This window comes from Anoxybacillus sp. PDR2, from assembly GCF_009834045.1.
In the GTDB taxonomy this organism is placed as follows: Bacteria; Bacillota; Bacilli; order Bacillales; family Anoxybacillaceae; genus Anoxybacteroides; species Anoxybacteroides rupiense.
In genome coordinates this window covers 3,078,382-3,172,500 of sequence record NZ_CP047158.1, presented here as the reverse complement: position 1 = coordinate 3,172,500, position 94,119 = coordinate 3,078,382, and the positions used below count along the sequence as shown (strand labels likewise).

The 94,119-nt window shown below is 43.1% G+C and carries 87 protein-coding genes, 14 tRNA genes, 2 rRNA genes, 1 riboswitch and 1 other annotated feature (2 of these 105 cut by a window edge); of the genes, 76 read left to right on the top strand and 27 right to left on the bottom strand.

All coding sequences use genetic code 11. The features are described 5' to 3' along the window. The 16 genes from GRQ40_RS15280 to GRQ40_RS15205 all read left to right on the top strand — a co-directional run. Nucleotides 1-527: ribosomal RNA gene (locus GRQ40_RS15280) — 23S ribosomal RNA — on the top strand (it extends 2,402 nt beyond the left edge of the window). 142 nt (nt 528-669) lie between these two features. Next, nucleotides 670-786, top strand: a 5S ribosomal RNA gene (gene rrf / locus GRQ40_RS15275). A gap of 162 nt (nt 787-948) precedes the next feature. Further along, nucleotides 949-1,023: transfer RNA gene (locus tag GRQ40_RS15270), tRNA-Asn, on the top strand. 4 nt (nt 1,024-1,027) lie between these two features. Next, nucleotides 1,028-1,118 (top strand) — tRNA-Ser (locus GRQ40_RS15265). A 14-nt stretch (nt 1,119-1,132) separates the two neighbouring features. Continuing rightward, a tRNA-Glu gene (locus tag GRQ40_RS15260) sits at nt 1,133-1,204 on the top strand. 6 nt (nt 1,205-1,210) lie between these two features. Beyond that, nucleotides 1,211-1,286: transfer RNA gene (locus GRQ40_RS15255), tRNA-Val, on the top strand. A gap of 37 nt (nt 1,287-1,323) precedes the next feature. Next, nucleotides 1,324-1,400, top strand: a tRNA-Met gene (locus GRQ40_RS15250). Nucleotides 1,401-1,412: 12 nt separating this feature from the next. After that, nucleotides 1,413-1,488 (top strand) — tRNA-Asp (locus GRQ40_RS15245). 12 nt (nt 1,489-1,500) lie between these two features. Beyond that, nucleotides 1,501-1,576, top strand: a tRNA-Phe gene (locus GRQ40_RS15240). Nucleotides 1,577-1,745: 169 nt separating this feature from the next. Continuing rightward, nucleotides 1,746-1,818, top strand: a tRNA-Thr gene (locus GRQ40_RS15235). Between the two features lie 19 nt (nt 1,819-1,837). Beyond that, a tRNA-His gene (locus GRQ40_RS15230) sits at nt 1,838-1,913 on the top strand. 205 nt (nt 1,914-2,118) lie between these two features. Then, a tRNA-Gly gene (locus GRQ40_RS15225) sits at nt 2,119-2,189 on the top strand. 7 nt (nt 2,190-2,196) lie between these two features. Next, a tRNA-Ile gene (locus GRQ40_RS15220) sits at nt 2,197-2,270 on the top strand. A 266-nt stretch (nt 2,271-2,536) separates the two neighbouring features. Then, nucleotides 2,537-2,611: transfer RNA gene (locus GRQ40_RS15215), tRNA-Asn, on the top strand. A gap of 2 nt (nt 2,612-2,613) precedes the next feature. After that, nucleotides 2,614-2,706: transfer RNA gene (locus GRQ40_RS15210), tRNA-Ser, on the top strand. 13 nt (nt 2,707-2,719) lie between these two features. Further along, a tRNA-Glu gene (locus GRQ40_RS15205) sits at nt 2,720-2,791 on the top strand. Nucleotides 2,792-3,174: 383 nt separating this feature from the next. On the opposite strand, the gene GRQ40_RS15200 is transcribed toward GRQ40_RS15205, so the two are convergent. Further along, nucleotides 3,175-4,149: a cation diffusion facilitator family transporter gene (locus GRQ40_RS15200; RefSeq protein ID WP_066149970.1), complete on the bottom strand. Its 975-nt coding sequence runs from the start codon at nt 4,147-4,149 to the stop codon at nt 3,175-3,177. 711 nt (nt 4,150-4,860) lie between these two features. On the opposite strand from GRQ40_RS15200, the gene glgB reads away from it, so the two are divergent. Genes glgB through GRQ40_RS15175 form a run of 5 tightly spaced genes read left to right on the top strand, consistent with a single transcriptional unit; the run spans nt 4,861 to nt 12,793 of the window. After that, nucleotides 4,861-6,804, top strand: a complete 1,944-nt coding sequence (gene glgB / locus GRQ40_RS15195) for a 1,4-alpha-glucan branching enzyme (RefSeq protein ID WP_159720298.1) — start codon at nt 4,861-4,863, stop codon at nt 6,802-6,804. Next, entirely contained in the window at nt 6,755-7,918 is a 1,164-nt protein-coding gene (locus GRQ40_RS15190) for a glucose-1-phosphate adenylyltransferase (RefSeq protein WP_159720297.1), read from the top strand. The genes glgB and GRQ40_RS15190 overlap by 50 nt, the downstream gene beginning before the upstream one ends. A 6-nt stretch (nt 7,919-7,924) precedes the next feature. Further along, on the top strand, nt 7,925-8,953 hold the full coding sequence (locus tag GRQ40_RS15185; protein ID WP_044745831.1) for a GlgC family sugar phosphate nucleotidyltransferase: 1,029 nt from the start codon (nt 7,925-7,927) through the stop codon (nt 8,951-8,953). Continuing rightward, nucleotides 8,950-10,404 carry a glycogen synthase GlgA gene (glgA, locus tag GRQ40_RS15180; protein WP_159720296.1) on the top strand — a complete coding sequence of 485 codons (1,455 nt, stop codon included), beginning with the start codon at nt 8,950-8,952 and terminating at the stop codon, nt 10,402-10,404. The genes GRQ40_RS15185 and glgA overlap by 4 nt, the downstream gene beginning before the upstream one ends. Then, nucleotides 10,394-12,793, top strand: coding sequence for a glycogen/starch/alpha-glucan phosphorylase (locus tag GRQ40_RS15175; protein WP_159720295.1), 2,400 nt, complete (start codon nt 10,394-10,396; stop codon nt 12,791-12,793). Before glgA ends, GRQ40_RS15175 begins: the two co-directional genes overlap by 11 nt. A gap of 210 nt (nt 12,794-13,003) precedes the next feature. Here the strand turns inward: GRQ40_RS15175 and GRQ40_RS15170 are convergent, their stop codons facing one another. The 3 genes from GRQ40_RS15170 to GRQ40_RS15160 form a co-directional block, all read right to left on the bottom strand. Further along, the gene (locus tag GRQ40_RS15170) at nt 13,004-13,798 is read right to left on the bottom strand and encodes a TIGR00266 family protein (protein ID WP_159720294.1); all 795 of its coding nucleotides are present in this window, start codon (nt 13,796-13,798) and stop codon (nt 13,004-13,006) included. A 338-nt stretch (nt 13,799-14,136) separates the two neighbouring features. Beyond that, on the bottom strand, nt 14,137-14,904 hold the full coding sequence (locus GRQ40_RS15165) for a yteA family sporulation protein (protein ID WP_044745836.1): 768 nt from the start codon (nt 14,902-14,904) through the stop codon (nt 14,137-14,139). 82 nt (nt 14,905-14,986) lie between these two features. After that, nucleotides 14,987-15,925 carry a 1,4-dihydroxy-2-naphthoate polyprenyltransferase gene (locus tag GRQ40_RS15160; RefSeq protein WP_044745837.1) on the bottom strand — a complete coding sequence of 313 codons (939 nt, stop codon included), beginning with the start codon at nt 15,923-15,925 and terminating at the stop codon, nt 14,987-14,989. Nucleotides 15,926-16,126: 201 nt separating this feature from the next. Between GRQ40_RS15160 and GRQ40_RS15155 the strand changes: the two genes are divergently transcribed. The 5 genes from GRQ40_RS15155 to GRQ40_RS15135 all read left to right on the top strand — a co-directional run bounded on the left by GRQ40_RS15155 (nt 16,127) and on the right by GRQ40_RS15135 (nt 22,626). Continuing rightward, nucleotides 16,127-17,512 (top strand): isochorismate synthase, encoded by a 1,386-nt coding sequence (locus GRQ40_RS15155; RefSeq protein WP_159720293.1) that lies wholly within the window; start codon nt 16,127-16,129, stop codon nt 17,510-17,512. Continuing rightward, nucleotides 17,502-19,259: a 2-succinyl-5-enolpyruvyl-6-hydroxy-3-cyclohexene-1-carboxylic-acid synthase gene (gene menD, locus GRQ40_RS15150; protein ID WP_159720292.1), complete on the top strand. Its 1,758-nt coding sequence runs from the start codon at nt 17,502-17,504 to the stop codon at nt 19,257-19,259. The genes GRQ40_RS15155 and menD overlap by 11 nt, the downstream gene beginning before the upstream one ends. Continuing rightward, nucleotides 19,256-20,080 carry a 2-succinyl-6-hydroxy-2,4-cyclohexadiene-1-carboxylate synthase gene (gene menH / locus GRQ40_RS15145; protein WP_066149999.1) on the top strand — a complete coding sequence of 275 codons (825 nt, stop codon included), beginning with the start codon at nt 19,256-19,258 and terminating at the stop codon, nt 20,078-20,080. The genes menD and menH overlap by 4 nt, the downstream gene beginning before the upstream one ends. Then, the gene (gene menB / locus GRQ40_RS15140) at nt 20,070-20,888 is read left to right on the top strand and encodes a 1,4-dihydroxy-2-naphthoyl-CoA synthase (RefSeq protein WP_044745840.1); all 819 of its coding nucleotides are present in this window, start codon (nt 20,070-20,072) and stop codon (nt 20,886-20,888) included. The genes menH and menB overlap by 11 nt, the downstream gene beginning before the upstream one ends. A gap of 265 nt (nt 20,889-21,153) precedes the next feature. Next, nucleotides 21,154-22,626, top strand: coding sequence for an o-succinylbenzoate--CoA ligase (locus GRQ40_RS15135; RefSeq protein ID WP_066150002.1), 1,473 nt, complete (start codon nt 21,154-21,156; stop codon nt 22,624-22,626). Nucleotides 22,627-22,834: 208 nt separating this feature from the next. On the opposite strand, the gene GRQ40_RS15130 is transcribed toward GRQ40_RS15135, so the two are convergent. Beyond that, nucleotides 22,835-22,996, bottom strand: a complete 162-nt coding sequence (locus GRQ40_RS15130) for a DUF1540 domain-containing protein (RefSeq protein ID WP_080862021.1) — start codon at nt 22,994-22,996, stop codon at nt 22,835-22,837. A gap of 163 nt (nt 22,997-23,159) precedes the next feature. Here GRQ40_RS15130 and GRQ40_RS15125 point away from each other — a divergent pair, with 163 nt between their 5' ends. The 4 genes from GRQ40_RS15125 to GRQ40_RS15110 all read left to right on the top strand — a co-directional run bounded on the left by GRQ40_RS15125 (nt 23,160) and on the right by GRQ40_RS15110 (nt 28,200). Continuing rightward, nucleotides 23,160-23,459 carry a DUF2325 domain-containing protein gene (locus tag GRQ40_RS15125; protein ID WP_044745842.1) on the top strand — a complete coding sequence of 100 codons (300 nt, stop codon included), beginning with the start codon at nt 23,160-23,162 and terminating at the stop codon, nt 23,457-23,459. 19 nt (nt 23,460-23,478) lie between these two features. Further along, nucleotides 23,479-24,003 (top strand): hypothetical protein, encoded by a 525-nt coding sequence (locus GRQ40_RS15120; RefSeq protein ID WP_066150005.1) that lies wholly within the window; start codon nt 23,479-23,481, stop codon nt 24,001-24,003. A 63-nt stretch (nt 24,004-24,066) separates the two neighbouring features. Next, complete coding sequence (locus GRQ40_RS15115) at nt 24,067-26,148, top strand: hypothetical protein (protein ID WP_066150008.1); 2,082 nt, start codon at nt 24,067-24,069, stop codon at nt 26,146-26,148. A 96-nt stretch (nt 26,149-26,244) separates the two neighbouring features. Further along, nucleotides 26,245-28,200, top strand: a complete 1,956-nt coding sequence (locus GRQ40_RS15110; RefSeq protein WP_066150010.1) for a beta-propeller fold lactonase family protein — start codon at nt 26,245-26,247, stop codon at nt 28,198-28,200. Nucleotides 28,201-28,270: 70 nt separating this feature from the next. Here the strand turns inward: GRQ40_RS15110 and GRQ40_RS15105 are convergent, their stop codons facing one another. The 4 genes from GRQ40_RS15105 to yidD all read right to left on the bottom strand — a co-directional run bounded on the left by GRQ40_RS15105 (nt 28,271) and on the right by yidD (nt 32,225). Further along, complete coding sequence (locus GRQ40_RS15105) at nt 28,271-29,311, bottom strand: cytochrome d ubiquinol oxidase subunit II (protein WP_066150013.1); 1,041 nt, start codon at nt 29,309-29,311, stop codon at nt 28,271-28,273. Between the two features lie 13 nt (nt 29,312-29,324). Further along, on the bottom strand, nt 29,325-30,677 hold the full coding sequence (locus GRQ40_RS15100; protein WP_159720291.1) for a cytochrome ubiquinol oxidase subunit I: 1,353 nt from the start codon (nt 30,675-30,677) through the stop codon (nt 29,325-29,327). A gap of 129 nt (nt 30,678-30,806) precedes the next feature. Further along, nucleotides 30,807-31,787: a metal ABC transporter solute-binding protein, Zn/Mn family gene (locus GRQ40_RS15095; RefSeq protein ID WP_159720290.1), complete on the bottom strand. Its 981-nt coding sequence runs from the start codon at nt 31,785-31,787 to the stop codon at nt 30,807-30,809. Nucleotides 31,788-31,991: 204 nt separating this feature from the next. Continuing rightward, nucleotides 31,992-32,225 carry a membrane protein insertion efficiency factor YidD gene (gene yidD / locus GRQ40_RS15090; RefSeq protein WP_044745849.1) on the bottom strand — a complete coding sequence of 78 codons (234 nt, stop codon included), beginning with the start codon at nt 32,223-32,225 and terminating at the stop codon, nt 31,992-31,994. Nucleotides 32,226-32,375: 150 nt separating this feature from the next. Here yidD and GRQ40_RS15085 point away from each other — a divergent pair, with 150 nt between their 5' ends. Next, nucleotides 32,376-32,849: an S-ribosylhomocysteine lyase gene (locus GRQ40_RS15085; RefSeq protein ID WP_027409561.1), complete on the top strand. Its 474-nt coding sequence runs from the start codon at nt 32,376-32,378 to the stop codon at nt 32,847-32,849. A gap of 15 nt (nt 32,850-32,864) precedes the next feature. Here GRQ40_RS15085 and ytzI read toward each other — a convergent pair whose 3' ends face one another. Next, nucleotides 32,865-33,035, bottom strand: coding sequence for a YtzI protein (ytzI, locus tag GRQ40_RS15080; RefSeq protein WP_080862028.1), 171 nt, complete (start codon nt 33,033-33,035; stop codon nt 32,865-32,867). Nucleotides 33,036-33,602: 567 nt separating this feature from the next. On the opposite strand from ytzI, the gene GRQ40_RS15075 reads away from it, so the two are divergent. The 5 genes from GRQ40_RS15075 to ytkD all read left to right on the top strand — a co-directional run bounded on the left by GRQ40_RS15075 (nt 33,603) and on the right by ytkD (nt 36,860). Beyond that, nucleotides 33,603-34,040, top strand: coding sequence for a Dps family protein (locus tag GRQ40_RS15075; RefSeq protein WP_066150023.1), 438 nt, complete (start codon nt 33,603-33,605; stop codon nt 34,038-34,040). A gap of 412 nt (nt 34,041-34,452) precedes the next feature. Further along, nucleotides 34,453-34,872 carry a phage holin family protein gene (locus tag GRQ40_RS15070; RefSeq protein ID WP_159720289.1) on the top strand — a complete coding sequence of 140 codons (420 nt, stop codon included), beginning with the start codon at nt 34,453-34,455 and terminating at the stop codon, nt 34,870-34,872. 62 nt (nt 34,873-34,934) lie between these two features. Continuing rightward, nucleotides 34,935-35,255, top strand: coding sequence for a hypothetical protein (locus GRQ40_RS15065; protein ID WP_044745852.1), 321 nt, complete (start codon nt 34,935-34,937; stop codon nt 35,253-35,255). Between the two features lie 257 nt (nt 35,256-35,512). Beyond that, nucleotides 35,513-35,878 carry a Na-translocating system protein MpsC family protein gene (locus tag GRQ40_RS15060; RefSeq protein WP_044745853.1) on the top strand — a complete coding sequence of 122 codons (366 nt, stop codon included), beginning with the start codon at nt 35,513-35,515 and terminating at the stop codon, nt 35,876-35,878. 520 nt (nt 35,879-36,398) lie between these two features. Next, entirely contained in the window at nt 36,399-36,860 is a 462-nt protein-coding gene (gene ytkD, locus GRQ40_RS15055; RefSeq protein ID WP_066150029.1) for an RNA deprotection pyrophosphohydrolase, read from the top strand. A 10-nt stretch (nt 36,861-36,870) separates the two neighbouring features. On the opposite strand, the gene GRQ40_RS15050 is transcribed toward ytkD, so the two are convergent. From GRQ40_RS15050 to GRQ40_RS15040, 3 genes are read right to left on the bottom strand one after another with little or no spacing between them, the layout of a single operon-like run. Further along, nucleotides 36,871-37,680: an ABC transporter permease gene (locus tag GRQ40_RS15050; RefSeq protein WP_066150032.1), complete on the bottom strand. Its 810-nt coding sequence runs from the start codon at nt 37,678-37,680 to the stop codon at nt 36,871-36,873. Beyond that, nucleotides 37,664-38,437 (bottom strand): ABC transporter ATP-binding protein, encoded by a 774-nt coding sequence (locus GRQ40_RS15045; protein WP_044745856.1) that lies wholly within the window; start codon nt 38,435-38,437, stop codon nt 37,664-37,666. The genes GRQ40_RS15050 and GRQ40_RS15045 overlap by 17 nt, the downstream gene beginning before the upstream one ends. An 18-nt stretch (nt 38,438-38,455) precedes the next feature. Continuing rightward, entirely contained in the window at nt 38,456-39,460 is a 1,005-nt protein-coding gene (locus GRQ40_RS15040) for an ABC transporter substrate-binding protein (RefSeq protein WP_066150035.1), read from the bottom strand. Between the two features lie 94 nt (nt 39,461-39,554). Between GRQ40_RS15040 and GRQ40_RS15035 the strand changes: the two genes are divergently transcribed. From GRQ40_RS15035 to GRQ40_RS15020, 4 genes are all read left to right on the top strand, one after another. Beyond that, nucleotides 39,555-40,343, top strand: a complete 789-nt coding sequence (locus GRQ40_RS15035; RefSeq protein ID WP_066150038.1) for an alpha/beta hydrolase family protein — start codon at nt 39,555-39,557, stop codon at nt 40,341-40,343. Between the two features lie 41 nt (nt 40,344-40,384). After that, nucleotides 40,385-40,627, top strand: a complete 243-nt coding sequence (locus tag GRQ40_RS15030) for a DUF2584 domain-containing protein (protein WP_066150041.1) — start codon at nt 40,385-40,387, stop codon at nt 40,625-40,627. Nucleotides 40,628-41,133: 506 nt separating this feature from the next. Further along, nucleotides 41,134-42,630, top strand: a complete 1,497-nt coding sequence (locus GRQ40_RS15025) for an NADH dehydrogenase subunit 5 (protein WP_066150047.1) — start codon at nt 41,134-41,136, stop codon at nt 42,628-42,630. Beyond that, nucleotides 42,623-45,238 carry a DUF2309 domain-containing protein gene (locus GRQ40_RS15020; protein WP_159720915.1) on the top strand — a complete coding sequence of 872 codons (2,616 nt, stop codon included), beginning with the start codon at nt 42,623-42,625 and terminating at the stop codon, nt 45,236-45,238. Before GRQ40_RS15025 ends, GRQ40_RS15020 begins: the two co-directional genes overlap by 8 nt. Before the next feature lie 210 nt (nt 45,239-45,448). On the opposite strand, the gene pckA is transcribed toward GRQ40_RS15020, so the two are convergent. Next, entirely contained in the window at nt 45,449-47,035 is a 1,587-nt protein-coding gene (gene pckA, locus GRQ40_RS15015; protein ID WP_159720288.1) for a phosphoenolpyruvate carboxykinase (ATP), read from the bottom strand. A gap of 220 nt (nt 47,036-47,255) precedes the next feature. Continuing rightward, nucleotides 47,256-47,371, top strand: a riboswitch (SAM riboswitch). A 162-nt stretch (nt 47,372-47,533) separates the two neighbouring features. Here pckA and metK point away from each other — a divergent pair. Further along, the gene (gene metK / locus GRQ40_RS15010; protein ID WP_044745863.1) at nt 47,534-48,742 is read left to right on the top strand and encodes a methionine adenosyltransferase; all 1,209 of its coding nucleotides are present in this window, start codon (nt 47,534-47,536) and stop codon (nt 48,740-48,742) included. A gap of 185 nt (nt 48,743-48,927) precedes the next feature. After that, nucleotides 48,928-50,826 carry an asparagine synthase (glutamine-hydrolyzing) gene (gene asnB, locus GRQ40_RS15005; RefSeq protein WP_066150056.1) on the top strand — a complete coding sequence of 633 codons (1,899 nt, stop codon included), beginning with the start codon at nt 48,928-48,930 and terminating at the stop codon, nt 50,824-50,826. On the opposite strand, the gene GRQ40_RS15000 is transcribed toward asnB, so the two are convergent. Both GRQ40_RS15000 and GRQ40_RS14995 read right to left on the bottom strand, forming a co-directional pair. After that, entirely contained in the window at nt 50,823-51,674 is an 852-nt protein-coding gene (locus GRQ40_RS15000) for a C39 family peptidase (RefSeq protein WP_066150059.1), read from the bottom strand. The genes asnB and GRQ40_RS15000 overlap by 4 nt on opposite strands. Before the next feature lie 127 nt (nt 51,675-51,801). Next, nucleotides 51,802-52,335 (bottom strand): gamma carbonic anhydrase, encoded by a 534-nt coding sequence (locus GRQ40_RS14995; RefSeq protein ID WP_044745866.1) that lies wholly within the window; start codon nt 52,333-52,335, stop codon nt 51,802-51,804. A 91-nt stretch (nt 52,336-52,426) separates the two neighbouring features. On the opposite strand from GRQ40_RS14995, the gene GRQ40_RS14990 reads away from it, so the two are divergent. After that, complete coding sequence (locus GRQ40_RS14990; protein ID WP_066150063.1) at nt 52,427-53,224, top strand: alpha/beta hydrolase; 798 nt, start codon at nt 52,427-52,429, stop codon at nt 53,222-53,224. A 25-nt stretch (nt 53,225-53,249) separates the two neighbouring features. Continuing rightward, a complete protein-coding gene (locus GRQ40_RS14985) occupies nt 53,250-54,317 on the top strand; it encodes a tetraprenyl-beta-curcumene synthase family protein (protein WP_080862145.1) in 1,068 nt (355 codons plus the stop codon). A 278-nt stretch (nt 54,318-54,595) separates the two neighbouring features. On the opposite strand, the gene GRQ40_RS14980 is transcribed toward GRQ40_RS14985, so the two are convergent. Next, nucleotides 54,596-55,168, bottom strand: a complete 573-nt coding sequence (locus GRQ40_RS14980; RefSeq protein WP_159720287.1) for a tRNA 5-(aminomethyl)-2-thiouridylate-methyltransferase MnmM — start codon at nt 55,166-55,168, stop codon at nt 54,596-54,598. Then, a complete protein-coding gene (locus GRQ40_RS14975; protein WP_159720286.1) occupies nt 55,165-56,118 on the bottom strand; it encodes a tRNA modification radical SAM protein MnmL/YtqA in 954 nt (317 codons plus the stop codon). Before GRQ40_RS14975 ends, GRQ40_RS14980 begins: the two co-directional genes overlap by 4 nt. 154 nt (nt 56,119-56,272) lie before the next feature. Between GRQ40_RS14975 and GRQ40_RS14970 the strand changes: the two genes are divergently transcribed. The 6 genes from GRQ40_RS14970 (at nt 56,273) to GRQ40_RS14945 (ending at nt 62,166) form a co-directional block, all read left to right on the top strand. Further along, a complete protein-coding gene (locus tag GRQ40_RS14970; RefSeq protein ID WP_066150072.1) occupies nt 56,273-56,536 on the top strand; it encodes a YtzC family protein in 264 nt (87 codons plus the stop codon). Nucleotides 56,537-56,555: 19 nt separating this feature from the next. Continuing rightward, entirely contained in the window at nt 56,556-56,711 is a 156-nt protein-coding gene (locus tag GRQ40_RS14965) for a glycogen biosynthesis protein GlgD (protein ID WP_066150075.1), read from the top strand. Nucleotides 56,712-57,087: 376 nt separating this feature from the next. Next, nucleotides 57,088-58,281, top strand: a complete 1,194-nt coding sequence (locus GRQ40_RS14960) for an MDR family MFS transporter (protein WP_159720285.1) — start codon at nt 57,088-57,090, stop codon at nt 58,279-58,281. 122 nt (nt 58,282-58,403) lie between these two features. Beyond that, nucleotides 58,404-58,979: a DUF2087 domain-containing protein gene (locus tag GRQ40_RS14955; protein WP_159720284.1), complete on the top strand. Its 576-nt coding sequence runs from the start codon at nt 58,404-58,406 to the stop codon at nt 58,977-58,979. A gap of 91 nt (nt 58,980-59,070) precedes the next feature. Then, nucleotides 59,071-59,300: a binding site (T-box leader), on the top strand. A 75-nt stretch (nt 59,301-59,375) separates the two neighbouring features. Continuing rightward, nucleotides 59,376-61,793 carry a leucine--tRNA ligase gene (gene leuS, locus GRQ40_RS14950; RefSeq protein ID WP_159720283.1) on the top strand — a complete coding sequence of 806 codons (2,418 nt, stop codon included), beginning with the start codon at nt 59,376-59,378 and terminating at the stop codon, nt 61,791-61,793. A gap of 67 nt (nt 61,794-61,860) precedes the next feature. Continuing rightward, the gene (locus GRQ40_RS14945) at nt 61,861-62,166 is read left to right on the top strand and encodes a rhodanese-like domain-containing protein (protein ID WP_044745875.1); all 306 of its coding nucleotides are present in this window, start codon (nt 61,861-61,863) and stop codon (nt 62,164-62,166) included. An 82-nt stretch (nt 62,167-62,248) separates the two neighbouring features. Here GRQ40_RS14945 and GRQ40_RS18805 read toward each other — a convergent pair whose 3' ends face one another. Both GRQ40_RS18805 and GRQ40_RS14940 read right to left on the bottom strand, forming a co-directional pair. Continuing rightward, nucleotides 62,249-62,377 carry a hypothetical protein gene (locus tag GRQ40_RS18805; protein WP_255375093.1) on the bottom strand — a complete coding sequence of 43 codons (129 nt, stop codon included), beginning with the start codon at nt 62,375-62,377 and terminating at the stop codon, nt 62,249-62,251. 20 nt (nt 62,378-62,397) lie between these two features. Next, nucleotides 62,398-63,672, bottom strand: a complete 1,275-nt coding sequence (locus tag GRQ40_RS14940) for a helix-turn-helix domain-containing protein (protein ID WP_159720282.1) — start codon at nt 63,670-63,672, stop codon at nt 62,398-62,400. A 686-nt stretch (nt 63,673-64,358) separates the two neighbouring features. Here GRQ40_RS14940 and GRQ40_RS14935 point away from each other — a divergent pair. Next, nucleotides 64,359-64,871: a hypothetical protein gene (locus tag GRQ40_RS14935; RefSeq protein ID WP_236546342.1), complete on the top strand. Its 513-nt coding sequence runs from the start codon at nt 64,359-64,361 to the stop codon at nt 64,869-64,871. Continuing rightward, nucleotides 64,859-65,038 carry a sporulation protein Cse60 gene (locus tag GRQ40_RS14930; protein WP_044745878.1) on the top strand — a complete coding sequence of 60 codons (180 nt, stop codon included), beginning with the start codon at nt 64,859-64,861 and terminating at the stop codon, nt 65,036-65,038. Before GRQ40_RS14935 ends, GRQ40_RS14930 begins: the two co-directional genes overlap by 13 nt. Nucleotides 65,039-65,047: 9 nt before the next feature. Here the strand turns inward: GRQ40_RS14930 and GRQ40_RS14925 are convergent, their stop codons facing one another. Then, nucleotides 65,048-66,316 carry a BaiN/RdsA family NAD(P)/FAD-dependent oxidoreductase gene (locus GRQ40_RS14925; RefSeq protein WP_066150096.1) on the bottom strand — a complete coding sequence of 423 codons (1,269 nt, stop codon included), beginning with the start codon at nt 66,314-66,316 and terminating at the stop codon, nt 65,048-65,050. A 117-nt stretch (nt 66,317-66,433) separates the two neighbouring features. Between GRQ40_RS14925 and GRQ40_RS14920 the strand changes: the two genes are divergently transcribed. Beyond that, entirely contained in the window at nt 66,434-68,056 is a 1,623-nt protein-coding gene (locus GRQ40_RS14920) for a putative polysaccharide biosynthesis protein (RefSeq protein ID WP_066150099.1), read from the top strand. 23 nt (nt 68,057-68,079) lie between these two features. Here GRQ40_RS14920 and GRQ40_RS14915 read toward each other — a convergent pair whose 3' ends face one another. Further along, nucleotides 68,080-68,373 (bottom strand): hypothetical protein, encoded by a 294-nt coding sequence (locus GRQ40_RS14915; protein ID WP_082741709.1) that lies wholly within the window; start codon nt 68,371-68,373, stop codon nt 68,080-68,082. Nucleotides 68,374-68,489: 116 nt separating this feature from the next. Between GRQ40_RS14915 and GRQ40_RS14910 the strand changes: the two genes are divergently transcribed. Beyond that, complete coding sequence (locus GRQ40_RS14910; protein ID WP_159720280.1) at nt 68,490-69,236, top strand: pseudouridine synthase; 747 nt, start codon at nt 68,490-68,492, stop codon at nt 69,234-69,236. 116 nt (nt 69,237-69,352) lie between these two features. Here GRQ40_RS14910 and GRQ40_RS14905 read toward each other — a convergent pair whose 3' ends face one another. Next, a complete protein-coding gene (locus GRQ40_RS14905) occupies nt 69,353-69,574 on the bottom strand; it encodes a DeoR family transcriptional regulator (protein ID WP_080862041.1) in 222 nt (73 codons plus the stop codon). A gap of 445 nt (nt 69,575-70,019) precedes the next feature. Here GRQ40_RS14905 and pepV point away from each other — a divergent pair, with 445 nt between their 5' ends. The 8 genes from pepV to GRQ40_RS14865 all read left to right on the top strand — a co-directional run bounded on the left by pepV (nt 70,020) and on the right by GRQ40_RS14865 (nt 78,584). Beyond that, nucleotides 70,020-71,432: a dipeptidase PepV gene (pepV, locus tag GRQ40_RS14900; protein ID WP_044745881.1), complete on the top strand. Its 1,413-nt coding sequence runs from the start codon at nt 70,020-70,022 to the stop codon at nt 71,430-71,432. Between the two features lie 89 nt (nt 71,433-71,521). Then, nucleotides 71,522-72,706 carry an MFS transporter gene (locus GRQ40_RS14895; RefSeq protein WP_066150101.1) on the top strand — a complete coding sequence of 395 codons (1,185 nt, stop codon included), beginning with the start codon at nt 71,522-71,524 and terminating at the stop codon, nt 72,704-72,706. A gap of 78 nt (nt 72,707-72,784) precedes the next feature. After that, nucleotides 72,785-73,342, top strand: coding sequence for an RNA 2',3'-cyclic phosphodiesterase (thpR, locus tag GRQ40_RS14890; RefSeq protein WP_044745883.1), 558 nt, complete (start codon nt 72,785-72,787; stop codon nt 73,340-73,342). A gap of 15 nt (nt 73,343-73,357) precedes the next feature. After that, nucleotides 73,358-73,759 (top strand): CidA/LrgA family protein, encoded by a 402-nt coding sequence (locus tag GRQ40_RS14885; RefSeq protein ID WP_066150107.1) that lies wholly within the window; start codon nt 73,358-73,360, stop codon nt 73,757-73,759. Beyond that, entirely contained in the window at nt 73,759-74,439 is a 681-nt protein-coding gene (locus tag GRQ40_RS14880) for an LrgB family protein (protein ID WP_159720279.1), read from the top strand. The genes GRQ40_RS14885 and GRQ40_RS14880 overlap by 1 nt, the downstream gene beginning before the upstream one ends. Nucleotides 74,440-74,480: 41 nt before the next feature. Further along, a complete protein-coding gene (locus tag GRQ40_RS14875; RefSeq protein ID WP_159720278.1) occupies nt 74,481-75,419 on the top strand; it encodes a nuclease-related domain-containing protein in 939 nt (312 codons plus the stop codon). A 117-nt stretch (nt 75,420-75,536) separates the two neighbouring features. Further along, nucleotides 75,537-77,720, top strand: coding sequence for a type I pullulanase (pulA, locus tag GRQ40_RS14870; protein WP_159720277.1), 2,184 nt, complete (start codon nt 75,537-75,539; stop codon nt 77,718-77,720). An 84-nt stretch (nt 77,721-77,804) separates the two neighbouring features. Further along, complete coding sequence (locus GRQ40_RS14865) at nt 77,805-78,584, top strand: phosphotransferase family protein (protein WP_066150118.1); 780 nt, start codon at nt 77,805-77,807, stop codon at nt 78,582-78,584. On the opposite strand, the gene GRQ40_RS14860 is transcribed toward GRQ40_RS14865, so the two are convergent. Beyond that, nucleotides 78,577-78,846: a YtzH-like family protein gene (locus GRQ40_RS14860; protein WP_066150122.1), complete on the bottom strand. Its 270-nt coding sequence runs from the start codon at nt 78,844-78,846 to the stop codon at nt 78,577-78,579. The genes GRQ40_RS14865 and GRQ40_RS14860 overlap by 8 nt on opposite strands. A gap of 225 nt (nt 78,847-79,071) precedes the next feature. On the opposite strand from GRQ40_RS14860, the gene trmB reads away from it, so the two are divergent. The 3 genes from trmB to GRQ40_RS14845 all read left to right on the top strand — a co-directional run bounded on the left by trmB (nt 79,072) and on the right by GRQ40_RS14845 (nt 80,827). Then, a complete protein-coding gene (gene trmB / locus GRQ40_RS14855) occupies nt 79,072-79,716 on the top strand; it encodes a tRNA (guanosine(46)-N7)-methyltransferase TrmB (RefSeq protein WP_159720276.1) in 645 nt (214 codons plus the stop codon). A gap of 94 nt (nt 79,717-79,810) precedes the next feature. Next, the gene (locus GRQ40_RS14850; protein ID WP_066150128.1) at nt 79,811-80,674 is read left to right on the top strand and encodes a YtnP family quorum-quenching lactonase; all 864 of its coding nucleotides are present in this window, start codon (nt 79,811-79,813) and stop codon (nt 80,672-80,674) included. A gap of 12 nt (nt 80,675-80,686) precedes the next feature. Then, on the top strand, nt 80,687-80,827 hold the full coding sequence (locus tag GRQ40_RS14845) for a hypothetical protein (protein WP_159720275.1): 141 nt from the start codon (nt 80,687-80,689) through the stop codon (nt 80,825-80,827). Between the two features lie 54 nt (nt 80,828-80,881). Here GRQ40_RS14845 and GRQ40_RS14840 read toward each other — a convergent pair whose 3' ends face one another. After that, nucleotides 80,882-81,181 (bottom strand): PepSY domain-containing protein, encoded by a 300-nt coding sequence (locus tag GRQ40_RS14840; protein WP_066150131.1) that lies wholly within the window; start codon nt 81,179-81,181, stop codon nt 80,882-80,884. Nucleotides 81,182-81,310: 129 nt separating this feature from the next. Here GRQ40_RS14840 and GRQ40_RS14835 point away from each other — a divergent pair, with 129 nt between their 5' ends. From GRQ40_RS14835 to murC, 8 genes are all read left to right on the top strand, one after another. After that, complete coding sequence (locus tag GRQ40_RS14835; RefSeq protein WP_044745893.1) at nt 81,311-82,384, top strand: M42 family metallopeptidase; 1,074 nt, start codon at nt 81,311-81,313, stop codon at nt 82,382-82,384. A 47-nt stretch (nt 82,385-82,431) separates the two neighbouring features. Further along, entirely contained in the window at nt 82,432-82,971 is a 540-nt protein-coding gene (locus tag GRQ40_RS14830; RefSeq protein WP_044745894.1) for a DUF84 family protein, read from the top strand. Further along, the gene (locus tag GRQ40_RS14825; protein ID WP_044745895.1) at nt 82,968-83,282 is read left to right on the top strand and encodes a thioredoxin family protein; all 315 of its coding nucleotides are present in this window, start codon (nt 82,968-82,970) and stop codon (nt 83,280-83,282) included. Before GRQ40_RS14830 ends, GRQ40_RS14825 begins: the two co-directional genes overlap by 4 nt. Nucleotides 83,283-83,299: 17 nt before the next feature. Continuing rightward, complete coding sequence (locus GRQ40_RS14820; protein WP_044745978.1) at nt 83,300-84,097, top strand: DUF1444 domain-containing protein; 798 nt, start codon at nt 83,300-83,302, stop codon at nt 84,095-84,097. A 23-nt stretch (nt 84,098-84,120) separates the two neighbouring features. After that, nucleotides 84,121-84,726 (top strand): YtpR family tRNA-binding protein, encoded by a 606-nt coding sequence (ytpR, locus tag GRQ40_RS14815; protein ID WP_159720274.1) that lies wholly within the window; start codon nt 84,121-84,123, stop codon nt 84,724-84,726. A gap of 297 nt (nt 84,727-85,023) precedes the next feature. Continuing rightward, nucleotides 85,024-87,264, top strand: a complete 2,241-nt coding sequence (locus GRQ40_RS14810; RefSeq protein WP_159720273.1) for a DNA translocase FtsK — start codon at nt 85,024-85,026, stop codon at nt 87,262-87,264. Between the two features lie 167 nt (nt 87,265-87,431). Beyond that, nucleotides 87,432-88,529: a nicotinate phosphoribosyltransferase gene (locus GRQ40_RS14805; protein ID WP_066150138.1), complete on the top strand. Its 1,098-nt coding sequence runs from the start codon at nt 87,432-87,434 to the stop codon at nt 88,527-88,529. A 308-nt stretch (nt 88,530-88,837) separates the two neighbouring features. Beyond that, nucleotides 88,838-90,139: a UDP-N-acetylmuramate--L-alanine ligase gene (gene murC / locus GRQ40_RS14800; RefSeq protein ID WP_159720272.1), complete on the top strand. Its 1,302-nt coding sequence runs from the start codon at nt 88,838-88,840 to the stop codon at nt 90,137-90,139. 87 nt (nt 90,140-90,226) lie between these two features. On the opposite strand, the gene GRQ40_RS14795 is transcribed toward murC, so the two are convergent. Continuing rightward, nucleotides 90,227-91,342, bottom strand: coding sequence for an aminopeptidase (locus tag GRQ40_RS14795; RefSeq protein ID WP_066150141.1), 1,116 nt, complete (start codon nt 91,340-91,342; stop codon nt 90,227-90,229). A gap of 681 nt (nt 91,343-92,023) precedes the next feature. On the opposite strand from GRQ40_RS14795, the gene GRQ40_RS14790 reads away from it, so the two are divergent. Genes GRQ40_RS14790 through ytxJ form a run of 3 tightly spaced genes read left to right on the top strand, consistent with a single transcriptional unit; the run spans nt 92,024 to nt 93,167 of the window. Continuing rightward, nucleotides 92,024-92,422 (top strand): DUF948 domain-containing protein, encoded by a 399-nt coding sequence (locus GRQ40_RS14790; RefSeq protein WP_159720271.1) that lies wholly within the window; start codon nt 92,024-92,026, stop codon nt 92,420-92,422. 15 nt (nt 92,423-92,437) lie between these two features. Continuing rightward, entirely contained in the window at nt 92,438-92,830 is a 393-nt protein-coding gene (locus tag GRQ40_RS14785) for a YtxH domain-containing protein (protein WP_066150148.1), read from the top strand. 4 nt (nt 92,831-92,834) lie between these two features. Further along, nucleotides 92,835-93,167 carry a bacillithiol system redox-active protein YtxJ gene (gene ytxJ, locus GRQ40_RS14780; protein WP_159720270.1) on the top strand — a complete coding sequence of 111 codons (333 nt, stop codon included), beginning with the start codon at nt 92,835-92,837 and terminating at the stop codon, nt 93,165-93,167. Nucleotides 93,168-93,189: 22 nt separating this feature from the next. Here ytxJ and GRQ40_RS14775 read toward each other — a convergent pair whose 3' ends face one another. Next, a protein-coding gene (locus GRQ40_RS14775; RefSeq protein WP_159720269.1) for a cell division protein FtsA crosses the window boundary here: on the bottom strand, nt 93,190-94,119 show its 3' end. The gene runs 1,239 nt beyond the window's last position; only the last 930 of its 2,169 coding nucleotides appear in the window; the start codon falls outside the window, past its right edge; the stop codon is at nt 93,190-93,192.

Here is a 94,119-nt window from a genome sequence, read left to right as displayed (position 1 = left end):
ACGAAAGTCGGGCTTAGTGATCCGGTGGTTCCGCATGGAAGGGCCATCGCTCAACGGATAAAAGCTACCCCGGGGATAACAGGCTTATCTCCCCCAAGAGTCCACATCGACGGGGAGGTTTGGCACCTCGATGTCGGCTCATCGCATCCTGGGGCTGTAGTCGGTCCCAAGGGTTGGGCTGTTCGCCCATTAAAGCGGTACGCGAGCTGGGTTCAGAACGTCGTGAGACAGTTCGGTCCCTATCCGTCGCGGGCGCAGGAAATTTGAGAGGAGCTGTCCTTAGTACGAGAGGACCGGGATGGACGCACCGCTGGTGTACCAGTTGTCCTGCCAAGGGCACTGCTGGGTAGCTATGTGCGGAAGGGATAAGCGCTGAAAGCATCTAAGCGTGAAGCCCCCCTCAAGATGAGATTTCCCATTGCATAAGCAAGTAAGATCCCTCGAAGATGACGAGGTAGATAGGTCCGAGGTGGAAGCGTGGCGACACGTGTAGCTGACGGATACTAATCGATCGAGGACTTAACCAATACGAAAAGGGGAGCAAGACATCAAGAAAAGCACCGCCTATCCTTTCTTCTCTGATCTGTTATCTAGTTTTGAAAGAACAAAAAGTTCTTGACATGGGCGAAATGCTCGTTATAATAATACTTGTCTGTTTGAAATAATAAGCCTAGTGATGATGGCGGAGAGGTCACACCCGTTCCCATCCCGAACACGGAAGTTAAGCTCTCCAGCGCCGATGGTAGTTGGGGCTAACGCCCCTGCAAGAGTAGGACGTTGCTAGGCTTTATATTAAACATATTCCGCAATAGCTCAGCGACGAGCATTTCCTCTCTGAGCAAACAGCGAGTTGCCTCGACGCATTGTGCTTCTTCGAATGTCTTGAAGAGGAAGAGGCAGTAGAAAAATACGAATAATGATTCGTTAGTTTTTGTGTTTATCCACTATTCCGCAATAGCTCAGCGGTAGAGCAACCGGCTGTTAACCGGTAGGTCGTAGGTTCGAATCCTACTTGCGGAGCCATTTTGGAGAGCTGTCCGAGTGGTCGAAGGAGCACGATTGGAAATCGTGTAGACGTTAACAGCGTCTCAAGGGTTCGAATCCCTTGCTCTCCGCCACTATTTCATGTAATGGCCCGTTGGTCAAGTGGTTAAGACACCGCCCTTTCACGGCGGTAACACGGGTTCGAATCCCGTACGGGTCACTTTTAGGAGGATTAGCTCAGCTGGGAGAGCACTTGCCTTACAAGCAAGGGGTCGGCGGTTCGATCCCGTCATCCTCCACCATACATAATATTGATTGAAAAAAATATAATTTTGTCATCGCGGGGTGGAGCAGCCTGGTAGCTCGTCGGGCTCATAACCCGAAGGTCGCAGGTTCAAATCCTGCCCCCGCAACCAAATAAAACGGTTGGTCCCGTAGTGTAGTGGTTAACATGCCTGCCTGTCACGCAGGAGATCGCGGGTTCGAGTCCCGTCGGGACCGCCATAAAATATGTATGGCTCGGTAGCTCAGTCGGTAGAGCAAAGGACTGAAAATCCTTGTGTCGGCGGTTCGATTCCGTCCCGAGCCACCATTTATTTTATCCAACGCATCTTATGAATGCCGGCTTAGCTCAATTGGTAGAGACGAGCGGAGCATCGGTGAAATGACTGCGAGTTGCCTCGACGCATTGGACATCTTGAAATGTCTTGAAGAGGAAGAGGCACAGAACATGTGCTTTTATGGTTAGTTCTATAGATAAAGCCGGCTTAGCTCAATTGGTAGAGCAACTGACTTGTAATCAGTAGGTTGCGGGTTCAAGTCCTGCAGCCGGCATCGATTTATTAAAGTAATGGCGGCTATGGCGAAGTGGTTAACGCACCAGATTGTGGCTCTGGCATTCGTGGGTTCGATTCCCACTAGTCGCCCCATACATATTATCCCAAGACATTTGTGATAAAAGATTTGATAATTGCGCGGATGTAGTTTAATGGTAAAACCTCAGCCACGAGCGATACATCATTGAATAGGCGACGAGTTGCCTCGACGCACAAAGCATCTTAGAATGAACTGGTAGAGGAAGAGGCATGGTATATCGGGATACTAGAAATTTGTAATAAAAAATTTGATAATTATGCGGGTGTAGTTTAGTGGTAAAACCTCAGCCTTCCAAGCTGATGTCGTGGGTTCGATTCCCATCACCCGCTTGTATACGGGCCTATAGCTCAGCTGGTTAGAGCGCACGCCTGATAAGCGTGAGGTCGGTGGTTCAAGTCCACTTAGGCCCATCTTTCTTTTTGTAAAGCGTTTCTTTGCATAAAGTTTGGTGACATGTGTTGCCCATCTATAGGTGTTCTGTGAATTTCTTCTATAACATTGGTCAGTTAGCTTTTGTTTTCATCTACTATTCCGCAATCGCTCAGCGACGAGCATTTCTCCTCTGAGCAAACAGCGAGTTGCCTCGACGCATTGTGCTTCTTCGAATGTCTTGAAGAGGAAGAGGCAGTAGAAAAATACGAATAATGATTCGTTAGTTTTTGTGTTTATCCACTATTCCGCAATAGCTCAGCGGTAGAGCAACCGGCTGTTAACCGGTAGGTCGTAGGTTCGAATCCTACTTGCGGAGCCATTGGAGAAGTACCCAAGTGGCTGAAGGGGACGGTTTGCTAAACCGTTAGGTCGCGTTTTTGCGGCGCGCGGGTTCAAATCCCGCCTTCTCCGCCACTGCTGAATGCAAGGCCCGTTGGTCAAGTGGTTAAGACACCGCCCTTTCACGGCGGTAACACGGGTTCGAATCCCGTACGGGTCATAAGTAAAAAGCACTGTGCTAAAGCATAGTGTTTTTTACTTTATATAAAATCATTTAAAGATAAAACGAGTGTCATCTTCAAAACACACGGGAGAAGAGATGATGCTCGATCACCGACCGTGGAAAAACGGTATAACTCTATTATGTTAACATAATAAGTTACATCATACGCCTCAAAAATATTCGTTCCTCCAATTATTTAGAAAGAAAAATTTATAAAAAAACTTGATCTATATAATATTGTGCATTTCTGTTTTTGATTATTCCGAATTTTTAACTTGACAAAATGTCAAATGTAAATGAATAATAAATACAAAGAAAGGCCGACCATAAAAACAGAAAGGTCGGCATAATTTTTCTACTCATGTTCATATTCCCTAAACTCAAAATGATTCGTTAGGGCTACTCGGCTTTTTTGGTGCTTTGTTTTTTTGGCGAAGAAATTTTTCTCCGTACTCTCCATGATCATGAAAGTAAGCATGTTCAATTTGAATCGTGGAATGTTTAATTCTATATTTCCTTTCCAGCATTTCATTAATGGCTAAAATAACACAGAATGGCTGAATGTGTTCATTGATAAATACGTGAGCAGTTAAGGAATAATGGTCGGAAGAAATCGCCCAAATGTGCATGTCATGTACATCTTCTACCCCTTTAATACCGCTAATGTCAGAGCGTATTTGCTCAAGATCAAACTGCGATGGAACAGAATCCATAAGAATAAAGTACGATTCGCGGATGATTTTTGCTCCTCCTGTAAAAATAATTCCTCCTATAATCATACTAATCAATGGATCTATTAAGGCAAATTCCGTGAAATAGATGATAATAGCTGAAGCGATAACTCCGATTGAACTCAAAAGATCGCCGATAAAATGCCATAAAGCGCTTTTCACATTTAAATTTTCCTCTTCTTTTGTGCTTCTGCTAAGGACGATTGTTAAGATAAGATTAACGATCAGCCCAATTGTAGCAATTGTAAGCATCAGCTGAAAATGAACAGGCTCAGGATGAATGAACCGTCGAATTCCTTCGATAAAGATGCCAATAGCGATCATTGCAAGTGCCAATCCGTTTAAAAAGGAAGCAATAATCTCAAATCGCAAATATCCAAACGTAAATGTTTTATTGGGCTGCCGCGATGCGAGATACAGAGCAACCATACTCAAAATGAGCGCCAGCACATCTGAGGCCATATGAGCTGAATCAGAAAGAAGTGCAAGCGAATTAGATAAAACTCCGCCAATGACTTCAACAAGGGCAAAAAACAGCGTTAGGGAAAGGGTAATCCATAATGTTCGTTTTGATTTGTTTTGTTCTTTGACATGAGGCAGGTGATGATAGTCAGAGTAACTCATAATACACCTCTTTTTTAGAATAATTATCATTAGATATTTATTATAAATTATATGCCGTAAACAAGCAATTTGCAAATCATAGCTTTGTACCATTTTTGAAAGCTTCTTATTTTAATCTTTTGTTCATAATATAGCCGCTTGTTCTCCGAGAGTGGCAAATGCCTTATTGTGTCCATCCTATAAGAGAAAGGGCATATAGCTGGAAATTGCGCGAGATAAGGGAATGTTTATCAGTCAATCATAATAAATATAGCTTGAAGATTGAGCAAAGCGACTCTAGAAAAGAATATGACGAATGTGTGCACAGAGGTTTGTAGCCTATCTTTCATCACATAAACGCGTGGCAAAGCAACAAATTGTTCGCGAATCTAATGGTTTAGCCTGAAAAATAATATTGTTTGGACATCCAATGATTGAACAAGCAAAAGCAGGGGAAAAAGAGAATCCCTTCATCCTCTTTTTGTATGAAATTTCCTGGTGAGAATTGTCACAAAATATAAACACATTTTATCAAGGAATTTATAAATCAATGTCGAATCTAAATAAATACTAATGGATAAGCCAATAAGTGAAGCAGTGTATGGCGTTGGACAATGGAAAAAAGAAGATGTTGGTTCAGAAGAAAAAACAAACTGCTTCATCTTTCATTTAACATGGAGCAATTAGGATCGTAATGAAATATTGGCAAAATAAAAAAATTATAGTGAAAGGATGAGATGCTCGTTGATAGCAACAAATCCCACAGATTTTGAGGTTCATTTGTTTCATGAAGGAAGCTTATATAAAAGCTATAAAATGTTTGGCGCTCATATCGTAAGAAATGAAGGGGTGGTTGGAACAAGATTTAGTGTATGGGCTCCTCATGCGCGTGCTGTGCGACTTGTAGGGAGCTTTAACAACTGGAACGGGAAAGATCACCCACTTACCAAAATAAACGATCAAGGCGTATGGACCATATTTATCCCTGAAAATTTAGAGGGACACTTATATAAATATGAAATTTTTACGGAAAATGAGCAAGTACTCCTTAAAGCGGATCCATATGCATTTTATTCCGAACTCCGTCCTCGTACGGCCTCTATTGTATATTCATTAGATGGATATCATTGGAATGATAAAGCGTGGCAGCGAAAGAAACGCCGCAAACCAGCTTACGATCAACCGTTATTCATTTATGAAGTTCATTTAGGTTCGTGGAAAAAGAAGGAAGATGGAAGCTTTTACTCCTATCAAGAGCTAGCAGAAGAACTAATCCCTTATGTAGTGCAAAATGGGTTTACTCACATTGAACTGCTTCCCTTAATTGAGCATCCGCTCGATCGCTCATGGGGATATCAAGGAACAGGATATTATTCCGCTACAAGCCGCTATGGAACTCCACATGATTTCATGTTTTTTATTGATCAGTGCCATCAAGCTGGAATAGGAGTGATTTTAGACTGGGTCCCTGGTCATTTTTGTAAAGATGCACATGGCCTATACATGTTTGATGGAGCCCCAACATATGAATATGTCAATATACAGGATCGTGAGAATCCGGTGTGGGGAACAGCCAATTTTGATCTAGGGAAGCCTGAGGTTCGAAGCTTTCTCATCTCGAATGCATTATTTTGGATGGAGTATTTCCATATTGACGGCTTTCGCGTTGATGCAGTAGCTAATATGCTTTATTGGCCCAACAGTCATGTCCTTCATAAAAACCCCTACGCCGTGGAATTTTTGCAGAAACTAAATGAAGCTGTCTTTTCCTATGATCCTTCATTGTTAATGATTGCTGAAGATTCTACAGATTGGCCGAAGGTGACTGCGCCGACTTATGAAGGAGGCTTAGGGTTTAATTATAAATGGAATATGGGCTGGATGAACGACATTCTGACCTATATGGAGGCGGCTCCCGAACATCGTAAATATCTGCATCATAAAGTTACTTTTTCTTTGCTATACGCATACTCAGAAAATTTTATTTTGCCATTTTCACATGATGAGGTAGTGCACGGAAAAAAATCATTATTAAATAAAATGCCTGGCGAATATGAGCAGAAATTTGCGCAACTGCGATTATTATATGGGTATTTAGCTACTCATCCAGGAAAAAAATTATTGTTTATGGGAGGGGAATTCGGTCAATTTGATGAATGGAAGGATTTGGATCAACTTGATTGGATGTTATTTGATTTTGAGATGCATAGAAAAATGAGTGTGTATGTGAAAGACTTAATAAAGTTTTACAAACGTCATAAGCCTCTTTATGAGCTGGATCATTCGCCAGAAGGGTTCGAATGGATTGATGTGCATAACGCTGAACAGAGCATCTTTTCGTTTGTTCGAAAAAGCAATAAAGAGAATGATATATTAGTTGTCGTTTGTAACTTTACTGGAACGGCATACCATGATTACAAGGTAGGCGTTCCGCTGCTTGCCACGTATAAGGAAGCTTTTAACAGCGACGCTTCCCTATATGGAGGATGTGGTTATATTAATAAAAAACCGATGACTGCTCTCGAAGAGCCGTTTCATGGAAAACCATACCACATCGAAATGACTATCCCACCTTTTGGAATTTCTGTGTTGCGCCCAATGAAAAAACGAGGGGAGAGAAGTGTAGATGGTGAAGAAAAGATGCGTCGCCATGTTGTTGGCCGGCGGACAAGGTAGTCGATTAAATTCATTGACCAAACAGCTAGCCAAACCAGCCGTTCCGTTTGGAGGAAAATATCGAATCATTGATTTTACGCTAAGCAACTGCTCCAATTCCGGTATTGATACGGTAGGAATATTGACTCAATATCAGCCGCTTCTTCTACACTCATATATTGGTATTGGCAGCGCTTGGGATTTAGATCGAAGAAATGGAGGAGTGACCGTTTTACCCCCGTATTCTGAATCATCTGGGGTAAAATGGTATGAAGGAACAGCGCACGCCATTTATCAAAACATGAACTATATTGAGCAGTATGATCCGGAATATGTGTTGATTCTTTCAGGTGACCACATTTATAAGATGAATTACGCCAAAATGCTGGATTATCATATCGCCAAAAATGCGGATGTGACGATTTCTGTTATTGAAGTGCCTTGGGCCGAAGCGAGCCGATTTGGTATCATGAACACAGACAAAGAAATGCGGATTGTAGAGTTTGAAGAAAAACCGTCTGCCCCAAAAAACAACCTCGCTTCTATGGGAATTTATATTTTTAATTGGAGTGTTTTAAAGGAATACTTGCAAATCGACAATGAAAATCCGAGTTCAAGTCATGACTTTGGCAAAGATGTGATTCCGCTATTATTGAAAGAAAAGAAACGGCTTATGGCTTATCCATTTAAAGGATATTGGAAGGATGTCGGAACAGTGAAAAGCCTGTGGGAGGCAAATATGGATTTATTAGATCCAGAATGTGAATTAAATTTGTTTGATCAATCATGGAAGATCTATTCCGTTAATCCAAATCAACCTCCTCAGTATATCTCTCCAGATGCAATAGTGATTAACTCGCTGGTGAATGAAGGATGCATTATTGAGGGAACCATTGACCATTCCGTTGTTTTTCAGGGAGTTTATGTTCAAAAGGGAGCGATTGTGAGAGACTGTGTCATTATGCCGGATGTAGTGATTGGTGAAAATGCCTATATTGAAAGAGCCATTGTACCGTCAGAGCTTGAGATCCCGCCGGGAATAGTCATTCGCCCGTCTGCATTTGATGATGAGATTTTTCTTGTTACACAAGAATGGTTGCAGGCACAGAGCTCAGAAATCGTTGAGAAAGGATGAACAGCGATGAATAAAACGATGTTAGGGGTAATAGATGACACAAGGTATATGGAGTCGCTATATGAGCTGACGCTGCATCGTTCCATTGCAGCAATTCCATTTGCAGGAAGATACCGCTTAATAGATTTTGTCCTATCAAACATGGTGAACTCAGGTATGCAAAGCATCGCTATTTTCCCAAAGTATCACTATCGATCATTGATGGATCATTTAGGTTCAGGGAAAAATTGGGATTTGAGTCGAAAACGAGATGGGCTCTTTTTCTTTCCTTCCTCAGATTTAAATATTCCGGCGCATCATTTAGGGGCTTTCCAACATTTTGAACAGCATATTGACTACTTTTTACGCAGCAAACAAAAGTATGCGCTCATTTGCAATAGCTATACCGTTTGCAATATTGACTATGAGGCTGTGTTAAAGCGTCATATCGATAATCAGTGCGATATTACAGAAATACGTCATCAAGGCCGTTCGCTTGGAATGTTCGTGCTAGAAACCTCTCTCCTTCTGGATTTAATTGCGAACCGAATTCATACAGGCTACAATAGCATCATCGATGTTGTCCACGATCATCTTCATCAATTGAAAATATGTGATTATGAGCATTATGGATATGTGGCTGTCATTGACTCTATCGAAAGCTATTTTCGTCATAGCTTAGAGCTGCTTAATCCAACCATTTGGAATCAGCTATTTGTTAAATCGCGTCCTATTTATACAAAAGTGAAGGATGCGCCGCCTACTAAATATACAGAAAATGCTGTTGTCAAAAATTCAATAGTGGCTAATGGATGCATGATCGAAGGACATGTTGAAAACAGCATTATTTTTCGAGCAGTAAAAATAGAAAAGGGGACGGTTGTTAAAAACAGTATTATTATGCAGAAAAGCCATATTGGTGAACAATGCGAGCTGAATTCTGTTATTGTGGATAAAGATGTGAAGGTTGAAAATGGCGTTAAGATCGTAGGTTCGGAGCAGCATCCATTTGTTGTTCGTAAAGGAACTGTACAAGGAGAGTTGATGAATCAGTGAAAATTTTGTTTGTTGTGTCAGAATGCGTACCCTTTGTGAAGTCGGGCGGTTTGGCAGATGTAGCTGGCGCGTTGCCGAAAGAACTCAAACGATTAGGCACAGATATCCGTGTGATGCTTCCTAAATATGGAATGATTTCGGAAGAATTTAAAAAGCAAATGAAAAAGGTCGCGGAGCTGGTTGTTCGAGTCGGCTGGCGCCGTCAATATTGCGGAGTTGAAATGCTGGAATACGAAGGAGTTGTCTATTATTTTATCGACAACGAATACTATTTTAAACGTGATAGTTTATATGGCCATTATGACGACGGAGAACGATTTTCCTATTTCTGTCGAGCTGTTTTAGATGCACTTCCCGCTATTTCCTTCCAGCCGCAAATTATTCATTGCCATGATTGGCACACAGGGATGATTCCATTTTTATTACGGGAAGAGTATAAAAACAATTCGTTTTATGGAAATATCCGCACGGTATTTACGATTCATAATTTACAGTTTCAAGGGATTTTCCCTCGCAGCATTTTAGAGGATTTGCTTAATTTGAGCAGTGAGCGCTATTTTACGATTGATTATTTAGAGTTTTATGGGAACGTCAGCTTTATGAAAGCAGCTCTTGTGTCTGCAGATATGATTACGACTGTTAGTCCCACCTACAAAGAAGAAATTCAAACGGAATATTACGGAGAAAAGCTCGATGGGCTTCTGAGAGCTCGCCGACGCGATCTTTTCGGCATATTAAACGGAATTGATGATGAAATATACAATCCAAAAAAAGACCAGCACATTGCGATTCCATATGATCAGTTCACGATTGCGCGCAAAGAAATTAATAAGCAAGCGCTCAGGCAAAAATTCGGTTTGCGCAGCGAAGAAGATACGCCGATTATCGCCATGGTGACCCGTCTAACGAAGCAAAAAGGACTTGATTTAGTGAAATGTGTATTTCATGAAATCATTGCGGAAAATGTCCAGTTTATTGTTCTGGGAACGGGAGATCGGGAGTTCGAACATTTCTTTCATGAAATGGCGATGACATATCCTCATCAAGTAAAAGTATATATTGGATTTAACGAAGAGCTGGCTCATCAAATCTATGCAGGCACCGATTTATTTTTAATGCCATCCCAGTTTGAGCCGTGCGGCTTGGCGCAATTAATTGCATTGCGATATGGCGCGATTCCAATTGTGCGAGAAACAGGCGGATTAAACGATACTGTCCAATCGTTTAATGAGTTTACGGGTGAAGGCAATGGATTTAGTTTTAAAAATTTTAATGCGCATGATATGCTGTATACCATTCGTCGAGCGCTTGAATTTTATAAGCAAAAAGAAATATGGGAAAAGCTTGTGAAAGAAGCGATGAGCCGAGATTACAGCTGGGCGCAGTCGGCGTTTAAGTATAATCAGCTTTATGACGAATTAATGGCTGGGAGTGGAAGTCATGTTCTCTAACAAAGAAGAGTTTAAAATGGTTTTTTTAAGAAGACTTGAGATGATGTATGGAAAGCGGTTTGAGGAATCGACCGTGCGCGATCAATATCATACGTTAGGGAATATGGTTCGCGAATATATAAGCCAGGATTGGATTCGGACAAATGAGCGGAGTCGCGCGAAAAGCAGCAAGCAGGTGTATTATCTATCCATTGAATTTCTGCTTGGCCGTCTTTTGGGAAGTAACTTATTAAATCTTGGAATCCGTGATGTAGTCGAAGAAGGATTAAAAGAGCTGGGCATTGATTTAGAAGAAATTGAGGAAAGCGAGGCGGATGCGGGACTAGGAAATGGCGGTCTTGGCCGCCTTGCCGCTTGTTTTTTGGATTCTCTTGCTTCGTTAAATTTGCCCGGACATGGCTGTGGAATACGATATAAGCATGGGCTGTTTGATCAAAAAATTGTCGATGGCTATCAAGTGGAGCTTCCAGAGCAATGGTTGAGGCATGGGAATGTTTGGGAGGTAAGAAAGGAAGATTTAGCAATTGAAGTGAACTTCTGGGGAAGAGTAGAGGTATCAAATGAAGGAGGAAGGCTGGTATTCCGTCATACAGATAGCGAAAAAGTAACAGCTGTTCCCTACGATATGCCTGTGATTGGCTATGGAACCAAAACGGTTAATACTCTTCGCCTTTGGAGCGCCGAACCTTCTAAAACCTTTCCTAAACATAAAAGTATCATGCAGTATAAGCGGGAAACGGAAGCTATTTCAGAATTTCTATATCCAGATGATACGCACGATGAGGGGAAAATTTTACGTCTTAAACAGCAATATTTTCTTGTAGCGGCGAGTGTCGGAAGCATTGTTCGCGCTCATCGTCGTCAGTACGGGAATTTATCTAACTTGCATAAGCATGTAGCCATTCATGTGAATGATACGCATCCAGTTTTAGCGATTCCAGAGTTAATGAGGGTGTTGTTGGACGAAGAAGGAATGAGCTGGGAAGATGCATGGGAGATTACGACGAACACAGTGTCTTATACGAATCACACAACATTATCAGAAGCGTTAGAGAAATGGCCCATTCATATTTTTCAGCCATTGCTTCCACGCATTTACATGATTGTCGAAGAAATTAATGAGCGCTTTTGTCGTGGTTTATGGAATAAATATCCAGGTGAATGGAAACGAATTGAGGATATGGCGATTATTGCTCATGGACTTGTTAAAATGGCCCACTTAGCAGTGGTCGGAAGTTATCGTGTAAACGGAGTGGCAAAGCTTCATTCGGAAATCTTAAAAAAACGTGAAATGAAGCAATTTTATGAAGTATTTCCGCAAAAATTTAATAATAAAACCAATGGCATTACGCATCGCCGCTGGTTGCTAAAAGCAAATCCGCAGCTTGCTTCGTTAATTACGGAAGCGATTGGAGCACGGTGGATTCAGCGGCCGGAAACGCTGCTCGATTTAACGTCCTATGCATCAGACCGCTCTTTTCAAAGAGCATTGGCTAAAGTAAAGCAGCAGCGAAAGGCGATTTTAGCTAAACGCATTTACGAGCAAACTGGCATCGCCGTTGACGAGTCTTCGATTTTTGATGTGCAGGTTAAACGGCTTCATGCTTATAAACGCCAGCTTTTGAACGTTTTGCACATTATGTACCTTTACAATCGATTGAAAGAGGATTCGAGCTTTTCGATTTATCCTCGTACCTTTATTTTCGGGGCAAAGGCTTCGCCAGGCTATTATTATGCGAAGCGAATTATTAAGCTGATTAATTCTCTTGCGGAAAAAGTAAATCATGATCCCCAAACAAATGAACAGCTGAAAGTGATTTTTTTAGAGAACTATCGCGTATCTTTAGCAGAGGATATTTTTCCAGCAGCCGATATTAGCGAGCAGATTTCCACAGCTAGCAAGGAAGCTTCGGGAACAGGGAATATGAAATTTATGATGAACGGTGCCATTACCATTGGCACGATGGATGGAGCCAATATTGAAATTTTTGAGGAAGTAGGCAAGGAGAATATTTTCATCTTCGGATTAACGGCTGAGGAAGTTTTGAATTATTATCAGAATGGTGGTTATCGTTCTCATGAATATTATCACCATGATCGAAGAATCAAGCAAGTCGTTGATCAGTTAGTCAATGGATTTTTTCCAGACGCGCACGATCATTTTGAACCGATTTACGATTCGCTTTTAATGCAAAATGATGAATATTTTGTGCTGCGCGATTTTGCTGATTATGCCGAAACGCAAGAAAAAATCTCCGAAGTGTACCAGTATAGGGAAAAATGGATGGAAATGAGCGCGATCAATATTGCTCATTCGGGCCATTTCTCAAGCGACCGAACCATTCAAGAATATGCAAATGAAATATGGGACATTCATCCTCTTATCTAATGAACAAGAAGAACACAGAGCCATCTGTGTTCTCTAGGTTGTCGACAACGTCCATCTTGATTATGTCTACAATCATTTGACGCATCATCCGTTCAACTACATCAGTCGGGATTGAAAATAAACGCTTGGTAAACAAGGAATAGAGCCAGTGACGCAGGATGAAGTATGGAGGGCACAGAACCATCTGTGCCCTCTTTTATACATAAGAGATTAATCGTCTCCATTGAGCAAATCTCCAATGCCTCCAAGAATGCTTCCCTCGCCTACAGATCGGCCACCTGAGCTTGGAGCGGAAGCGATAATGCGATCAGCGAGACGGCTGAACGGCAGCGATTGCACCCAAACGGTTCCCGGACCGCTTAACGTAGCAAAAAATAACCCCTCTCCGCCGAAAAAGGCTGTTTTGATTTTGCCGACATACTCGATATCGTAGTTCACTTCTTTTGTCATAGCGACTAAGCAGCCAGTATCGATTCGCAGTTTTTCCCCAGGCTGAAGCTCACGCTTGTAAATGGTTCCCCCAGCATGCAAAAAGGCAAGTCCATCTCCTTCCAGCTTTTGCATGATAAACCCTTCACCGCCAAAGAAGCCGGTACCGAGCTTTCGCTGAAAGTCGATGCCGACGGAGACTCCTTTAGCAGCGCAAAGGAACGAATCCTTTTGACAAATGATTTTACCGCCTAGCTCGCTTAAATCAACAGGGATAATCTTTCCGGGATAAGGAGCGGCAAAGGCGACGCGTCTTTTATCTGTTCCGTTATTCGTAAAGACGGTCATGAACAAACTTTCTCCGGTCAAGAGCCGTTTTCCGGCACCAACAAGCTTGCTAAGAAATCCTTTGCCGGTGCTTGCTCCATCACCAAAAATCGTTTCCATTTCAATTCCATCTTCCATCATCATCATGCCGCCTGCCTCAGCAATAACACTTTCTTGTGGATCTAATTCGATTTCTACGAACTGCATGTCATCTCCATGCAGGGTGTAGTCAATGTCGTGTGCATTCATTTTTTTCACCTCTAAATGACTTTTTATGATGAATCTATTCTTTATACGGAAGGAAATCCCTTTTAGTTTCACTAACAAACCAATGTTTTTTCCATCAATATAACTTAAAAATCGAACCAATCCTTGACGAAATGTTGCTAGTCGGAGGCGAGCGGGCGGCTTGCCTTCGTTAGGGGGAGGCGTTGCAAAATCCCACATGTTAAGGTGTTTTTTATATCGGTTAGGAAGTTTGAAAATGCTACTTTTCTGTTTTGCTTTAGGATGATGGAGAGCTGAGTGTGCGAATAAAAAGGCCAGTGCTGCTTATAACAGGATGCAGATCCATGGCCTTTTTCATCTTAAGATCTTTTTGGTTTAGTTTCGTCTAGCGTATAAGGCTCCTTTTCATATGCTGGTAAATCGCCGATATTTGACATGATCTGTTCTTCATCTAATACACGTTCAAAGCTTTGATGTTTCTGCGTAGGGTAAACGGCCATCTGCTGACCATATAAATCAACAGCAGCAAAGTTTTCGAAATCCTCGACATATCCTACGTTTTCTGTTGCTTCTGCGTATGCTTCGTTATAATGGTCCACATCCTGCCAAAGATCGGATGGTGTATCGGATGTTCCGTATTGTGCTACATCTTGCCAGGCATCTTCGGCATCATACGCTACAACATCGCGATGATCAAAATCAAATTTTCCAAATGGGGGCATCAGCACGCCTTCTTCAAGAGGACGCTGGTGTGAAACGGATTGATCTGCACTATGCTCCTTGCAAAATGTAGTCGTTGGCAATGCCTCCAGACGTTCATATGGAATCGGCTTTCCGCATGTTTCACAAATGCCATAGGTTCCGTCATCGATAGCCGCCAACGCATGATGAATGTCAGCTAATTCTCTTTCAGCATGCTCATTAAGTGCCAAATCTTTTTCTCGCTCATACAATTCTGTTGCCTCATCAGCTGGATGATTGTCGTAGCTTGCTAACTCGCCGACTGAATCGTGGGCATGGCTTCTTTCCAAGCCGAAATGATCATTATGATGAAGGCGATTCTCTAGCTCTTGTTTTGCCTTTAGAAGCTGTGCCTGTAAGGCAGATATTTGTTGATTGGTTAACATTAGGAAATACCCCTTCCTCAAAATTCGCTTTTATGATGTAGTATGAACGAAAAATAAAAAAAAACACGGTTAGGCAACCGTGTTATAGCCAGTGACCGATGAGCAGCCCAATCGCCAACAAAAAGCCAAACTGTGTATTGGCTTGTGCCGTCGCTTTCATCGCAGGCATCATTTCAATCGGTTTGGTTTTTCCAATGAATCCTTTTGTAGCTGCCACAGCTTTCGGCACGCTTAGGAAAACAAGCAGCGTCCAAGGAGAAACGACATGTAAAGCTATTAATCCAATCATCCAAGCGAAGGAGACGATAAACATCCCTCCTAATAGACGGATCGCGTTGGTTCTGCCGATTAAAATTGCAAGGGTTTTCCGTCCGTGCTGCTGATCCCCGTCAAGGTCGCGAATATTGTTAGCAAGCAAAATGGCCCCAACTAAAATGGCAATTGGAATAGAAACAACAATTGGAACGAATGTAATGGTTCCTGTTTGAATGAAAAAGGAAATTAAAATGATGATAAGTCCCATAAAAAATCCTGCCGCAAGCTCTCCGAATGGAGTATAAGCAATCGGAATCGGTCCGCCTGTGTAAAAATATCCTGCTGCTACACAAATTGTGCCGACGACAGCAATCCACCAGCTGCTGTTCATACAAATATATACACCAATTAGAATAGAGATTGCGATGAAGGAAAACGCTAACAACAATACGGTTTTAGGTGCAATTCCTTCCCGAACAATGGCTCCGCCAATACCAACAGACTCGGAGGAATCTAAGCCGCGCTTGTAATCATAATACTCATTAAACATATTGGTCGCTGCTTGAATTAATAATGAAGCAATAAGCATAGCCAAAAATAATGTAAGATGAACAGCTGTTTCCCGAAAAGCTAAAGCAGTTCCAATCGAAACAGGCACGAAAGCAGCCGTCAAAGTATGGGGACGTGTCAGGTTCCACCATACACGCCAGCTTCGATTGTATTTCAACGAAGGTGTTGGTTGATGTTTAGGTAATGGTGATTGCATAAATCATACCCCTCATATTAGGATAAAATCAAAGCATAGCTCAAAAAATATTCAAAATAAGTGTAGGTAAACCCTTCACAGGTGTCAACCCCTTAGGAATAGATAAATTATTTCCTGTTATATATAATGGGAAGTGATAATAACTTTTCAGGAATCTAGTTTCATCAAAAAGTTTAGTAATAACAAGAAAGCGGGATGGCAGTGGCGACTTTATATCAGCATCAAATTCGAAAAAAACTAGAGATGATAACAAAATCCGCGTGTCAGCCGTTTGTAAGCTGGAGCGGAATCGTACCGTCTATTGCCCCAGTTTATTTGTTTAAGCTGGGAGAAACGAGCTCGTTTTCTGAGCGTTTTTATTGGTCTGATCGTTCAAACGAGGTTGTTTACGCTGGGATAGGCTGTACATATGTCATCGATGAGGAGGGAGATGGCCCGCGTTTTTCCATCATTGAAGAAAAATGGCACGATTTTTTAAATATGACAGAAGTGCATGGTGAGGAAGAGAAAGCAACCCCTGTTTTATTTGGAGGCTTTTCATTTGATCCTTTAAAAAAGAAAACAGATAAATGGACGCATTTTTCAAATGCAAAATTTATTGTTCCGACGGTTCTATTATCTCTAAAAAAAGACTGTGCAATGATTACGATTACGGTTCCTTCAAAAAATAACCAGAGCATGCTTGAAGAAATTGATCGCCTGCTTGGGTTGTTATATACCAAATCATTCCATCAAACTCCCTCTCTTCCGCGTTGTGTGACATACGAAGAGATCCGAACGGATGAATGGATCCATGCTGTGCGGCAAATCATTGACGGAATACAACAAGGAAGTTTTGATAAAGTGGTGTTAGCGCGAGAGGTACGCCTTCAATTTGATGGACAGCTCACGCCAAGCGCCGTGCTGGAGCACTTGTGTGAGCAGCAGCCGTTTAGCTATCTGTTTGCATTTGAACAAGCCGGCAGCTGTTTTATCGGTGCTTCCCCTGAACAGCTTGTAAAAAAAGAAGAACATACATTTTATTCAACGTGTTTAGCTGGCTCGATTCGTCGCGGACGTACAAGCAGTGAGGATGAATCCCTTGGCCAAGTGCTTTTACAGGATGAAAAAAATTTACACGAACATCGGTTCGTTGTCGAAATGATTAGACAAGCGATGCAGGATGTGTGTGAGGATGTCAAAATTTCCCCGGAACCACAGCTGCTAAAAATGAGAGATATTCAACACTTATATACTCCTGTGATCGGTAAAAGCGACAGCCGTGTTTCCTTGCTTTCGGTTGTGGAACGGCTTCATCCGACCCCTGCCCTTGGAGGAGCTCCAAAAGAGAAGGCGCTTGAAATGATTCGAGAAGCTGAGCCGCTAGACCGAGGATGGTATGCTGCTCCCATTGGTTGGATGAATGCAATGGGAGATGGAGAGTTTGCCGTTGCCATTCGCTCCGGTTTGTTGCAAGGAAATGAAGCTTTCCTTTTTGCGGGATGCGGTGTTGTGGGCGATTCAGAGCCGTTCAGCGAATATGAAGAAACAAACGTGAAATTGAAACCAATGTTATCCGCATTAGGAGTGAAGCAAGATGAGCGATGATTTAACACTGTATGTCTCTGCGTTTGTAGATGAGCTGGCCAAGACCGGGATAGAAGATGTGGTCGTAAGTCCGGGATCGCGCTCTACCCCTTTTGCCATGGTGATGGCAGAGCATCCAAAAATGCGCGTACATATGAATATTGATGAGCGCTCTGCCGCTTTTTTTGCATTGGGGATGGCAAAAGCCAAACGAAAACCTGTCGCTCTTCTTTGTACATCGGGAACGGCTGCGGCAAACTATGTACCTGCTGTAGTAGAGGCCTATTATTCAAGGGTTCCTCTCGTCGTTCTTACAGCTGATCGTCCTCATGAACTCCGCGATGTCGGAGCGCCGCAGGCAATCGATCAAATTCATTTGTATGGAAAGCATGCCAAATGGTTTGTCGATATGGCGCTTCCAGAAAGCTCAAATGAAATGCTGCGCTATGCTCGAATGATGGCAGCGAGAGCGGCAGCCGTGGCGATGAGTGCGCCGCGAGGTCCTGTCCACTTAAATTTTCCGCTCCGTGAACCGCTTGTGCCAGCTGTTACAGATCAAACATGGGAGCAAATTAACGAAAAGGAAGCATCTTATATTCAAATTGCTATCGGTAAAAAAACACTAGATGATGCGCAGTTTCATCAATTATATAAGCAGCTTTCATGTATTGAAAAAGGCCTTATTGTTTGCGGAAATATGGATGAGCCGGAATTTGCGGAAGCGGTCACTGAACTTGCCGAAGCGCTACAATACCCGATTTTGGCTGATCCACTTTCTCAGTTGCGCAGTGGAACTCATACGAAAGACTATATTATTGAAAGCTATGATGCTATTTTTAAAGACGCAGCAATAGCGGAAGCGCTGCTTCCAGACATTGTTATTCGATTTGGTGCCATGCCGATTTCAAAACCGCTTTTACTTATGCTAAAGCGGCATCCGTCCATTACCCAAATTGTGGTGGACGGGGAAGGCGGATGGCGTGAGCCAACTTTTACTGCTTCGCAAATGATTTATTGTGACGAAATTGAATTTTGCCGACGCTTAGCGGAACTTGGGTCCGCTGATCGCCGTGTGCCAAACGAATGGATGCAACTATGGCAGGACATCAATAAGCTGGCTAAAGAAGAGCTTTTGGAAGCAGGAAAAGAAGAAGAAATGTTTGAAGGAAAAGTATTTATCGAGCTGACGGAGCTTTTACCAGAGAAGTCTACGCTATTTGTCGGCAACAGCATGCCGGTTCGCGATGCCGACACGTTTTTTATGACGAACGATAAGCAAATCCGCTTAATGGCGAATCGTGGCGCCAATGGCATTGATGGGGTTGTTTCAAGCGCTTTAGGAGCTAGCCTTGAAGCCGATCCGCTTGTGCTTGTGATTGGCGATCTTTCCTTTTATCATGATTTAAATGGCTTGCTAGCAGCGAAGCTTTATCAGCTGCATGCGACCATTATTGTTATTAATAATAATGGAGGCGGCATTTTTTCATTTTTGCCGCAAGCAAGGCAAGAAAAGCATTTTGAAGCATTGTTTGGCACTCCGACCGATTTGCGGTTTGAGCATATTATCCGCATGTATGATGGCTATTATCAAAAGGTGGATACATGGGACGAGTTCCGTTATTACGTAAAGCATTCTATCCAATCTCAAGGGCTGCATGTCATCGAGCTGTGTACATCGAGGAAAGAAAATGTAACCAAACATCAATGGCTTTGGAAAAATGTAACAGAGAGAATAACAGAGTTTCTTCAAAAAAGGGGAAGATTATGAAAAAACGGATTCGCGGTGTTTCCTATCATGTAGAAGTTTATGGGGAAGGTCCGCCGCTTTTATTGCTACACGGCTTTACAGGGAGTACAGAAACATGGTATCCGCTTATTCCGTATTGGAAAAATTGGCAGCTCGTTATGGTTGATATTATAGGACATGGTTTAACAGAGTGTCCGGATGAACTCGACCGCTATCATATCGAAAGCGTAGCGGCTGATTTGCATGAATTGTTGCAGCAGCTGGAAATTCATCGTGCTCACGTTCTTGGCTATTCGATGGGGGGAAGGCTCGCGCTTACTTTTGCCATTCGTTATCCGCACCGAGTAGAAACATTGTTGCTAGAAAGCAGCTCGCCTGGACTAAAGACCGAAGAGGAACGCCAATTGCGCATTCAGAACGATGAGGCGCTGGCGATGGAAATTGAGCAATATGGAGTGCAAGCATTTATTGACAAATGGGAGCAACAGCCGCTTTTTGCTACGCAAAGACAGCTGCCTGAGACGGCCAGAAGGCGAATTCGTACAGAACGATTAAGGCATCAAGCCAAAGGGCTAGCGAATAGCTTGCGCGGCATGGGAACAGGAAGACAGCCCTCTTGGTGGGAACACTTGTCGCAAATAAAAGCCCCAACACTGCTTCTTTGCGGGGAACTTGATCAGAAATTTTGCCAAATAGCGTCAAAGATGGTTGAACTGCTGCCCAATTCGTACATGTCGAAAATTTCCGATGCGGGACATGCAATTCATGTGGAACAACCAGAAATTTTTGCTAAAATAATAAATGAGTTTATTGAAAGAGGAGGATGCGTGAATGGCGATTGAATGGGTAGCTGAGCGCAAGTACGAAGATATTCTATACGAAACGTACAATGGCATTGCTAAAATCACGATCAACCGTCCAGAAGTACATAATGCCTTTCGTCCAAAGACGGTTCAAGAGTTAATTGATGCGTTTTCATACGCTCGTGATGATGCCAATATCGGTGTCATTATTTTAACGGGTGCAGGCGGAAAAGCGTTTTGCTCTGGCGGGGACCAAAAAGTGAGAGGCCATGGTGGCTATGTAGGCGAGGATCAAATCCCACGCTTGAACGTATTGGATTTACAGCGTCTGATTCGCGTGATCCCTAAACCGGTCATCGCAATGGTAGCCGGTTATGCGATCGGCGGTGGACATGTATTGCATGTTGTTTGCGATTTAACGATTGCAGCAGATAACGCTATTTTTGGACAAACAGGTCCGAAGGTAGGAAGCTTTGACGGAGGCTATGGAGCCGGTTATTTAGCTCGTATCGTTGGCCACAAAAAGGCTCGTGAAATTTGGTACTTATGCCGCCAATATAACGCTCAAGAAGCATTAGAAATGGGACTTGTCAACAAAGTGGTTCCGTTGGAGCAACTAGAGGAAGAGACGGTAAAATGGGCGGAAGAAATTTTAGAAAAAAGCCCAACAGCGATTCGTTTCCTAAAAGCGGCATTCAATGCTGACTCTGATGGCTTAGCAGGCATTCAGCAGCTTGCTGGCGATGCTACATTACTTTACTATACGACAGAAGAGGCAAAAGAAGGAAGAGATGCGTTCAAAGAAAAACGCAAACCGGATTTCAAACAGTTCCCGCGTTTTCCATAATGCAAAAACGTAGCAGCTTGAATGTGATGGATCAAGCTGTAGAACGGTAGACAAAGTCCATTTAGACTTTGTCTACCGTTATTTTAAGGGTCTTTTCATTTAGACTGTCTTGAAAACGCTGGATGGACAGGGAACGCAGCAAACGAAGATGAGCGAATCAAACCGAGATGCTCATGAGCGGATGAGTGATGCGATTAACTTAGGATGAAAACGTTCGTTAACAGTCTGAAGCTGCTTCTTTGTATCAAGCAAAGGAGGGGACTTTATGTATACATCAACACCAAACTGGCTTATGCAGCGTGCGTTTTTGACTCCAGAACGCATTGCTGTTTACGAGGGAAGTGAGCAAAAAACATTTGCTGAGCTTCATACAGCAGCGGTAAGAACGGCGGGAAGGCTAGCTTATCTTGGCGTCCAACGCGGTGATATTGTCGCTATATTGATGAAAAATAGCACGGCGATGGTGGAAATCATTCATGGACTTCATTATATTGGAGCCGTTGTATTGTTGCAAAATATAAGATTAACAGCCTCAGAATTGAATTGGCAAATTGAAGATAGCGGAGCGAAATGGTGGATTGTCGATGAACAATGGCGCGATGATGCCAACAGCAGCTCAGTTCCTGTTGTAACGGCAACAGAGCTTGCTTCATTGCCAGAGCAAGAGGTGCCGCTTCAGCAAGAATATGATTTTCACGAAGTAGCAACAATTATGTATACATCGGGCACAACAGGAAAGCCAAAGGGAGTATTACAAACTTATGGAAATCATTGGTGGAGCGCGATTGGCTCAGCTTTAAATTTAGGCTTATTGGAAAGGGATTGTTGGCTTGCCGCTGTTCCGTTCTTTCATATAAGTGGGTTGTCGATCTTGATGAGAAGTGTGATTTATGGAATGAGCGTTTATGTGATGCAGCACTTTGATGCGAAAAAAGCAAATGAGATCATTCTAGGAGAAAAAGCCACGATTATGTCTGTTGTCAGCACCATGCTACAGCAAATGATTTCCGAATTGGGAAGCTTGACATATCCCCATACATTCCGGTGTATGCTGCTTGGGGGAGGACCCGCGCCAAAGCCGCTGCTGGAAGCGTGCCGCGATAAAGGAATTCCTGTGTATCAAACTTATGGAATGACAGAAACGGCATCACAAATTGTTACATTAGCGCCAGAGTATAGTTTTTCTAAGCTAGGGTCAGCAGGAAAACCGCTTTTTCCCGCTCAGCTTCGCGTCGAAACGGATGGGCGAACAGCTAGGCCGTATGAACCTGGAGAAATTGTTGTGAAGGGGCCAAATGTAGCGAAAGGATATTTGCATCGGCCAGAAGCAACTAAAAAAGCGTTACGGAATGGCTGGTTTTATACAGGGGATATGGGCTATATAGATGAAGAAGGGTTTCTTTATGTTCTTGATCGCCGATCCGATTTGATTATTTCTGGCGGTGAAAATATTTATCCGGCAGAGATTGAAGCGATACTGCTTTCGCATGAAGCGGTCGAAGAAGCGGGAGTGACGGGAGTGGAAGATGAGCGCTGGGGACAGGTGCCTTATGCTTTTGTTAAACTGAGAAATGGCGTATCGGTTACACCGCCACAGCTTTTAGAATTTTGTCGGGAGCGCTTGGCAAAGTACAAGGTGCCAAAACGTATATATATAGTAGATGAGCTGCCGCGCAATGCGGCCAAAAAGCTGTTGCGGCGCCAATTAATTCATTTAATTCCAAAACACGAACAATAAAAAAAGAGGTAATCCGTCTATATAAACGGATGAACCTCTTTTTATTTTTATGGCTTAACTATTCATATAAAGGAATTGATACAAATTGAAACGATAGACAACTGCTGGCCTATTTCGTTTTCTTCTGCACAGCCTGTGTCCCGCTTTTTCTATGACATAACAGGGACAATTCCAAATCATAGTAAAATGCGGATAAAGATAAGCTCTTTTATAGCTCGTCGTTTGGTACGAACGTTTTACAGTCCGTCTCGCCAGAGTTAGAAGCTTCTGTTCCGGTGTGACTGACTACATAAATGGCTTCTGCACTGCAGCGATTTCCTTCTGCCCAGTAATGACAGTTTTTCACTTCACAAAGCACATCTTTTGCCATCGTGATTCCCTCCATAAGTTTAGTAAATTTAATACATTTTTATTTTTGACTGATTAAAAAAAAGATATAACGGAAATAATAAGAAATTTTATATCTATTGACATAGAGAATCATTCTCAATTAGAATGAAAATAAAGTTGAAAGCAATGGAGGGAAAGAAAATATGTCATCGTTGCTTGTAGTAGGTGCTGATCATCTCGGAAATATTACCGATAAATTGATAAATTCAGGATTTAAGGAAATTATTCATCTGGATGGCCGCAAAGTGAATATGGTTAAGCGGGATATTCCTGAACATATCGATCTTGTTCTGGTGATGACCGACTATGTTAATCATAATTTAGCCAAAGTAATTAAGCAAAAAGCGAAAAACCAAGAAAAACCGATTTATTTTGTAAAGCGTTCATGGAGTTCTATTCATCTTGTGCTGCAAAAAGCGAAAGTAACGAAACAAGCGAATTGAGAGGTGGAGGGATACATAAATGAGTGCCGTCAAGCTATGTATGCCTCAAAATTGGCGCCAGCTAGTAGGTGAAGCGATGAAAAAAATCATTACAGAATATTATCAGGCTCCTTCTTCGTCGCGATCCGCTTCACTTGTATTAAAGCTTGTAGAAAAACATTGGCGCCACGTAGATCAAGAAGTGTTTCATTCCAATATCCATTATTATACAGTACTAGCGAAAACGACGGACTATTTACTTCGTTTTTTAGATCCGACGATTGACTGGTTTCTTTTATTTGAGAGAATTGAATATGGGACGAAACATGTCGATGTTGATATTGCATACAAACAAGATGAAATGTGCATCATCCGCAAATTTATCCTCCAAGAGGATGAAGCGTTTTATTCTTATTATATGAATAGGATAGCAGCGGCATTTGAGAGCGAAAGAAGAGAGAGCTCTAAAACAGTAGCAGTAGAATTTTGTTCGCTTCTTACTGGACAACGCCAAATACAGGCTGTCGTTGCGCAAAATCGTTTAAAACAGTTGAAAACAAAATAAATTAAGATAAAATAAACATAGATGATAATGAAAATCGTTTTAAAGTTACTGGGGGATGTAGCTATGGGAAAAAAACCGTGGAAGGTTATGACGACAACGGCCGTGATTTCATCACTCTTGCTGGCTTCAGCGTGTTCACCAACCAATGAAGCGAGCGAGAAAAAACAGAAAGGTGAGACATCAGCCAATATTTCTGTGCCGGTGACCGATTATTCTTTTGATACAGCCGGCAACATGTTTGCGTATTCAGAATTTGAGTTGTCAGGGGAGCCTTTGGCCGAGGGGCTTGGACTTGATTTGGATGTATTGGATGCGCGTAAAATGGATAAACCGACAAAATTTGATTATATTGCAGGGATTGAATCGTACGAATACTCAGAAGAAGCAATGTACGAGGTCACGGAGAAGTCGGGACTTGGGCTGCATTTGATTTATGGTCCAATGACAGAGCAGCAGGCGCAAAAAGCGCAGAAGTCAAACGATGAGGTGTTGGCAGAGCGATTTTACCAATTGGCTGACAGTGTAGGGTATGCGCATGAAGAAATTTTCCGCAATATGTTTCCGACAATGATTGAATATGCAGGCGGTGATCCGCATTATGCCCAAAAAGTCGATACAGACGTGTATGCGGAAAATAATGACAAAACCTATGTTCCGGTTTATCAAGTCGATTTTCAATCGCTTCGTTGGGATCGGAGCAAAATGGAGAAACGATTAACTCCTTCTGCCTATGGCGGCACATTTTTAAAACAGGCATTATGGGCTGGAGATTTTTTAGGTGGCTTACATACCGTTGATAAAGATGAAGAGATTGAAGCGAAAACCAAAAATGACGATCAAGATCCTAACATTGCGCTTGGAGTAAGCTCCGCAGATGGCATGCAAGGCATGATTTTAACTGAAGAAATTTGGAACAAGCTTAATTTTGTCCGCGATCATTTATTTTACAGTGCGAAACAGCAAGGGCTAACAAAAGCAGCAGGAAGCCAATATAATCCTCAAAGCGGCTGGGTATATTTGCCTCATGAAATTGAGGTGATAGAAGATGGGAATGAATTGGCGCCAAAGGTAAAACAGCTCATTGTGAAGGATAAAAGAAGCTTGTTGCAAGATCAATGGCTGATGCTTTGGCCTGCATCAGAATTCTATGGTGTGACAGATCAGCGGCCGGATAATAAAAATCAAAATCCTGCTTTTCTAGCTGTATTTGACGGATCGCCATATCCAAGTGCGCCGAAAGAAAATCTCGATCAAAATCCAACGAATGATGTTGTTTCGAATGATCCATATTCAGTGAATCGCGATGTGGTATTGCAGGTGTTTAAAAATATTGATGCCATGCACTTTAATCAAGAAGTAGGCGCTTTTGTTGAAGAGAATAACGGAAGTGCACAAGGAAAACGAGTAGATACGTTCCAGGCAGGCTATACGATGGAAGCGCTGCGCATTTTTGAACGCGCGATTGATGGATTGCCTGTGGGTTACGCAAGCGGAGAAGATGCCCAAGGCCTTGGCACTCCTGAAGGAAAACGTGCACTTGAACTGATCAAAAAACAAGCTGATTTTATCATGAATGAATTAATAAGGGAAGATGGCCTTGTAGCAAATGGCTGGATCATTGGTCAAGGTCCTGAAACAGACGAACCTACTCTTCTTGCCCAACTCGGTGCGATTCGCGGTCTCACAGCGGCATTTTTAGCGACGAAAGACGAGCAATACCGGGAGGCAGCACGTAAAATTTATGAAGCGATGGACAAGCATTTTTGGGATCAAAAACTCCGTGTTTATAAGACGGGAAAAAATGAAATGAAATATACTCCATTTGTAGCTGGAGCGTTATCAGGTGTGCTGCGCATTGCCCTTAACAATCTCAATAACACGGACTCCGATCAGCCTGTCAAAGTACTGGAAAGAGAGACCATCATTTCGCGCTATGTTGATTTTTATGATCGGATTATTGATGGTCCAAGCATCAAGGAAGGAATGCAGGCCAGTGAATTTTGGGATACCGGAGATGTGTATATAAAAGGCGACAAATCAGGCAATACAGATGGGGACAATGTGCCACAAGTGCAAGCAGGACACGGAAAATATGGAATTGCGCCAATTTTATTGAATGTGGAAGTAAAACCAAAAAAAGAATAAATAATGGATAAAAGCGGCAAGCATTGAGATTTGCCGCTTTTTCATATAAAATGATAATGGTTTTCATTTTCGTGAATCAAAATGGGGGAAACGCTGATGAAAAGAGGGGTCTTACTTATTTTTTTTCTGATTCTAACGAGTTGTCAGGCAAGTCCAGTGTTTCATTCAGACCAAAAAACCATTCGCCACTATGCCGTCCACAGCGACAATATTGCCATTAACAAAAAAGGAACTATGCTGTATATCGCCAATATTGATGTTCCTTCTGTCACGCTAATCGATGCAAAGACGAAGCAGAAAAAAGCAGAGATTGCTGTCGGAAAGGAGCCTAGACAGCTTGCATTAAGTCCGGACGAACAATTTTTATACGTGTCCTGTATGCATGATGACCGAGTAGATATTATTTCGCTTAAAGAGAAAAAAGTGATGGGTCATTTAAAAACAGGAATTGAACCATTTGGAGTTGTGACAAGCCAGGACGGAAGAACGCTTTACGTAGCTAATTATCGTTCAGGAACGGTATCAGTATTTGATTTGGAAAAGCAAAAAGAAACGAAAGAAATTCCAGTTGGTGATCGACCGCGTACGCTGGCGCTAACGGCTGATGGCCGAAAGTTGTATGTACCTCATTATCTAGATGGAAAAATAAGTGTGATTGATACGAAAAAAAATCAAGTCATCAAAGAAATTACGTTAGCGCCATCACCGGATCAGGAGGATCGGAAAAAGAGCCAAGGTATTCCGAACACGCTTGAGCAGTTTGTCATTGCACCAGATGGAAAAAAAGCCTACATTCCTCATTTACTGACGAATATTGATACGCCGATTCAGTTTGAAGAAACGGTTTTTCCGGCCATTTCTGTCATTGATCTTGCATCCGATCGAGAATTGGTGGATGAGAGAAAGGAATTATTCACGGAAATCAATGTCCAAGATGTGAAAAATGAAACGATCATTGTTTCGAATCCATATGATATTGTGTTTCAGCCAGATGGAAGCAAAATGTACGCAGTGATGTCAGGAAGCGAAGATTTAGTCGTATTTGATTTAAAACGCGGCGGAAACGCAACCCAAATTTTGCGGCGCATTGAAGGGAATAATCCGAGAGGGATTGTAATTTCACCGGATGGAAAGCAATTATTTGTCCACAATGCAATGAGCCATGATCTTGCCGTCATTCATACAGGAGGCAAAGCGCCTTATGCGAAAGCAAGATCAGTAAAAGGAACGATACGCTTAATTGCCAAAGATTCTTTATCACCACTTGTCCGTGAAGGAAAGACGATTTTTTATAGCGCGAATAGCGACGAATTTGCGATCGATATTACAGGAAATAACTGGATGAGTTGTGCTTCCTGCCATAGTGACGGGGAAATAAACGGGCTGACACTTTTGACGCCCAAAGGGCCGCGCAACGTGCCAAGCAATGTGCTAACGACCAAGACGGGATTGTTTATGTGGGATGGCTCTCGCGATGATTTTAGCGATTACATTCATACGGTACAAAATGAAATGGGCGGGATGATGGCCCTTGATCCAGAGAAGCCGCTGCCATCGGATGTGCAGCATATGTATGATGCGATTCTTGCGTATTTAGATGATCCTCATTCGTTTCCTGTACCGAAAAGCCCGTATCGAAATAAAGATGGAAGCTTGACAGCAAAAGCGCAAGAAGGCGAAAAGCTGTTTAACGGTAAAGGGAACTGTCTCAGCTGTCATGGAGGAGAATATTTTACAGATAGTACAAAAGCAGTGGACGATCAAGGAGTATTGACGATAGCGAATACAGCTTATTTACATGATATTGGCACAGCGAATCCACAGGATAAAGCTTCAAATGGAGACGCGAGAGCCCATTTTGCCAACCCTCGCACACCAAAACAATGGGATACGCCGACATTGCGAGGAGTTTGGGCGACGGCCCCTTACTTGCATGATGGCAGCGCCAAAACGATCGAAGAAGCCATTCAGCGCCATCAGACAAAAGAGGTGACAAGCTTAACAAAAGGAGAAATAGCCGCTATTGCGGAATATGTGCGTTCACTTGAATAAAGTCACCGGGAAGCCGTTTTGGCCATGGCCAAAACGGCTTTTTTATGACGATCTCAATAACTGCCAAACGTTATGATGGATCATTTTTTTGAAGATAGCGTTTATCCTTCATAAATAATCGCCAAAAATAGATGAATCCCGGAAAGAGAATAACAAACCCGATGATGTATGACATAAACAGCGCGCGAAAAGTATTCGGATGAGTGAAACCTGACTGAATCGTGACATCCGGATAGATCATATATGGCAAGTGGGCCTTTCCATAAGCGTAGCTCGCTAAAAAGTATTGAATGACAATGGCGACGACCGCTAATCGAGGTTTTCCCCGTATGGACTGATGCTTGGCAGACGGCAAGAATAGAGCGGCCCCCGCTACAAAAAACATGGCCACGGAACCGATGAGCCATGGCAAATAGTCCATTATTCGCTCGTACAGCCAAGGTGCTTCATCCTGCATCGTCAGCATAATAAAAAGCGCCATTAATAAGGAAATGGGTCCGAGAATGAGAGCATCTCTGCGATAGGTTTGATATGCCTCCAGCTCATTCGCTTCATTGGAGTAGTCGGCAAGCAGCAGGGAAGAAAGAAACAATGTGCTGGAGATGGCGAAGCCAATGAACGCATATTCATGCGGGCTTGTAAACAGCTTATCCATTCTCAGTTTTGCGACCCCGTCAACCGTTTCAATAAATTCGCCATGTGTGATTGGCAAGACGCTAATCAGTAGAGCTGGGATGATCATGCCGCTGATTCCCGAAATGTAGGTCAGCACTTTTTCATATTCCTTAGCGATATGGGCAAATACTAAAAAAGCGCTGCGAATCGCGAGAAGCAGTAAAATAATGCTCCCGGGAATTAATAAAACAGTTCCCAACAAAAAGGTCGCTCCAGGAAAAAAGCTGACAAGCGCGACAACGATTGCCACAATAAACACATTGGTCACTTCCCATGTAGGGGAAAGATAGCGATTGGCAATATTGGTTGCGGCTGTTTTTTCCCGATTCATATAAATCATCGACCAAAAACCAGCTCCAAAATCCATGGTTGCCATGACCGCATAGATAAAAATAAATCCCCATAGCACAGTGATGGCAATGAGTTCATTTGTCATGTTCCTCGCCTCCTTATTGCGTAAAATGATTTGAATGTCCGGTTTCCTGTGAAGCTAGTTCGTTGATGACAGGATGGCGCCGAAAATAGTATTTTAATACGAGAACGACGGCGATGCTTAATACAATATAGATGGCTGCGAACAAGATAAACAGCAGTGCCAAATTCTCCGATTGTGTCACAGCGTCCTCTGTTTTCATCATCCTGTATATAACCCATGGCTGTCTGCCTGTACAGGCAAAGATCCAGCCAAATTCAATAGCCAGCATGGAAAGAGGTCCGGAAGCGATAATGGCCCACATCAGCGGACGAGGAAACGCAGGGCGTTTCATCACTTTGCTCCAAACCAATCCGATCAAGGAGAGCAGGATAAGGAATGAGCCGATGCCTACCATCGCATTGAATAGTGTATGGATAAATAATGGCGGCCACCATTCTTTAGGAAAATCGTTTAATCCTTGTACAACGGTATCAAAGCTATTGCCGGCAAGAAAGCTGAGGAGCCATGGAATTTCGATTGCCCATTTCACCGATTGCGTGTCAGGATCTGTAAAACCGCCAATGGCAAGAGGAGCGTGCGATTGCGTTTCGAACAATCCTTCAGCTGCTGCCAGCTTTTCCGGCTGATATTCATGCAAAAGCTGTGCGGCTTCATGGCCATTCAGCGCTGTTAAAATAGAAAAAATCCCGCCAACAACAAGCGAAAGCATCAGTGCTTTACGATAAAATTCAAGAACGCGTTTATTTTTTTCCCGCAACATTTTGTAAGCAGAAATTGAAGCAAGGACAAATGCTCCTGTCATAAAGGCTGAAACTGTTACATGTCCAGCGGTGACAAAAAAGCTGGGATTAAAAAATGCAGCCCAAGGATCTACGTCAACGACTTGGCCGTTTTCGATGCGAAAACCGTCGGGAGTGCCTTCAAAAGCATGAACATTTGTAATTAAAATAGCGGAAGCGCTTGCGCCAAGGGCAACAAGAGTAACGCTCAAAATTCTCATGGCCGGCGAAATACGATCAGCGGCATATACGTAGATAGACATGAATAATGCCTCAACAAAAAAAGCATAGATTTCAATTTGGAAAGGCAGCGCCATCACTTTGCCGATCACTTCCATAAATCCAGGCCATAGCAATGAAAGCTGGACGCCGGCAATGGTTCCGGAGGGAATGGCAACTCCCAGCAGTACTGCTATCCCTTTTGTCCATCTTTTAGCCATAACTGCATAGTCGCGATTTTTCGTTTTTTGATAGAGCAGTTCGGCACATAAAATCATTAGCGGAATTCCTACACCGAGAGACGCAAAAATAATATGAAACGCCATAGTAGTGCCAAATAGAGAGCGGGCAATGACCAAATCATCCATAAAAAAGACCGTCCTTCCATTCATGATTAGCTGCTGTTATTATCCACATATTTCTAAAAAATATGCAGAGAAGAAATCATAGGAAAAAACGAAACCACACTGTCAAGTCGACAGTGTGGTTTCGTTTCTTTATTGCAACGCTTGTTTTAATACGTTGATATTTTGATGCATGATTGTGAAGTAGTCTTTATTTTCTTTTATATCTTCGCTTGTAAGTGTTTCTAAATTATGAAGGCGAAGAACTTCAGCGCCGATTTCGTTTTTGACAACTTCAGCCACCTTTGGTGTGACATTTTGTTCAAAGATGACATAATGAATTTGTTTCTTTTTCGCGAGTTGAATAATTTGAGCCAGCTCTTTTTGTGAAGGTTCATTAGTCGGTGAAAGACCCGCGATGCTTAATTGCTCAATGCCATATCTTTTTTCCCAATAGCCGTAGGCTGCATGAGAAACAAGAAGTTCTTTTTTAGGAGCGTCTTTTACTACAGCTTGCAATTGTTGATCTATATCAAGCAACTGCTGTTTTAAAGCGGCAAAATTGTTTTCAAATGTTTCCTTCGCATCTGGCTTTAGCTCAATCAAAGCATTTTTTATGTTTTCGGCAATTGTAATGCATAAAATAGGATCTAACCAAACGTGGGGATCTTTATCGCCATGATGATGACCGTCGTCATCGTGCCCTTCCGCTTCTTCATGCCTTTCGTGTTCTTCCCCTTCTTCATCGTGATGGGCAGAATCAAGCAATTGAATTCCTTTAGAAGCTTCCACGAGCTTTACATGCTCGTTTTTTAGTGCTTGTTTCGTTTGATCGACGAATCCTTCCATTCCTTGGCCGATATAAATAAATGCATCAGCATCTGCTAAATTTTTCATCGTTTGCGTTGTCGGTTCAAATGTATGTGCCTCAACGCCAGGAGGATAAATGCTTTCTGCTTTTATGTAGCGTCCACCAATTTTTTGCGCAAAATCTTGCAACGGATAAACAGTCGTATAAATAGTAAGTGTGTTTTTTGGCTTGTTTGTATCGGTTGCTTCTTCACGTTTATTGCAGCCAAACAGCATGATTGATCCAACAAGAAGAATGATGGCTAACAGTGTTTTTCGTCTCATGAATGCTCTCCTTTCTCATTTTTACCAAGCAGAGATGAATGGTCTCATTCATTATATCGTAATCATTACGATTTGAATAGTATTTTTTTTCTTTTTATTCACCCATGCAGTTAGTTAGTTAATCATTACGTGTATGTAGCTATAAGAAAGACGGACTTGCTGCCATTACATGAAAATGCACGATAATAAGCCGCAAGCCCATGCTTATTTGGCATCTTCCCATTTTTCCGGGACTGGATCAAAGCCTCCAGGATGAAAGGGGTGACACTTGACAATGCGTTTGATCGTCAGCCAGCCTCCTTTGATTGCGCCAAAGCGCTTAACTGCTTCAAGACCGTAATGGGAGCATGTCGGATAAAAACGGCATGTCGGCGGCTTTAACGGAGAAATCACCATTTGATAAAAACGAATGAGAGCGATCAATAAGCGTTTCAACATTTGCATCACACCCAGTGAATAAAATATACTATCATCAATGTATCATAAATCGCACAAGTCATCACCTTTGAATAATCCGTATAAAGTAGATGAAAAAAATCGGATTTATGTGTATGATAGTATTTAGAAAATAACGATAGGAGTGATACAATGCCTTCAGTAGAAAGCTTTGAACTCGACCATTGCGCTGTGAAAGCGCCGTATGTGAGACATTGCGGCGTGCATAAAGTGGGAAGCGATGGCGTTGTGAATAAATTTGACATTCGTTTTTGCCAGCCAAATAAGCAAGCGATGAAACCCGATGCTATTCATACGCTTGAGCATTTGCTTGCATTCAATATTCGCAAGCATGCGGAAAAATACGATCATTTTGATATCATTGATATCTCACCAATGGGATGTCAAACGGGCTACTATTTAGTTGTCAGCGGTTCTCCTACTGTGGAGGAAATTATCGATCTGCTTGAAGATACAATGAAGGATGCGGTAAATGCGACAGAAGTCCCAGCTGCAACGGAACAGCAATGCGGGCAGGCGAAGCTTCATGATTTAGAGGGAGCTAAGCGTCTAATGCGTTTTTGGCTGGAACAAGATAAGGAAGAACTGAAGAAAGTATTTGGATAATCGTAAGGCGGCCATTTAAACATGGCCGCCTTCGTTTTTTTCTTTCTGCTTGTGTTCTGGTAAATGCGGATTGTTATCAATAGGATCGACGGTATGCTTGTATTGATAGGCTTTTGATGTGGTGGCGACAGCCAGAATAAGAACGACTAAAATAATGATGATGGAAATGATAAGGATTGTAAACATTGGCTCCCCACTTTCTATGTTTGATTCCTCTCTTTATTTTAACATACTCCACCGAGAAGTCTCCCATCTCTTAACGGAATATAGATGGGAGCGGTTCATCATAAGCGCTGAGAAAGGGAACGAATAAGATTGTAGCCATTTAAATGGAAACAGTGACATAAGATAAAGAGGCAAAAAACGAACTGCTTTGAAGCGTGATGCCTAGGGTTGAAAGCGACGGTGTTCCCATGCACCAGCATGCCGCAAAAACAATCGACCCATTTACTTTCTGATCGGATTTATACATATGTTCGTTTCTATTGATATGGCACAAGTAAAAGGAGTGAAGCAATGGTAGTTAAGTAGGTGGATGATCGAACAAAACCAATGGGAGTAAGTTTGAGCATATTCTTCTTGAGCAACGAATGCTTTGCGGGCAAATAGATTAAAATAATGGGTCGTCCACCTTGTATTTATAATTGAAAAGAGAGAAGAATTTTTCCGTTTTTTGCGAGATGGGCATGAAATAGGTTATAATTAGAAATGTAAGTTTATTTTGTAAAAAATATGGTGAAGGAGAGGATAGAGATGAAAAATCTAACGGACATGGTCAATAAACAGATTGCCAATTGGAGTGTATTATACATCAAACTCCATAATTATCATTGGTTTGTCAAAGGACAGCAATTTTTTACATTGCATACAAAATTCGAAGAATTATACAATGAAGCAGCCCTCCATATTGACGAGTTAGCAGAGCGGCTGCTTGCGCTAGGAGGAGCGCCTGTCGCTACAATGAAAGATTGTCTCGAAAGCGCGTCTGTTAAAGAAGCAAAAGGCAATGAAACAGCTGAAGAGATGGTTGGCGCGCTTGTCAGCGACTTTGAGACGATGATTCAAGAGCTAAAAGATGGAATGCAGCTAGCTGATGAGGTAGGGGATGAAACAACGGGAGATATGCTTTTAGGAATCCACCAAAGCCTTGAAAAGCACGTGTGGATGTTAAAATCGTTTCTTGGCAAATAAGCAAAAAAGATCGCTTCCATATCGGGAGCGATCTTTTTTGCTGTTTGGGCAGTTGTTTACACTCTTTTTTTCTATTTTCATAAAATAGAGTAACTACGTGTTGATCATCGATGGTTTTATCACTTTACCACATAACGAGGCTTTTCAGCCATTTTCGTATTTTGGATCAATCGATTGTGGCATCAGAAAAGCTATCTGCCTGTCCATGATCCCTCCATTAGGCGTGTTGATGATTATGTTCTATGCCTGTTCCTTTTTAACAAGGGGTAGTACGGAAAAGATCCCCCCTTTGTCTCCTTGATTCAGGAAATAAGGAAGAAAGACTTCTTTTCGGTCTAGCTCTTCCGCATTTCTTGCATGAAATCATAGATCATCAACAGATGTGATATTGTTGAATCAACACTTTTGACCTATGAAACATGAAAGGCGGGAAACCGTGGCCAAACATTCATTTTTTTTCGGAATTTCGCTCATTGGTTCATTTGTTTCATCTGTATTTGGAGGATTGGACATATTAGTGGTGATTTTAGTTTGCTTCGTCGTGATTGACTATATAACTGGTATTGTTGCAGGGGCTCTTGAAGGAAAGCTGTCAAGCGAGATCGGTTTTCGGGGGATTGTGCGGAAATTATTGATTTTTGTATTAGTAGCAGTGGCACATCTAATCGATCTTGCCTTAGGACAGAACAATCATTTTATTCGTGATGCAACGACCTTCTTTTATATGGCGAATGAAGTCATTTCAATTGTTGAAAATGTAGGAAGGACAGGATTACCTATTCCGGGCTTTCTGATAAGAGCAATTGAATTATTAAAAGATCGGGCTAAATAAGCATAATTTTTATTTGTTCATCCACACTACGAATAGGACAGATTGTAAAGGAGTTGAAGGGTGTGAAAGAGCAAAATAAAAAAACGTATTATGTGTCGATTGCTCACGGTGAAATCTCTCAAGTAAAGACAGCGTCTCCATGGGATTTTCAAATCGAGGCAACGGACGAAGAAATTATTCAATTAAGGGAATATTTTGACCAAAACTATTCCTCTGATTGGCAGGCGTTTTGGAGAGCGCATGTTCCATATATACAGTATCATTATGATCGCGAAAACGATGCATACGATGATACGATGAAAAAAATTTATCAGCTTATTTATAAATTAGGAAATGAAGAAGCAAGGCAGCATATTCGCTCAATGGGATGGGTTCAAGAATAAGGATGGGCTGCTGCGCTTCATGTCATACCTTTGTTTTTCTTGACAGTCCAAATCGATTCGCTATAATAAAAAATAAATTGAGACAAGGACTTGATAACTAAATGACATGGACAGCTTTCGCGCTTTTGTGAAGGAGACGACAAAAGGAAGAAGCGAACGAATGGATTAAGTGATGTGATGTGAACCGAGATGGATCGGTATGTTTCACTTTTTATAGTGGAGCATGCCGTTTTTGTTTCGAAGGGGGAGAAATACGAATGAAATCTAAAGGAGAGATGGAAGATCAAATTAGCCGGGCTCTGACGCAATGGGAGAAAGAGTATTTGGGGAGGGGCCCCATATCCGTTAAAACGGATATTATCCGCAATATGATTATTGTGCAAATGCGCGGACTTTTAACACCTGCTGAACAAAAATTGGCAGAGACAAAAGAAGGGCTGTTGGCCGTTAAAAGAATTCGCTCAGATTTAATTGAATCAGGCAGCGAGCAGCTAAGAGAGATCATCGTAACGATGACAGGAAAACAAGTAATGAGTGTTCATACAGATATAAGCACCCGTACAGGAGAACGGATTATTGTGTTTTCGCTAGCCGACAACTTTGAAGAAGAATTTCAAAAATAATGGAGTGCAGTTCACCTAGTTCTTTCATTTTCTTTATCTTCTTTATCGTTTTTTGTATTTCTTATGAAGAAGGCTGCCTAATCAGTCGATTTTTCGGCTGCAGGCTGCCTCTCTTTATTTTTGCGAGAAGTTAGTACGGCGAATGTTTGAGGTTTCTATAATATAAATGCCACTTGAAGCTGGACATGCCAAGTGGCTTCTTGGTATAAGCAAGTAAACAGGTGTTGATGCTCCATTGTTTTTAATAAAAAACCACAGAATGATAGGATGACACACAAGCTTTTCCGCTTTTCTCCTCGAAACAAACGCATTTGCCCGTAAATTCAAAAAAGCATGCTGAAACATTCCAGTCGGCAAACAAACGGTGTGCGACTACGGCAGAAAAGCGGGGAATGAAGCGATGCCAATCGGCTTTTATTGGCTGGCCGACACATTATATAGCGCTTAAGCTTAACTGGCACTGCGAGTAAAGTGAGAAGTATAATAGGAATAAAGATCATGACAATGGAGTTTGATAAGGATGTTTGTTTTTTGGGACTATTATGGAAATCAAGTGCAGTTGTCATTTGCTGACCATCCGTTTTCCAAAACGCCAGATCATGTTTGGGTCGTCTGCCGTTACCACCAGCAGTGGTTGCTGACCAATCATCGCGAACGTGGTTTAGAGTTTCCTGGAGGAAAGAGGGAAGGAAAGGAAACACCTGAACAAGCAGCGATTCGCGAAGTGAGAGAAGAGACCGGGGGAGTCATCGAACAGCTGGAATATATCGGGCAGTACAAAATTGGAAATGAGATGATTAAAAATATTTATTTTGCTGAAATTGAAGCGCTTCAGCCACAGTCCACCTATTTGGAAACAGATGGCCCAGTTCTGTTAAAGGAACTGCCTCAGCATGTAAGAACAGATGAACGCTTCAGTTTTATTATGAAAGACGATGTGCTTATGTATACACTTGAAGAAATAAAGAGACGTTCTCTGTAATTGAACGTCTCTATCGGTTTTTGATCAGCGATTTTTCGATTAAAGCCACTATTTGGTACATCAAAGTGGCTAAAACAGCAATAATAAGCAGACTTAGCAGAACGAGCGTGAAATTAAATACTTGGAATCCATAAATAATCATGTACCCAAGCCCTTGCTTGGAAACAAGGAACTCACCGACGATCACTCCAACCCAAGATAAGCCGACATTCACTTTTAAAGTGGAGATAATGGCTGGGAATGAAGCGGGCAGAACGGCTTCTTTAAAGCATTGAAAACGGCTGGCTCCGAAAGTTTTGAGCACCTTGATATAATTCGCGTCCACTTCGCGAAACGAGGTATAGACGACGATGGTGGTAATGATCACAGAGATAACGGTTCCCATCGCGATAATCGAAGAAAAATTAGGTCCAAATGCGACGATTAAAATCGGACCGAGCGCTACTTTGGGCATGGCGTTTAAAATGACTAAATACGGATCAGCGATTTTAGAAAAGCGCGGAAACCACCAAAGCAATGCGGCTAAGCATGTGCCAAGAAGCGTACCAAGAATAAATCCAAGCACGGTTTCAAATAAGGTAACACCAATGTGTGAAAAAAGCGATCCATCTTCTATCTTTCCCATCAACAATGACCAGATTTTTGACGGGGAGCTGAACAAAAGCGGATCAATCCATTGATAGCGGCTAGCAGCCTCCCAAAGCATGAAAAAACCAACGAAAATGATGAGCTGATAAAAACGAACCCACCGTTTCTCTTTTCGAAGCGATGCAAGATACTGGTCATGCAAGGATGGCTTGTGATTAGTAAGTGGTTTCAAGTGAATCCAGCTCCTTCCAAAGAAATTGGAACAGCTCGGAAAAGGACGGATGCTGCCGGGCGGCAAATGGCGGCAACTGCCGAAGCTCGCTAGGTACGAGGAACGTTCGTACAAGGCGTCCGGGTTTAGCTGCGAATAAGAAAATTCGATCGCTCATGGCAATGGCTTCGCCAATATCATGAGTGACAAGCAAGGCGGTTTTGCTGTATTCTTTCAAGGTTTGCCAAACGAGTTCCTCTAATCTGAGTTTGGTTTGATAATCTAAAGCGGAAAATGGCTCATCAAGCAGCAAAATTTTCGGATCCGTTGCCAACGTCCGGGCTAGGGCAGCTCGCTGGCGCATGCCTCCTGACAATTGATTCGGGTAATGCTTTTCCGTTCCCTTTAGATCCATGCGTTCAAGCAATGAAAGCGCGCTGGCTCGCATTTCTGGGGTGTCAATCTCCATAATCTTTAAACCGAGAAAAAGATTTTCTTCGATTGTTTTCCAAGGGAATAGATAGTCCTGCTGCAGCATATAGCCGACAGCTGGATGAATGGCCTGCATTTTTTTCCCTTCCAGCGTGACGGTTCCTTCTGTCGGCTGAATAAGAGAGGCAATGATAGAAAGCAAGGTAGTTTTTCCGCAGCCGCTAGGACCAATAAAAGAAACGAATTCTCCTTGATCGATGGACAAGGATATATGCTCTAAGGCTGTAGTAGCTGTTTTTTCGGTAAAATACGTGTGGCTGATGTCATGAACAACTAAAAAACTCATCTTGTTCACCTGCCGTTCTTATTTTTCGATTGTTTTTTTCGCAAAGGAGTTGTCGACGAGCGCGGAATAGTCTGAGTGTGGCGGCAATTCCCCTGCTTCTTTCATAATGGCTTGCAGGTTGTTCCATTCTTCTTCGTCAAGAACGGGGTCAGTTGCATAACTGCCTTGTTTTTTGTAGCGATCGACGACTTTTTCGATAATGGAGATATCTGTATCTTTAAAGTATGGTTGGATGGCTTTTGCAATTTCTGCAGCGGTATGGGTTTCGACCCATTGCTGCGCTTGATAAAGAGCGCGAGTAAACTTTTGGATCGTTGCTTGATTATTTTTGATAAAGCTTCGTTTGGCCATGAAGGAAGTATATGGAACATGCCCGGATTCTGTTCCAAAGGAAGCGACAATGTATCCTTTTCCTTCCTGTTCAAAAATACTGGCAGTTGGCTCAAATAATTGAACATAGTCTCCTGTACCGCTGGCAAATGCACTAGGAATGTTGGCGAAATCAATATTTTGAATGAGCTTTAAGTCTTGTTTCGGATCAATTCCGTGTTTTTTGAGGACAAATTCCCCGACCATTTGCGGCATGCCGCCTTTTCTTTGACCGAGAAAGGTGCTTCCGTTTAGTGAATCCCAAGAGAAATGATCGATTTTTTTGCGAGCAACGAGAAACGTCCCATCTGTTTGGGTTAATTGGGCAAAATTAATAACAGGATCTTTCGTTGCTTGGCTATAGACATAGATCGATGTTTCGGAACCGACTAAGGCAATATCCGAGCCGCCGGAGAGCAGGGATGTCATCGTTTTGTCTCCGCCCCATGCGGTTGATAATTCGACATCAAGCCCTTCCTTCTTAAAAAATCCTTTAGAAATGGCAACATATTGAGGAGCGTAAAAAATGGAACGGGTGACTTCTGCAACGCGAACTTTTTGTACAGAAGGCTGATCCTGCTTTTCGCAGGCTGCCGAGATGACGAAGCTAATGGTGAAAAATGAAATCAGCGCGGTGCGCAGCCATTTTTTCATTGTTATAAACCTCCTTAGTAATAGATGTTAAATATGTACCTTATCGTATGCTGTCGGAAAAAATGTGTGAATGCCTATGGAAAGGAAGAAAGACATGGATGGACAGATCATAGAGAAACATCGATTTCCATCACCTAATCCGCATATCGATGTATTCTTAATTACCTATTTATCGCAAGGATTGCAGGTAAAAGGATTTTTAGCGATACCGAAAGCTAAAGGGACTTATGATGGCTTCCTTTATCTTCGCGGCGGAATGAAAAATGTTGGGAAGGTGCGTCTTTCCCGAATTACGCAATTTGCAGCTGAGGGATTTGTCGTCATGGCTCCTTTTTATCGCGGCAATCAGGGTGGGGAAGGAAATGAAGATTTTGTTGGAGAAGATCGCTATGATGCGTTAAGTGCTTTTCGGGTGCTACAAAACCTCCCGCAGGTAGATAGCAGACGCATTCACGTGTTCGGTTTTTCTCGCGGAGGAGCTATGGCCCTCCATACAGCTATCTTAGAAAATCAAATTTGTTCAGTTGTTGTTTGGGGAGGAGTTTCCGATGTGATGTTGACGTATTGGGAGCGGCTTGACTTGCGAAAAATGATGAAGCGGGTCATTGGCGGAACGCCGACAAAATATCCGGAGCGCTATCGTTGGCGAACACCGCTTTATAGCATTGATCGCATCAAAGCGCCTGTGCTGATTATTCATGGCGAAAAAGATCACAACGTCTCGATAGAACATGCTTATCGGCTTGAAAAGCGGCTAAAAGAACTAGAAAAGCCTGTGACGACTTGGTATTTCCCTGACTTCACACATTATTTTCCACCAAAGGACAATCGGGAAACGGTTCATCGTTTAGCGGAATGGATGAAACAGCAGGGACGGTCATGATACTATAAATAAAGAACGAAGAGGAAAGGATGTAGATATAAATGGGGATGCCATTAGAATTGCAAACATTGATTGTGACAAAGGGAAAAGAACAGCGAATTGAAGATAATTTGTTTGTGCTTGAAAAGGAAGGATACCGCCTTTATCCAATCGATATCCCCCTTGAAGTAAAGCGGACGTTGCAAAGCGAAGCAAGCGGACAAGCAGTAGTTAAAAAGCTAGAACTGGCGAATAACCGAACGATTATCACATATGAACTCATCTCGCTTCATTCGACCAACTAGCATTTTCTAGATGGATCTGGAGCCCTCTGCCTCCCAATGAAATCGCGAATGGAACAAAAACGATTTTGCCTCGGAGCAAAATCGTTTTTGTTGATAAGCGCTTGGCTTGCATCTTTTCGTTGTATTTATTACGATCATGAGTCATATAAAAAATAAAGGATGCAAAGTTGACAAAATTGTTGTATAATGATAATAACTTTTTTATAGTAAATATCATAATATTTGTATATTCTTCCATGCAGGGAGTTCTTCAAAAAGCAGGGTGGCGTTCACCTCGGCTTGTTGGAGGAAACCCAATCATGGAAAAGCAGGGACGGGAGATCTTCTACGATCTGGAAATCACATAGATGGAATGAAGATAAACCGGCTATGATTCATTGATAGACAGAAGGGCAGCCTTTTGCGGAAAAAGGCGCCTCTGTCCAATGGCATAGTCGGTTTTTTCTTTTCTTTCCAACGTCATTAATAAGCACCATGCACGGAGGAGAAGGAGAGGGGGAAACGGATTGTTATTTATATGGAGTTGGTTTATTTCAGTAGGAATCGTATTTGTCAGCGGTGCCCTATGTCTATATTCGCGTATTCCGGAGCGTTACGTATACATTCATACCCGTTTATTGCTGCTGCCGGCGGCCGCGGCGCTTATCGGATGGATCGGAGCGGGATCAGGGACGGAAGTTGGAGCATGGAGATTCGATGGAATTAGTTGGCTTATGGCCTTCTATATTTCTTTACTCAGTTGGATCATTCAAACGTTTTCGCTGCGCTATTTGCATGGCGATCGCGCATACCGGCATTATTTTTGGCTGTTAACATGGACTGCTGGAGCGGCATCGGTCATATGGAGCAGCAATGATTTGCGCGTAATGGCCATTTGTTGGGGACTGCCATTCGTTGGTCTTGCCGCGTTGACATGGTTAAAAAGGGAATGGGCGCCGTCACGCGCGGCTGCGATGCAAATGGGAATCATGTTTTTGGCAAGTTGGCTGGCAGTGGCGGTGTTGGCTGTATGGATATGGACTGTGACGGGGAAATGGAGCATGTCGGCCGCTTTATTAGCGGATCAATTGGCAGAGATAAGCTTTTGGGGAAGAATAGCAATGAACGGATTATTGCTATTGGCTGCGCTGATTCCGGCGGGACAATGGCCGTTTCATCGCTGGTTGCTTGAGTCTGCAGTGACTCCGACTCCTGTATCAGCGGTGATGCATGCAGGACTCGTTAATGCTGGCGGCCTGCTGTTGGCGCGCTTTTCCCCACTATTTAACATGCCAGCGGCGCATGAGGCGCTATTTATCATCGCCTTTCTATCTATTTTGCTCGGTACAGGTATTAGCTTTGTCCACGTCGATTATAAGAGGCAGTTAGTCGCTTCAACGATGGCGCAAATGGGAGTGATGTTCGTTCAATGTGCTTTAGGCGCTTACGGGGCAGCTGTGGTTCATCTGATTTTACATGGATTGTTCAAAGCGACATTGTTCTTGCAATCAGGATCTGTTGTACCGCGTCCTGAACGCATTGTGCGTGTGAAAGGAGGCGGATCCTGGTGGGGAGGCGCTTTAATAGGATTAGCAGTGGGGATGGCGTTTTGGATTGCTTCTCCTTCAGAGCCGACTCGGCTTTTCAGCGCATTGCTTCTTGGAGCATCGATGATGATAGCCTGGGGACGTCTTGCCGATTTTCGTGAAGGGCGCTGGCTTGGGTTGGTGACGGTGGTCATGCTAGCATTAGCTTCTGAAGAAGTAAGACATTTCTTGACGGAGTTTGTGCAAGCTGCGTTACCATCTGGAAGCGCACCGCCGTCTGCGCTCGAATGGCTGGCATTTGTATTGTTTGCTTCTGCTGCTATCGTTACTTTCTGGATTGTTCGGCATCGTTCATCTCTATTGTTTGTCCGATTCTATATGTGGCTTGTTCATTTTGGAGAGCCGCGCCTATCAACTGTTGAACCACACCCGCACTATTTGAGCATTTATGTGAAGGAGGGAGCTAGTGATGAGTAAACAGGCCATTTCGCTTGAACGTCCCCGCAAGCAGGCAACACGAAAAGCGGTGTCTGGCATAGAGCGCCCAATCGCTAAGATAGTCGAGAAGGCAAGCGAAGTCATTGCTCCGCTTTGGCCTATCTCTACTTTCATTGCCCGTCATCCGTGGATGGAACTTGAATATTTACCATTTTCAGAAGTGGCCGAACGATTTCAACGCATGCCTGGCATCCATCTATATCCGACGATGGCATCCTTTCGTGCAGCGCTTGAAAAAGGCGAAATTGATCTCTCATTTTTGGAGAGAAAGCTGCATCGCTGGCTTGATGCACAGAATCTTTCAGTGCCTCGCCATGAAGCAGAACGATTATGCCGCGCCTTTCTTTGGAATGATGAGGTACCAGCGGAATGGTTGGCTTCCTCTGAATGGAATCAGTTGCCGGCAGCTACTTCTTGGCGGAACGCGGTTATTCAGCCGTTAAGTGCGCATAATAGCAAGCAAAAGCAACGTCTTGATCAGCAAATGATAAAATGGTGCAAATTGTTTTTAGATGAAGGACAGGCGGCGTGGGGGCTGCCATTTCGAGAGCTTGGATTGTTTGGCGCCTGGCGCCAGCTGGTCGGGCATGATCCGACGTTGACGAAAGATGAACGGCAACGGCTTTTTGACTGGCCGGATGCTCCAGAGCTGGCGTTGCAGCGCGTCTTGTCTGAATTGAACGTAGATGAAGAGACAGCGGTCAACTATCTTGAAGCCCACCTTCTGGCTTTGCCGGGATGGGCTGGCATGTTGCTCTGGCGTTCTAAACAAACGGGTCAAGATACCGCCTTACTCGTCGATTATTTGGCCATTCGTCTTTCGCTAGAATGGGCATTGATGGCTCCGGATTTGCCATTGGATCCTAGCATGGCCGATGATGTTGCTGATGATTGGCGTCAGCTATTGGTTGCGTGGCTACATTGGGGAGGTATGACAGCAGCTAAATGGCAGCAACTGAAAGCAGAGGAACAATGCGCCCGCCTAGCGTTTGCCGACCGCTTTTGGCGCTTGGAGCGATACCGCCTTTGGCTTGAGGCATGGGAAGAAACGTATGAAGAACAGTTAAAGACAACGATTCGATCTTCTTGTTCTGCAGATGAGCAGAAACCTGCTGCCCAGTTTCTTTTTTGCATTGACGTTCGTTCAGAAGTGTTTCGCCGTCATCTTGAAGAAGCCGGACCATTTGAAACGTATGGATGTGCTGGATTTTTTGGCATTCCGATCAAGACGCGTGAACTGGATAGCCATCATACTCATCCATCATGTCCGGCCATCGTCCAACCGCAGCAGGAGATTTGCGAAGTGGCTGCTGTACCGGAAAGCGTGACGGATTATCGACGCCGTCGCAATATGTTCCGGTTTGCCGGACAAATATTTAAGAAAGTAAAGCAAAATTTGCTAGCGAGTTTATTATTGCCCGAAATGAGCGGATCTTGGCTTGGATTGCATACTCTTATGCGCAGCGCCGCTCCTAAGAAGGCAGGTCATTTGTTCCGAAAGATAGAAGAGACGATGGAGAAAAAGCCGTCAACAGCGCTGGTGCTCGAGCGGCAAGAGAAATCAGAAGCATCAGATCTGCCCATCGGATTTTCAACGGAGGAAAAAATTCAATACGTTCAGCAGCTGCTTCACAGTATAGGACTGACTTCATCGTTTGCGCCATTGGTGATCGTATGCGGCCATGAAAGCGCAACAGTGAATAATCCGTATGCTTCTTCGCTCGATTGCGGCGCATGTGGCGGAGCAGCGGGAGCATTTAATGCCCGAGTGTTTGCCGCTCTTGGCAATTTGCCAGAAGTACGCGAGGGACTTGCGCAACGCGGCATCGTCATTCCAGATGAAACCGTATTTGTGGCTGCAGAGCATGTGACAACGATCGATGAACTGCGCTGGATTGAAATTCCGGTGTTATCAGAATCAGCACAGCAGGCGTTCCACTTAGTAGAAAGCGTGCTTCCTAAAGTAAGCCGGAATGCGAATGAGGAGCGTTGTGCAAAATTGCCGTCCATTGGAAAAAGACCAAATGATGCGGTAGCGGAGGTACAGCGTCGGGCTGTTGACTGGAGTGAAATTCGCCCGGAATGGGGGCTTGCGGGAAATGCCGCGTTTGTAATTGGCAGCCGTAGCCGAACAAAGCATTGCCATCTCGATGGAAGAGTATTTTTACACAGCTACGATTGGCGACAAGATCCTACTGGTGAGCTTCTCTCGGGCATTATCAGCGGACCGGCTACAGTAGGACAATGGATTAATTTGCAATATTACGCATCGACCGTTGCCCCTCACTATTACGGAAGCGGCAGCAAAACGACGCAGACGGTCACTTCCGGGATTGGAGTGATGCAAGGCAACGCCAGCGATTTGCTTACTGGGCTGCCTTGGCAGTCCGTAGCCGCTTCGGATCAGGAGTTATTTCATTCGCCGCTTCGATTGCTTGTTGTCATTGAAGCGCCGCGTTACTATATTGAGCGTTTGCTCACCGAGCACTTGCCTTTTTCTCAAAAAGTGAAAAACGGCTGGCTCCGTCTCGCATCGATTGATCCCGATAGCGGGGAATGGGTGTCGTGGGGACGCTCCCTATTTTAAAAGATATGGAAAAGCCGCTTGGTCCAAGTTATTGGTAAGCGGCTTTCCATATAATCAGGACCAAAATGGGTGAAGAGGAATTTTAACACATGGACCGAGAAGTCTTCTCCCTCTTAACGAAATGGAGGTGGGAGAGGTTATGCAAGTTTTAGGGTTGCTACATGTACAAAAAAAGGGGGGATCTACACGACGGAAGATGCCCCCTAAATATTAAGCAATTGGTCCGCCAAGCTTTTCAATGCTTGGATCGACATTCGTAAATTTTTTGAAGTTTTCACGGAATTTTGCGGCAAGATCTTTTGCTTTTTGCTCGTATGCTTCTTGATCAGCCCACGTATTTTTTGGAAGCAATACTTCATCAGGCACTCCAGGAACATGCGCCGGAATTTGCAACCCAAAAATTGGATCTTGTACCGTTTCGACGTTGTTCAACTCGCCTTCAAGGGCTGCTTGCACCATTGCTCGCGTATATTGCAGTTTCATGCGGCTGCCGACTCCGTATTCCCCACCGGTCCAGCCTGTATTCACTAAAAACACTTGTACTTGATGCTCGTCGATTTTTTTGCCGAGCATTTCTGCATAACGTGTTGCTGGAAGCGGTAGGAACGGAGCTCCAAAGCAAGTCGAGAACGTTGCTTGCGGTGACGTAATGCCGCGTTCTGTGCCAGCCAATTTGCTTGTATAGCCGCTCAAGAAATGATACATCGCTTGTTCTTTTGTAAGCTTGCTGATTGGCGGTAAAACGCCGAATGCGTCAGCTGTCAAGAACACGATAGTTGCTGGATGGCCAGCGACGCTTGGATCAACAATATTGTCGATCGATTGAATCGGATACGCTGCGCGCGTATTTTCGGTCAACGTTGCGTTGTCGTAGTCAGGAATGCGTGTGTTTTCATCTAGAACGACGTTTTCCAGTACAGCGCCAAAGCGGATCGCATCAAAGATTTGCGGCTCTTTTTCACGTGAAAGATTGATGCATTTTGCATAGCAGCCGCCCTCAATGTTAAACACTCCGCTATTGGACCAGCCATGTTCATCGTCTCCAATTAAACGGCGCTTCGGATCGGCAGAAAGCGTCGTTTTTCCGGTTCCTGATAATCCGAAAAATAGTGCGACATCTCCTTCTGGACCGACGTTTGCCGAGCAGTGCATTGGTAAAATGTTTTGCTCTGGAAGAAGGAAATTCATCACAGAGAAAATGGATTTTTTAATTTCTCCCGCATATTCAGTACCGCCAATGAGCACGATGCGGCGTTCAAACGAAATGATAATAAACGTTTCTGATTTTGTTCCATCGACAGCTGGATCCGCTTTGAAGTTTGGTGCGGAAATGACTGTGAACTGTGCATCGTGTGTTTCCAGCTCTTCCTGTGTCGGACGGATAAAAAGCTGATGTGCGAATAAATTGTGCCAAGCAAATTCATTGATAACCTGAATAGGCAGGCGATAGGCCGGATCAGCTCCAGCGAAGCCTTTGAATACGAATATCTCATCTTTTTGCATTAAATAGTCGATGACTTTATGATATAATTGATCAAAGACTTCTTCGGAAATCGGTTGATTAACTGTGCCCCAATCGATTTTTTCTTTTGTGGAGGCTTCTGCTACAATATATTTATCTTTTGGTGAACGTCCCGTATATTTTCCAGTTGTAGTGGCAACCGCGCCAGTCGCTGTCAGCATTCCTTCTTTGCGCTCAAGAACTTTTTCTACTAGTTGAGAAACAGACAAATTTTGCTGTATGTTTTGCCGTTGGAGCAGTATATTCAACTTATTGGTAACATCAACAATGCTCATCTACAAAACCTACCTTTTTGTAAAGTTATAAACCTGAAATTAGTATAACACATTTAAATAATTAGTCCATACTATTTAACGTAATTTTTCACGTTTATTTTTTGTCTATTTTGTTGCAAATACATATGGAGAAAATTACCCTGTGCAACATGAAAAAATTTTGCCGAATCATGTTGACTTTTTTTTGTTGATTAAGCTATGATAACATATTGAACGGTTACTCTTATCCCGAGTTGGTGGAGGGACAGGCCCAATGAAACCCAGCAACCGTCACAACAATTATACATGTGAAATGGTGCTAACCTGTGGCAAGGCATAGCCCTTGAACGATAAGAGTGAAAGGCGCGATATGAAAGCAAATCACCTTTCCTCGATATCGAAGGAAAGGTTTTTTCGTTTATATAAGCGGGGGAATGAGTGCCGTATCAATTTTTCAGTGATCAGAGGCGCAAAAGGCGGCGTCTCTCAAACATGAACATAAGAGGAGGAAAACAACGAATGTCAGCCAAACGCCGTTTATTCACTTCTGAATCTGTTACAGAAGGCCATCCTGATAAAATTTGCGACCAAATTTCCGACGCGATTTTAGATGCGATTTTAGCAAAAGATCCAAATGCCCGCGTAGCATGCGAAACAAGCGTAACAACGGGTCTTGTATTAGTGAGCGGAGAAATTACGACATCCACATATGTGGATATTCCGAAAATCGTTCGCGATACGGTTCGCGAAATTGGTTATACTCGTGCGAAATTTGGCTTTGATGCTGATACATGCGCAGTATTGACATCGATCGACGAGCAATCACCTGATATTGCCATGGGTGTTGACCAAGCATTAGAGGCGCGTGAAGGTCAGATGACTGACGAAGAAATCGAAGCGATTGGCGCGGGCGACCAAGGATTGATGTTTGGATTTGCTTGCAATGAAACAAAAGAGCTTATGCCTCTGCCGATTTCGCTGGCGCACAAATTAGCTCGCCGTCTCTCAGAAGTGCGCAAAGAAGATATTTTGCCGTATTTGCGTCCAGATGGCAAAACGCAAGTAACAGTGGAATACGATGAAAATGGCAAGCCGGTACGCATCGACACGATTGTTGTTTCGACACAGCATCATCCAGAAATTACGCAGGAGCAAATCGTGCGCAATATTAAAGAACATGTGATTCAACCAGTTGTTCCAGCGGAATTAATCGACGAAAATACAAAATACTTTATCAATCCAACAGGTCGTTTTGTGATCGGCGGTCCACAGGGAGACGCTGGATTAACAGGCCGTAAAATCATTGTTGACACATATGGAGGCTATGCTCGCCACGGCGGTGGCGCGTTTTCAGGAAAAGATCCGACAAAGGTTGACCGTTCGGCAGCCTATGCTGCGCGTTATGTCGCTAAAAATATTGTCGCTGCTGGCCTTGCTGAAAAATGCGAAGTGCAGCTAGCCTATGCAATCGGCGTGGCAAAACCAGTGTCCATCGCCATTGATACATTTGGCACAGGAAAGGTATCTGAAGACATTTTAATTGAAGTGGTGCGCAATAACTTTGATCTTCGTCCTGCTGGCATTATTAAAATGCTTGATTTGCGCCGTCCGATTTACAAACAAACGGCGGCCTATGGTCACTTTGGCCGCGCGGATGTGGATCTTCCATGGGAGCGCACAGACAAAGCGGAAGCGTTAAAAGAGCAGGCTCTTGCATTGGCGAAGTGATAAGGCATCAAAAGAGAGTTACATGAATATGTAGCTCTCTTTCTCTTTTCTGTTTGATTTGCAACGAATGTTGATAAGGTTCGACTAATTTATTGTAATCAATGGTTAAAATAAATGTAACGTTCCAAATGTCCAAATCTGTGGTATAATTTTCGAGTTGAATATAAAGAAGTAGGTGAAACGGCATGTGCGGTTTTATAGGTTGTGTCCATGATCATCCAAAAACACTTGATGAACAATGGAAAAAAACGTTTGAAGAAATGAATGACATGATTACTCATCGCGGTCCTGACGATGATGGATATTTTTTTGATGAACATGTTCATTTCGGCTTTAGACGTCTCAGCATTATCGATTTAGAAGCTGGTCATCAGCCGTTATCGTATGAAAACGAAAAATATTGGATTATTTTTAACGGTGAAATTTACAACTATATTGAACTGCGTGATGAATTATTGCAAAAAGGATATCCATTTGCGACCCACTCCGATACAGAAGTCATTATTGCTTTATATAGCCATGAAAAAGAAAAAGCGGTCGAAAAGCTGCGCGGCATGTTTGCCTTTGTCATTTGGGACAAGGAAGAAAAATCGGTTTTTGCCGCTCGGGATCCTTTTGGAATCAAGCCATTCTTCTATATGGAAGAGGAAGACCGCACCTTTTTTGCATCGGAGAAAAAAAGCATTTTGCATGCGATAGAAAATGATTTACTTGACTATGAAGCATTGCAGCACTACTTAACATTTCAATATGTCCCTGAACCGATGACGATGTCTGCCGGAATCCGCAAGCTGGAGCCTGGCCACTATATCAAAAAGAAAGTTGGCGAACCATTGACGATCCATCGCTACTGGAAAGCGAACTTTCAGCCCGTTGTTCAATCTGAAGATGAGCTTGTAAAAGAAATTCGCGAGGTATTATTTGATTCGGTGAAGGTGCATATGCGCAGCGATGTGCCTGTCGGATCATTTTTATCAGGAGGAATTGATTCATCGCTTATTGCTTCGATTGCCAAGCAATTTCATCCCAACATTAAGACGTTTTCTGTTGGCTTTGAGCGTGAAGGATTCAGCGAGATTGACGTAGCGAAGGAAACGGCGGAAAAACTGGGAGTCGAAAATATTAGCTATGTCATCTCTCCTCAAGAATATATGGATGAACTTCCAAAAATTATGTGGCATATGGACGATCCGCTTGCTGATCCGGCGGCTGTTCCGCTTTATTTCGTTGCTCGCGAGGCAAGAAAGCACGTAACCGTTGTCCTTTCAGGAGAAGGGGCTGACGAGTTATTTGGCGGCTACAATATTTACCGTGAGCCGCAATCGCTGGAGGTTTTTGAACGAATGCCTCAGGCGGCGAAGTCAGCATTGCGAATGATTGCCCGCATTCTTCCTGATGGAGTAAAAGGGAAAAGCTTTATTGAACGCGGTTTAACACCGATGGAGGAACGATATATCGGCAATGCGAAAATGTACAGTGAAGCAGAAAAGCAAAGCTTGCTGAAAAGTTATCGTAGTGGACTGGAGTATACGAATATTACGGCTTCTCTTTATCAGGAAACGCCGGATTATCCGCCTGTCAATCGGATGCAGTATGTCGATATCCATACATGGCTTCGCGGAGACATTTTATTAAAAGCGGATAAAATGACAATGGCGCATTCGCTGGAGCTGCGTGTTCCATTTTTAGATAAAGCGGTGTTTGCGGTAGCAGCCAAAATCGCTCCTGAATGGAAAACGGCGCAGCAGACAACGAAGTATATTTTGCGAAAAGCAGCAGAAGGTATTGTTCCTGACCACGTTTTACACCGTAAAAAACTTGGGTTCCCAGTTCCGATTCGCCATTGGTTGAAAAATGAAATGCATGATTGGGCGAAAAATTTAATTAAAGAAAGCGATACGGATTATTTATTCCATAAAAATCAGCTGTATCGTCTTCTTGATGAGCACTGTGCAGGAAAAGCAGACAATAGCCGAAAGCTTTGGACTGTGTTTGCCTTTTTAATTTGGCATCAGGTTTATGTTGAAAAAAAGTATGATTTTTCCTATTTATATAAAAAAGACAAACAACCATTATCAATCTAATCCGATTGATAAGTGATTGCTTGTCTTCCCATTTGCACCCAAGCATCTAAAAACTCGGCTTTGGGTGCTTTTTGATTTTTTGTCTTTTTCAGCGGGTCGTTAAAATAAATATAGTCCTTATCATATCCAGTAATCACAACAGAATGCTCGTAGTATGTGATTTGAATAGGGCCGCTTGGAGTATCCCACTCGCGGAAGGCGGAGGCTGGGAGCTTTTTGAATGTGCTGTTTGTAATGATCCAAATGGGCGAGCCTTGAGAAAGATATTTTTGCAGCTCGCTAAAATCGCTGCCGGTTAAATTGACAATTCGATGCGGCAAATATTTCTTGGCGAGCTGTTCAATTGGTTCGTGATATACCCCCAGTCCCGGAGTAGTTAGAGAATACATATCGCCGACAAATCCATCATGCGGATTTCCAAAGTATACTTTGCCATTTCGCCGTTGAAACGGAGTCGGGTCCTTCTTTACTTGCTTTGCCAAGGTGATCTTGTCGACTTTCACTCCAGCGTCTTGCAGAAGCATGGCGAGACTAGTTACTTCACAGCCGCGCGGCAGCTCAGGAAGCTGAGAGATCAGCGGGACATCGAGCAAAACGAAAGGTTTGATGTCCTCTTCAATAAAAGTGGAAACGACCCGGCGCAAGCTCGCTTCCTCTTTCATGAAATCCAGTTGCTTCCAACGATTAATCGCCGCTTTAAATTCATGCTGACGAAGCATCACCAATGCTAGCATGGCCAGGCAAAAGGCGACAACAATCATTTTCCAGCCCGTTCTTAGCAAATAAATCGTAATGGCTCCAAGTAAAAGAACGATGAGCGCAAGCAATAAAATAAGACTAGACGACATGCTGTTTTCTCCCTTGTTTTCAAAATTCATACCCTATCATATCATATTCTCAGTGAAAAAAAGGAGAATTTTTAAGCGAAGCGAAAAGATGATGATCGGGTCTTTTGAAAATAGTGAATCATCCCTATCAGTCAGAAGATTCTTTCGCGCGAAGCTGCAGCGATTTGTAGTATTGGCCTTTTTCCACATATTCGCGGCGGATGCGGCTCATTTCTTTTTCATCCTCTTCTGTCAGCTCGCGAATCACTTTAGCAGGACGCCCAAACGCCAACGTTCGCGGCGGAATTTTTTTGCCTTGCGGGACAAGGCTGCCTGCACCGATAAATGCCCCTTCACCAATTTCGGCTCCATCCAAAATAATAGAGCCCATGCCAATTAACGCATTTTTACGAATGATCGCGCTATGCAAAATGACTTGATGTCCGACGGTGACGTCATCTTCAATAATGAGCGGATTATTTGGACTTTGATGCAAAATCGAGTTATCTTGAATATTGACGCGATTGCCGATTTTTGTCGGAGCGACATCGCCTCGGATGACCGTATTAAACCAGATGCTTGTTTCTTCACCGATGATCACATCGCCGGTAATCGTTACATAATCGGCGATAAACGCTGATTCTGCAATTTGCGGATGCTTATCTTTATACGGATAAATCATGGACTTCTTCCTTTCTTCTGATGAAGGTATGTATTTACTATAAGTGTACAAACTTTTTTTATATTCGTAAATGCGAAAGGGGGATTTTGGCATGTGGAAATGGGAAGCAGAGCAGGCAAAATCGGTGGTGGTTATCGTTCACGGTGCGGCTGAGCATCATGGCCGCTATAAATGGCTGATCGAGATGTTCCGTTTACATGGCTTTCACGTAGTGATGGGTGACCTCCCAGGACAGGGAACCACGACGAGAAGGAAAAGAGGGCATATTGGATCATTTGATGAGTATATCAATGAAGTCGCAGACTGGATTAAGGCCGCCCAAGCTTTTCAGTTGCCGATTTTTTTGCTTGGGCATAGCATGGGGGGACTTGTGGTCATCCGTGCTTTGCAGGAGAAACGCTTGCCCGTCAAAGGCGCGATTTTATCTTCACCTTGCTTAGGGTTAGTCACTTATCCGTCTAAAGGCTTGGATCTATTATCGAAGGTATTAAACCATATCGCTCCTTCCATGCTGTTTGACTCAGGACTATCAGTAGAAGCAGCGACAAGAAATGAAGAAGTACGCGAGATGGATAAAAATGATTCCCTCTATGTCACGAAGGTATCTGTTCGCTGGTATCGTGAATTAGTGAAAGCGATGCAAATAGCCTCTCGCAAAATTCATAAAATTTCCGATATTCCATTGTTGCTCATGCAGGGCGGAAACGATAAAATTGTGGATAAAGTAGTTGTAAAAGAATGGTTTGACAAATTGCCAGTATCAGAAAAGGTGTATAAGGAATGGAATTTACTATATCACGAAATTTTTAATGAACCGGAGCGTGAAGCGGTCTTTTTATACGCAAAGGCATTTTTAGAAACGCAGCTGCAGCTGCAAAAAACATTGTAAACGGCATGAGGTTGGGGTGAGCTTGTTGAGTATTCCGAAGCATCCAGTTTCTTTAATGAGGAGAGTTTATCGCGATGTATTTCCTGTCGTACACCGCGAATTAGCATATTGGAAGCGAAAAGCCGAGGCAATTCCTGATCCGGAGCTGCGAAGGCAAGCGCTGGCCAGTATTGAAACGAAAACCTTTCATTGTGAGGGAGGTTCTATTTTAGCGTTATTGGCTGAAGAGGATATAGCGCCCTGTATCCGTTTTATTGTAGCTTACCAAACCATTAGCGATTATCTTGATAATTTATGTGACCGCAGCACATCGCTTGACCCGCTTGATTTTCAAACATTGCATGCTTCGATGCCAGATGCGCTGCGGACTGACGCGATTCCTTTCAATTATTATCGCCATCGCAATGAACAAAATGATGGCGGCTACCTTTGGGAGCTTGTTCATACCTGCCAAAATGTGCTGAAACAAGTGAAGCATTATCACATTATTGCTCCATTTTTGCAGGAGCTGGCAGGCTATTATTGCAATTTGCAAGTACATAAGCATGTGAAGCAAGAAGAACGGGTACCGCGCCTTGAACGGTGGTTTGAAGAGCATAAACATCATCTTCCACCGATGGAGTGGTATGAATTTTCCGCTTGTTCCGGTTCGACTCTTGGAATTTTTTGCCTAGTTGCCTACGCATTTACCGATTCGTTTAACGATGAGATGGCTTTGCGCGTCCGTAACGGTTATTTTCCTTATATTCAGGGACTGCACATTTTGCTTGATTATTTTATTGATCAAGAAGAGGACCGTAACGGCGGAGATCTGAATTTTTGCTTTTATTATCCGAATGACGCGGCTTTATTTGAACGGCTTTGTCATTTTATCGAGGAGGCGGATCGCCATGTGGAGGAGCTGCCGCATGGAGCTTTTCATCGTTTGATTCACCGCGGGTTACTAGGTCTGTATTTATCAGATGGAAAGGTGAATGAACAGCGCGAAGTACAAAGATTGGCCAAGCGTTTGATCCGTTGCGGCGGAGCTATTTCTCACTTTTTTTATTGGAATGGACGCATGTATCGAGCATGGCAGAAATGGATAAAGTAAAGGGCTGTCCATAGCTTGGACAGCCCTTTTTATGGTAGACGAAGTCCATTTTGAGTTGGTCTTCTATTTATTTTGAACTTCATCCATTCCGCATCAAACATTGAACAGACAAAGAATGAAGCTGAGCTAAGTGTGTGGATCAACCAATAAAACGAATCGGCCTTGCTGGATTCCACGCTTTTTTTTGTAGTCGGCAATCCCTTCTTAAACAAAGAACGTTTTGCGGGCAAATGGATGGGGCTGTTGCCGTTCTTGGATGATCAACGCTTGTGGGACTTTTATCTTTTTTCAATGGCTACAATAAATGGAGGGCTGTTGATTTGATTGATAAACTCATATCGCAATACATGGGCCTGCTTTTGATCTAATGTTTGCACATACTTAAGCAATGCATCCCGTTCAATCGCTCCTTCGGGATGCCCGTGATAAATAACCAAAACGATGATGCCTTCCGGTGCCATGATTTGTAATAGCTGTTCGAGCGCTCGAATGGTGGAATGCGGCTTTGTTACAATTTGTTTATCACCGCCAGGCAAGTAGCCGAGATTGAAAATGGCGGCGGTGATCTGACCGTGATGGCGCTGCGGAATCTTTTCAATTAATTGGTCATGGCTCGCTTGAAACAATGTCACTTGCTCCATTACACCATGCTCTTGTAGGCGTCCCATTGTGTTTTGAATGGCTTGTGCTTGAATATCGAAGCCAAACACATGCCCCTCTTTTCCGACACGTTCTGCTAAATATAGAGTGTCGTGGCCGTTTCCGACCGTTGCATCGACGGCGATGTCTCCTTTTTTTACCGCTAAGTCAATCAGCGAACGGGCAAACGGGAGAATGCGTGCAAGCTTCATATCGCTGTCCCTTCCTTTGTGCAGTATTTCCCTTGATAGCTATTGCGTTTGTTCAGTTCGGCGTCAATAGCATTTAAAACCCCCCATTTATGAACGCTCCACATCGGCCCGATCATTAAATCAATGGGGCCGTCTCCGGTAATGCGATGGACGATCATTTCAGGAGGCAAAATTTCGAGCTGGTCGCAAACAAGCTGGATATATTCATCAAAAGATAAAAACTTCAGCAATCCTTTTTCATATTGCTTCACCATTGGCGTTCCTTTTAGCAAATGCAGCAAGTGAATCTTAATTCCTTGGACATCTAACTCAGCCACTGTTTTAGCTGTTTCCATCATCATATCATAATTCTCGAGCGGCAATCCGTTGATAATATGAGTGCAAACGCGAATCCCGTGCTTGCGAAGCTTCTTGACTCCTTCTACATAGCAAGAAAAATCGTGAGCCCGGTTAATAAGCAGCGCTGTTCGTTCATGGACGGTTTGCAGGCCAAGCTCGACCCATAAATACGTTCTCTCATTTAATTCTGCTAAATATTCGACGACATCATCTGGCAAACAATCGGGGCGGGTGGCAATCGATAGACCGACGACCCCGTCTAGGCCTAGCACGGTTTCATATTTTTGGCGCAGCACTTCAACAGGAGCATGTGTATTGGTGAAAGCTTGGAAGTAGGCTAAATATTTCCCTTCCTTCCATTTAGCATGCATTTTTTCTTTAATATGATGGAATTGAGTCACTAAATCATCCGAACGATTTCCTGCGAAATCGCCAGAACCGGCTGCACTGCAAAAGGTACATCCGCCATAAGCCACTGTGCCATCGCGATTAGGGCAATCAAAGCCTCCATCAAGTGAAACTTTGAACACTTTATGACCAAATGTTTGTCGCAGGTGATAGTTCCATGTATGGTAGCGTTTATGGTCTGTCGTATATGGAAATGGGTTCATGAGCATCCCCCTTTTGTTTGCATCATGTCATTTCAGCATTGTAGCATGATTTTTATGAAAAATCGACCGTTGCCAATCATTAACGTCATAATGGAAACAAGAATCGCGCACATTAAAAGTGGAAAATGATTATTTTTCAGTTGGAGGGGACAGAATGGCAACGCGGCAATCAGTTGAACAATTTTTACAGCATTGTGAGGATGTCGTTCGCTATGCGAAGGATCAATATTATCAAGCGCAAAAGCAAGAGCATTATAACGATACGGAATACACGAATGCCCAGCAAATGCTTGAAAATACAGTAAACGATTTAGCTCATTTGGCTTTAAGCTGTAATGCCCAGCAGCGTGAACAGCTGCATCGTATGCGATTGCAATTGGAGCAGCTGCAAAATGACATGATTTTGCTGGATCACTAAAAAAGGAGGAACCGGTAACATGAAAAAACGTTCCAAGCAAAACAATCCCGAACAAACCACGAGACATAACGATCCCGAATTAGGAAAAGAGTTTGACCCCGTCAAACAGTCTAAAAAAGCGTATGAGCAAACGGGCGGACAGCCGCAAAAATCGAAACAGCATATTGAATCATAAGAGTTCAAGGAGCTTCCTATTTTTATGTATAGGCAAGCTCTTTTTTGTGGAAAGGAAGCGGTGTAAAAGCTTGAACAGAAAGGAGAAAAAATCGAGCTCCATTTTTTTAGGCATTGCCTGCACCGATGAGATGAGCGATAGAACTTGGGTGCTTCTATATTTTGTTTCCTATGTAAGCAGCCGATCGTCCGCTTTCGGCGTTTTGGCGTGGCTGAGGTAAGCACCGCTTGCCTCCTGACCATGAGTTTTGGGCCCACGAGTTTATTTCTATATCGCCGCCATGTGTATCAAAGCCGCTATTGCTTTTTGATTGCGTTGATTTTGAAAAACGAATACAATGAATTTGGAAATGGAAATCATTTTAGGAGGAACTTGTATGCCCCGTGAGCTTTGGATGCTGCTGATTGGGATGGTTTTTTACGTAACAGGGGCTTCTTTTTTATGGCCCTTAAATGCGATTTATGTTCATGAAGAGCTGCATAAATCTTTGGCGGTAGCTGGGGTTGTGCTCATGCTGAATTCTGCTGCGACGATCGTTGGCAATCTGCTCGGTGGGATTTTATTTGATAAATGGGGCGGCTTTCGGTCATTAATGCTAGGAGCGGTGACGACTTTAGTGGCCATTGTTTTTCTCGTTTTTTTCCATGGATGGCCTGCTTATCCTATCTTACTTGCCGTGATCGGATTGGGATCTGGCCTTGTTTTTCCGGTTGTGAATGCTTATGCAGGCGCAATTTGGCCAGAAGGAGGAAGAAGGGCGTTCAATGCAGTCTACGTGGCGATCAACATTGGGGTAGCCGCTGGCTCATCCTTCGGTGGCTGGATTGCTTCTTATTCGTTTGAGTGGATTTTCATCACAAATACTCTTATGTACCTTTTGTTTTTGGTTGTTGTTCTTTTTGGATTAAAGGCTGTTCAATGGAAGAGTGGGCAAAAGCCATCCATTAAAAATGCTGCTTCTGTCTCTATACATTCACGAACGGCGTGGCGCGCGTTTTTGATTTTATGCACCGGTTATTTTTTATGCTGGCTAAGCTATGTTCAATGGTCTACGACTGTTGCGGCTTACACCCAACAGCTTGGCCTTTCATTAAGGCAATATAGCCTGCTTTGGACCATAAACGGAGTGCTGATTGTGCTGGCGCAACCGCTGCTTGGAAAACTGTTAAGCCGTTGGTCCAATCAACTGAAGCTGCAAATGATCGTTGGTTTTTTTATTTTTGCCCTTTCCTTTTTGATTTTATGGCAGGCGAGTGTATTTTGGCACTTTGTTGCCGCGATGGTTGTATTGACAATCGCTGAAATCATGGTCTGGCCCGCGATTCCAACCGTGGCCAGCCAGCTGGCATCACAGGAAAAGGAAGGATTTTATCAAGGAATTGTGAACAGCACGGCAACGGCAGGACGAATGATCGGTCCAGTTCTTGGCGGTTTGGTTGTGGATCATGCTGGAATGAAGCCGCTGCTTGCGATCCTATTTGTTTTTGTTCTTATTTCCATTTTGACGACAGCGATTTATGACCGCAAGCTTAAGCAAGAAAGTCCAATCGAAACAAAAGCAGCTGTCTAAAACATTCGGAGTTCTTCCGAATGTTTTTTATTTTTTATTGACAATGCGCCATTAATTCGATATATATCTAATTAGGTTTATATCGAATTTTAAGGGTGACAGATGAAAAGGAGGCGTAACCGATGCAATTAAGCCGGTTAGTGAGCTTTTTTAAAACGATGGGTGACCCGACGCGCTTGCGCATGATAAAGCTGCTTGCTGAGGGGCCATTGCATGGACAGGCAATCGCAGGAAAACTTGGCTTGACTCCCCCGACCATTACCCATCATTTGCATAAACTAAGAGAAGTGAATGTCGTTTATCAACGGCGCGACGGCAATACCATTTATTTTTATTTAAATAAGCCAGTGATGGATCATTACGCAGCAGCGTTAACGGATTTAACGGAGCAAGCGGAGAAGGAAAAAGATAGAAAAGAAGCGGCAGAACGGCAAAAGGTTATTGACCATTTCTTCACGTGCGAAGGACGGCTGAAGCATCTTCCAGCTCAACGCAAAAAGAAACTGATCGTACTGGAGCACATGCTAAAAGGCCTGAAAAAAGGAGAGAAATATGAAGAAAAGCAGTTAAATGAGTATATTAAAAAATTTCATGATGACTATGCGGCGATTCGCCGCGAATTTATTATTCACAACTATATGTATCGCGAAAATGGCATTTATGAGCTAAATCCGGAAGAAATGTGGGCAAAGGAATAACAGGGGTAGAGGATGGGCCTCATTTATTTTTTTCCTTTACTTGCAACAAGCTGATAAATTTCTTAAAATAATGATTATAATAAAATATTGTCAAATAACAGTGAAAAGGATTAGTAGTGAGCAATACGGAATGCAGAGAGTTGACGGATGGTGCAAGTCAACCGAAGTTTGTTCATGAACTCGCCTTTGAGTTGCGAATATGAACGGCTGTTTTGCCTAATAATGTTCGCCGTGAATCTGCGTTAAGGAATCGAGTGAGCGCACGTTTTTTGTGCGCTAAACAGGGTGGTACCGCGGGAAGTTCAATCTCTCGTCCCTTGTGAAGGGCGAGGGGTTTTTTATTTTCTTTTTTGTTAACACTGTGGAAATAGAAGCAGAAAGATGGGAGGACGTGACATGAGCTTTAATCATCTTGATATTGAGAAAAAATGGCAAAAATATTGGGAAGAAAACAAAACATTTAAGACGAGCGAAGAGGAAGGAAAGAAAAAATTTTATGCGCTTGATATGTTTCCTTACCCTTCGGGAGCCGGCCTTCATGTCGGGCATCCAGAAGGATACACAGCGACTGACATTTTAGCGCGAATGAAGCGCATGCAAGGATATAACGTGCTTCATCCAATGGGGTGGGATGCGTTTGGCTTGCCAGCTGAGCAATATGCGTTAGATACTGGAAACGATCCGGCCAAGTTTACGGAACAAAATATTAATAACTTCCGCCGGCAAATTAAATCGCTAGGATTTTCTTATGATTGGGATCGCGAAGTCAATACAACTGATCCAAATTATTACAAATGGACACAATGGATTTTTTTAAAGCTTTATGAAAAAGGCTTAGCCTACATTGATGAAGTGCCTGTCAATTGGTGCCCGGCGCTTGGAACGGTTTTGGCGAATGAAGAGGTTATTGATGGAAAAAGCGAACGTGGTGGGCATCCGGTAATCCGCAAGCCGATGAAGCAATGGATGCTTCGCATTACAGCTTATGCAGATCGCTTGCTTGAGGATTTGGAGGAACTGGATTGGCCAGAAAGCATTAAAGAAATGCAGCGCAACTGGATTGGCCGTTCAGAAGGAGCCAATGTCCATTTTGCCGTCGACGGACATGACGAGACATTTACCGTATTTACCACGCGTCCGGATACATTGTTTGGCGCAACGTATGCGGTGCTTGCTCCTGAGCATCCGCTCGTAGCCCAAATTACGACACCTGAGCAAAAAGAAGCAGTAGAAGCCTATTTGCAGCAAATCCAAAGCAAAAGCGATCTTGAGCGCACGGATTTAGCGAAAGAAAAAACAGGTGTATTTACAGGCGCTTATGCGGTCAATCCAGTAAATGGAGAAAAATTGCCAATCTGGATTGCTGATTATGTGTTAATGAGCTACGGCACAGGCGCGATTATGGCGGTGCCAGCACATGATGAACGCGACTATGAATTTGCGAAAAAATTCAACTTACCGATTAAGGAAGTCGTCGCGGGCGGCGATGTGACAAAAGAAGCGTATACAGGCGATGGCGAGCATATGAACTCCGGCTTTTTAAACGGTTTAAATAAAGAAGAAGCCATTAAGAAAATGATTGAATGGCTTGAAGAAAACGGAAAAGGCGAGAAGAAAGTATCCTATCGCCTTCGCGACTGGCTTTTTAGCCGCCAGCGTTATTGGGGTGAACCCATTCCGATCATCCATTGGGAAGATGGCACGATGACGCCAGTGCCGGAGGAAGAGCTTCCGCTGATGCTTCCGAAAACCAGTGAAATTAAACCGTCAGGAACAGGCGAATCGCCGCTGGCGAATATCGAGGATTGGGTCAATGTCGTTGATCCGCAAACAGGCAAAAAAGGCCGCCGCGAAACGAATACAATGCCGCAATGGGCGGGAAGCTGCTGGTATTACCTGCGCTACATTGATCCGCACAACAGCGAGCAGCTGGCTGATCCTGAAAAATTGCAAAAATGGCTGCCGGTCGACATTTATATCGGCGGAGCTGAGCATGCGGTGCTGCACTTACTATATGCGCGCTTTTGGCATAAATTTTTATATGATATCGGCGTGGTGCCGACAAAAGAGCCATTCCAAAAGCTCTTTAACCAAGGAATGATTCTTGGCGAAAATAACGAAAAAATGAGTAAATCAAAGGGAAATGTCGTCAATCCAGACGATATTATCGAAAGCCACGGGGCCGATACATTGCGTTTATATGAAATGTTTATGGGGCCGCTCGAAGCATCGATCGCTTGGTCGACAAAAGGCTTGGATGGTGCCCGCCGTTTCTTGGATCGTGTATGGCGATTATTTGTTGAGGAAAATGGCGAGCTCAATCCGAAAATCGTCGATCAGGCAGAAGAGGATACGCTTGAGCGAGTATACCATCAGACGGTGAAGAAAGTCACTGAGGACTACGAAGCTATTCGTTTCAATACAGCGATTTCCCAATTAATGGTCTTTATTAACGAAGCGTATAAAGCCCCTGTTCTACCAAAAGCGTATATGGAAGGGTTTGTGAAATTGTTATCTCCAGTGTGTCCGCATATTGCCGAAGAGCTATGGGAAAAGCTTGGCCATACAAATACGATTGCGTATGAAGCGTGGCCTGTGTATGATGAAACAAAATTAGTCGAAGATGAGATAGAAATCGTCGTACAGGTGAACGGCAAAGTGCGCGCGAAGCTCCATGTTCCAGCGGATGCTTCGAAAGAACAAATGGAGCAAATCGCCTTGGAGGACGCAAAAGTGAAAGAACAGCTCGACGGAAAAACGATACGTAAGGTGATTGCCGTTCCAGGTAAGCTAGTCAATATTGTGGCCAATTAATCAAAAGCAAGTCCCTCACTCTTTCAGGCTGTGAGGGACTTGCTTTAAAAAGAAAGGAGAAAAAGAAATGGAAGAAATGAAAGAAATAACAGCAGAGGAACTTAAACAAAGGCTGGAAAAAGGGGAAAAATTAAATTTAATCGATGTGCGTGAAGACGAAGAAGTAGCGTATGGCATGATTCCGGGAGCGAAACATATCAAAATGGGCGAGATTCCACATCGTCTAGAAGAATTCAATAAGGAAGAGGAATACATTTTTATTTGCCGCTCTGGGGTGCGCAGCGAAAATGTTTGCCGCTACCTTCAGGAGCTGGGCTACAGCGTTTGCAATATGGTCGGCGGCATGCTGGCATGGGAGGGAGAAGTAGAATAAAATGCCGCAACCAAAAAAGAGGCTGATGTCATCAACTGACATCAGCCTAAAAAATGTCGCTGAAAGTTTTAAAAGGTTTAGATCAATAGTTAGGATAAACGATGTTTGGTTGCACTGGAGCGCCTTTGGATTGACCGTCATTTGATACAGTCAATCCTACTCCCAATACGGTTACAAGGGCAAGAATTGAAGCGAAAATCTTTCTTTTCATATGATTTCCTCCTTTAACTTTTAAATAATATATTGTTTTCTTTTTTTATTAGCTAATTGATAGTAATGACTGCTTTTTTTATAGAAAAACTGCTTGGCGTACATATCCGCCAATTTTTCATAGCAATCGGTCAAATACATCCAGTCATAGGTTTTTTCGAAAAAAGGAATAACAGTTTGTTCAAGATATATTTTTAGTTCTTCCTCTTTTCCTGATATTTCTAGATGTAAGCAATAAAATTTGTGCAACAAATGTTCAGCAATAGGAGATTGTTCTAACCTTTCGAGTGCATCGGCAATCCATTTTGTTGCTGAAGCGATATCATTAATTAGAACATATTCTTTAGCTAAGTAGTAAGTAGTCGTTAAGTAATCAAGCTCATCTTTCTCATAGTTCAAACTTTTTAAATAATAATCAATCGCTTTAGATGAATCCCCTTTTGTTGTATATAAATAGCCAAGATTGTGCAATGCTTTTCCGATAATATCAGGTAATTTTAGCTTTCTTGAAATATTTAAAATATTATCAAAGTAATATTTTGCTTGATGAAATTGCTGGATAATTACATAGCTGATACCAATCATCATTTGGCAGTCAATACTTCTTAAATAATATGAAGAAGAATCGAATAATTCCAGTGCCTGATGTCCATATATTAATGTTAATGAAGGGCGATATAAATGACAGTAAGTCAACGCTAAATAATAGATCAGTTCAGGCTCAGTATAGCGCATTTTATCGCTAATGCTTTTGGCCATTTCGAATTTTTGGATTCCTTCTTCATATTGCTGATTCATGCATAAATAAATGCCGTAAAAGCAATAGAAATAAAGCAACTGCCCGTTTGTCAGCTTTCCTTTAATCTTGGTGAAATAATCGATCAATTCTAAGGCGGAGGATAGCTGGTTTTTATAAAGATGGTAACGCAATAACGTGAGCTTGTAATGAATAACGAGATTGATATTTTCGATAAATTCGATTTTTTCAGACAAAGAATGGGCATATTGATCTGCTTGGCTTGTGTCGCGATCGATAATCGCCTGGTACCACGCCAAAATATCCTCGTTTAATTGCTTTTGCTCAGAAATGATGTTGTCGTAGCTGAGACCTAATCTCGACAATAACAGCACAATAATTTCTTCATTGGCAGTGATTTTGTTGTTTTCAATTTTGCTTAAGTACGGAACGGAACATATCCCTTTGGATAGCTCTTCTTGTGTCATGCCTTTTTGTTGACGATTAATCGCGATAATCATCCCGATGTCTATATCTATATTATCTCCCAAAATGTACATAAATCAATGCCTACCCCCCTTTTTTTATATTGAGAAAATAAAGCCCCCTTCTTTTAATAGCTAGGTCTTTTCGACAGCATTTTCTCAATATGGCCATATAACGCACATTTCATGTTTATGTCCTAAAAAATAAGATGATAGTCATAGATGTTGCCGCTTTTAGTCGAAAAAGAACAGATCTTCTAGATTATAAAAATAGGTCCTTTCAATGGTGTTTATACATGGAGTGGATTAGCTATATTGAGAAAATGTTAGGTTGTTAAGCAATTTCAAAAAATGAAAAAACTCCTTCGCTTAGTCACCATTATATTCCTAATCATATTAATATTCAAATCAAACTAAAAAATGCAGTCCGCTATTTTTTCATTTGGTCTTGAATCAGAAAAATAGCAGTTAAATAGCAGTTTCATGGATTGTTAATAATCTTGGAAAATAAATTCGTCTATTCGATTTACGGATGTTCGTGGTTTGTTCGATATTAAAAAAAGATGAAAAATGAGTGAAAAAAACTTGTTAAGAAAATATTTTATCAATATTTTAATTCAGTAGTGAAAAAAAAGCAAAATATTGTCGTTTGATTCTTCCAAAGCAAAAAGAGGAAAATCGATATCTTTAAGGAAATAAACAATACATTTGCAGTGATCGCGTGTAAGAAGCAAGTTGATTAGATAGAAAGGAGAATGAAAATGGGCCTAGAACGTAGTTTGCCACTATTTCTGCATATTTCGCTTCATCGAATGTGCGATCATTATTTGCCGAAGCTGCTGGCGGCTATTCAATGCTTGGACGAAAACGAAATATGGTGTTGCGAAACGGAAGAAAGCCATTCGATTGGCGGAATCATTTTGCATATTTGTGAGCATATTCACAGAAACACGTTGCAACTTTCGAATCCAACGGTCCAATTTTCTAATGGAATGGAAGAATATTTTCCAAATGGTCACTGGACTTCCGGGGAATTATGCGAATATGTGCAAGAAATATTCAATGAATGGCGAGTGGAGGTGGAAAAACGGCTGGAATGGGATCAGGGAGTCGATATGCATCGGATGTATCATGTAGTGGAACACACCTCCTATCATCTTGGCCAGATCATTGACCGCACAAAGCGGTTGAAACGGATTTCCTTTCAATTTTGCCAGAAAGGGCTAAATGAAAAAGGACTAAGGGAGATGATCGAAGCAAAATGTACAAAGTAAAATTATTTGATGAAGAGCATGAAAAAGATTTGGAAATATCCGTCAATCAATTTTTATCAGGATTAAAAGAAGGACAGCTTATCGACATTAAATATGATGTGGCTCTAATGGAGTCAGAGGGAGAGCAGATTTACTGCTTTTCAGCGATGGTCATTTATCGGGCCTAGCGAAAATGGCTAAGCCCGATGTAGTAAAGCATGTTTTGCCGCGTTCATTCCCGCAAGCCGTCCGGTGACAAGGGCGGCTGTAATGTTATATCCACCCGTGTAGCCGTGAATATCTAAAATTTCGCCGCAAAAATAAAGTCCCTCCATTAGCTTGGATGCCATTTCTTTTGGATGGATCTCCTTTACCGATACACCTCCGCCCGTCACAAACGCTTTTTCGATTGGCAAAGTGCCGTGGACATGGAACATAAAATGCTTGCAACTTGAGATGAAGGCGCGAATCTTTTCATGAGCGAGCGTGCTTGCCGATGCTTGCGGATCTATATGGTTTTTTTCTAATAAAAATAATAAATAGCGTTCGGGAAGGAGTCCTTTTAAGAGATTTTTGATCGCTTTTTTTGGCTCATTTTTGATGGCAGCAACCACGCGCTGAAACAGCATTTCTTCGTTTTCGTCAGGAAGCGCATCGATACTCATCGTTACCGCATTTGCTTTTTTTCGCTCTTTCACGACAAATTGGCTGCAGCGGAGCGCAGCCGGACCGGAGATACCAAAATGGGTAAAAATCATATCCATTCGATGGGTCACAACCGTTTTTCCTTTTTGATTCAGAACGCTCAATGCGATATCGCGCAGGGAGAGTCCTTGCAATATGCGCTCTTGAATAAATGATTCATTGGAGATGATCGGCACCTCTGTCGGAAATAGTTCTGTTACGGTATGCCCGGCTTTTTTCGCCCATGCATAGCCGTCTCCTGTCGATCCCGTATGAGGAACGGATTTTCCGCCAACGGCGACGACGACGCTGTTGGCGGCAATAAATTCTCCATTTTTTAACGTAACGCCGACCGCTTTTCCATTTTCATATTCCACATCAGCAACTGGTGTATTCAGGCGAATATGTACTTTAAGATTGTCCAGTTCATTGATTAGCGCTTGGACAACAGATTGTGCATGATCTGATACAGGAAACATTCGGCCATGGTCTTCTTCTTTCAGCAAAACGCCAAGCCGCTCAAAAAATTGAATAATGTCTTCATTGTTAAAGATCGAAAACGCGCTATACAGAAAACGGCCATTTCCTGGAATATGCTTGATGATTTCCTCAACAGGCAGCCGATTGGTCACATTGCAGCGTCCGCCTCCAGAAATCGCAAGCTTGCGCCCCAGCTTGTCCCCTTTATCTATAAGAAGGACGTTCGCTTTTTGCTCACCGGCCGCAATCGCTGCCATTAATCCTGATGGTCCGCCTCCGATCACAATGACATCATACTTCACTTGCTTCACCAACCTTTCTTTTTCTATTATAGTCGAGAGATGAAAATTTCTCGACTTGCCCGCAAATGTGATAAAATACAGTAGTTGTGAAAAGATGCACTCTAGGGAAGGGATGTTATGTCAGCTTCAAAATTGCTGCGTGGAACATTTATTTTGACAGCGGGTGTGATGCTGTCGCGCATTCTTGGTTTAGTGTATGTCATTCCGTTTTATCCGCTTGTCGGAGAACGGGGTGGAGCGCTTTATTCGTATGGATATGTGCCGTACCAAATTTTTATCAGCCTTGCTACAGCGGGAGTGCCGCTTGCGGTTTCAAAATTTGTTTCAAAATACAATGCGCTAGGGGAATACGGCACGGGCTATCGGCTGTTTCGCTCGGGGCTATTGCTAATGACGATCACCGGCATTGCCGCCTGTGCGATTCTTTATACGATCGCACCTTGGATCGCTCCATTTGTGATTGATAAACAAGTAGAGGGAAATTCCGTTGCTGATGTTGTCACCGTCATTCGCGCTGTCAGCTTCGCTTTAATTATCGTGCCAGTGATGAGTTTAATCCGCGGATTTTTCCAAGGGCACGAGTCAATGGGACCGACCGCTGCATCGCAGGTAGTGGAACAGCTGATCCGTATTATTTTTCTGTTGGCCAGTTGTTACATTGTGCTGCGTGTTTTGCATGGGTCGCTTGTCACAGCGATTAGCTTGGCAACATTTGCGGCATTTATTGGCGCTCTAGGCGGACTTGCCATATTAATTTGGTATTGGTGGAAACGTAAAGAGCATTTAGCCGAATTGCTCACACAAGACCGGGGACAGCTTCATCCTTCTTTAAAAGATATGTATAAAGAATTAATTATGTATGCCGCTCCGTTTGTGTTTGTTGGGCTGGCGACACCGCTCTATCAGCTAATTGACCAATTTACCTTTAACCGGGCGATGGCCAGCATCGGGCTTGCGAAAATTTCCGAAGAAGCGTATTCCATTTTTAATGTATGGGCGCAAAAGCTTGTCATTATTCCTGTGACGCTGGCGACATCATTTGGTTTGACATTGATTCCAACGATTACGAAAGCTTATATCTCCGGTGACCGGAAATCGTTTCGCAAATATTTAAATCAGACGTTTCAAGTGGTGATGTTTTTAACGGTTCCGGCGGTCGTCGGAATGGCCATTTTGGCAGAGCCGATGTATGCGGCGTTTTACAACTACGATCCGCTCGGCGAGCAAGTGCTTCGCTGGTATGCGCCGGCGGCGATTTTATTCGCGATGTTTTCTGTTACCGCTGCCGTATTGCAGGGCATCAACCAGCAGCGCTTTACAGTCATAAGTTTGACGCTTGGATTATTAGTCAAGCTTTCACTAAATACTTTCTTCATTACAAAGTTCGCTACCATTGGAGCGATTTTAGCTACTACGTTTGGATATTTTCTTTCGGTCGTGTTTAATTTATTTATTATCCAAAAATACACAAAATACCGTTACAATTTCGTTATTCGGCGCACGATTTTAGTCATGATTTTGACAGCGATTATGTCGATCGGAGCGGTTGTTATGCTTCATTTATGTCAATGGCTGTTCCATTATAACGGTGGAAAAGTCGAATCAGTGGTCATTGTGATCATTTGTGCGGCGGTTGGTGCTGGGATCTATTTCTTGCTAAGCGAGCGGCTCGGGCTTATTTCCTCTTTATTTGGCAATCGTTTTGCCTTTTTACAACGGAAAAAGAAGGCGGTTTCGTGACCCGCCTTCTTTTGTCTCCGTTTTTAAAATTGACCTGTAGGAGGAATGCCAAGACGACGCTCGACGCGTTGAAGACGGCGATTAAGTCGGTTAATTTGCTCGCCCTGTCGCTCAATGGTTCGTTCCATTCGATTTAAGCGTTGTTCCAGCGTTCCCGAAGGTCCAGGATGACCGCCTGGAAAGCCGCCTGGAAAACCGCTTGGAGCTGGGCTAGTAGGGAATCGGTTGTCGTATCCGGTGTCCGCCTCCGCTGGATAGTCTGGAAATCCTCCTGTATATGGCTGTTGCTGGTAGTAGTATTGATAGTAATTGCTCATAGGCAAATTCCCCTTTCTTTATTATTCTTAAGTATTGTATGTAAGGATGGGAGGATGCGGAATAGGCAAACGTCTAAATTCATACTTTTGATAAAATTAGGAAAGGAGCGTTTATGTTGAGTTTACGGATTGATAAAATGTTAGCGAATATGGGATATGGAACGCGCAAAGAAGTAAAAAAACTGCTGAAGTCCGGCGTAGTAAAAATGGATGGTGTCATCGTGAAAGATCCGAAAACACAGGTGAATCCAGAGACGCAAATCGTTACGGTTTGGGGGGAAGAGGTAGAGTATAAAGAATTTGTTTATTTGATGATGAATAAGCCGCCTGGAGTAATTTCAGCAACGGAAGACGACATGGAAGAAACGGTGGTCGATTTGCTTGAAGAAGAAGATCAAATCTTTGCGCCATTTCCAGTAGGACGGCTCGATAAAGATACAGAAGGGTTGCTTTTATTAACAAATGACGGACAGCTTGCTCATCAGCTGTTGTCTCCGAAAAAGCATGTGCCAAAAACCTATTTTGCTGTTATTGACGGTGAAGTCAATGAGGAGGATATTGCCGCATTTCGTCGCGGTGTTATTTTGGATGATGGGTATGAAACCAAGCCGGCTGAATTGATAATTTTAAAACCTGGGACTCGTTCGGATGTCGAAGTGACCATTACGGAGGGAAAATTTCATCAAGTGAAACGCATGTTTCAAGCAGTCGGCAAGCGCGTTGTTTATCTGAAACGCATTCAAATGGGGCCGCTTGTGCTTGATCCGTCGCTGGCGCTTGGGGAGTATCGAGAATTAACAGAAGAGGAAATAGAGATGCTGAAAAATGTTTCAGCACATGAAATAAAAAAAGGGAACCTTTAAATCTTGAATAAGGTTCCTTTTCTATATTCATGATCTTTCATTCATGGTTACGGTATGTTGAGGCTAATGACCGTTTTGTTTTTTTATAACCTCTCACCTTTTTTCTAATGACCGACTTAAGAGGACATCCTCACCTTCTTATTGGTTGTCGTCCATTTGCCCTTGCTTGGGCTGCGAACTAGGTCATTATATGCTAACACGTTCAAATCACGCTGAATTGTCCTTGGAGTGATGCCGAATTCATCAACGAGCTCTTGCGTTGTTACAGTTCCTCTCTCGCTGATAAACATGTAAACAGACTTAATCCGCGTTAGCATCCGATGAGTAGAAGGTTTCAAAAGACCACTCCCTATCCTTACATAATTCGCATGGCACAACATCATCGCTGCTTCTAAGATGAGAGATTATATCTAGTTGTTTTTCTTTTACTACTATTTTACACGAAATAGACCAAAACATGCTACACATTTATTGCGATTTACAAAATATTTCAACATTTTTCATTTGTTTGTAACAAATATGTTTGTTTTTACTTGATTGTGTTATGATTGAAAAAAACATGGTTTTATGAACCAAAATAAGCTTTTTCTGCTACATACAATGAGGAAATAGAACTTAGAGCGCTGATGAAAAAGAAGTCGCTCCATTTTTTCTGCTGTCGGGGGCAAGCTACTATATACAAGATATAATGTGACACAAATATTTATTATTGTTTGTTTTTACCTCTTTTTACTTATTTTTATTTTTTATTAGCAAAAGAGACCATGAAATGAGGTGGCAGATATGCAAATCAATTGGCTGGAAGAAGTGCTTAAAAGAAAAGATGAACTGATTCGTGATACACAAGAATTTTTAAGAATACCGAGCGTGTTGGATGAAAAAAGCGCGACTGCCTCGCAACCTTTTGGAAAGGAGGTAGATGAAGCGCTGCAATTTTTGCTTAAAAAGGGACAAAAGGAAGGATTTCTTGTTAAGAATGTGAACGGATTTGCCGGTCATTTAGAAATGGGAGAGGGGGATGAATTAATCGGCATTTTATGCCATGTTGATGTAGTTCCGCCTGGCGACGGTTGGACAAGTGATCCGTTTGCTGCGGACATTCGCGACGGAAAAATATATGCGCGCGGGGCGATTGATGATAAAGGGCCGACGATGGCAGCGTTTTACGCGATGAAGATTGTGAAGGAGCTTGGCTTGCCGCTTCATAAGCGCGTGCGCATGATTATTGGGACAGATGAGGAAAGCGAATGGCGCTGCGTAGATCATTATTTTCAGCACGAAGAAATGCCGACAATGGGATTTGCGCCGGATGCAGACTTTCCGATTATTTACGCTGAAAAAGGAATTGTTGATTTGAATTTGGAGCAAATCACAGCGGCCGACAATGAGAATGGAAGCATTCGGCTTGAATCGTTAGAAGCAGGAAGACGTTATAATATGGTTCCTGATTTGGCTGTAGCGGAATTGCGCGCGGAAACAAAGCTGCTTCTTGAGATGGAACAGCGTTTTCAGCAATTTCTAACAGACTTTCATGTAAAGGGAAAAGCGATCAATCATGAGCACGGAATAACGTTGCAGGTGGAAGGAGTTTCAGCCCATGCGATGGAACCGGATCAAGGAAAGAATGCCGGAGTGTTGCTTGCTGCTTTTTTAGCGAATATGCCGCTTGATGCTCAAGCAAAAGCATTTGTCCAATTTCTTGATCGTTACTTTCGTGATGATTCTCGCGGGAAAAAGCTCGGGATTGCTTATTCTGACGATATGACCGGCGATCTTACGGTGAATGTCGGCATTCTTTCCTACCATGAGGGCAAGGGAGGTAGGATCGGAATCAATTTGCGCTATCCGGTAACGAACGATTTGGAACAAACAAAGCAAGTGATTGAGCAAACAGCAAAACCATACGGGTTTTCTCTTACCCATTTTAGCGACTCCAAACCGCATTATGTCGATCGCCGCCATATGCTTGTTCAAACGCTGCAGCGTGTATATGAAGAGCAAACTGGAGAACGTGCGGCGCTTCTTTCGATTGGCGGTGGAACGTATGCCCGTTCTCTAGAAGCGGGAGTAGCGTTTGGACCGCTTTTTCCGGGAAGACCGGATGTCGCTCATCAAAAGGATGAGTACATGATCATTGACGATTTGCTGAAGGCAACAGCGATTTATGCTCAGGCCATTTATGAACTTGCGAAATGAAAAGCTTTTCAAAACGCATTACAATAGAAAGAAACCATAACCGCTCCGTGCTGGGCGGTGTTTTTTCTGAATGAAAGGACGTGGGGAGTATGGAGGTCTCGGCAAGGCGCGAGATATTGCCATTGAAAATCGTATTTTTACTTGTTTATTTTTGTACATTTTTTGGTTTTGGGGCATTCTTTCCTTTGTTATCTGTTTATTTAAAAAATGAAATGAAGCTTTCAGGAACGGAAATTGGGATGATTATGTCGATAAGTCCGATTGTGACCATTTTTATTCAACCGCTTTGGGGAATGATTTGCGATTATACGAAAAAGCCAGTGACCGTGCTCACGACAGCGTTTGTGCTTACAGCTTTATTTAGCGTTATGTACTCTTCGGTGCATCAATATACGTGGATTGTGGTTATGGCTGTTCTGTTAGCTTTTACCCAAAGCGCGATTGTACCGATTTCTGATAGCATTACATTAAATTATGTGCAAAAAACATCAGGAAATTATGGATCGATACGTTTATGGGGATCCATCGGCTTTGCTTTTGCAGGGCTTGTCGGCGGCTGGCTTTCGGAAACGTTCTCCCTTGTTGCTATTTTTTATATACTCACTTTTATGTTGTTATTGTCAGCTGGTCTTGCTTGGAAGCTGCCGCGTGAAGGTCATTCCATGAATACAGCCGTTGTACGCGGAATGGCGCAATTGTTTAAAATTCCAAAGTTTGTTTTGTTTTTAGCGGCGGCCTTTCTCGTATTCGGTCCGATTTATGCAAACAACTTTTATTTCGGGGTGTTTGTGGAAGAAATGGGAGGGACGCTGACAGGAGTCGGTTTTGCCTTTTTATTGGCTGCTGGAAGTGAAGCCCCGTTTATGAAAATGACAGACAAACTGACCCGCCGGTATGGCATGATCACGATTTTAGCCTTTGCTGCGACTGTTTCAGCGTTGCGTTGGTTCTTTTATTTCTTTGAGCCGCCGCTTTGGCTCATTTATGTGACCACCGTTGCTCAAGGCTTTTCTGTCGGTTTGTTTATTCCAGTAGCTTTGCAATACGTACGGGAAACGGCACCGGAGAGCGTTCGAGTGACGGCTGTTTCGCTATATTCAGCAGTCAGCAATGGACTGGGCAGCTGGTTTTGTACAGTGATCGGCGGCTACATTTTAGACAAGAGCCATGCCAGTGATATTTATTGGTTTTTTAGCCTATTAACAGTGGCTGGTTTAGCCATTTTAGCCATCATCGCATTATGGGACAGAAAAAGGATGAAGGATATCTCTTAAGGGATGTCCTTTTTTTATCCAATAGAATTTGATAAAATCTAGAAAATCAAATGTTATTGTAGATGGGAGTAAAAGCTGATGATCAAGACGCATTATTTTATCGCCGTTACATTAGAAGAAAAGATAAAGGAGCAGCTGGCAAAATGGAGTGAAAGCGTGAAATCGCATTTCCCGTTTCGCACATGGGTGCATCAGCAGGATTACCATATAACTTTGGCATTTTTAGGAGAGACGCCCACGGAAAAGGGGGAAGCGGTCTGCGAAAAATTGCACGAAATCGGGCAACAGCATGAACGCTTTTCGTTAACGCTTGCGGAAATTGGAATTTTCGGTCAGCCTCGGGCACCGCGCATTCTGTGGCAGACGGTGGAACAAGAACAGGCTCTTATTGCTCTGCGAAATGATGTATATGGGGCATGTGAACATATTGGTTTTACGCTAGATGCACGCCCATTTGCTCCGCATATTACGATTGCCCGCAAATGGCAGGGGGAGGAAGAGTTTTCATTAGAGAAGTTAAAAAGCTTTGAGCGTGTTCAAGGCTGTTTTACTGTGAAAGAAGTGATTTTGTATCGAACGCATCTTGACCGAGTGCCCAAATATGAAGCCATTGCTTTATTTCCGCTCAGCCATTAGAAAGGGAGGAACAGCATGAAACGAGCCTTGATTATAGCAGTACAAGTGGCTGGTTTATATGGGCTGTATGGGATCGGCGTGTGGCTGCAGCATTGGTTTCATTTGCCGATTCCGGGCAGCATCATCGGGATGCTGTTGTTGTTTTTCCTGTTGATGTCAGGCGTCGTCAAAGAGCGTTGGCTTGGTGACGGAGCCCAGTTTCTGTTGTCGTATTTACCGCTTTTATTTGTTCCGTCCACCGTTGGAATTGCGGATTACCTCTCCCTTTTTCAGGGAAGAGGCTTGCTGTCGATCGCGGTTGTGATGATAAGCACGGTAATGGTCATGACAGCAAGCGGTGCGATCGGGCAATGGCGAGCGAAAAAAGCCGAAAAAGAAACAGAAATTCATCAGGAGACAAAGGGGATGAATGGATAATGGAAAGAGCTGTCGGCTTTATTTTATTAACCCTTGTTGTTTATGAAGTCATGAAAAAATTATATGTTCGCTTTTATACACCGCTTCTTTTGCCGATTGTTACGACTACAGGGACCCTCGTTGCGGTTTTGTTGTGGTTTCAGCTTCCATATCAAACCTATATGGAAGGAGGAAAATGGATTGGGCGATTGCTTGGTCCTGCTGTAGTCGCTCTTGCCTTTCCCCTTTACCATCATCGTCAGACGCTGAAGCGTCAATTTTGGCCTATTTTTCAGGCGGTTTGTGCAGGCGCCATGATCGCGATTGTAAGCGGAGCTTGTTTTTCGGTTTTGTTTCATCTGAATAAAAAGGTGTTGTTCTCTTTGCTTCCCAAATCCGTCACTTCGCCAATCGCCATGGATATTGCAAAGGAAATTGGCGGCATTCCGGCTTTAGCCGCTGTTTATGTGATGATTGCCGGGATTTTCGGAGCGGTATTTGGACCGCCTCTATTGCGGGCTTTGCAAATTACGCATCCGCTTGGTGTTGGAATTGCGCTTGGCTCCGCTTCTCATGGTGTTGGAACGGCTAAAGCGTTGGAAATCGGAAAGGAAGCAGCCGCGATAAGCTCGATTGCGATGACATTAAGTGCTATTTTAGCTGCTTTCCTTTGTCCATTATTTGTTTCTGTTTTATTATAGAAAGATAGAAAAAGAAACTGATGAGTTCGGGGGTTGCTTGTGTGGGACAATTAATCAAGCTTCAAGATTATATTTCAAGATATGAAAACGATGTATACCGCTATGCGAGTGAATTCATCCGTCTCAAGAAAAAGCAATGGGAGAATGTGAAGGAACAATGGGAAAGTGGAGAAGCAAGCCAAAATGTCTCAGACAATGATTCGTGGGAATGGCTCGAGGAGAAGCGCTCTATTTTCCAAACAGTCAAAGGATGGTTCCAAAGTTCGGAATGGAAACAGGAAGAGGAAGTAAAAACAACCCCTTCCCCTGAGGATGATTTTATTTCCTCAGTCTTTATCACAGAGCCTAAAACCATTGATGATCTAAAACTGCTATTTCTCGATACATTATTCCAATTGCAAATGAAATGGGCAAGCTCAACTTTGAAATACGAATCAGTGATTGAGAAAAAATTTTATTATGAAGAGCCGCTTAAATATTTTCTACAACGCTTTCCTGATACGTATTTATGTTTATATAAGCCCGTAGTTTTAGTGAAAAACGCTCCTGTCGAATTAGATGTGATTTTATTGAGCCCGACTGCCACATGGTGTATTACGTTGGCGGAAGGAGAAATCATGGTTGGCTCGGCGGAACGATTTTGGAAAGAAATTGCCGGAGAAAATGAAAAAAAGCTGTTGAATCCGCTTCTTTCTCTGCGGAGAATGGAAAAAATTATTTCGGATTTATATAAGCGTTATCAAATCGAATTGCCCATTAAAAAGGTGGTTTTAAACCGCTCCGGTTATATTGACTACCGTTACGCACCGAGCGATGTGCAGTTCATTGATAAACGAAGCTATGAACAGTGGTTTGCTTCATTGCGAGGATTGACCGCTCCTCTTAAGCACGTTCAGTTGAAAGCGGCCGCTCATTTATTGCAGCACTGCTATAGCCATTATTACGAGCGGGAGTGGGAAAAAGAAGACGAGCAGCTTTAAGGGGATGTTGGAGTTTTCAGCAGCGAAAGGAAAAAATAGAGCGTGTACGAGGTCTTTTCCTCCTTGATCCTCAAAACAAATGAAAAAATGGGTTTATTCATATTGGGAGGTGCCAATTTGTTAACTGTTCATCGAACGTTTGAAGCGTATTTAGATGCGATGACGGTGATTACGATTTTAGTCCCGAAGTCGTATCATTCTGGAATGGTCGGAAATTTTATTATCGAAAAGCCAAATGGGGAACGATGTCAGCTTCAAGTGGCAAAGCGAGAAGATTTATGGACGAGTATTAAGTATGAATGTATGATCGATTTTGCTGTCGAGATCGGGCAGAGATATCTTATTTATGATGATCACGGTGCTTTTACCGATTTGCAAATCGGGGCAGTCATTCGCACCGCGGAATTTGATGAACAGTTTTATTACGAAGGGAATGACCTTGGTATCACCTATACTCCAGAAGCAACCACTTTTAAGCTTTGGGCTCCCACGGCGACGGAGGTGAAGGTGAAATTGCTCGATGAGGCGGAAGGAAAGCAGGAGCAAATTCCGCTGCAGCGCATGGAAAAGGGAGTATGGATGACTACAGTTTCCGGAGACCTTGAAGGAAGATGTTATACGTTTTTAGTATGTGTGAACCTTGTTTGGCGCGAGGCTGTTGATCCATACGCAATGGCTGTTTCAGTCAATGGAGAGTACGGGGTTGTCGTCGATTTGACGAAAACAAATGTGCCGAAGTCAACGCTGCCGCCGCTATCGTCCCCGACGGATGCGATTATTTATGAAGTGCATATTCGCGATTTTACCATTCACGGAGATAGCGGGGTGGCTCACAAAGGGTTATATTTAGGCCTTGCTGAGCTCGGAACAAGCGGGCCAAATAATACAACTACAGGCCTTTCCTATTTAGCGAAGCTAGGAGTAACGCATGTAGAGCTGCTTCCATTTAACGATTTTGCTGGAGTAGATGAAAAAGACCCGCTGAAGGAATACAACTGGGGCTATAACCCGCTGCATTATAACGCTCCTGAAGGGAGCTATGCCACTAATCCGTTTGATCCATATGCGCGGATTCAGGAGCTGAAACAAGCGATCCGTGCTTTGCAGGCACAGGGAATTCGCGTGATTATGGATGCTGTTTATAATCATGTCTATATTCGCGAGCAGTCATCATTTGAAAAAATTGTCCCTGGTTATTATTTTCGACATGATCTATATGGAATGCCATCCAATGGAACAGGAGTGGGGAATGACATAGCATCGGAACGACGGATGGTGCGAAAATTTATTGTTGACTCTGTGCGTTTTTGGCTGACTGAGTATGGGGTAGACGGATTTCGTTTTGACTTAATGGGAGTTTTAGATATAGAGACGATGAGAGAAGTAGAGGCCGTCGTCCATGCGCTCGATCCGTCCGCACTTTTGCTTGGCGAGGGATGGGATTTGCCGACCCCTCTTCCTGCCGAGCAAAAAGCTACGATGAACAACGCTGACAAGCTGCCTTGTATTGCGTATTTTAATGACAGATTTCGCGATCATGTCAAAGGAAGTACCTTTGCTATTCATGAAAAGGGGTTTGCATTAGGAAATATGGCTTTCCGTGAGCAAGCGATGCGAGCGATCCAAGGCAATGTGCGAATTAAAAAAGAAGCAGGGATGTTTCTGAACCCAACGCAAGCGGTCAATTATGTTGAATCACATGATAATCACACGTTCTGGGATAAAATGAGCGTGTCCAATGCGGATGAAAGTGAAGAGATTCGTCAGAAACGGCAAAAGCTGGCCACCGCTTTTGTTATTCTCTCGCAAGGCATTCCGTTTTTGCATAGCGGCCAAGAATTTTATCGGACGAAGCAAGGGATAGAAAACAGCTATAATGCTCCGGATGCCATTAACCAGCTTGATTGGAGGCAAAAAAGCCTGTATGAGAAGGATGTGCGGTATGTTGCAGGATTGATTCAACTGCGCAAGCTTCATCGGGCTTTCCGCTTTTCAACGTCTGCCGAAATCGAAAAACATCTTCGATTGGTTGAAGCGACTCCGCCATCTGTCATTGCTTATCATCTCCAATCCGTGCAAGAATATGGGCCATGGAGCGATATTTTGGTCATTCATCATAATCAAGAAGCAACAGAGCGCTTACCCCTTCCGGATGAGGAGGAATGGCATGTCGTGTGCGATCACACAGCGAGCGGAACGACTCCTTTATACACCGTGAAACAAGAGATTGAAGTCCAGGGAATCAGTACGTTTGTTCTTACGAAAATGACTGACTTGACGAAAAAAGCAAATCACATATAAAATCTAGTAAGACAGCTATTGTCTGAAAATAAAACATCAGGTGATTGCTGTCTCTTATTTTTTATGAGTTGAAGGTGAACTTCGTTGGAACAGTTACTGGGAAAGGAGTGGGATATCACTCCGGCTGGTGGGGCTACTGGAGATGCATATGTTGCTGAACATAATGGAAAAAAATTATTTTTGAAGCGTAATTCTTCTCCCTTTCTTGCTGTTTTGTCCGCAGAAGGAATCGTTCCGAAGCTTGTCTGGACAAAGCGAATGGAAAACGGAGATGTAATTACAGCCCAGCAATGGCTAGACGGGAGAGAGCTTAAACCGCATGATATGGGAAGCGAGCAAGTAGCGAATTTATTGCGGAAAATTCATCGCTCTCAAGATTTGCTGGAAATGTTAAAACGATTAGGAAAAAAACCGCTGTCGCCGCAAATGATGATGGAACAGCTGCGATCCATGTTAACCGGATGGAGCGACGAGCCTCTTGTCAAGCAAGCGTTTGCGTGGCTCGAGGAGAAGCTTCCTTCGATTCGATGTAATGAATGGGCAGTTTGCCATTGCGATATGAACCATAATAATTGGCTGCTTGCTGATGATGGCCAGCTTTATTTAATCGATTGGGACGAGGCGATGATCGCCGATCCAGCCATCGATATCGGAATGCTTTTATATTGGTATATTCCGGAGGAAAAATGGGAAGAATGGCTTCACTTTTATGGAGTGGAGCTGACCGATGATTTAGGTGTGCGCATGAAATGGTATGCAGTTGTACAGACGTTGCAGACGCTTAGTTGGCAAAAAGAAAAATGCGCAGAAAAAGAAATGCAGCAATCCCTGCATTTCCTTCAAACGATATTAATTTCTAAGTAAGCTGGTCCACCCATTCCGATAACTGCTGTTGATACGAGGAAATGTGAGAATCAAGATTGGGGCTGTTCTTTCCTGCTTGTCCATAATGGTAAATGGAAGGCAAAACATTTTTTACATGTGACCCGACTTGTTCATTTCCCATTAAAGATTTGACAAGCCTTTCAATTTGTTCGCATTCTGCTATCGTACCGCAGCAATCGGTTTGGTGATTGGATAAAATATCTTTTAATACGGTCATTTGATCGTTATGGTTTAAAGGCATACGCACTCATCCTTTTTTTCTTACTATGTGCGGACCATTTCGGTTTTATACAATTCTCAAGCAGTCGTTGCCGCGACTGTTTTTCTTTATGATCTCAGAATTTAGAAAAAGCAAGGCGCCATCTAGCTTCAAGCGCCATCGGCGGACTCTTTCTTTTTGATCTTGCACACTGGTCGGTATTCATGATATTGTTGACAACGATGATAAAAAAACAGAGGTGTTGGCATGCGTTTACGTAACAAACCTTGGGCGAAGGAGAAAATTTCTGCTTATCCGCAATATGTGGTTCCAAACCCAGAGCAATACAAAGGAAAATGGCATGAATTATTTGGAAATCATCATCCCATCCATATTGAAATTGGAACGGGAAAAGGTCAGTTTATTACAGGAATGGCTAAGGAGAACCCAGAGATTAATTACATTGGGATTGAGCTATATGAAAGTGTGATTGTATCTGCTCTCGATAAATTAATCGAAAACGATCTGCCAAATTTGCGTCTGTTGAATGTCAACGCCAAAGATTTGGCTAGTTTTTTTGAAAATGGCGAGGTAGAACGAATTTATTTAAACTTTTCTGATCCTTGGCCGAAAAAACGCCATGAAAAAAGAAGGTTAACTCATCATTCCTTTCTTGAATTATATGAACAAATCTTAATATCTGAAGGGGAAATCCATTTCAAGACAGACAACCAAGGGTTGTTCGAGTATTCCCTTATGAGCTTCTCACAATATGGCTTGCTCCTGACATATGTCAGTTTGGACCTTCATCATAGCGATTTTTCCGGAAATATGATGACAGAATACGAAGAAAAGTTTGCGGCCAAGGGCAATCGAATTTATCGCTGTGAAGTAAAGTATCGGGCAAAATAATGATAAGGCTGTCTTTCGAAAGATCGAGGCAGCCTTATTTTTTATTTTCGAAAAATTCACCGAAATGTTACACTATAAATGGAGGTGATGGGAAATGGAAAGATTAAAGGTGGGAAATGTGCAAATTACATGGTTAAACGGAGGGGTGACTCATTTAGATGGAGGAGCGATGTTTGGGGTTGTTCCGAAGCCGCTCTGGTCAAAAAAGTATCCATGCAATGACAACAATCAAATTGAATTGCGGACCGATCCGCTTCTTTTGCAAGTGGCTAACAAAAATATTTTAATCGACTCTGGCGTCGGCAATGGAAAGCTTACGGATAAGCAGAAGCGCAACTTTGGCGTGACGGAAGAGTCAAGCATTGAGAAGTCGCTTCATGAATTGGGATTGACCCCAAATGATGTCGATTTTGTTTTGATGACACATATGCATTTTGATCATGCTTGCGGGCTAACGAAACGGCAAGGAAATCAGTTTGCTTCCGTTTTTCCAAACGCTCAAATTGTGACATCACAAGTGGAATGGAACGAAATGAGGGAGCCTAATATTCGTTCACGCAATACATATTGGAAAGAAAATTGGGAAGCGATCGCTGAACAAGTGGTCACGTTTGCCGAGGAAATAGAAATTGTTTCAGAAATTAAAATGATCCATACAGGAGGCCATAGCGACGGCCATTCGATCATTCACATCGAATCTGAAGGAGAACGGCTCGTTCACTTAGCGGATTTAATGCCGACACATGCTCATCAAAACGTACTATGGGTGTTAGCGTACGATGACTATCCGATGACATCCATTGCTCAAAAGCAAAAATGGATTCCATATGCGGTGGATCAACAAGCGTGGCTGAGTTTTTATCATGACGCTTACTATCGAGCCATCAAATGGAATGAAGCAGGTGAAATGATCGCGAGCGTTGCGCGAGAACGTGAAAAAGAGAAGGCATCTCGATAGGAGAGATTCGCTGTGGTAGACAAAGTTCATGTTTACTTTGTCTACCACTATTTTAACTGTCATCAATGGATGGCCACTTTTTCGTATCAGAATGGCTTGAAGATGCTTGACAGACAAGGAACGAAGCCGAGCGAGGCCGGCGGCATAGCATAAAAGCATTTGTTAACAGTCTGAGACATCTCGAAAGGAGATGTCCTTCATTTCTTTTCATGAAAGTCTGTATGTGTCAATAATGGTTCCCGTGTAGGCGTCGATGAAAACTTCATACTGTTCATTCTCACGGCAAATGCCGCCTTTATATACTTTATAAACAAGCCCGTTTTTTTCGTATGTCTCTGGTTCGCTCTGAATCCACGAACCACTAATGGGAGCAGAGCGTTGAAAAGCGGCTTTCGCCAACGAGAGAGCCTTCTCTGAGGAAATGAATGTGCGTGCGCGCATGGCTTGGACAGCATAAGCAGCTGCGAATCCGGCAGCGGCGCCTGCGAAAAATGTTTTCCATCTCATTTTTTCCCCTCCTCAATCATGGTCTTTTATTTAGTATACCTGATTTTTCAAAAAAATGTGGGAAAAGTGGAAAGTATATGAGTTGTTCGCTAAAATAAAAAGGACATAAGAAAAAGGGGTTAGGAACATATGAATGTAGAAACGCTTCAGCTGTTCAAAACATTAACAGAACTGCCGGGAGCACCGGGTAATGAGCGTTTTGTTCGGCAATTTATGAAAAAGGAACTACAGAAATATGCAGATGAAGTCGTACAAGATCGGCTTGGCGGTATTTTTGGTGTCAAACGCGGCGATGTAAACGGGCCTATTGTCATGGTTGCTGGTCATATGGACGAAGTGGGATTTATGGTAACGGCTATTACTGCTAATGGAATGATCCGTTTTCAGCCGTTGGGCGGATGGTGGAACCAAGTACTGCTGGCACAACGGGTACAAATTATCACAGAGCATGGGCCAGTAATTGGTGTTATTGGATCTGTTCCGCCGCATTTGCTTGGAGAGGAACAGCGAAATAAACCAATGGATATCAAAAATATGCTTATTGATATCGGGGCGGATGATCGGAAGGATGCGGAACGCATGGGGATACGGCCGGGCCAGCAAATTGTGCCGATTTGTCCATTTACCCCAATGGAAAATCCGAAGAAAATTTTGGCGAAGGCTTGGGATAATCGATATGGCTGCGGGCTGGCCATTGAGCTGTTAAAAGAATTAAACAATGAGGAATTGCCTAACGTTTTGTACTCTGGGGCAACCGTGCAAGAAGAGGTAGGAATGCGCGGTGCACAAACAGCAGCCCAAATGATTCAGCCGCATATCTTTTTCGCATTGGATGCCAGCCCGGCCAATGACATGACAGGAGATCGAAAGGAATTTGGGCATCTCGGAAAAGGGGCGCTTGTCCGCATCTATGATCGTTCGATGATTATGAGTCCGAGAATGCGCGAATTTGTTCTCGATACAGCTGAAACGCATCGCATTCCGTATCAGTTTTTTATTTCTCCGGGAGCTACAGATGCTGGGAGAGTACATATTGCCAACAGCGGCATTCCTTCAGCTGTTATTGGCATTTGTTCTCGTTATATTCATTCCCATGCTTCCATTATTCATGTCGATGATTATGCCGCAGCTAAACAGCTATTAATAGAGTTAGTGAAACAATGTGATCAGTCGACAGTGGAGTCCATTCGTCAAGCAAACTGAGGGGGAGTCTTCATGAGGCTTCTCTTTTTCCGTGAAAGGGGGATGACATGATGAGAATTGCCGTCGGTACAACGAATCAAGCAAAGGTAGCCGCTGTCGAAGCTATTTTTTTCAATGAGCGCCATGTAATTGTACCAACAAAGGTTGATTCTGCTGTAGCTGCCCAACCTTTTTCTGATGAAGAAACAAGAGCAGGGGCGATCAATCGGGCGAAGCATGCACTTGAGAAAGAGAAGGCAGATATCGCCATTGGTCTTGAAGGAGGAGTTGTTGAGGCGGATAGCCAATTGTGGGTGTGCAATTGGGGGGCTTTAGTTGATCGGAATGGCATGGTTGTTTCCGCTGGGGGAGCACGCATTCCTTTGCCGCTGGAGGTGGCAGAAGGAGTATGGAGCGGCCGTGAGCTTGGCGAGGTGATGGAAGCCTATACTGGTCAGCAAAATATCCGCCAAAAAGAAGGGGCCATCGGTATTTTTACACATGGCTACGTGAATCGGACCGAAATGTTTAGCCATATTGTTAAATTGTTGAGAGGACAGTATGAGTTTTGGACGAAAAATGGAGTAATAAAGGAGGAGAAATCATGAATACGGTTAAAACAGCTAAAGAATACCAAGCAATCAAACAGGAAAAGAAGGCTATTTTCGTTTTTTCAGCAGAATGGTGCCCTGATTGCCGATTTATCGAACCGTTTTTGCCGGAAATTGAACAACAGTTTTCTGACTACGAATTTTATTATATTGATCGTGACCAGCTTTTAGATGTGTGTACCGATGAAAATATTTTTGGCATTCCAAGCTTTGTCGCTTACGATCGTGGAAAGGAACTTGGACGGTTTGTCAGCAAGGATAGAAAGACAAAAGAGGAAATTGAGCAATTCATTCAAGGATTGCAGTGAAGGAGCCCTAAATGCAAATGGATAGTAAAAAAATGGCGAAAGAAATTGAAAAACGGCTAGCGCGTGAAGATTGGACATTTCAGTTTGACAGCAAAAAGGATACGCTTCGCATTGAAGACTCGCAAACCAAGAAAGGTGTCACCGTTTCGTTGCCAGGCATTATTGCGAAATGGCAGGAAAAGCAGGAGGAAGCGCTTCAGGAGGTTGTCTATTATATTGAACAAGCGCTCCATACAATGCATGAAGCCCATACGCTGTCGGGGAAAGAAAAGGACATTTATCCGGTAATCCGTTCTACCTCGTTTCCTACAGAAACAAAAGACGGGATTCCGCTGATTTACGAGGAGCATACAGCTGAAACACGGATCTACTACGCGCTCGATTTAGGAAACACGTATCGTCTGATTGACAAAACGCTGATTGAGCAGGAAAATTGGGATGTCCATCAAATCAAGGAGATTGCCCGCTTTAACATCCGGTCTTTAGAGACTCCTGTCAAAGAAGATGAAGTGGCAGGAAATCGTTTTTATTTTGTGAACACAAACGATGGCTATGATGCGAGCCGAATTTTAAACGATCGTTTTTTAGAAGAAATGGCCCAAAAAATCACCGGAACGATGGTGCTGGCTGTGCCTCATCAAGACGTTTTGGTGGTTGCCGACATCCAAAACGAAACAGGATATGATGTGCTTGCCCAGCTGACAATGAGCTTTTTTGCAAGCGGCCATGTGCCGGTAACCGCTCTATCATTTTTATATGAAAATGGCGAATTGGAACCAGTTTTTATATTAGGAAAAAATAAGGGAAAACAGTAGTCGGAAAGAAAGGAAGAGGTGCAATGAACGTATTTTATAATCGAGAAGGCATTGGCGATGTGTTGCTTATTTCTTTAAGGACGATGAACCCAGAAAGCCGCGCATTTGAAAAAAAGGGCGATATTGTTCGCATTTTTGACGAAACGACGAACGAAACAGTAGGATACAATATTTTTAACGTTTCTCACCATTACTCTTTTGAAGAAAATGCAGCGGTGGAGGTAGACGAGCAGTTAATTGAGGCCATCAATGAGCTTTTAGAGAAAAATGGCTTTACGGAATTCATTGAAGCTGATTTTTCACCCAAATTTGTTGTCGGATATGTGAAAGAAAAACAAAAACATCCTAATGCGGATAAATTAAGCGTATGCCAAGTGGATGTTGGCTCAGAAGTGCTACAAATTGTTTGCGGAGCACCGAATGTGGATGCTGGGCAAAAGGTGGTAGTAGCTAAAATTGGCGCGATTATGCCGAGCGGCCTTGTCATTAAAGAAGCTGAATTGCGCGGTGTCCCTTCTTACGGAATGATTTGTTCCGCCCGCGAGCTTGAATTGCCAAACGCTCCGCAAGAAAAAGGGATTTTAGTTTTGTCTGATGATTATCAAGTTGGACAAGCTTTTACAAAATAATGTTATTTAACATTTATCTGAAAGAAGTTTTCCACTTCTAAGTTTTGCGAAGCTGAACGACAATGGGAGATGAATTTCGGTTGGCGATCGCCAACGGATAGGATCCTCTATCGTTCAAACGGACCCCCTTCGGAACGAAGGAAAGCGAACACGCACAAGTCGCTTGAAGTTCCCACCTTTAAGCGAAGCATCGGTGGAGGGCAGTTTATTTCAGTCACTAGGCATCCTTCTAGTGACTTTTTTTTTATAATTGGTAAAATAGAGAGTTGAAAAGAGAATAGAAAGAGTGAATTCTAGATGAAATGGTTAAAACGGCTTGTTCGTTATTTGTTTCAGGAAGAGGATAGGGAGCCGCCGATTGAGCGGAAAGAACAGCCCATCGAGAAAACAGCTGCTGAACTCGATGTGAAAGTGACTTATCAGTATCCAACTGGAAAGTTTCGGTTTCCGTTGATTCCTGATGAAGCGTCAACGCGTCGTAAAAGAAGCAGCAAAACGTATGATGAAGCAGAAGAAAGACAAGAAAGAAGGGAAAAGCCGAGAAGGGAACCTGAAAGTCCTGCGATGGAAAAGCGTCCTTTCCGACCTTCAGAAGTACCTTCGCCGATTTACGGTTATAAAGGACGGCCGCAGCCAATGCAGCCGGAAAAGCGGGATAGTGAGACGGAACTCCCTGAGGAGAAGCAGGATTCGCTTTTGAGCCATCATCTGGACCTCCCTATTACATACATCATGGATCTGCCTGATGAAAAAGAGCATGGAAGCGAGAAAGAAGAGGAGCTGATCGGACATCAGCCGTCGCTTGGGGAATCATTAGCTTTAAGCGATGAAGAGGAGGCGCAGCCCTCTGCTATTGAAGAAGTGGCGGATAGTGAGGAGGAACAGCTTCTTGATGTTCGCCCATCAGAGGAGCAAGACGGAAGACCGTCAGAAGAGGAGAAGGAAGCGAAGACAGAGGAGCAAAATGCGGAAGCGTCTTTATCGAACGAACCACAAGAAAAACAAGCGCCGACACAGCGCCCGTCTTCTCGCATTCCGTATAATGTCATGATGCTCAAGCAGGATCGGGAAAAATGGGAGGCGCGAAAAAAAGAGAAAAAACAAGGGGAACCCGCTTACCGTTTTCCACAGCTTGAATTGCTGCAGCCCCCGTTGGAGCAAAAAGAGAATGATAAAGAATGGATGGATCATCAATGTACTCAGCTTAATGAGACGTTTGCCAATTTCAATGTGGGAGCCAAAGTGGTTCATGTAGCTCAAGGGCCGACCGTAACAAGATTTGAAGTGCAGCCGGCACCGGGGGTGAAGGTGAACAAAATTACAAGCTTATCCGATGATATTAAACTAAGTCTAGCAGCAAAAGATATTCGCATCGAAGCGCCGATTCCTGGAAAAAGCACGATTGGGATTGAAGTGCCGAACGCTCAAAGCCGTCCAGTATTGATCCGTGAAATTTTGCAAAGTGAAGCTTTTAGAGCAAGTTCTTCGCCACTGACGGTTGCGCTCGGCCTGGATTTATCGGGGATGCCAATGGTGACAGACTTAAAGAAAATGCCGCATGGGTTAATTGCCGGGGCAACGGGTTCAGGAAAAAGCGTCTGCATCAATGCCATGCTTGTCAGTTTGCTTTATAAAGCGGCGCCTTATGAAGTAAAATTATTATTAATTGATCCAAAAATGGTGGAGCTGGCTCCATATAATGACATCCCGCATCTTGTCAGTCCGGTGGTGACCGATGTCAAAGCTGCGACAGGGGCATTAAAGTGGGCAGTTGAAGAAATGGAGCGGCGGTACAGCTTGTTTGCTCACACTGGAGTAAGGGATATTCAAAAATATAACGAGCTGGTGAGAAGAGAGCAGACACCAGAGCACCATCTTCCGTATATCGTCATTATCATTGATGAGCTAGCAGATTTAATGATGGTTGCCCCAACAGATGTCGAGGAAGCCATTTGCCGGATTGCCCAAAAAGCGAGAGCATGCGGAATCCATTTAATCGTGGCGACACAGCGCCCATCTGTTGATGTCATTACAGGCTTAATTAAAGCAAACATTCCGACAAGAATCGCCTTTTCTGTTTCTTCTCAAGTCGATTCCCGGACCATCATTGATACAAACGGGGCCGAAAAGTTGCTTGGACGTGGCGATATGCTGTTTTTAGAGAATGGAACATCGAAAACGGTGCGCATACAAGGAAATTTTGTGTCCGATGAGGAGATCGAGCGAGTGGTGTCCCATGTGAAGCAGCAAATGTCCCCAGCTTATTTATTCGAACAGGATGACTTTTTAAAACAGGCGCCTTTATCAAACGAAGAGGATGAACTGTTTTATGAAGCATGCGAATTTGTTGTACAGCAAGGAGGAGCGTCTACCTCAAGCTTGCAGCGCCGTTTCCGCATCGGTTATAACCGCGCGGCGCGACTGATGGAGATGATGGAGGAGCAGGGAATCATTTCGGAGGCGCGAGGCAGTAAGCCGCGTGATGTATTGATTACGGAAGAAGAGTTGGCTCATTTGCAAGAAGGTCATATGATATGATTGACTATATAGCAGATGGATTTTCTGACAGCGCTCATGCGAAGCAGTAAGGAAAGGGGGATTTTCCCTTTTCCTTACGGGGTGTCAGTTTTTCTATTGGTGTTCGTATCATGGTGTGACATAATTCATATCGGCTATATAAATTAGAGCAGGCGAGGGAGCAGAATATGAAGGAAATTGAATTGAAATTACAGGGAAAAATTAAAAGATTAACCAACCAGACATTCAAGTTTGATGAGCGTATTCGCGATGGCTGGTTTTCCGCTGTCTATTTTTTGAAAACGAGGGAAATCGTGCGCGAATTTTGCCCAGATAACATCGTCACCATGCAATTTTTCCAAAAAGAGCATGCGGTGCTGTGCGGCACGGATGAAGTGATTGCACTCGTTAAAACTTTTGCCGATGAGCCGGAAAAATTAGAAATTTACTCGCTAAAAGACGGAGACAAAATAAGTCCGTTTGAAACGGTGCTTACCATTACGGGGCCTTATCAAAATTTTGGCTATCTGGAAGGGATTATTGACGGTATTTTGGCGCGCCGCACATCGGTAGCGACAAACGTATATAACGTTGTAAAAGCGGCTGCGCTTTCTGGAGTGCAAAAACCGATTATTTTTATGGGGGATCGTGATGACCATTATACGCAACAAGCTGGCGATGGTTATGCCGCTTTTATCGGCGGTTCTACGGCCCAAGCGACTCATGCGATGAATGAATGGTGGGGCAAGCAAGGGATGGGAACGATGCCTCATGCGCTGATTCAATTGTTTGATGGGGATGTCGTAGCGGCCGCGAAGGCGTATTATGCGAAGTATCCAGAGGACGATTTAGTTGTTCTTGTCGATTATAATAATGACTGTATTACAGATGCGCTTCGTGTAGCTAGGGAATTTGGCGATAAATTAAAAGGAGTGCGTGTCGATACATCACGTACGATGATCGATCAATATTTTATCCGTCATCCGGAAGTGCTGGGGACGTTCGATCCGCGCGGGGTGAATCCTCCGCTTATTTTTGCGCTGCGGGAAGCATTGGACCGCGAAGGATTTGAACATGTTAAAATTGTGGTAAGCGGTGGATTTAATGAACAGCGCATTATCGAATTTGAACAACAGGGGGTTCCTGTTGATATGTATGGAGTAGGGAGCAGCCTGTTAAAAATTCATATTGGCTTTACAGGAGATAACGTACTGTTAAACGGCAAGCATCAAGCTAAGGCAGGGCGGCGATATCGCCCCAATCCTCGTTTAGAAAAAGTAGAGTAAAGGCAATACAATATAGGAAAGCGGGGAAAACTGATAGAGAGGGGACTACTATCAGTTTTCCTTTTTCATCATAGTCTTTGACGAAAAACAGTGATATAATGATGAAATGTGAGAATACATATAGCAGGCAAATGACAAATCTATAGGAGCATCATATACTGTGTTACAGAGGAAAGTGTCGCTTGATTCTGCAAAGGAGATGAGCAGAATCAAACAGCGATCATGCTCGAACCAGACCAATCGGTTCCGTATTGAGCCGATTTTTATGGCGTAAAGGTTCAGACAGACGATTGTTGGAGGTCTTCGATATGACTGTTTACCATTTCGTGGGCATTAAAGGAACAGGAATGAGCGCGTTAGCACAAATTCTTCATGATATGAAGTATATTGTTCAAGGATCAGATGTTGAAAAGCGTTTTTTTACACAAAGAGCGCTAGAAGAGCGGGGAATTCCCATTTTTCCGTTTAGCAGGGAGAACATTCGCCCTGGCTGTACAGTGATTGCTGGAAATGCATTTGCGGATACGCATGAAGAAATTCAAGCGGCACATGAATTAGGGGTTCCTGTTATTCGTTATCATCGATTTTTGGGCGATTTTTTGCAAAAATTCACAAGTGTTGCCGTGACAGGAGCACATGGGAAAACATCGACGACAGGGCTGTTGGCTCATGTGATGCAAGGAGCGAAACCGACCTCGTATTTAATTGGGGATGGAACTGGAAAAGGAGTAGAAGGAAGCCAATATTTTGTGTTTGAAGCTTGCGAATATCGGCGTCACTTTTTATCGTATTTCCCTGATTATGCGATTATGACGAACATTGACTTTGATCATCCAGATTATTTTGCGAATATTGATGATGTATTTGCCGCTTTTCAGGAGATGGCGATGCAGGTGAAAAAGGGGATTATTGCATGCGGGGATGACGAGTATTTGCAAAAAATTCAAGCGAAGGTCCCGGTTTTGTTTTATGGCTTTGGCGATGACAACGATTTTCAGGCGCGCAATATCGTGAAAACGACAGAAGGAACTTCGTTTGATGTATTTGTTCGCAATACGTTTTTTGCTTCATTTGAAATCCCGCGTTTTGGCGATCATAATGTGCTCAATGCGTTGGCGGTCATTGCCCTTTGCCATTATGAAGAAATTGATGTGCGCGTTATTCAAGAACGTTTAAAAACGTTCCAAGGAGTGAAGCGGCGGTTTAGTGAAAAAGAGATCGGCGATCAAATTTTGATTGACGACTATGCTCATCATCCGCGAGAAATTGTGGCAACGCTTGATGCGGCAAGACAAAAATATCCGAATCGCGAAATTGTTGCGATCTTTCAGCCACACACCTATACAAGAACGCAAACCTTTTTGCAAGAGTTTGCTGAGAGCCTTCAGCAAGCGGATCAGGTGTATTTGTGCGATATTTTTGGCTCTGCCCGTGAGCATCAGGGACAGCTGTCGATTTATGATTTGCAAGCGAAAATTCCACATGCTCGCCTGATTACAGAAGACGATACATCGGTATTAAAGCAGCATGCGCATGCGGTGCTGGTATTTATGGGAGCCGGAGATATTCAAAAGTTTCAAGAGGCATATGAGCAAACCGTTCATTCATAGCACCGAGAGCTCATTCTTGGTGCCTTTCTTCTGCTTGAAGAAGAGGGGAGCCGATTCATTCAATGAATCGGCTCTTTGTATTACACCTTATTTGAGATTTTCCGGATTTAGCGCTTCAAGCTCCGGTATGACGAAGCGCCCGTCTTTGCGGATTAACACTCCATCAAAATAAATTTCACCGCCGCCGTATTCTGGACGTTGAATCATCACCATGTCCCAGTGAATGGTGGAATGATTGCCATTGTATGCATCATCATAGCACTGTCCCGGAGTGAAATGAAAGCTTCCGTCAATTTTTTCGTCAAATAAAATATCCTGCATCGGGTGCTGGATGTATGGATTGACGCCGATGGCAAACTCACCGATATAGCGTGCGCCTTCATCTGTATCAAAAATTTGATTAATTCGTTCTGTATCGTTAGCCGTTGCTTCCGTGATTTGGCCATCTTTAAACGTTAGCTTGACGTTTTCAAATGTAAAGCCATGGTAAGGAGACGGCGTATTGAACGAAATAGTGCCATTGACAGAATCACGAACAGGAGCCGTGTATACTTCGCCATCTGGAATGTTCATCTGTCCAGAGCATTTAATGGCTGGAATGTCCTTAATAGAGAAGGACAAGTCAGTTCCTGGTCCTGTAATGCGCACTTGATCGGTTTTGTTCATTAAATCGACGAGCGCATCCATTGCTCGATCCATTTTGCTATAGTCAAGATTGCACACATTAAAATAAAAATCTTCAAATGCTTCGGTGCTCATTTTTGCCAACTGAGCCATCGATGGGCTTGGATAACGGAGCACCACCCATTTTGTTTTGGGAACACGAATATCGCGATGCACTTTTTGCATGACGGTTTTGCCGTGAAGCCGCATTTTATCATCAGGAATATCAGCAAATTCGTTAATATTGTCACCGGCCCGAAGCCCGATATAAGCGTCCATTTGCGCCATGATGCTTGCTTCAAAGTCGGCCATCATTTGAAATTGCTCCTCTTGTGCACCGAGTAAAAGAGCTCGATCAATTTGATGATCCTTTAACAATACAAACGGATATCCTCCAGCAGCATAGGCTTCCCGGACGAGAGCGATGACAAATTCGCGCTGAAGCCCGAAGTTTTCAATTAATACTTTTTCTCCCTTTTGCAGGCGAACCGAGTATTGAATTAGAGTTTTGGCTAATTGCTCAATGCGTGGATCTTTCATTTATGCTTCCTCCCATTCGAATCGATTGATTTTGGCATTGGTGATCATGACGTTGCTTGAGAAATGCAGAATTGCCAAGGATAAACCTGAGCGTCTTCTATCTCATGGTCAGCATAGCACGGAACCTGCTGTTTGTCGCAACCAGACAAACATAGGGGAACATGGGCGTCCCGTTTGTCTTCTTTGATTCATCAACAAGCTTTACCTACTATGTATACAAAATTATTGTATCCTATTTTGCCCAATTTGTTGAATAGAATAGCTGTCACTTGATATGTTTACCTGCTGTATGATAGAGTGAGGGCTGTTTTAGGTGGGCGAAACAAGCTGCTGTAGAACCATAAATGGATCAAACGTCTTGACTCCAACCTTCGTCACGCGAATGCGTGTGGGAAGGCAAGTCACAAAACTTTTTCGATCGTGGATGTTTACTGATTCTGTTTGTTTCATCTTTAATGGAGCAGTCTAGGGATGTGTGCCATTTTTCGACAGTTGTTTGTTCGAACGCAAAGACGCGTTACCAATGTGGCGAGAAATGTTCATTCATTGATTTGGTGTGTATGCTTGCGCCATGTTCCTGTCTGTTAAAATTTCAAATTATATAGAATGTTAGAGGAGGAATTTGTCGATAAGAAGTCGAATAGTCTCTTTAAAGAAAGGTTGCATTGAGGAGGAAAAAATGTGGAAATCATTTTATATTTAAGCGTAGCATTGGTTGCGATTGCCTTTTTCATTTTAGTTGTGTATTTAGTTAAAACATTGAAAAGAGTGCAGGAGACATTGCAAAGCTTGACGAAAACAATCGAAGGAATGGAAAAGCAAGTGAATGAAATCGGGACGGAAACCTCTCAACTATTGCATAAAACGAATGCGGCAGCTGATGATGTACAGAAAAAAATGGAGAGTTTAAACAGGCTATTTGACACCGTCAAACAGGTAGGAGCGACGATCCAAACGTTTAACGATTCTTTAGCTAAACAGTTGTCGAGCAATGAGCAAAAAGTCATTCAAGCGGTGCAATGGGGAAATGCTTTTTTAGAAATATGGGGAAAATGGAAAAGAAGAAAAAAAACAAACTAAAAAGGAGGATGCAAGATGGGAAAAAATAACGGGAGTTTTTTGCTAGGAGCGATTGTTGGCGGGGTGGTTGGAGCTGCGACGGCCCTACTTTTCACAAGCGATAAGGGGAAAAAGTGGGTAGCAGAAATAAATGTGACAGGGAATTTGGAGCCAATTAAAACAAAGGCTACAGAATGGCTGGAAATTGCGAAAGAGAAAACAAAAGAGGTAGCTAAGAGAGTACCGGCAGCCAAAGACACGGAAAGCGACATGAATGAGCAGGAACATGAAGGAATTGAACTGGAGACAGAAGCGATCCGGATTCCAGTGGACAACAATAAAGAAGCAATTGACAGATTGTTGAAAGAAACAGAACAGGCATTGAGTGATGCGGAACAGAAAAAACAGCATCCAAATGAAGCGGAGTGAAATAATGTGGAAAAAAAAAAAGCTTGAAACAGTAGAACAATTTGAACCAATCGTTCAAGAAGTCAAACATTTTTTGTTATTGAAACATAGCCTAACGTGTCCGATAAGCCGAGCGGCTTTCGCGGAGTACGAGAAGTTTGTAGAGGATCATCCGGAAGTGGCCACGTATTATCTATATGTGCAAGAAGCACGGCCACTTTCCAATTACATTGCTGAGACATTCAGCATAAAGCATGAATCGCCTCAAGCGTTGCTGTTTGCAAACGGCTCTGTTAAATGGCACACCTCGCATTGGAGCATTACGTACGATGAACTGAAGCGGCAAATTATAGGCTGATCCCCTATCACTTGGGATCAGCCTATGATTTTTTGTTTATATGGATGGGCTCCCAAGTCATTTCTAATTCATCCCCCGGAGCCAAAGGTTCATAAAATGTCACTCGCTCCCCGTTTTTTAGCAACGTGAAAGTCGCTGAAGCAGACGAAGGGATATCAATTTGAACATAGTTAAAAATATCTTGAAAAATAAATGACTCCATTTTCCTTTCGACCAGTTCCAGAGTCGATCCGTTTTCAACTTGATCCTCTTCATGAAGCAGCTGTCCGTTACGATAAATTTGCACCAAAGGTTTGGAAAGAGTAATCCACTCTCCATTAAAACGGACAGGGACGGAGTAGGTCAAACGGATTTGCTGAGCGTCAGCCAGCTCGCGAAGCGTTGGTGCCGCTTGGTCTGTAAGTTCAATGATGTCGCCATCCTCAAAGCTTGATGATAACCGCGCTTCCAGCTGATTTTTATAAATAGTCCCAGCCCATGCTTTGATTTCAATAGGAGAATGATTGAGATAGACGATAAATGGTTTGAGCTTTGTCAGCCATTGAGAGAGGTTGAGACTATGCAGCAATTCCTCGATGGTTTCTGGCATTTTCAGGGTAATGATGTCGCGATCATGGACATATGTATCTAAAGAAACAGCCTGTCCGTTTTGATAGACCGCTGCTTTGATTTCATACGTGTCTCCATTTATGGTGACGGTTTTGCGCGGCAGCTCATCGATTAAATCTCTTAATGAAATGGACACAGCTTCCCCGTCTTTCCCTTTTTCAACGAAAATATCGTCTCCATCATGAATGGAGGTGTCTAAAGCAGCTGGAATGCCGTTTTTCGTAATGAGCGGAGGTTGCCCATGTGTGCCTGGAATGGTGATCATTTGTCCATTGACAGTGACAACAAGAGCCATTCCTGGTTTCCCGTATAGCTTATGAATGGAAATGCCGCTGGCCAGCAA

Coding starts and splice junctions, on each gene's coding strand:
- GRQ40_RS15020 (WP_159720915.1), top strand. CDS start 42,623: ATGAGTAAACAGGCCATTTCGCTTGAACGTCCCCGCAAGCAGGCAACA.
- GRQ40_RS15040 (WP_066150035.1), bottom strand. CDS start 39,460: ATGAAAAAATGGCTGCGCACCGCGCTGATTTCATTTTTCACCATTAGC.
- GRQ40_RS14975 (WP_159720286.1), bottom strand. CDS start 56,118: ATGAACCCATTTCCATATACGACAGACCATAAACGCTACCATACATGG.
- GRQ40_RS14785 (WP_066150148.1), top strand. CDS start 92,438: ATGGGAAAAAATAACGGGAGTTTTTTGCTAGGAGCGATTGTTGGCGGG.
- GRQ40_RS14980 (WP_159720287.1), bottom strand. CDS start 55,168: ATGAAGCTTGCACGCATTCTCCCGTTTGCCCGTTCGCTGATTGACTTA.
- GRQ40_RS15075 (WP_066150023.1), top strand. CDS start 33,603: ATGAAAAATCTAACGGACATGGTCAATAAACAGATTGCCAATTGGAGT.
- menH (WP_066149999.1), top strand. CDS start 19,256: ATGAAAAAACGGATTCGCGGTGTTTCCTATCATGTAGAAGTTTATGGG.
- GRQ40_RS14820 (WP_044745978.1), top strand. CDS start 83,300: ATGGATAGTAAAAAAATGGCGAAAGAAATTGAAAAACGGCTAGCGCGT.
- GRQ40_RS15110 (WP_066150010.1), top strand. CDS start 26,245: ATGAAAAGAGGGGTCTTACTTATTTTTTTTCTGATTCTAACGAGTTGT.
- GRQ40_RS15135 (WP_066150002.1), top strand. CDS start 21,154: ATGTATACATCAACACCAAACTGGCTTATGCAGCGTGCGTTTTTGACT.
- GRQ40_RS15185 (WP_044745831.1), top strand. CDS start 7,925: ATGAATAAAACGATGTTAGGGGTAATAGATGACACAAGGTATATGGAG.
- GRQ40_RS14840 (WP_066150131.1), bottom strand. CDS start 81,181: ATGAGATGGAAAACATTTTTCGCAGGCGCCGCTGCCGGATTCGCAGCT.
- GRQ40_RS18805 (WP_255375093.1), bottom strand. CDS start 62,377: ATGAAAAGAAAGATTTTCGCTTCAATTCTTGCCCTTGTAACCGTATTG.
- GRQ40_RS15125 (WP_044745842.1), top strand. CDS start 23,160: ATGTCATCGTTGCTTGTAGTAGGTGCTGATCATCTCGGAAATATTACC.
- GRQ40_RS14825 (WP_044745895.1), top strand. CDS start 82,968: ATGAATACGGTTAAAACAGCTAAAGAATACCAAGCAATCAAACAGGAA.
- thpR (WP_044745883.1), top strand. CDS start 72,785: ATGATCAAGACGCATTATTTTATCGCCGTTACATTAGAAGAAAAGATA.
- leuS (WP_159720283.1), top strand. CDS start 59,376: ATGAGCTTTAATCATCTTGATATTGAGAAAAAATGGCAAAAATATTGG.
- GRQ40_RS15120 (WP_066150005.1), top strand. CDS start 23,479: ATGAGTGCCGTCAAGCTATGTATGCCTCAAAATTGGCGCCAGCTAGTA.
- GRQ40_RS14930 (WP_044745878.1), top strand. CDS start 64,859: ATGTACAAAGTAAAATTATTTGATGAAGAGCATGAAAAAGATTTGGAA.
- GRQ40_RS15070 (WP_159720289.1), top strand. CDS start 34,453: ATGAAACATGAAAGGCGGGAAACCGTGGCCAAACATTCATTTTTTTTC.
- GRQ40_RS14990 (WP_066150063.1), top strand. CDS start 52,427: ATGTGGAAATGGGAAGCAGAGCAGGCAAAATCGGTGGTGGTTATCGTT.
- GRQ40_RS15095 (WP_159720290.1), bottom strand. CDS start 31,787: ATGAGACGAAAAACACTGTTAGCCATCATTCTTCTTGTTGGATCAATC.
- pckA (WP_159720288.1), bottom strand. CDS start 47,035: ATGAGCATTGTTGATGTTACCAATAAGTTGAATATACTGCTCCAACGG.
- GRQ40_RS14970 (WP_066150072.1), top strand. CDS start 56,273: ATGGCAACGCGGCAATCAGTTGAACAATTTTTACAGCATTGTGAGGAT.
- GRQ40_RS14915 (WP_082741709.1), bottom strand. CDS start 68,373: ATGAGCAATTACTATCAATACTACTACCAGCAACAGCCATATACAGGA.
- ytkD (WP_066150029.1), top strand. CDS start 36,399: ATGTTTGTTTTTTGGGACTATTATGGAAATCAAGTGCAGTTGTCATTT.
- GRQ40_RS14835 (WP_044745893.1), top strand. CDS start 81,311: ATGAATGTAGAAACGCTTCAGCTGTTCAAAACATTAACAGAACTGCCG.
- pepV (WP_044745881.1), top strand. CDS start 70,020: ATGCAAATCAATTGGCTGGAAGAAGTGCTTAAAAGAAAAGATGAACTG.
- GRQ40_RS14805 (WP_066150138.1), top strand. CDS start 87,432: ATGAAGGAAATTGAATTGAAATTACAGGGAAAAATTAAAAGATTAACC.
- yidD (WP_044745849.1), bottom strand. CDS start 32,225: ATGTTGAAACGCTTATTGATCGCTCTCATTCGTTTTTATCAAATGGTG.
- GRQ40_RS14965 (WP_066150075.1), top strand. CDS start 56,556: ATGAAAAAACGTTCCAAGCAAAACAATCCCGAACAAACCACGAGACAT.
- GRQ40_RS15175 (WP_159720295.1), top strand. CDS start 10,394: ATGTTCTCTAACAAAGAAGAGTTTAAAATGGTTTTTTTAAGAAGACTT.
- GRQ40_RS15000 (WP_066150059.1), bottom strand. CDS start 51,674: ATGTCGTCTAGTCTTATTTTATTGCTTGCGCTCATCGTTCTTTTACTT.
- GRQ40_RS15105 (WP_066150013.1), bottom strand. CDS start 29,311: ATGACAAATGAACTCATTGCCATCACTGTGCTATGGGGATTTATTTTT.
- trmB (WP_159720276.1), top strand. CDS start 79,072: ATGCGTTTACGTAACAAACCTTGGGCGAAGGAGAAAATTTCTGCTTAT.
- GRQ40_RS14895 (WP_066150101.1), top strand. CDS start 71,522: ATGGAGGTCTCGGCAAGGCGCGAGATATTGCCATTGAAAATCGTATTT.
- GRQ40_RS15115 (WP_066150008.1), top strand. CDS start 24,067: ATGGGAAAAAAACCGTGGAAGGTTATGACGACAACGGCCGTGATTTCA.
- menB (WP_044745840.1), top strand. CDS start 20,070: ATGGCGATTGAATGGGTAGCTGAGCGCAAGTACGAAGATATTCTATAC.
- GRQ40_RS14995 (WP_044745866.1), bottom strand. CDS start 52,335: ATGATTTATCCGTATAAAGATAAGCATCCGCAAATTGCAGAATCAGCG.
- GRQ40_RS14945 (WP_044745875.1), top strand. CDS start 61,861: ATGGAAGAAATGAAAGAAATAACAGCAGAGGAACTTAAACAAAGGCTG.
- GRQ40_RS14810 (WP_159720273.1), top strand. CDS start 85,024: ATGAAATGGTTAAAACGGCTTGTTCGTTATTTGTTTCAGGAAGAGGAT.
- metK (WP_044745863.1), top strand. CDS start 47,534: ATGTCAGCCAAACGCCGTTTATTCACTTCTGAATCTGTTACAGAAGGC.
- menD (WP_159720292.1), top strand. CDS start 17,502: ATGAGCGATGATTTAACACTGTATGTCTCTGCGTTTGTAGATGAGCTG.
- GRQ40_RS14860 (WP_066150122.1), bottom strand. CDS start 78,846: ATGCCTTTAAACCATAACGATCAAATGACCGTATTAAAAGATATTTTA.
- GRQ40_RS15130 (WP_080862021.1), bottom strand. CDS start 22,996: ATGGCAAAAGATGTGCTTTGTGAAGTGAAAAACTGTCATTACTGGGCA.
- murC (WP_159720272.1), top strand. CDS start 88,838: ATGACTGTTTACCATTTCGTGGGCATTAAAGGAACAGGAATGAGCGCG.
- ytpR (WP_159720274.1), top strand. CDS start 84,121: ATGAACGTATTTTATAATCGAGAAGGCATTGGCGATGTGTTGCTTATT.
- GRQ40_RS14850 (WP_066150128.1), top strand. CDS start 79,811: ATGGAAAGATTAAAGGTGGGAAATGTGCAAATTACATGGTTAAACGGA.
- glgB (WP_159720298.1), top strand. CDS start 4,861: ATGAGATGCTCGTTGATAGCAACAAATCCCACAGATTTTGAGGTTCAT.
- GRQ40_RS14880 (WP_159720279.1), top strand. CDS start 73,759: ATGGAAAGAGCTGTCGGCTTTATTTTATTAACCCTTGTTGTTTATGAA.
- GRQ40_RS15170 (WP_159720294.1), bottom strand. CDS start 13,798: ATGAATGCACACGACATTGACTACACCCTGCATGGAGATGACATGCAG.
- ytzI (WP_080862028.1), bottom strand. CDS start 33,035: ATGTTTACAATCCTTATCATTTCCATCATCATTATTTTAGTCGTTCTT.
- GRQ40_RS14940 (WP_159720282.1), bottom strand. CDS start 63,672: ATGTACATTTTGGGAGATAATATAGATATAGACATCGGGATGATTATC.
- asnB (WP_066150056.1), top strand. CDS start 48,928: ATGTGCGGTTTTATAGGTTGTGTCCATGATCATCCAAAAACACTTGAT.
- GRQ40_RS15045 (WP_044745856.1), bottom strand. CDS start 38,437: ATGAGTTTTTTAGTTGTTCATGACATCAGCCACACGTATTTTACCGAA.
- GRQ40_RS15160 (WP_044745837.1), bottom strand. CDS start 15,925: ATGCAATCACCATTACCTAAACATCAACCAACACCTTCGTTGAAATAC.
- GRQ40_RS15030 (WP_066150041.1), top strand. CDS start 40,385: ATGGGGATGCCATTAGAATTGCAAACATTGATTGTGACAAAGGGAAAA.
- GRQ40_RS15100 (WP_159720291.1), bottom strand. CDS start 30,677: ATGGATGATTTGGTCATTGCCCGCTCTCTATTTGGCACTACTATGGCG.
- GRQ40_RS15085 (WP_027409561.1), top strand. CDS start 32,376: ATGCCTTCAGTAGAAAGCTTTGAACTCGACCATTGCGCTGTGAAAGCG.
- GRQ40_RS15165 (WP_044745836.1), bottom strand. CDS start 14,904: ATGTTAACCAATCAACAAATATCTGCCTTACAGGCACAGCTTCTAAAG.
- GRQ40_RS15190 (WP_159720297.1), top strand. CDS start 6,755: ATGGTGAAGAAAAGATGCGTCGCCATGTTGTTGGCCGGCGGACAAGGT.
- GRQ40_RS15060 (WP_044745853.1), top strand. CDS start 35,513: ATGAAATCTAAAGGAGAGATGGAAGATCAAATTAGCCGGGCTCTGACG.
- GRQ40_RS14960 (WP_159720285.1), top strand. CDS start 57,088: ATGCCCCGTGAGCTTTGGATGCTGCTGATTGGGATGGTTTTTTACGTA.
- GRQ40_RS15035 (WP_066150038.1), top strand. CDS start 39,555: ATGGATGGACAGATCATAGAGAAACATCGATTTCCATCACCTAATCCG.
- ytxJ (WP_159720270.1), top strand. CDS start 92,835: ATGTGGAAAAAAAAAAAGCTTGAAACAGTAGAACAATTTGAACCAATC.
- GRQ40_RS14795 (WP_066150141.1), bottom strand. CDS start 91,342: ATGAAAGATCCACGCATTGAGCAATTAGCCAAAACTCTAATTCAATAC.
- GRQ40_RS14885 (WP_066150107.1), top strand. CDS start 73,358: ATGAAACGAGCCTTGATTATAGCAGTACAAGTGGCTGGTTTATATGGG.
- GRQ40_RS15200 (WP_066149970.1), bottom strand. CDS start 4,149: ATGAGTTACTCTGACTATCATCACCTGCCTCATGTCAAAGAACAAAAC.
- GRQ40_RS14955 (WP_159720284.1), top strand. CDS start 58,404: ATGCAATTAAGCCGGTTAGTGAGCTTTTTTAAAACGATGGGTGACCCG.
- GRQ40_RS14830 (WP_044745894.1), top strand. CDS start 82,432: ATGATGAGAATTGCCGTCGGTACAACGAATCAAGCAAAGGTAGCCGCT.
- GRQ40_RS14935 (WP_236546342.1), top strand. CDS start 64,359: ATGGGCCTAGAACGTAGTTTGCCACTATTTCTGCATATTTCGCTTCAT.
- GRQ40_RS14920 (WP_066150099.1), top strand. CDS start 66,434: ATGTCAGCTTCAAAATTGCTGCGTGGAACATTTATTTTGACAGCGGGT.